The following is a 112,821-nucleotide window of genomic DNA, read 5'->3' as shown; positions in this document are numbered from 1 at the left end:
TGCTGGTATTGGAGCACCCGAGGACTGGAGAATTACTCCACTGGGAGGCACCTCTGCCGGAGGATTTGCTTCTCCTGGAGAGCTCCCTGAAAGCGGCGCTATGACGCAGGGGCTTTAGGAAAAGCGTTACATTACAAAAAGTTATAGCTGCCACACGGGGACGTGACGTCAGCAATCCTTCCCTTTTTGCCCCCCCATGAGGTATATTGCGCCTGCGTTGGAAATGACCAACGCGGAACATCGCAGCTACGGCCGGCTTTAACACAGCGGTCGTCTGCCTGGCCCGCCGCTATCGGGGGCCTGAACCTTTGGAGGGGCTAAAAATGGCCCGTACCGCTGCTCTGCCGGTCCTTAATGGAGAATCCGGCCTTTCTCGTTACCTCGCCGAAATTCGCAAGTTCCCGATGCTGGAGCCCCAGCAGGAATACATGCTCGCCAAGCGTTGGCGGGAGCATGACGATCGCGATGCGGCGCACCAACTCGTCACCAGCCATCTCCGCCTCGTGGCCAAGATCGCCATGGGCTATCGCGGCTACGGCCTGCCGATCTCCGAGGTCGTCTCGGAAGGCAATGTCGGCCTGATGCAGGCGGTGAAGCGTTTCGAACCCGAAAAGGGGTTCCGTCTCGCCACCTACGCGATGTGGTGGATCAAGGCGTCGATTCAAGAGTACATCCTGCGTTCCTGGTCGCTCGTGAAGATGGGCACCACCGCGAACCAGAAGAAGCTGTTCTTCAACCTGCGCAAGGCGAAGAGCAAGATCAACGCACTGGACGAAGGCGATCTTCGCCCCGACCAGGTCGCGGTCATTGCAAAGCGGCTGGGCGTCACCGCCCAGGACGTGATCGACATGAACCGCCGCCTCGGCGGTGACGCGTCGCTCAACGCACCGATCCGCGACGACGGCGAAGCCGGCGAATGGCAGGACTGGCTGGTCGACAATACGCCCAACCAGGAAGCCATGATGGCGGAGCACGAGGAGTATGATCACCGCCGTGACGCCCTGAATGGCGCCATGGGCGTGCTCAACCCGCGCGAACGCCGCATCTTCGAGGCCCGTCGCCTCGCCGATGAGCCGATGACGCTGGAAGACCTTGCCGCCGAGTTCGGCGTGTCGCGCGAGCGTGTCCGCCAGATCGAGGTCCGCGCCTTCGAAAAGGTGCAGGCCGCGGTCAAGGGCACCATCGCAAAGGCCGAACAGGCCGCGCTGGAAGCCGCGCTCTAAGCGAAGGCTTCGGCGCCAGGAATTGGCGGATCGAGAAAAGACAAAAAGCCGGCGGCAACGCCGGCTTTTTTTGTGTGTGTGAGGTGCCGCATGTTCGCGCCGGCGCCGGCCGGGCATCCTGAACCGGTATCGCGTCGACCGGCCCAAAGTATCGGGCGCAAGCACCAAGAGGACGGACACCATCGTGTCGATCATCCTGCAATCCACCGTCGGCGGCTTTTCAGCCCAGTTCATGCGCAAGCTGCCGCTGGTCGAGCAGGCGATGCGCGAGCACGGGCTCGATCCCGCCGAGTTCGTGATCTCCAAGGATTACGCCTCGACCGCGACGATTCCGATCATGGGACCGTTCTTCTTTAACTACAGCGTGTTCTTCGGCGACGAGACGTTCACCGTCACCGAGCCGAACGACATGGCGTTTCTGGATTACTTCTTCAAACGCATGCTGGCGGCAGACGGGCCGCCGGAGGTACCGCGGCGGCCGGGATTGATCCGGCGGTTTTTCGGCTGGATGGCCCAGCCGGTGTAGTCTCTTCGCCTCTCCCCGCAAGCGCGGCGAGGGAGCGCATCTTCTACTCTCCCCAAATTCTCGCCAGGGTCGCGAGCCAGCAGCCCTCGCAATAGCGGGCGTCCTTGTAGTCGATCCAGTTGTGCGCATAAACGTGGGTCAGCGGGATGTCGTAGCGCGCGCGCAGCACCTTCACGAGGATCTTCCATGCCGCGACCTGCGCCTCGGTGGGGCCCGCGGCAACATCGGGATAATTGCCGGCGAACTCGACGCCGATCGAATTGTCACGCACCACCTGGCGGTAGGTCGCCCTGTTGTCGATGTATTTGTTGTCGTTGCGGTTGGCGCCGTCGCCATGGGTCGGCACCAGGTTTTCGGCAACAGCCCAATAGACCGTGCCGTCGGTCTCCACCCACACCGTGACGCCGCGCCGGGTCGGATTCTTCGCCTGCTCCGCCGCACCGCCGCGCGCCGAGCCCGCCGGCCCCTCGGTCTGGTGCACGATGATGTTGCGCCAGGGTGTTGCGTTGCGAACGTCGCCCCACGGCGCGAGCCAGACGATCTTCAGGCCGGGAATGTCAGGCGTGCCGGGGCTGCGCGCGAGCTTTGCGAACTCGGGGTCGGCTGCGGCGACGGGAGCGATCAGGAAGGCGGCGAGAATGGCCGTGAGCAGGCGAGATATCATCATGGGAGTCCAGCGGGGACCCCAGCGTATCAGGCTTCAGGCAAATTTGCGCGCGGCCGCGCCGAATCCGGCCGGCTCGGGCGACAGCGGCGGCGCCGGATCGTAGACCGCAAAATCGTTCTTGCCGTTCTTCTTGGCGGCATAGAGCGCGTGGTCGGCGTGCGCGATCAGCCGGTCCGGAAATTGGCCGATGCCGCGGTCCCACTCGGCGACGCCGATCGAGATCGCGATCGGAATGTCGTTGCCGATGCAGGCGACGGCGTCCTGACGGCAGACCTCGAGCACGCGGTGGGCGATCGCGGCCGCCTCGCGCAAGCCGGAGGACGGCAGCACGACGCAGAACTCGTCGCCGCCGGTACGGGCGAGCATGTCGCCGGGCCGCAAGCGCGTCTGCGCCATCAGGGTGAAGTGCCGCAGGCAGTCGTCGCCCGCGGCGTGGCCATAGGTGTCGTTGATGGTCTTGAAGCCGTCGAGATCGATCACCAGCAGCGAGAACGGCTCGCCGCTGCGTTCCGAACGGGCGCATTCCTCGGACAGGCGCTGCAACAGATGACGTCGGTTGGCGACACCGGTGAGATCGTCGAGCAGCGCAAGGTCGGCGACCTCGCCACGCAGGCGATCCATCGCCATCAGCAGGAAGCCGAAATTGAGCGTCATCGACAGGAACAGGAGGCCCAGCACCATGACGGCATGGGTCTGACCGCCGGCGGCCGCCGAGAAATCGTGGCCGAGCAGGTTGCCCACGGTGCGAGCGAGAAAGATCGCGATGGTGGCGAGGATGACGATGCCGGACAGACGTGCGCCCGGACTGACGCGGCCTTCGGGCGGCGACAGCAACAGACGCAGCGACAGCGCCAGCGGCAGGGCCTGGCCGATGGTGTAGCTGAGCATGCGCAGCTGCATGTGATCGAAGCCGACCATGAAGAAGACGACACCGCCGAGGCTCAAGACGCCCGTCGCGGCCATGACGCGCCATGACACCGGGCGATCGTAGAAGCGCTGGATGCCCATGGCGGCGAGACAGCTCGCCGCGACGACACCGGTGGCTCCGATCAGCAGCGGTACGGGAGAAGCGACGAACAGGCGGACCAGGGCGGCCAACGCCCCCGCCGCAGCGACGAAGGCCGATGCCATCCAGAACCGCGCGGCCGCGAATTTCGGATAGGAGTGCGTCACGTAGGCCCAGATCAGGCCGAGCGCCATGAAGTTGACGGCGAAGACCGTCCAGAGCGTCGGTACGTTCAGCATGGCCGCCGCAGCACGCGCAGCGTCCCGCCCCCTGTCTGTGGCAGCCGTTCGTTCATCACCCATCCCCGTTTTCTTGCGGGAACAATGCGCGGGTTGCACTTAACGGAGTCTCACTGCGACCCTTCAAACCCAGTCCTTGGTTTTGGATTCATGAACGGCGCGCGCGTTGTCGGATCGTTAGGCATGTCGCCGACGTCGCGCCACCGACGCTTCGATGCGGATTCGCGGACCAAAATCACCCGAAAATGCATCTGAGCTGTGGATAACGCGATGACACGGATGTGACAGCACGGGGCAGAGCCCTGCGAATCTGCTGAGCTTGTCATCGAGGATGTTGCGAGGCTGGCCCTCCGCCGAGCATCCCTCGTGTCGCGTTTAACCATGAACCCCTAAGAGGATACTATGGCTAAGAAAGCGAAGAAGGCGAAGAAGGCGAAGGCGAAGAAGACCAAGAAGGCCGCGAAGAAGAAGTAACGCGGCTTGTTCTTTGCCCGGGTGGAGTTTCGCTCCGCCCGGGCTCCGGTCAATGTCGAGAGAGTTTGAAGGTGGCGGGCGCAAGGCCCGCTTTTTTATTGGCTGCGTTGTCGCGCTCCGCTCTCTCTCACTCCCTCCCCTCGCAGGCGGGGAGAGGTGAAGGAAGGAAGCGGGGAAAGGTGAAGAGCGCCTACCTTTCAGCAAACGCCAGCTTGGCACCGAGCATCGCAAAACCGGCGGCAAAGCTGCGGCGCAGCCAGGCCATGACGGCCGGGCGGGAGATGACGCGCTCGCGCACCGAAGCGGCGCAGAGCCCGTAGACGACGAAGACTGCAAACGTCATCGCCATGAAGGCGCCGCTCAATTCCAGCATCCGCGCCAACACATGGGCCTCGTCCACCGCGATGAACTGGGGCAGGAAGGCGAGGAAGAAGATCGAGAGCTTTGGATTGAGGATATTGATCAGGAAGCCTGTCACGATGACCCGGCCGCTCGAACGCTCCTTGATCTCGCCCTCGACCGCCAGCGCCCCGGTCTCGCGCAACGCCTGCCAGGACATGTAGAGCAGATAGAGCACGCCGCCCCATTTCAGCGCGGCAAAGGCCAGCGCGCTGGTATGGAGCACGGCGGCCAGGCCCAGCATCGCCGCAAGCATGTGCGGCACGATCCCGAGCGTGCAGCCGAAGGCGGCTGCGATGCTGGCGCGCGAGCCGCGCGTGAGTGCCGCAGCCAGCGTATAGAGCACGCCGGTGCCGGGCGAGGCGACGACGATCAGCGAGGTGAGCAGGAAGGACCAGGTCATGTCCTGTCCCTACCATCCTCCTCGATGAGGGAGAAGTCACGACCCGTTCAGCGCGGCCGACGCGGATCGGGCCAGAACGAGGTGCCGGCGCGGGCGAGGCCGCCGCCGACGCCCATCGGCACGCCGTCGGCGCGCCAGCACGCCGCGCCCGTCATCTCGCCGTCGAGCCCAAAGCCGATCGCACACATGCCGCCGCCGACATGGGCGGGTGACACCACGGGATGACCGAGCGCCGTGAGCTTCTCGCGCACGCCAGCGGTCATCCCGGTCTCGATCTCGGCCTCCTGGCCCCAAGAGAAGATGCGCGGCGCCTCGACCGCCTCCTGAAGGCTCATGCCGTGGTCGACCAGGTTGATGACGGCCTGGAGCACGCCTGCGGGAATCCGGTGCGCGCCGGGCATGCCGACCGCGAAGGCCGGCCGGCCCTCGCTGAGGCCGATCATCGCCGAGATGCCGCTGGTGATGCGCTTGCCCGGCGCCAGCGACAGCGCGTGACCAGGATGCGGGTCGAACAGGTACATGTAATTGTTCGGGATGATACCGGTGCCAGGGATCATGATGCGCGCGCCGAACAGCGAGTTGATGGTCTGGGTCGAGGTGACGATGTTGCCGTCGCCATCGGCGATCGTGACATGGGTGGTGTTGGCGGACTCGTTGGTGCCCGTCGGCGTGGTCTGGATGCCGACGCCGGCGACATAGGTGCCGACGCGCGCAGGATCGATTTCGGCGCGGCGCCGGGCGGCGTAGTCCTTGGAGACAAGCTGCTCGACCGGCACCTTGACGAAGGCCGGATCGGCCGTCGCCGCGCGGCGATCGGCGGCGGCGATCTTCAGGGCCTCGAGCATCAGATGGATCGTCTCGACCGTACCGAAGCCGGACTTGCCGATCTCGTAGGCTTCCAGGATGTTGAGCATCTGGATGATGTGGACGCCGCCGGACGCGGGCGGCGCGGGGCCGATCAGCTCGACGCCGCGATAGGTGCCGCGGACCGGTTCGCGTTCGATCGTCTTGTAGGCCTCGAGGTCGGCAGCAGTCAGGAAGGAACCGGCCTTAAACAATTCATGTGCGATGACGTCGCCGAGGCTGCCGCCATAGACCGCGCCCGGCCCTTCCTTGGCGATGGCGCCAAGCGTCTCCGCATATTCGCCCTGCACCAGGAGCGAGCCCGCCCTGAGCGGCTTCTCCTTCGGCAGGAATTTCGCCGAGATCGCGGCGTTGCGTGACAGGTCCGGCGCCATCTCGGCAATGCAATTGGCGAGATAGGGCGTCACCGCAAAGCCGCGGCGCGCATGCCGGATGGCGGGCTCCATCACCGAGTCCAGCGGCAGCTTGCCGAAGCGCTCCTGTGCCTCGCACCACGCCTTCAGCGTGCCGGGAACCGCGACCGCGGCGGCACCGACGGCGTTGCGGCGCCCCTCCGTCTCCATGTAGTCCGGCCACCGGTCGGACACTGGCTTGTAACTGTCGGGACGGCAGGCAGCGGGCGCCGTGGAAAGACCATCGATCGTCGTGATGCGGCCGTCCGCAAGCCTGATCACCGCGACGCCACCACCAAAAATGCCGACCATCATCGGCTCGACCACGGTCAGCGTGAACAGCGCCGCGACGGTCGCGTCGATCGCATTGCCGCCGGCGCCCATCATCTCGAGCGCGGCAGCGGAAGCCAGCGGATGATTGGTCACGGCCATGCCGCGGCGGGCGGTCGCCGACGTCTTCTCGCAATCGAACAGCGTGCCCGCCCGTTGCCGCCAGGATATCAGATCGGTCATTCTCAGTAGAGCCTCGTACGGTACGCTTCTTCCATCGTCTTCTCGGCCTCTGCGACCCCGATGGCGGCGGTTTGCTCGGCGATGATCCGGCCCAGCGTCGGGAAGCTGTTGCGTTCGACCTGTGCCGCCGGATTCCAGAGCTTTGAGCGCATCAGCGCCTTGCCGCAGTGGAAATAGGTTTCCTCGACATGGATCTTGAGCCCGATGATGGGGACGGCGTTCTGCACCGCGAGCGGCGTCAAGAGCTCGGCATCTTGCGATATTTCGGCGCGGCCGTTGACACGCAGGGTCTCGTTGATCCCGGGCACCAGGAAAATCAGCCCGATGCCGGGCGAGGCGATGATATTGCCAAAGGTGTCGACACGGTTGTTGCCGCGCCGGTCGGGGACCAGCAGCGTCTTGTCGTCGAGCACGGCAACGAAGCCCGGCGCGTCGCCCCGGGGACTGGCATCGGCGTGACCGTTGCCGTCGCTGGTGGCGAGGACCAGGAACGGGGACAGGGCGATGAAGTCTCGGCAGAACTTGTCGAGATGATCGAGAACCTTCTTCTCGGCGAGCGGGCTGAGCTGCCCGAAATGCGCGCGCAGATCCTCCTGCGACTTGACCGGCGGCTTGCCGCCTGCACCCTGGCTGTCCATTCGCGAACCTCCCTTGTTGTGAGTTTCCCTCTTTGAGCTACTTGGCCTCGATGCCGCACCAGCTCGCGGTGAACAGTGCGAGCGCCTTGGTGACCCGCTTCACCGAGGCGAGATCGACCCGTTCGTTGAAGCCGTGCGCGCCCTCCATCTTGGCGCCGAAGCAGAAGGCGGGAACGCCGAAGTCGAGGCCATAAAAGCGTGCGTCGGTCAGCGCGGTGGACGAGAAGCTGGTCAGCTTGCGGCCGAACACGTGCTCGTAGACCGGAGCCAGAACGGCTTCGCTCTCCTGAATGTCGGTCGCCTCGTAGCCCGGCGACAGGAAGCCTGACCAGACGATCTCCGGTGGGTTGTTGGCGAGGAACGGATGCGAGCGCGCCGCCTTGGCGACGAAATCCACGATCTCGGCCTGGGCGTCGGCGATCTTCCAGCCGGGCAGGACGCCGATGCGGCAATCGACATCGCACCAGGCAGGAACGCTGGAGGCCCAGTCACCGCCTTTGATGATACCGGGATTGAAGTTGAGCGGATGATCGACCGACTTGAACGAGGGATGCGTCTTGGCGCGCTCGTTCCACTCGGCTTCGAGACCTTCGAGCTTCTGGATCAGATGAATGGCAGCCTTGATCGCATTCGAACCGGTGCCGGCGCGCGCGACATGGACGGGTATCCCGCGCACTTTCAGGCGGAACCAGATCACCCCGACCTGGGCGCGCATCAGCTTCTCGTCGGTCGGCTCGGGCAGGATGCAGGCATCGGCGCGATAGCCGCGCTGGAGCGTCGAGAGCGCGCCGAGGCCGGTACTCTCCTCCTCGATCACCGATTGCAGGTGGATGCGGCCCTTGGGCTTGTAGCCCGCTTCCTTGATCGCATCGAGCGCATACAGCGCCGAGATGGTGCCGGACTTCATGTCGCCGGCGCCGCGGCCATAGAGCCAGCCGTCCTCGACCACCGGCTGGAACGGCGGCCGCTCCCACATGTCGAGCGGGCCCACCGGCACCACGTCGCAATGCCCCTGAAGGATCAGCGAGCGGCCCTCTTCCTTCCTGGGCCGAAAAGTGCCGACGACGGAGCGCGCGCGCGAAAAATCGGTCTCGACCGGACCGCAGCTTTGCGAACATGTCCTGGCAAGGGGCTTCCGCAGCGCGCGTGCTCGGAATGGCCGTGAACGCGATCGTGGTTTCGACCTGCCGATCGAAGGCCGCATCGACGGCGGCCTCGATGCGCTCGCGCGCGCCGGCTGGAAGGGGAACGCTGTCGGTCATGAACTCATCCTTGCTGTCGGAATTTTGCCGGCCGCGTTGGCAAAGCCCGGCTGGTCGAAGAAGTCGCGGCCCGGGATCGCATCGAGCAGATCGCGGGTGTAGGCGGCTTGCGGCGCCGTGAAGACGTCGGCGGTCGCGCCCTCTTCCACGATGCGGCCCTTCTGGAGCACGATGACGCGGTCGGCGATCTCGGCGGCGATGCGCAGATCGTGGGTAATGAAGACCATCGCGAGCTTCATCTCCTGACGGAGCTCGGCAAGCAGCGCCAGCACCTGGGCCTGCACGGAGACGTCGAGCGCGGAAACCGCCTCGTCGGCGATCAACACGCGGGGCTTCAGCGCCAGTGCCCGCGCGATGCAGATACGCTGGCGCTGGCCGCCGGAGAATTCGTGGGGGTAACGATCGGCGGCGACGGCGTTGAGGCCGACCCGCACCAGCAGCTTTTTCGCCTGCTCCATCGCCTCGCTGCGCGACGTACCATAGGCCATCGGGCCGCGCGCGATGGCGTCGCCGACCTTCTGGCGGGGATCGAGGCTGGCAAAGGGATCCTGGAACACGATCTGAAGCTGCTTGCGCGCCTGGCGCAGCGCCTCACCGCGCAACAGGCGCAGATCCTGGCCGTTGAAGCGGATGGCACCGCCGTCGGGCTCGGTCAGCCGCATGATCATGCGTCCGAGCGTCGATTTTCCGGAGCCGGACTCGCCGACGACGGCAAGCGTCTCGCCCTCATGTAACGTCAGCGAGATTCCGTCGGCGGCGACGACCTCGCGCGGCGGCTGTAACCAGCCACGCTTGACCCGGAATGTCTTCTGGAGTCCGACGACCTCCAGCAGCGACTCTGGCCGGATGGTCTTGTGACGGATGTCGTCGAGCCGCGCTTTCGGCACCGCGTCGATCAGCTCGCGGGTGTAGGCCTCCTTGGGACGGCGCAGGACTTCCTCAACCGTGCCCTGCTCCACCACCTTGCCGTGGCGCAGCACCACGACGCGGTCGGCAACGTCGGCGACGACGCCGAAATCATGGGTGATCAGTAGCACGCCCATGCCGCGGTCGCGGCGGAGATCGTCGATCAGGCGCAGGATCTGGCGTTGGGTGGTGACGTCGAGCGCGGTGGTCGGTTCGTCCGCAATCAACAGCGCCGGCCGGTTGGCCATCGCCATCGCGATCATGACACGCTGGCGCTGGCCGCCGGAGAGCTCGAACGGGTAGCTCCTTTCGAGCAATTGTGGATTGGGCAAGCCGACCTGGGTCAGGAGCTGCTGCACGCGCGCATGCACCTCGGCTGCCGACGGCGTCGGCTGCTGGTGGGAGAGGATCATCTCCTCAATCTGCTTGCCGACACGCTTGAGCGGGTTCAGTGACGACAGGGGCTCCTGAAAAATCATCGCAGCGCTGCCGCCGCGCAGGCGCCGCAGCGCGCGCCGGTCGAGCTTGGTCGGGTTCTGCCCCGCCACCATTACGGCGCCGGAGGCAACCGCAATGCTTTTCGGCAACAGCGACAGCACCGCATGCGCGATCATCGACTTGCCCGAGCCGGACTCGCCGACGAGGCAAACGGACTTCGTTCGGCTTGACGTCAAAAGAGACGTTCTCGACGGCGAACGGACGATCACCGCCTTCGGGCAGTGCGATCGAGAGATTCTCGACCGACAGCACCGGAGTCCTGGTCTGCATGGCGTCATTCATGACCGGCGCCTCGACACACGCGGGTTGAGGACGTCGGAGAGGCCCTCGCCGAACAGATTGATCGCAAGCACCGTGATGAGAATGGCAAGCCCCGGAAACACACTCATCCACCAGGCATTGCGGATGACGGTGCGCCCCGCCCCGATCATGAACCCCCACGACATCAGATTGGGATCGCCGAGACCCATGAAGGACAGCGCGCTTTCCAGCAGGATGGCGGTCGCGACCGTCAGCGATGTCACCACCAGGATCGGCGAGATCGCGTTGGGCAGGATGTGGCCGAGCACGATGCGCAAGGTGCCCTCGCCCTGGCACAGCGCGGCCTCGACGAATTCGCGATTGCGCAGGCGCAGGAACTCGGCGCGGGTGAGGCGCGCCAGCGGCGGCCAGCTCACTGCCCCGATGGTCAGGATGATCGTGAGCAGCGACGGGTTGAAGGTCGCAACCAGGAGGATCGCGAGCACGAAGGCCGGGATGGTCTGGAACAGTTCGGTCATCCGCATCAGCACCAGATCGACCTTGCCGCCGAAATAGCCTGATATCGCGCCAATCGTGACACCGATCACCATGGCGGCCATGGCCGAGGCGATGCCGATCACGAGCGACACACGGGCGCCATAGGCGACACCGGCCGCGACGTCGCGGCCAAGCGTGTCGCCGCCGAGCAGAAGACCATCCTCGCCGGGCGGCGTGAAGGGTGCGCTGACCATTTCCCAGGGCGAGACCGGGAACACGATGGGCGCGATGATCGCCACGACGACAACGATCAGCAGCACGACGAGGCCAACCATGCCCGAGGGATGACGCAGGAAGGCGCGAACCGCATCCATCACGCCGCTCCCGTGGTCATGCGGGGATCGATCAGCTTGTAGATCAGGTCGGTCAGGAGATTGAGCACGATGACCACGATCGACAGAATGAGAAAGATGCCGAGCAGCACCGGATAATCGCGCTGAAGCAGCGCATCGAAGGTGAGCCGTCCAAGGCCCGGCCAGGCGAACACGGTCTCAATCACCACGGCGCCGCCGACCAGCGCGCCGGCCTGCATGCCGGCCACGGTGACGACCGGCACCAGCGCGTTGCGCAGCATGTGGCCGACCACGATGCTCGGGCCGGACAGGCCCTTGGCACGCGCGGTCTTGATGAAATCCTGCTGGGCCACCTCGATGATGGAAGAGCGCATCAGCCGGGCATAGATCGCAAGATAAATTGCTGCCAGCGACGTCACCGGCATGATCATGTGTTTTGCGATGTCGAGTGCATGCGCGAGCGGCGAGAACTTGACGTTGATGGTTTCGTAGCCGAACGGCGGCAACCAGCCGAGCGTCACCGAGAAGACCAGCACGAGCATCAGCCCGAGCCAGAACACCGGCGTCGCATAGAGCACCAGCGACAGCACGGTGAAAACCGTGTCCAGCACACTGCCGGCAGCTAAGCCCGCGAGCGCGCCAAGGGTCGTGCCGATCAGCAACGCGAGGCAGAAGGCCGTCACCGTCAAAAGAAGCGTTGCCGGAAGGCGCTCGAGGATGAGATCGACCACCGCGCGGCGCTGGCGATAGGAATAGCCGAGGTCGAGCCTGATCACGCGGCCAAGATAGCTCGCGAGCTGCACCGCGTAGGGCTTGTCCAGCCCATATTCTTTCCGCAGATCCTCCAGCAGTTTGGGATCGGACGCGCCGGATTGCCCGGCCATGACCTGGGCGGGATCGCCGGGGGCGGCCCGCACCAGCACGAAGTTGAAAGTGGCGATGACGAGGATGACGGCGATGAGCTGGGCGATCCGGCTCAGCGTCATCAGCCCGATCATCGCCGCGCTGCCGAGACGGATCACGATTTGTAGACCGACCCGAAGGTTTCGTGCGAGCCGATGCCGGTCGACACGACGTTCTTGAACGCCTTGTCGTAGATGATGGGATATTCGAGCTCCAGCGTCCAGGCGACCGGCACGTCCTCGACCAGGATCGCTTGCACCTTGGAATAGAGCTCCTGGCGCTTGGCCTCGTCGAGCGTGACCGCGGCCTCGTCGAACAGCTTGTCCACCTCGGGGTTGGAATAACCTTCCGTGTTCGAGAACAGGATGCCCTTCTTGATGTTCGAGGAGACATAGGTGCGGGAAACGCCGAGCGCGGGATCGCCGAGCTGGTAGAGCAGATTCTGGGTCATCTCGTAGTCCCAGTTGCCGACCTTCTCGGCCCAGCCAGCCATGTCGGTGCCGACAAGGACGAGATCGATGCCAACACGGGCAAAGCTCTGACGGAAGAACTCGCCGGCGCGCTGATAGGATTCGCCGTAAGGCGGCACGACATATTTGATCTCGGCACGCTTGCCGTTGGCGTCGGGCTTCAGGCCCATCTCGTCGAGCAGCGCCTTGGCCTTATCGATCGAATAGTCGTAGCGCTTGACCTTGCCATCATAGAATTTCGTCTTGGACGAGATCGGGCCGGTTGCGACCTTGGCGTTGCCGAAATAGATGCGCTTGGCGAGCGCGTCGCGGTCGATCAGGTGCATCACGGCCTGGCGGAAGCGCTTGTCGTTCATCGGCGCGATGCGGTTGTTCATTTCGAGCCATTGATGCGGCGCGAAATATTCATAGCCCTTGGTGGTGACTTCGAGATTCTTCTGCGCCTTGAAGCGCTGCACGTCGAAGAACTCGACGTCGGTCCATTGCGCGAGCTGCACCGTTCCGTTCTCCAGCGCCAGCGCGCGCGAGGCCGAATCCGGGATGATGCGGTAGATGATCTCGTCGAGATAGGGCTGGTCCTTGAGGTAATAGCCCTCGTGCCTGACGAGATGCACATGCGAGCCGCGCACCCACTCCTTCAGCTTGAACGGGCCGGTGCCGATCGCCTTGTCGTTCAGCGGGTTCTTGCGAAAGTCGGTACCTTCATAGATGTGCTTGGGCAGGATCGGCGCCGAGGTGCAGTCGAAGCAGCCGAGGAACGGCGCAAAGGGCTGCTTGAGCTTGAACACGACGGTGAGCGGATCGGGCGCTTCGGCGGAGGCGACGCGTGCAAAATTCTGCCGCGCGCGCGGATGCGTCTCAGTCAACACCTTCATGCAGCTGAACACGACGTCCTCTGATGTCATCGGCTTGCCGTCGTGGAAGGTGATGTTGGGAAACAGCTTGAACGTATAGGTGAGGCCGTCGGGTGAAATCTCCCAGGACTGCGCCATGCCGGGCATCGGTTTGAGATCATCGCCGTATTTGAGAAGGCTCTCATAGATCTTGCCGCCGAGCGTCAGCGTCGGCTGCTGCTGGTTGAATGCGGTCACAAGCAGCGGCGGCTCGGGCTGGATGATGGTGTTGAGCGTTCCACCGCGGGTCTGGCCGGCTGCGCGCGTGATGCCGAAGGGGATGGCGGCGCCCGCGGCCAGCATGGCCTGGGTGAATTCGCGTCTGTTCATCGAGCTCTCCGTGGTCGCATATCGACGTGAGAAGGACTTTGCCAAGCGACGCATTCGGGTTCAGCGAATGTCGTGGGCGCGCGTATTGTTGCCAAACGCTCTGTCCCGCGCTACCTGATTGGGGACAATAACCATCGCGATCGGGCCATATCTGGCCCGGAAGATGCATAAGAGCCTTGCGAAAAGGACTTAAGCCGGGAGCTCACGACACGTGAAAATCGCAGCGCGGCGAAATGACACTGGTGAATTGCGCGTCGACCACAAGCAGGTGGGCCCTGCAAATGTCGCACGCTATGCCGGACAGCTTCAAAAGGTCGAGCGGCCGGTCGGCGCGATGACCGCAATCTATCCGAACGAAAGCACCAGCACGCGGCACGCGCATCGGCGCGATCAATTCATCCTGCAGATCGCGGGCGTGACGGCGATGATGACCGAGCGCGGCCATTTCGTGATCCCGCCCGGCCATGGCCTGTGGATTCCCGCCGGCGTCGTGCATCAGTCGCGCGCCTGGGGCGAGGTCGAGGCGCAGACGATCTACGTCACGCCGGATCGTGAGCAGAATGCCGCCGATACGTGCCGCCTGATCCGCGCCTCCTCGCTGGTCGAGGCGCTGATGGACGAAGCCGTGCGCATGCCGCAGACCTACGACCAGGATGGACGCGACGGCAAGCTGATCGAATTCCTGCTCACCGAGATCGCGCGTATGCCGGAGGTGACGCTACATGTGCAGATGCCGCCGGACCCGCGTCTTGCCGCCATCTGCAAGGCGGTGCTCGGCGATCCCTCCTCGGACCTCACGCTCGATGATTGGGCCGACAAATGCAGCCTTAGCCGGCGGACACTGACACGGCTGTTCCGCCGCGAGACCGGCCAGAGCTTCTCGGCTTGGCGCCAGCGCGTCCGCCTGCTGGAAGCGCTGGCGCGATTAGGTGCCGGCGAGGCCGTGACTTGCGTCGCGCTCGACGTCGGCTACGACAGCCCGAGCGCGTTCGCCGCGATGTTCAAGCGCGAACTGGGCGCGGCACCGCGGCACTATCTGCGCTGGACCGAGCGGGAGGTGGTGCTGCGTTAATTCAGCTGCGCGAGCTCGGCTTCGCGCAGCACGTCGAGCGGCGCCCACGGCTTGGCCCAGAATTTGGCGCCATCGGGCAGGGCTTGCATCAAGGGGCGGCCGGAGGTGACGACGACATCCAGCTTCGGATTCCGGTCCTTTGCGACATGGGCCAGTTCGACGCCGGTCATGCGGCCCGCGAGCTGCACGTCGGTCAGCATCAGGCATAGCGCGCCGGCATTTTTATCCAGCACACGCTCGGCCGCCTCGGCACTCTCACACTGGATAACCTGATAGCCACTCTCTTCCAGCAGCAGGCTGAGCATCTCCCGCTGCATGGCGTCGTCTTCAACGATGAGCGCTATTGCGGCGAATGGCGTTGATTGTCCCATCGACGGCTCCCAATGTTGCTGGCTTCTGTTCAAGTCCCGTAAGTTAAGGAGCGAATTCCCATACGGTTCGGTTCCATTCTGAAAAAATGTAAATCATAGTTCCCTGAACGGGGCTTGAGGGGGGAATCCATGACAGCGATTCGCGGCGCCGCCGCCATCACGGGAGCAGCGAGCGGCATCGGCCGCGCGCTGGCCATCGAGCTCGCCGGGCGCGGCTGCGATCTCGCGCTCGCCGATCGCGACGAGGCCGGGCTGCAAGCGCTGGCCAGGGAGATCGGACCCGCGCGAAAAGTCAGTGTGCATCGCGTCGATGTCAGCGACGCCGGCGACATCGCGCAATTCGCGGCTGATGCGATCGCGGCGCATCCGTCGCTCGGCATCGTCGTCAACAATGCCGGCGTGGCGCTGCTGGGCACGTTCGAGGAGATCGACCAGGCCGAGATGGAATGGCTGTTCGACATCAATTTCTGGGGCGTGGTGCATGGCACGCGCGCCTTCCTGCCGCATCTGAAGACGAGGCCGGAAGCCCACATCGTCAACGTCTCGTCGATCTTCGGCATCATCGCGCCGCCGGGACAATCGGCCTATGCGGCGGCCAAGTTCGCGGTGCGCGGCTTTTCCGAGAGCGTGCGGCATGAGCTCGCGGTGGCGGGCAGTCCGGTCAAACTGTCGGTGGTGCACCCCGGCGGCATCGCCACCGCGATCGCGCGCAACTCGCGCACCGGGGTCGGCGTCAACGACAATGCGCGCCGCTCGCAAATGATCGAGCGGTTCGAGACTGCGGCCCGGACCACGCCGAAGGACGCCGCACTGCGCATCATCAGGGGTATCGAGAAGAACGAGCCGCGCATCCTGATCGGCAACGACGCCCGCTTCATGGACCTGCTGCAGCGCTTCCGCCCGGGGACCTATTGGGCGCCGTTGCAGAGGAAGCTGGAGAAGATGGCGAAGGGGAAATGACTGTGACGCGATAGCGTTGCCTCGCCCTCCGATCTCGTAGGGTGGGCAAAGCGTAGCGTGCCCACGACTTCCGACAACGGATGGAATTGGTGGGCACGGCGCTTTGCGCCTTTGCCCACCCTACGAGACTGAGTACGAGGTCACTGCCCCGCCAGCCTATCGGCAAAATAGCCGATCGTCTTGCGATAGACCACTGCCCTGTTCCACTCCCGCATCGCCTCGAAATTGGCGGTGCCTTCGCCATAGGGCTGGCCCATCTTGAAACCGTTGCTGTGCAGCAGGTTCGCGGTCGAGGCGAGCACGTCGGGCACGCTGTGGCGAAGGTCGACATGGCCGTCACCGTCGAAATCGACGCCGTATTTGATGTAGGACGACGGCAGGAACTGGGTCTGGCCGATCTCGCCGGCAAAGGCGCCGATGAGGTCGCGCAGCGGCAGGTCGCCGCGCTGGACGATCTTGAGGGCTGCGAGCAGCTCGCCCTGGAACAGATCGGTGCGGCGGCAATCATGCGCGAGCGTCGCCAGCGTCCGGATCACCGGCATCTTGCCGATGTCGCCCTTGCCGAAATCGCTCTCCAGCCCCCAGATCGCAACCAGGATATAGCGCGGCACGCCGAACTGCTGCTCGATCCGCGAGAGCAGCCCGGCATGACGCTGGAGCAGCGCCTTGCCGCCATTGATGCGGCCCGGTCCGACGCGGGTCGAGACGTACTGCTCGAAACTCTTGTTGAAGGTGTAGCGCTGGCGCCGGTCGAAGGCGAGCACCGCGCCATCGGGGGTCACGCCGCTGAGCGCCGCATTGGTCGTGCTCGCCGAAACGCCGGCCGCCTGCGCTTCCGAGGCCATGGTGGCAACGAAGCTATTGAAGTCGCCGCCGCAGCGCGCTGCATGCGCCGAGCCGCCGGCCAGACAGACGACGAAGGCGGTGGCCAGGGCAAGTCTCGACATGTGGGAAAATCCTTTGGAAGGTGCGCGAAGCGGCGCGATCATGCCCGGGAACCGGATTCGCGTCAAAGCGGCAAAACCTCGCCTCGGCAGAACCGATCCCGCCGCGGATGCGACTAAAGAGCAGCGCTCGCCCCGTTCCAACCGATCGAGATGACCATGCCCAGTCATTGCCGGATGCTCGCTGCCCTCGCCGTGCTTTCCCTCCACGCCATCACCCCAGCCGCCGCGCAAACGCGCGATGTCGCCGGCAGCCGCGACTATCCCGGCATCGGCCGCTTCAGCGGCAGCATCGTCACCGGCTATGTGGTGAAGGATTTTGACGCGACGCGGATGCAGGCGGCTGCCTTCAAGGACGGCCAGCCCACCGATGCACGCCGGCTCGAAGGCCGCATCGTCCGCATCGCCTATCGCACCAATCCCGGCCCTTCGATCCTGGAGGTGTCGCGCAATTTCGAAACACAGCTTGCCAAAGCCGGCTTCGAGACGCTGCTGTCCTGCGACACCGATGCCTGCGGCGCCATTCCCTTCACCGAAAGCATCGACACGCTGCCGGTGCCGCAGATGTGGGTCGACGGCTTCAACTACCGCTATTTCTCTGGCCGCAAGAGCGAGGGCGGGCGCGAGACTTTTGCCAGCGTCATCGTCAGCCAGAACAACCAGGACATCACCGCGCAGGTTACCGTCGCGGAGCTTGGCGCGATCGCGAACAAGATGGTCGACTCCGCCGCGATGGCGAAGGGTCTTGGCGAGACCGGTCACATCGCGCTCTACGGCATCTATTTCGACACCGACAAGGCGGTGCTGAAGCCGGAGAGCCGCCCGACGTTGGAGCAGATCGCAAAGCTGCTTGCGAGCCAGCCGCAGCTCAACGTCTTCATCGTCGGCCACACCGACAGCCAGGGCGCGTATGAATACAATCTCGATCTGTCGAAGCGCCGCGCCGAAGCCGTTGCCGTCGAGCTGGTGAAGAATTTTCGCATCGCGCAGCCGCGGCTGCGCACCGCCGGCGTGGGATTGCTGGCTCCGGTCGGCTCGAATGCAACGGATGCCGGCCGCGCGCTGAACCGGCGCGTGGAGCTGGTGGCGCCGTAACTCCGATTCGTCATTCCGGCGCGCACATTGAAATGTGCACCGCGAAGATGGAACCCGAGCACGCACGAGATCACACTGTCCGCACGCAGACGGGAAGACGTGCAGCCCAACGCGTCTTCGTACAAGGCGCGCAACGCTCGCTGCATTGCAAGAGACGCGAATATGAACAAAGTGATTTGGCGATCCAAACAATTTGCTTCGATGCAAATCGAAAATCAGCGATCGTGATCGACGCATATCTGATCCGCACGCTGCGACATCGACGCGCCGGTGATTTGCCTTGCCATCGCGGAGCGAAGGTATTAGCCTTCTATTCTAGGTTGTCGCCCCGCCAGCCCCGGGCGACGCTGAAGACCAAAAATAAACGGCGGGCTTTGCGGCCCGCCGTTTATTGAGGCGAGGGTCCCATCAACGGACCACATCGGATTTTGCGAAGCGCTGGCCTTCTCCATCCTGCCCGAACCTCTCGCCAGCGGATCTCGTCGATCGATCGGGCAGCCCGTTCTGCCGCCGCAAGGGCCGCGGCTGACCACCAAAAACCCGCCAAAGTCATTTGACTATGGCGCCCTGATCGACGACAAGCCCGCCATGGCCAAAAAACCCGGAACCAATCCCAAGGGCGAATTCGCCTTTTTCAACGTCTTCTATGAGGACGGCTCCCAGCGCTCGAACCGGCGCGTGCCGTCGGAACTGCTCGGCGGCCTCGACGGCGACGAGCCGGCGCGCGGCTTCATCATGGAGCAGGACCGCGAGATCGCCGAAAAATCCGGCCGCCCGCCGCTGGCGATCAAGGACCTCGAACGGGTCGGCGCGAAGAAGAAGTAGGGCGACACAGGCGGGCGCTCACCAGCGCCCGCTCCGCTTGTTCCACGCAAACAGCAGATCGGCAAACCTGTCATAGGCGAACCGCGTGAACCGCAGCATCACACGGTTACCCAGCAGCACCGCAAGCCACCCCTCCCCCGGCGTCAGCCGCCACAGCGCAATCGCGACATCCGCGCCGACAATGAGCCGGCCGGCCTCATCGGTCGCATGCAGGCGCCGCCTGATGTCGTCGAGCGAGGCGCCGAACTGCGCCAGCGCATCAGGCTGCTCGTTGATGTCCTTGAATTCGATCTTGCCCGCACGCACCAGCGCCAGCAGCTTGTTGCGCTGCCAGTCGATGCCGGCGTCGCAGACGGGGCACCGGGTGTTGTACCAAACGGTGAGGTGGCGGGCGGACATTTACTGCGAGACGCCTTTTTGCCTCGATGTAGGCATGCTTCGACATCGAGATACAGCTAGCGGTGCCGATCCTTTTCCAAGAGATTCAGCGCCCATTCCACATAGCCACGCATTTCAGGCGAATGGTTGAAGAACGCCAAAAGCTGGACTCCTTGATGTTGCAACACCGGAATCGCGGCTCTCAGGAACTCCGCGTTTGGATCCCCGGCCAATGTTGAAACACCGATCACCAGTCCAAGCATTGTACCGACGTTAGGATTATCACCGACGCTAGATTTGATGATCGCTCGAAAGCTATTTCTAATTAGAAGATAGGCCGAATATGCAGTGCGCGAGACAGTCCAATCGACCTCTAACAAGTTGTCTCGAACGGCTCGGTTGTGCGCACGCGTTCGATCTTCGATCAGGTCGCTGTTATCGGCTAATTCGTCGAGTAGCGGCGCGCCAGGCTCCCTGATTTCCCTGAGCCGAACGTTATCTAGCGCGAATTCGTCTGAGCGCTGAACAAGCTCACGTCCTTCCTTGAACCCCATGATGAAGGCGCCATGCTGTCTAACGACATGCTGCAGAAGCGCATCAAGTTGCGGCTCAAGCGGCTCAGCTATTGTACCGCCCACGTTCTGCTCCCGATATGATTGGGCAAAACTCGCAAGGGCACTTCCGACGGACCAGATTGCCGTCACATTGGCAGTCGCAAGCTCTTCTTCTACGAGACTGGAATACTCCTCAACGACTCTCGCCAACTCCGGATAGCGATTAGCCGCTCGCTGGAAGGAGGCAACAAGCTGTGCAGCATCGCGGCGAAGAAGTCGATGCAGGCCATCCTGTCGCGCCACTTCTTCTTCAAGCGGCAAGCTTGCTACTTCCGTTAGTTTTCCGTCAACTGGTCGAAATTGTGGTCCAGGTCCCGCCGGAGGTTCAGCGGGCGGCATCTCAGTATCAGGCTCAGAAAATTCCAAGATGCCTGCCAGCGAAAGCTCGGAGATCAGATCGACCTTTTTGATGGCCCAATGCGTACGATGTTGCTCTGAGGCGCTGATTCCTAGGTTGTTTTGATGTTTCACAAGCTGATCAGGTTGAATAGCTGGAATATCTTGGTCCAGAGCGAACCAAATCTGCAATCTGTTAGGGAAAACATGAATGTCCCGAAGCCAACCAACCCGAGCCGAAGCGCCTACTGGCGCCTCGTACGCGAACAAGCACGGGATCTCTCTCAACTCTCGAAGGGCCCTGGCGTCGAGCGATCTAAACCTTTCTGCAATAGCCTCGTCAGTGTACTCGAGGAAACGCGATCGGGCGATCTCTTGAGGGGAAGACTCCCACTCGCCAGCTTTCGCTGACATGATGAGACTGTAGTGTGATTGGGTAAACTCTAAGGTGGATTCGTTTGCGGCGTAGACACCACGAGCGAGACGCGCAATCCGCCCCTCTTCCGCCAGCGAATTGAGACGCCCACGGATGGATGAGCGAGGGCTTGGATAGCCTTTTGTCTCGAAATACTCGTAGATTTCATCAATGGAGAACGGACGCGCTTCTTGGTCGAGTAGATTGAGGATCACTCTTTTGATCGTATACTGCTCAGCCAAGCTTAACAGTCTCCGGACCCGAGCGTCTGGCGTTTACAGATTGCCACCAAAACGCAATTAATCGACGAAAGAAAAGGCTCAATTTCGGATAGTGACTATTGCTACTACATTCTTGCTACAAGTGACCGAAACGCCGGTGCCCAAGGGCAAAGAAGATGCGACCAAAAAATAAACGGCGGGGTTTTTGGCCCGCCGTTCTCGTGTTTAGTTCTTGGATCAATTATCCAAAAAGCTCCGCAGCTTCCGGCTACGCGACGGGTGCTTCAGCTTCCGCAGCGCCTTTGCCTCGATCTGGCGAATACGCTCGCGCGTCACCGAGAACTGCTGGCCGACTTCTTCCAGCGTGTGGTCGGTGTTCATGCCGATGCCGAAGCGCATGCGCAGGACGCGCTCTTCGCGCGGGGTGAGCGAGGCGAGCACGCGCGTGGTGGTTTCGCGCAGGTTCGACTGGATCGCGGCGTCGATCGGGAGGATCGCGTTCTTGTCCTCGATGAAATCGCCGAGGTGTGAATCCTCTTCGTCACCGACGGGGGTTTCGAGCGAGAGCGGCTCTTTCGCGATCTTCAGGACCTTGCGGACCTTCTCCAGCGGCATGCCGAGCTTTTCCGCCAACTCCTCGGGAGTCGGCTCGCGGCCGATCTCGTTGAGCATCTGGCGGGACGTGCGCACGATCTTGTTGATCGTCTCGATCATGTGCACGGGGATGCGGATGGTGCGCGCCTGGTCCGCAATGCTGCGGGTGATCGCCTGCCGGATCCACCACGTCGCATAGGTCGAGAACTTGTAGCCGCGACGGTACTCGAACTTGTCGACCGCCTTCATCAGGCCGATATTGCCTTCCTGGATCAGGTCGAGGAACTGCAGGCCGCGGTTGGTGTACTTTTTCGCAATCGAGATCACGAGACGGAGGTTGGCTTCCACCATCTCCTTCTTGGCCTGGCGGGCTTCGCGCTCGCCCTTCTGCACGGAGTGCACGATCTTGCGGAACTCGATGATCTCGAGACCGGTGAGGGCCGCGAGCTGATGCACCTCGTGGCGAAGGTCCTTGATGCGGTCCTTCTCGTGGTGGACGAAATTCTTCCAGCCCTTGGCCGAGAGCTTCGAGACACGATTGAGCCAGCGCGGATCGAGCTCCGAGCCGGTGTAGTTGCGCAGAAAGTCCTCGCGCGCGACGCCGTGGCTGTCGGCGAGGCGCATCAGGCGGCCCTCATGCGAGACGAGGCGCTTGTTGATGTCGTAGAGCTGCTCGACGAGCGAGTCGATACGCGCCTGGTTGAGGCGCAGCGACTTCACCTCGACGATGATCTCGTCCTTGAGCTTGCGGTACTTGCGCTCCTGGTGCGGCGACAGCGAGGGCCCGTGCGAGGTGCTCTCGAGCTGGTTCTGGATGTCCTGCTCCTGAAGCTTGCGCAGCTTCTTGTAGCTCTCGGCGATCTTGTCGAAGATCTCGACGACCTTCGGCTTGAGCTCGGCCTCGATGGCCGCAAGCGACATCTGGTTCTCGAACTCGTCGTCCTCGTCCATGTCGGACTCGGCGGCGGCTTCGGCCGGATCCTTCTCGGCTTCGCCGGCATTGCCGGGCGCGGGTGCTGCGCGGAACGGGGTCGGCGACGGCGGGGCAGCCGGCGGCGCGACATGCGCGGGCGCACCGGCAGCGGCAGGCTGGTCGCCTTCGGCCGGTGCTTCGCCGTTCTCGCCGTTGGGACCGGCGATCATCGCATTGTTCATGCCGGCCTTGGCGTCGGGACCGGCATAGGTCGCTTCGAGATCGATGATGTCGCGAAGGAAGATCTTGCCTTCGTTGAGCTCGTCGCGCCAGATGATGATCGCCTGGAAGCTCAGCGGGCTTTCGCACAGGCCCGCGATCATGGCTTCGCGGCCGGCCTCGATGCGCTTGGCAATCGCGATTTCGCCTTCGCGGGACAAGAGCTCGACCGTGCCCATCTCGCGCAGATACATGCGCACGGGATCGTCGGTGCGTTCGCCCGGCTCGCTCTTCTTGACCTCGGTGACGGCCTTCTGGGTGACCTCGACAAGCTCGTTGTCGGTCTCGTCCTCGCCGCCCTCGTCCTTGTCCTCCTCGTCGCCGCTATCGTCGGCCTCGGTGACGTTGATGCCCATGTCCGAGAGCATGGACATGATGTCCTCGATCTGCTCAGGCGAGGTCTGGTCGGACGGCAAAACTTCGTTGAGCTGATCGAAGGTCACGAAGCCGCGCTTCTTGGCCTGCTTGATCATCTTCTTCACGGCCGCGTCGGACAGATCGAGCAACGGCGAGGGCGCGTCCTGGGAATCCTTCTCCGGAGCATCCGCTGCCTTGTCGTCTTTTTCCTTGTCCTTCGCCTGCAGCGTCTTTGCCTTGGTGGCCATCCATTGCTCCTAAACGCGTTTCAAACAGACGTTCGCCGCGCCTGCCTGAAATCACTTGAACCTGTTGCTCGCCGCTCTCGCTTCGTCAGCTCTCGACACGGAAAGGGCGGCGCGCACATCTCTCGCCACCCCCAACTTTCTCTCGCCGGATTTGCCTAACGCTTCGTGAGCCTCTTTGTCGCAGCGGATGCAGGTGTAGTGCCAACAGTGTTCGCGCGGATTCATTCCTGACGCGTCTGTTCTGCCTGCGGCCGCCCTGGGCCAAAGTGCTACAAGACCGTTAAGCCTCGATTAACCCTGTTTTTGCCGCCAAACCATGGATTTGGCGAGTCTTTTAGCGGTTCCGGCCCCGGCCGTCCGCATGATTCTTTCATCACACGCTCTTCTGGAACCGGCCCGACAGCTCGCCAAAACCCTCGATCAGGGCCTCGGTGCCGTCGACCTCGGCCAACCGAGCCTTCACGTCACGCAGCCACGCCAAATTCGCCTCGCTGGGGTCCTCCCCCAAGGCCAGCTCGGCGTCCTTCAGCTCTCTAAGTAGTGAATGGTACTGACGATGCAAGGCAACGAGCTGGTGCCAGGTGGAGAGAACGTCGTCCCGGGCGGCACCCTCGCGGGCCCCCCATACCGCCGCGGTGGTAATACCATTCTCAACCCTTTGAAGTAACGGAGTAAATCCGCCCTTCTCGAGATCGGAGCGCATCTTCTCGGCCTGCTCCTCGGGGTCCGGTGAGTGGTGATGGTCATTGGCGAAGGCGGCGATGATGGCGGCCCGGAGCTTGTGGACGTCGGAGTGGACGAACTCCAGCGCCGCCGCTTCTTCGAGGTGGTCATGCAGCAGCCACGGGTGGTTGATCAGGATTTGCAGGATCAGGGCCTCCCGGCGGGAGATGGCGCCGCGCTGGCCCTTCATGATCGGGCTGGACGCCAGTTGGGGGCTCGCCGCCTGGTAGGGGCCCGACGGAATCAGGGTGGGACCCGGGGCCCCTCGCCGCCCCTGGCCACCGAATCCCTGCCCCCCGAATCGATTCGCCTGCCCGCCGCCACGGGGCTGGAAGGAGCGGCCGGAATTGCCCTGGAAGCTGCCTTGGAAGCTGCCTTGGAAATTGCCCCTGCCGGAAAAGCCGCCGCGGCCGCCCTCGGGCGCGAAGGTGCGCCGAAGCCGTTCGACGAATTCGTCGCGATAATAGCGCCGCACCACCTCGTCGCGGATACCGTTCGTGAGCTCCTTGATGCGCGCTTCCAGCGCGGCGCGGCGCTCGGGCGTGGCAAAATTGCCGCCTTCGAGCTCGCGCGACCAGATCATGTCGGCGAGGGGCTTTGCCGCCGCGATCACGTCCTCGATCGCGCCGCGCCCGCCGGAGCGCACGAGATCGTCGGGGTCCTGCCCTTCCGGCAGCAGTGCGAAGCGCAGGCTCTTGCCGGGCGCGAGAAACGGCAAGGCAAGGTCCGCAGCACGATACGCCGCCTTCTGGCCGGCGCGGTCGCCATCGAAGCAGAGGATCGGCTCGTCCACCATCTTCCAGAGCAGTTGGAGCTGGTTTTCGGTGAGCGCGGTACCGAGCGGCGCGACGCTGCCTGCAAAGCCCGCGGTGACCATGGCGATGACGTCGACATAGCCTTCCACCACGACCAGCGATGCCCCGTCATGGGTAGCTTTGCGCGCGGTCTGGTGGTTGTAGAGATTGTCGCCCTTGTGAAAGAGCGGCGTCTCCGGCGAATTCAAATATTTGGCCGGAACGTCCTTCTCCAGCGCGCGCCCGCCGAAGGCGATGACGCGGCCGCGCAAATCGGTGATCGGAAACATCACGCGATCGCGGAAGCGGTCATAGGGCACGGGGATGTCGTCGCCGCCGATCAAGAGACCGGTCTCGACCATGTCCTCGACGGAAACGCCGAGCTTGCCGAGATGCTCCTTCAGTGCGAAGCGATCGGGCGAGGCATAGCCGAGGCGGAACTGCAATTGCGTCGCCGGCGAGATGGCGCGGTCGGCGAGATAGCCGCGCGCCTTGGCGCCGAGGCGCGAGGCCAGGGTCTCCGCAAAATACTTTGCGGCGAGGTCCATGACGTCATGCAGCGAGCGGCGCCGTTGCTCCTCGCGCGCGGCATTGGGCGTCACCGCCGGCAGCGCCAGCCCCGCCATGTTGGCGAGCCGCTCGACGGCTTCCGCGAACGGCAGGCCGTCGGTCTCCATCACGAAATTGATGATGTCGCCGTGCTTGCCCGAGGAGAAGTCGTGGTAAAAACCCTTCTGGTCGTTGACGTAGAAGGACGGCGTCTTCTCCTGCTGGAACGGCGACAGCCCCTTCCACTCCCGCCCCGCCTTCTTCAGCTTGACGCGCTTGCCCACGACTTCGGAGACCGAAAGCCGGGCACGCAGTTCGTCGAGGAATTGGGGCGTGAAGCGCATGGGATGTGTGTAGCGCGAACCAGGGTGAGTCGGGGCGAAGGATCAGGGATATAGGTGCGGCCGACCTAAAAGTCAGGTTTGTCAGGATTATACGCGCTGTTCACAGGCCTCTCCGGGTCCCGTCACCCTGAGGTGCCCGCCTCTTCGGCGGGCACCTCAGGGCGACGGCCCGGCCGGTAGCTGCATCGGGGCCGTTCATCCTTCGAGGCTCCCGGCGCGATGCTGCGCATCGCGCCACTCGCACCTCAGGATGACGGAACGGATGGGACCGGAATGACGGGAAAAGCTTGAACCCGGCCCGGTTCCACGCTTCCATACCCCCATGTTCAGGACCTTTCGGGGCGGCCAGAGCGGGGGCTGGCGCGTGACCTCGATTTCACCCGTGACGGGCGAGCCCCTGCCCTTCATGCCTGCGCTGTCGGTCACCGACAGCGAGGCCATCTCGTTGCCGCTGGTGCCCTCGCGCAACGCGTGGCGGCTGGTCGGCGTTGCCAGCAGCTTGCGCTACACCGAGCGCGCGGAGAAGCAACAGCTCGTCGCCGTGCAGGCCGGGCTCGGCCGGCTCGAGGCGACCTCCGCCGCGCTGATCCCGATCCGCAAGTCGCAGGCCTGGTGGGATCTGACCCAGGAAGAGCGCCGAAAAATCTTCGAGGACAGGTCGCACCACATCGCCAGCAGTCTGCGCTTTCTGCCCGCCATCGCCCGGCAACTCTATCACTGCCGCGACCTCGGCGGCCCCTTCGACTTCCTGACCTGGTTCGAATTCGCGCCCGCTGATGCCTCGCGGTTCGAGGAGCTGGTGGGGATGCTCAGGCGAACGGAAGAATGGACCTTTGTCGAGCACGAGGTCGACGTGCGTGTCGTGAAGGAGGTGCTGTCGGCCTAGTGATCGAGGAAGCGGCCTGACTCGATGCGCGGCAGATCGGTGACGGGCCAGTTATAGACGTAGGTCCATGCCTTCTCGGCAACACCGTCCGCGCGCGTCACGTCGATCAACTGGCGCAGATATTCGGTGGGCTCCGGAAAGCCGTCGCCGCAGGCCTCGTACATGTCGAGCTCGCCCAGCAGCTCGTCGGGCACACGGAGGCGAAAGAGCTCGCCGTGGACGATGTCGGAGGCGGTGTCCGACAGCAGCAGTCCCGGATAATGCTTCACGAGAACGAGCCGGCCGCGGCAGGTCGCTTCACCCAGGAATTCCGCATGGCCGGCCAGCAGCCGCGCCATCGGATGGTCGAAGCCACGCATCAGGGTGCCATAGACGAAGAGACGATCGGAGGTCATGGCGGCTCTATAAACTCACAACGCCGTCATTGCGAGGAGCCCGCGACAAAATTGCGAAGCAAGTTTGCGCTGGTGCGACGAACGTGGAGCAACGGCTCACGCCGCCTTCACCACCTCGTCGCTCACCACCACGAACTTCTTCAGCTCCATCCGGCCAAAGCTGGTCGAGAGCGCGACGTCGGCGGCGTCGCGGCCGGTGCCCATCAGGATGCGGCCCCTGCGCGGAATGTTGTGGCGGGCGTCGAAGGTGAACCATTTGCCCGAGAGCCAGACCTGAAACCAGCCGGAAAAATCCATCGGCGCCGGATCCGGCGGAATGCCGATGTCGCCCATATAGCCGGTGCAATAGCGCGCGGGGATGCCCATGCAGCGGCAGAAAGCGAGCGCCAGATGCGCGAAGTCGCGGCAGACGCCGGTCTTCTGCTCGTAGACATCATGCGCCGATTTCATGTGGTGCGCGTGCTCGTAGCCGAAGGTGACATGCTTGTGCACGAACTCGGTGATGGCGGCGACCCGTTTCCAGCCGGGCTCCGTCTTGGCGAACAGCGACCATGCGATGTCGGTGAGCTTGTCGGTCTCGCAATAGCGGCTCGGCATCAGATAGAGCATCAGCTCGTTCGGCAGTTGCTCGATCGGGAGCTGCTGCGCGGTCGGCATGACCTCGTCGGGCTGGCCGGTATCGCGAACCAGCGCGCGGCCCTTCAGCGTCACACCGCCGGCCGGCGCGACGAGGCGGCCGCACACATTGCCAAAGCTGTCATGATAGAAGCGGATGGGCACGTCGGGCTCCGCGACCACCGTCTCCTTGCCGATGATGTCGGCCTGCCGCGAGGGGTGGATGTTGAGCATGATCACCATCGGTGTCGGCTGCGCTGCCGCGTAGGTAATCTCGAAGCCGACCCTGATTTCCATCTATAAGACTTCTGCCTCCATCTCTTCGTCGCTCTGCTGGTCGTCCGAGACCACCCTGATATTCACGTCCATGGCTTCGAAGGCATCGCCGGAGCCGATATAGACGCCGTGCAGCGGTATCGCCTGGCGCGGATCGCGGGCGACCGCGACACGAATGAGATCGCGGGTGCCGACGATGCCGTTGGTCGGATCGAACTCGATCCAGCCCGCGCTTGGCAGATAGACCTGCACCCACGCATGCGTCGATCCACCGCCGACATGGCGCTGCTCGATATCCTCCGGCACGAAGATGTAGCCGGAGACAAATCGGGCAGCGATACCGAGATTGCGCAACGCCTCGATCATAAACAGCGCATAGTCCCGACAAGTTCCACTGCCCGACTGCAAAGTATCGAGCGGATGCTGGGTGCCTGGCTCATGGCGCTTGCGGTATTTGAACTGCTTGCGGATGCCGTGCGTGATGCGGGTCAGGATCTTGAAGGTCGGCGACGGCGCATCGTCATCGAGGAAGCCGCGCGCCCACTCCGCGATCTCGCCGTCGGGATCGGTGTATTGCGGCGTGATGTACTGGACGAGATCGGGGAATTCCTCGTCGTCGTAGACGAAGGGATAGAAGTAGGCGGGATCGTCCGGCGTGAGCGCGAATTCCTCCACCGGGTTGTGCTCGACGGTGACATGCCAGTCGAAGGTCAGCGTCTCCGCACGTTCGTCGAAATTGGCGATCGCGACCGAATTGCCGAACACGTCGTGAATCCAGTGCAGCGACATCGGCGTGGGCGAGATATCAAGCCTGGAGTCGAGCACGCGCAGATCGTGCCCGTCGCGCGGACGCAGCATGATCTTGTGTTCGCCGAACGCCACGGGGCGGTTGTAACGATATTCGGTCTTGTGATGAATCGTGAGCAGCGGCATCGTGAGACATCATGGTGGCTTTGGGCGGATCAATCTATAGCGATTCTGCCCAATTCTAGGGGTGACTGCTCTTTCCGTAGGCAATCTGGATGGCTTTAGACACAGCTAATGCGACCGATCAACTCCTCAGCGAAGGTGACATTCCACCAGTGCATGAGGTGAATGCGGCGGGGACATCGCCCTTTCTGCTCACCTCGGATCATTACGGGCGGATTTTGCCACGCGCGCTCGGCGATCTCGGGGTTGCCGAGACCGAGCTTGTCAGGCACATCGCCTGGGACATTGGCATTGCCGGCGTTGCCGAGCGGCTGGCGAAAATGCTCGACGCACACCTGATCGCGCAGCGCTATTCGCGGCTCGTGATCGACTGCAACCGCCCGCCGGGCGCCGTCAGCTCGATCCCCGTGATTTCCGAAGCGACGGCGATCCCGCGCAACGAGGGCCTTTCGGAGCATGAGCGCGAGGCGCGACGGCGCGAGATCTTCGAGCCATACCATCACCGCATCAACGGCGCGATCAACGAACGTTTGCACGACGAGCGGCCGACCGTGCTGGTGTCGCTGCACAGCTTCACGCCGGTTTATGCCGGCGTCGCGCGGCCCTGGCACATCGGCGCACTCTACAACCGCGACAAGGTGCTGCCGCAGCTGCTGCTGAAGCACTTGCGCGCCGAGAGCGATCTCGTCGTCGGCGACAACGAGCCCTATGCCGTGAACGACCTCACCGACTACACCATCCCCGTGCACGGCGAAGCCCGCGGCCTCGTCAACACCGGTATCGAGATCCGCCAGGATCTGATCGCCGACCAGTCCGGCCAGCAACAATGGGCCGAGCGGCTGGCAAGAATCTTTGCGGAGATCGAGGTGGAGCTGCGGGCACAGAGGCTGGTCGACTAACCGCCGCGCGTTGCAACGAACAGCGCCAGCGCGGCAAAAATCGCCGCGATACCCCACAGCACGTAAGCGATGCGGCCGTCGCCGCGGGCGTCGAGCGTTGCCTCGGCCGGGTTGTCGGGATTGACGCGAACCTCCACGGTGGCGCCGTCCTGATAGCGTGACATCAGCTTGCGCAGCATCTCATCGGAGGCCGACGGCGTTTCCGTTGCGACGCGCGCGCATTCGTTGGTGTAGCTGACGTTCTGATAGCGATAGGTATAGGTCACGCGCTTGCCGAACATCTCGACACCGCGGCGCTCGCCGGGCTCGCTGGCCTGGTGATATTCCTCGATGCCCGACAGCTTGATCGTGCCCGGCACCACCGGCCAGCGCGTCGCCATCGAGGCCTGCCGCTGCACCGCCCACGCCATCAGCGCGATGACGAGACCGAATGCGCCGAAGCCGACGACGAGCCCCGCAAGATCGGGCCGGGCCACATGATGGGCGAGGTATTGGTAACTCTGGTTGAGGCCGAAGGCCGAGCCGAAGACGATGGCGATCACAATGACCGAGCCGATCCGAGGCAGCCCCACAGGCCCTTGGGCAGATCACGCTCCAGCACCGCCTGCTCGGGATGGCGCGGATTGTAGTAGACGGTGACGATGCTGCCGGCCGGGTATTTCGCGAGCTTCTCGGCGACCTGGAAATTGCCGAGATCCTCGCCGATCGAGATGCGATTGCAGCGCAGCTTGCGACCGCCGACCGAATATTCGTAGGTGACGTTGGCGAAGTTGCGGCTCTCCATGCGATAGCCGCCTTCGCGCTCGTCATCGGACACCCTGACCTCGCGCAGTTCCGCGATTGACGTGACGACCTTGCCCGGCGTCTGCGGCCAGCTCCGCGCCTCGCGTGCCTGCCAGGTCTTGACGATCGCGGCGACCAGGATCAGCGCGAGCGGCGCAAGCAGCATCGCGTAGACCAGCGGAGGCAAATTCGGCACGGCAAAGTCCTTCGTCAGCGGCAATGCTTCCTTGGACGCACCGCTGCGGACGCAGGTTCAACCGCGCTATCGGCTCATTTGGCCCGGATCAGCGCCAGCCAGATGCCACCGCCGATCATGAAGCCGCCCGACACGCGCGACACCATGCGGGTGCGGCGCGCCGAGAAAAAGCCGCGGGCCTGGCCGGCAAGCAGCGCGTAGATCCCGTCCGTCAGGCCGGCAAGCACCATGAAGGTGATTCCGAGCACCAGGACCTGCGACAGGTGATCCTTGCTCATGTCCATGAATTGCGGAATGAACGCGCCGAAGAAAACCAGCAATTTCGGGTTCGACAACGCCACGACAAAGCCCTGCAAAAGGAAGCCGCCGCGAGGGGGAGGCGGTGGCGCGTCGGCGTCGACGCCCTCAACCGGAGAGCGGATCAGCTTGATGCCGAGCCAGACCAGATAGGCAGCGCCCGCAAAACGCACCCAGTTGAACCAATAGCCCATGGTCGCCATGAGCGAGGTGAGGCCCACCGCCAGGATGCCAATCACGATCAGCAGCCCCACCTGCACGCCGAGAATATTGGTCAGCGCCGCACGCGTGCCATGGCGCAGGCCGTTGGCGATGACGAGAGTCACGATCGGTCCCGGCAGCAGCGCCAGCGCAATGCAGGCGGCGACGAAGGCGAAATAGGCTTGCATGGACATCATGGGAGGGGCTCGGCTGAAAGCGGTTCGGGGACATTAATGCACGGCGAGGGCGGGAACGGAAGTCACGACCTTGTCTTGACACGCAACCATTTGGTTGCATATCATCGCCGCCATGGATGAGGTCTTCAAAGCGCTCGCCGACGCGTCACGACGGTCGCTGCTGGACAGGCTTCACGCCAGAAACGGCCAGACACTGAACGAGCTCTGCGAAGGCCTCGCGATGACGCGGCAGGCCGTGACAAAGCACCTTGTCATCCTCGAAGAAGCCAACCTAGTCACGACCATCAGGCATGGCCGCGAGAAGCTGCACTATCTCAATCCGGTGCCGATCCACCAGATCGGCGAACGCTGGATCAGGAAGTTCGAGCGCGGCAAGCTCGTCGCACTCGGCGAGTTGAAACGCCAGTTGGAGAAGCGCGATGAGTAAGCCGCAATTCGTCTACGTGACCTACATCGAGACCACGCCGGAAAAACTGTGGGAGGCGCTGACGTCGAGCCAATTCACCCGACAATACTGGTTCGGTGCGGAAGTGCGATCGGACTGGAAGGTCGGCTCGCCCTTCGCGCTGCTGCTGGATGGCGAGGTCACCGATTCCGGCGAGATCCTCGAGTCCGATCCGCCGCATCGCCTGTCCTACAGTTTCAAGCACCACAAGTTCGAGGAGCTGCGCGGCGAGCCGGTCTCACGCGTCATCTTCACGATCGAACCGTTCGGCGCGCTCGTGCGTTTGACCGTACTGCATGACGGTTTCGTCGAGGGCGGCAAGTATCTCGGCGCCGTCTCCAACGGCTGGCCGGCGATCCTGTCCCAGCTCAAGAGCCTGCTCGAGACCGGCAAGCCGCTCGGCATTCCCCGCGCAGCCCTCAACAAGGGATTCGACGCAAAATGAACCTCGATCAGTTCAAGCCACTCACCGTCTACACCATCTACATCGCCGCGACGCCGGAGAAGGTGTGGGAGGCGCTGACCTCGGCCGAATTCAGCCGGAAGTATTTCTTCGGCAACGCCGTGGAGGTCGAGCCGCGCCTCGGCGGCGCGTTCGTCGTGCGCACCCCCGACGGCGCACTGCACATCAGCGGCAAGGTGCTCGCGTACGATCCACCGCGAAAGCTCTCGGTCACGTTCAACGTCAACTGGCCAGACCTGATCGAGAAGCTCGGCCCGACCCTCGTCACCTACGAAATCGAGGAGGTCGGCGACGCGGTCCGGCTCACCATGAGCGAAGGCCATGACCGGCCACTGAGCGACGACATCCTTGCCGGCGGACGACAGGGCTGGCCCGCGATCCTGTCGAGCCTCAAGAGCGTGCTCGAGACCGGCAAGCCGCTGGCCGTGAAGATGGGCCCGCCGCAGCGGATGCTGGACGCGCTGAAGGCGATGGGGATCAAGACGCCATAGCGGTCGGAATTGGGCCCCTCAGTGTTTCTTCTTAGCTGGCGGCGGTTGAATCTCGTCGATCTTGCGGCGGCAATCCCCTTCGGACGCATGCGGGCCCGAGACGAAGGTCCCGCTGACCTTGATCGCGTACCAGCCTGACTCCACGCCGAGCCGGAGCGCTTCGTCTGTCTTGACGTGCCGTGGGGAGAGCGTTTGCATCAGGTGCTTTCGGTTGGCGTTCGATCTCGTATCGAACCGCAGTGGAATCTTTCGGGCATCGCGCCATGAACCTGCCGCGTCCGCCTCACCCGCTGGAATGGGCAATATGCGCGACGATTCGGCTCCGCCAGCGCGAGACATGAGCCGTTTCACGTCGCGCGGATCGTCGTGGCGCCGCATGTGCGCAGAGACGACCGCTCTTTCCGACATTGGCGCACCGTGCGCGCAATCGCTGCAATTAGCTATCGTTTTCTCGCCCGCGCCACGCATTTGAAGCGCCGGATGCCGTCTCCGGCCGAATAGGGCCGTCGCAGCCCCGTATTTGGCTGCTTCCTGGCCGTCGCGGCTTCGCTGTTACGCCACCGGCACCACCAGCCGCCGGTAAAGATGCCACGTCGCATGTCCGAGCACCGGCAGCGTCACGACCAGCCCGAGAAAATACGGCAGCGCCGAAACGATCAGCAGCACCACGATCACGGCGGCCCAGCCGATCATCGGCAGCGGACTTGTCACCACGGCGCGCACGCTCGTCACCATCGCCGTGACGAAATCGACCTCGCGGTCGAGCAGCAGCGGGAACGACACCACGGTCAGCGAGAACAAGATCAGCGACAGCGCCGCGCCGACCGCATTGCCGATCGCAAGGAACAGCAGGCCCTCATTGGTCGTCAGCACCACCGTCATGAATTCCTGGAGACTCGAGAACGAGGCATGCAGGCCGAGCAACAGCGCGATCAGGAGCCGCACCTGGTACATCCAGACCACGAACACGAACAGCGTGACGAAGGCCATCCAGCCGATCTCGCTGCGCGCGCGGATCGCCGACCAGATCGCGCCGAACGAGACGGGCTCGCCGCGCTCGCGCCGGCGGCTGACTTCGTACAGGCCGATCGCCACGAACGGTCCGATCAGCGCGAAGCCGGCGGCCAGGGGATAGACCAGATAGACCATGCCGAAAGCGGTGAGGCAGAGCATGATGGCGATGCCGCCGGCGGCGTAGAGCCCGCCGAAGCAAAGACCGTAGAGGGGCAGCGCCTGGAAATCGCGCAGGCCCTCGACCAGCGCCTCGGCGATGTCGGTCGCCACGACGGGACGCACCACCGGATCGACCTTGCCCGAAATGGACATCAGCTTCCTCCTCATCTGCCGGCGCGATCTTCGTCGCACGCGACCTCGATATTAGCGTCCTCCGTCGCCCTGCGCACCTGCCAGTTGACTGTCGCATGACGGTATCCGGGGAGCCGCGGCACAGCCTCGTCGGCGAGCCCTATCGGCTTATCCGTGACGCGCGCGACGTGAGAATCTTTCCCCATCGGGAGCTTTTCCGCACGATGCCTATGGACTGGACGGAGGCTGGTGCCGCAAATTGTACCTTCGAACCAGCACACGCGATGACCAGAGTGGACCATTCGACCGATGAGCTTGCGTACCCGGTTACTGATACTCGTCATCGCGGCCATGCTGGTGCCGGCGAGCCTCGTCGGCTTGCGTTTCGTGCAAAATCGCAGCAGCGAGATCAACGCGGCCCTGGCCAACCTGACAGCGACGGCCGACGACATTGCCAGCGATCTGGACGAGAAGATCCAGGGCACCGCCCAGTTGCACTATGGCCTCGCCCGTGCGCGTGACCTCGACACCCGCGACAAGGCGGCCTGCTCGGCATTTCTGTCGGAAGTGCGCGAGGAATACCCGCAGTTCACGGGAATACTGACCATCGATCCGAACGGCAGCCTGTTCTGCGATTCGCTGCGGACCGACCGCACTCTCGATCTCCGCGATCGCGCCTATTTCAAGCAGGCGCTGGTCTCGCGCGGCGTGGTGATCGAGCCGGTGTTCGGCCGGCTGACCGGACTATCGGTGCTCCAGATCGCATATCCGGTGCGATCGGAGACGGGGGCGCTGAAGCTGGTCCTGCTCGCGTCGTTCAACCTGCGCAAATTCGCCGAGTTTCACGACAAGCGGCTGCTCGCCGAGAAGGAGATCCTGCTGGTCGACAGCAAGGGCACGGTTCTGGTCGCCCCCTCGGGCGGAGGCTGGGGCGAGCCGGTCGGCTCGTCGATCGCGGGGTCCGAACTCCTGCGCTTTGCTGCGACGCCCGATCAGAAGGCGTTCCAGGAAGTGACCGATCGCGAGGGCCGTACCCATGTCTGGGCCGTCGCCGCACGCTCGCCGTCGACCCGCGATGCCGGGCTCTACATCCTGGTCGGACGGTCCAAGGATGGACTGGTCGCCGCGGCGAACCGCCGGCTGCACGAAGACATGGCGATTCTCGCGGTGGCCTCGCTGCTGCTGCTGGCGGGTGTCTGGATACTTGCGACAGTGAGCGTCGGGCGCCAGGTCGGACGGCTCGCCACGATGGCGAAGAAGCTCGGGCTCGGTGATCTCAGCGCGCGAATTGCTCCGCCCCATCCGCGCGGCGAGCTCGGCGGACTGATGACGCTGCTCAACGACACCGCGGAGTCGCTCCAGCAGCAACGCGCCGCCATCGCGGACCTCAACCAGAAGCTTAGCCAATCCCAGAAGATGGAAGCCATGGGCCAGCTCACCGGCGGCGTGGCGCACGATTTCAACAATCTCCTGACCGTCATTCTCGGCAATGCCGAGCATCTCGCCGACAGTCTGGCGGGCAACAAGGAATTGCACCGGATCGCCGGCGACATCGCGACTGCCGCCGAGCGCGGCGCCGACCTGACGCGGAGCCTGCTCGCCTTCGCGCGCAAGCAACCGCTCCGGCCGCGAGACATCGACATCGCCGGAAAGATTCTCGACATGGAGCCGCTGCTGCGCCGTTCCCTGGGCGAGCACATCGAGTGCTCCGTGGCGCTCGATGCGGATCTGTGGCTGACCAGCGTCGATCCGGGCCAGTTGGCAACGGCCCTGCTCAATCTCGTTCTCAACGCGCGCGACGCCATGCCCGACGGCGGCAAGCTGACGATAGTGGTGAACAACACTTCGCTCGGCGAATCCGACCTGGATGTCAACGGCGAGCCGCGGCCGGGCGACTATGTCATGGTCGCCGTGACCGACACCGGCAGCGGCATGACCGCCGAGGTGGCGGGCCGCGCGTTCGAGCCGTTCTTCACCACCAAGGAGGTCGGCAAGGGGACCGGGCTCGGCCTCAGCATGGTCTACGGGTTCGTGCGCCAATCCGGCGGCCTGGTGCAGATGCAGTCCGAGCCGGGACATGGCAGCAGCATCAGGCTGTTCTTTCCCCGCCTTGCCACGCAGCCGCACGAGGATCCGCCACTGGCGGAGCGAATCACGGCACTCGATGGCAGCGAAACCGTTCTCGTCGTCGAAGACGACGACATGGTGCGGGCCTATGTCGAGAACGAGCTGAAGGCGCTGGGCTACCGCATCATCGCGACGTCGAACGGTCCCGCGGCGCTGGATTTGTTGCGGCAGCCCGGCGACATCCACCTGTTGTTCACCGATGTCGTGATGCCCGGCGGCATGTTCGGGCCGGAGCTGGCCAGGCAGGCCATTCAATTGCGGCCGGAACTCAAGGTGCTCTTCACCTCAGGCTACAGCCAAAACCCCGTCAAGATGCCCGACGGCGTCGGCGACGCCCGCGTTTTGACCAAGCCGTTCCGGCGGAAGGATCTTGCCGCGATGCTGCGGGCCGCCTTGTCGGCGCCGTCGCGCTGACGCTAGGGAGTGAACGCGAGGCGAAGCGCCACGCCGAGATTGGCCGCGAACAGGACGGCATCGATGACGAAGATCCTGAGCATCGGGCCCTTCAACACCGGCCAGTAGGCCGCGCCGACGCGTCCGCCGCGCAGCAGCACGGGAACGTTGTAGACGAACTGGCTGAAATGGCAGGCAGAAAAGAACAGGAAGAGCGCGAGCTGCGCCTCGACCGGCTGGAAGAAGAGCGGACGCGCGGCCAGAAGATAGAACGACAACAGACCGATCGGCAGATTCATCCCGCCCAGGAACGCCACGCTGGCCGCGAGCGTCGGCGCGATCGGATTGCCGCGCTCTTCCCGCGGCAGCAATATCTTCAGCGTGTTGGCTTGCGCGATGCTGAACTGGATGAAGGCGCCGACGAACCACAGCGTATTGAGAAGCAGGACGAAATCCGAAAGATGCATCGCTATTTTCCGTAAAAGGCTTCGCTGCGCACCACGCGACCGGCAGCGTCGAAATCCATGAATTCGCTGGCGCGCGTGTCGCCCAATTGCCACCACACCGTCAGGCGCGTGATCGCCTCGTCCCAGCTCCAGCTCAGGATCTTCAAGTCGGCGCTTTCGATGTGGCCATAGGCTTTCCGCCAGTAGGCACGGATGTTCTCGGCACCGGCGACGGTGGGCGAGCCGGTCAATTCGAGCGCGAGAGGACTGCGCATCTGCGCATCCTCGGCGAAATGCGCGACGACCGCATCGATATCAACCTTGCGCCACCTCGCGCACCACGCCGCGACAAAGCGCTCGGCGGCTGCACGATGCATCTTCCCCGCACTCATGGCTTCCGTCCGCACATGAGGCGGCCCTCCCTGGCTCATTGCCGGGAAAATGGCAAAGCCCGCATCTCATGTCAATCATATTGACTTGAGAATTCGTCAGTTGTTGTCGGCGATTGCCTTCATGACGGCCGTCCAGGCTGCCGCGCCCTCCCCTCCGACGCGATCGAATGCCTCGCGCATGACCTTGCGCTCGCGGTCCGATGCCTTTTGCTCGATACGTCGTCCGGATTCCGTCAGGCGCAACAGCTTTGAGCGATGCTGCTCGGGCGCCCGCTTCGCAGTCAGGAGCTTGCGCTCCAGCAGCAGGTTGAGCGGCCGGTTCAGGGCCTGCTTGGAAACACCGAGGGTCTCGATCAGCGCGCCGATCGCGATGTCGGGTCGGCGCGCCACGACGTAAAGAATGCGATGGTGCGGACGCGACAGGCCCTGCTGCGCAAGATACGCGTCGGCGTCCAGCGTCATCCCGCGCCAGCCGTAATACATCAGCTCCAGCGCCCCATCGAGGTCGTGCAGCTTGTCGAGCGAGGCGCGGTGAAGCCCCGCGGCTTGGGAGGTCTTTGGCATTGTCGGACGCTAACCCTTAGCCCGCAGCTCGCGCCGCAGCACCTTGCCGGTCGCCGTCATCGGCAGAGTTTCTGCGAACTCCACGAAGCGCGGATATTCATGCGCGGCGAGTTGCACCTTCACGAACTCCTGGATCTCGCGCGCGAGCGCATCGCCAGGCGCAAATCCCGGACGCAGCACGATCCAGGCCTTGATCGACTCGGTACGGATCGGATCGGGAATGCCGACCACAGCGGCCATCGCCACCGACGGATGCTTCATCAGCGTGTGCTCGATCTCGGACGGACCGACGCGATAGCCCGCGGTGGTTATGACGTCGTCCTCGCGGCTGACATACCAGAAATAGCCGTCCTCATCCTGCACGCCGAGATCGCCGGTGAGCAGGAACGCGCCGGCATATTTCTTCGCTGTCGCCACCGGATTGCGCCAATATTCCAGCATCGTGCATGGGCACGGCTGGCGCACGCCGATGATGCCGCGCTGCCCGCGGGGCAATTCTTCGCCCTTGTCGTTGACGATGCGGACGTCGAAGCCCGGCGTCGCCTTGCCCATCGAGCCCGGGCGGATCGGAAACAGGTTCGAGTTGCTGCCGATCACGAGATTGCACTCGGTCTGGCCGAAGACCTCATGCGCGTCGATGCCGAAAGTCTCGCGCACCCAGCCCAGCAACTCGCCGCCGAGGGACTCGCCGCCGGTAAAGATGCTGCGCAGCTTGACGCCCGGATGCTTCACGCCGGCCTGCCGCATCAGCTTCAGTGCGGTCGGCGGCAGGAAGACGTTGCGCACGCCGAGATCGGCCATCATCTGCATCGCCGCCTGCGGCTCGAATTTTCGCGCGCGGTGACCGACCAGCGGAATGCCGTGGCACCAGAACGCAAAGAGGCCGTTGACGAGGCCGCCGATCCAGGCCCAGTCCGCCGGAGTCCACATGAGATCGCCGGGCCTTGGTAAGAAGTTGTGGCACATCTCGACATTGGGCAGATGTCCGAGCACGACGCGATGCGCATGCAGCGCGCCCTTCGGATTGCCGGTCGTGCCTGATGTGTAGATGATCAACGCGGGATCGTCGCAAGAGGTATCGACCCGCGCGAAGTCGGGTGACGCGGCCTTGACTGCATCCCAGAACGATTTCGTGCCCGCGGGCGCTCGCTCGCCGACAATGTAGACGTTCTTCAGGTCAGGCAGCCGATCGCGGATTTTGGCAAGCTTCTCCCAGCCGGTCTCGTCGGTGACGATCGCCTTGGCCTGCGAATTCGACAGGCGGAACTCGAGTGCATCCTCGCCGAACAGCGCGAACAGCGGGATCGAGATCAGGCCTGAGCGGAACGCGGCCATATGCGCGATCGGCAATTCCAGCGACTGCGACAGGAACACCGCGACGCGGTCGCCGCGCGCGAGGTCGTCAGCCTTCAGCACATTGGCGAAGCGGCGCGACATCTCCGCGACCTCGTCGAAGGACGTGCGCGTGGTGGCGCCGTTCTCGTCGACATAGATCAGCGCGAGGCGGCCGGTGCCGTCGGCATGGCGGTCGCAGCACGCCTCCGCCATGTTGAAGCGATCAGGCACGTCCCAGCGGAAATTGCGGTAGAGCTCGTCGTAGGTTGCGGCTTCGGTGAGCATGGTCGTTTCCCGGCAGCATCGTCATGCCCGGGCTTGTCCCGGCCATCCACGTTCTTCTTGGCGATCAGTTTAAGGCCGTGGATGCCCGGGACAAGCCCGGGCATGACGATGAAGCAGGTCACCGCACCGTCGCGAAGAACTTCCTGACATCGCGCACGAACAGCTCCGGCTGCTCGAATGCGGCGAAATGCCCGCCCTTCTCCATCTCGCTCCAGTGGGTAATGTCCGGGAAATTGGGCTCCATCCAGCGCCGCACCGGCGTGATGATCTCCTTGGGGAACACGGCAACACCGGTCGGCACGCCGACCTTCGGCGTGGTTCGGCGCTTGCCAAAGCTCTCCCAATAAAGCCGCGCCGACGAGGTCGCCGTCTCCGTCGCCCAATAGAGCATGACGTTGTCGAGCAGCTCGTCCTTCTCGAAGATGTTTTCGGGATGCCCGTCGCAATCGGTCCAGGCCCAGAACTTTTCCAAAATCCAGGCCGCCTGCCCGCTCGGCGAATCCGTCAGCCCGTAGCCGAGGGTTTGCGGCCGCGTCGATTGCTGCTTCGAATAGCCGGAGTCGAGATCGACATAATGCTTGAGGCCGGCGAGCGCGCGCTTCTCTTCCACCGTCGGCTCGCCCTCGACCTTCGGCGCCGCGTTGAAGGCGAGCGTGATGTGGATGCCGGCGCAATGCGCGGGGTCCTGCATGCCCAGCGAGGTCGTCACCGCCGAACCCCAATCGCCGCCTTGCGCGCCATAGCGTGTGTAGCCGAGGCGATCCATCAGCTTGGCCCAGGTCGCCGCGATGCGGTCGACGCCCCAGCCGGTGGTCGTTGGCTTGGCGGAAAAGCCGAAGCCCGGCAGCGAGGGACAGATCACATGAAACGCATCCGCGGGATTGCCGCCTTGCGCGGCGGGATCGACCAGCGGCGCGATCACCTTCTGGAATTCGACGATAGAGCCCGGCCAGCCATGAGTGATGATCAGCGGCAGCGCGGACGGCTCCTTCGAGCGCGCGTGGATGAAGTGGATGTCGAGCCCGTCGATCTCGGTGGTGAACTGCGCGAAACGGTTGAGCTTTGCCTCGCGGGCGCGCCAGTCGTAGCCATCAGCCCAGTAGGTGCAGATCTCCTGGATCCAATTTAGCGGCGCACCCTGGCTCCAGTCATCGACCAGCTCGGCCTCCGGCCAGCGTGTGCGGGCGAGGCGCGATTTGAGGTCGGAGAGGATGTCGTCGCTGATGGCGATGCGGAACGGTTTGATGGCGGTCATCGGTTGCCTCCCCTGTTTCTTCTTGTCATTCCGGGGCGTGCGGAGCACGAGCCCGGAATCCATTGAGCAACGGATTCAGCAGCGCGATGGATTCCGGGCTCGACGCTGCGCGTCGCCCCGGAATGACGGATCAGCCCGACAGCGCCGCCTTCACGAGGCCCGAGGCCTTACCAAAGTCCATCTGCCCGGCGTACTTCGCGCGCAACACCGCGATCACCTTGCCCATGTCCTTCATGCCGGCTGCGCCGGTTTCAGCGATCGCATCCGCGATCGCCTTCTTGACCTCGTCCTCCGACATCTGCTTCGGCAGATACGCCGAGATCACCGCGATCTCCTCGCGCTCCTGCGCAGCCAGTTCGGCGCGGCCACCCTTGTCGTAGAGCTCGACCGACTCCTGTCGCTGCTTGATCATCTTCTGGAAGACGCCGAGCAGATCGGCATCGCTTAGCGGCGGTTTGCCCTGCCCACGCGCCTCGATGTCGGCATTCTTGATGGTCGAATTCACCATGCGCAGCGTGGACAGCTTGCGCTCGTCCTTGGCCTTCATGGCCTCCTTGACCGCATTGTTGATGTCGTCGCGCAGCATAATCGTGATCCCTTTGAATATCCGACGCCTGATCTAGGCCGTTCGCGCCCCTGAGACAACCGGGGTTCCCAGCCATTCGACCAGCGCCCGCACTGTCGCCTCGGGCTGCTCCGGCTGCGGCAGGTGCCCGCAATTGGCCAGCACCACCAGCTTCGCGCCGGCAATGCCCTCCGCCATCTCTTTCGAGAACGCGTTCGGAATCGTGTTGTCCTGATCGCCCGTCAGCACCAGCGTCGGGCACTTAATCGTGGCCAGCGTCGGCCGCGAATCCACCCGAGCGATGATCGCGGTCTGCTGCCGCAAATAGCCTTCGACGCCGACGTCCTCGCCTTGCTCATCCACGAGCTTGCGTATGCCGGCGTCATCGCGGCGCGAGGGATGCACGAGCTCGGGAAACATCTCCTCGCGCGCCGCGCGCAGTTCGCCGCGCTTCGCCCGTTCCATCAGGCCGCGGCGGCGCGCGGTCGCCTCCGGCGTGTCGGGCCGGGCCTGGGTGTTGATCAGCGCGAGCTTGGCCACCCGCTCGGGCGCCTGGCGCATGATCTCGAACGCGATGTAGCCGCCCATGGAATGGCCGGCGAGCGCGAAGCGCGGCGGGGCCTCGTTCAGCACCCGGGCGGCGATCGCCGCCATGCTGTCGTCGCGGATATGGTTGGCAACCATGACCGGGCCGAACCGCCACAGCGCCGGGATCAACGGGGCATAGATCCGGGCTGAAGAGGCCAGCCCCGGAACCAGCAGAAGCGGGGTGGTCTGGTCCATTATTGCCTCGCAGGCCCCAAGAATTGCCGGAAATTGTGCGGCCAAGCTTAAGTGCCCGCGACGGGCTGTCAAATATGCAAAAACGCATGTGAATCGGCGCATCTCCGCTTTGACGGCGGCGTCTGCGGGGACTATGAAACGCGCTCATGACACAACATGACAACGATCCCGCCTGGCCGGACCATAAACCGACCGCGCTCCTCGTGCTCGCCGATGGCACGGTGCTCGAAGGCTTTGGCCTCGGCGCCGAAGGCCACGCCGTGGGTGAGGTCTGCTTCAACACCGCGATGACCGGCTATGAGGAGATCCTCACCGATCCCTCCTATGCCGGGCAGCTCATCACCTTCACCTTCCCGCATATCGGCAATGTCGGTACCAACGAGGAAGACATCGAGACGGTGAACATGGCCGCGACGCCAGGCGCGCGCGGCGTGATCCTGCGCACCGCGATCACCGATCCCTCGAACTACCGCGCCACCAAGCATCTCGACCAGTGGCTGAAGGCCCGCGGCATCATCGGCCTCTCCGGCATCGACACCCGTGCGCTGACCGCGCTGATCCGCAGCAAGGGCATGCCCAACGCCGTGATCGCGCATTCGAAGACGGGCGAGTTCGACCTGCATGCCCTCAAGGAAGAAGCGCGCGAATGGCCGGGCCTCGAGGGCATGGACCTCGTGCCGATGGTCACCTCCGGCCAGCGCTTCACCTGGGACGAGACGCCCTGGCTCTGGGACAAGGGCTTTGGCCGCCAGGACAAGACCGAGTTCAACGTCGTCGCCATCGACTACGGCATCAAGCGCAACATCCTGCGTCTGCTCGCCGGCGTCGGCTGCAAGGTGACGGTGGTGCCGGCGACGACCTCGTCCGAAGACATCCTGGCGATGAAGCCCGACGGCGTGTTCCTGTCGAACGGTCCGGGCGATCCGGCCGCGACCGGCAAATATGCCGTGCCTGTCATCAAGGACGTCATCAAGTCGGGCACGCCGACCTTCGGCATTTGTCTAGGCCACCAGATGCTCGGCCTCGCCGTCGGCGCCAAGACCAAGAAGATGCATCAGGGCCATCACGGCGCCAATCATCCCGTGAAGGACGAGACCACCGGCAAGGTCGAGATCACCTCGATGAACCACGGCTTTGCCGTGGACGAGACCACGCTGCCGAAGGGCACGACCCAGACCCACATTTCCTTGTTTGATGGGTCCAACTGCGGCATCCAGCTCGACGGCAAGCCGGTGTTCTCGGTGCAGTATCATCCCGAGGCCTCGCCTGGCCCGCGCGACTCGCACTATCTGTTCCAGCGCTTTGCCGATTTGATGCGACAGAAGAAGAGCGCATAAGCGTTCACGATGTCGAAGCCCGGGCCAGGTCCCGGGCTTTTTCGTTGAGGAACGTCATTTCACGCCCCTAGTTGATCCCTGCTACGCTCACGCAGGAGTCTTATGATGTCCGTCGTCCGCGACCATGCCGAGCCGCTCGCGATCGTCTTCGAAGATGACGGGCTCGTGCCGAACAACATCCTCCCCTTTCTCGTCTACCAGGGCGCGGTGACGCTCGATGCCAAGCATCCCGAAGAGACCATCGAAAACCTGTTCGAGGCGAACGGCTGGGGCGGCACGTGGCGCAACGGCGTCTACGACTATCTGCACTACCACGCGACGGTGCACGAGGTGCTCGGCGTCGCCCGTGGAAACGCGCGGGTTCGCTTCGGCGGCGACCACGGCCGCGAACTGGAGATCAAGCCGGGCGACGTCGCGATCCTGCCGGCGGGCACCGGACATCAGTGCATCAACGCGAGCGACGATTTCTGCGTGATCGGCGCCTATCCACCGGGCAGCAAAATGGAGATCACGCGGGCGACGGCGGAGAACCACGCCCGCGCGCTGAAGACGATTCCTGATGTCGCGCTGCCGCCGGCCGATCCGGTGACGGGCAAGGATGGGGCGTTGATGCGTTTGTGGCGGTAGCTACGAGGCCGTAGGGTGGGTTAGCGAAGCGTAACCCACCTCTTCCGTTTCCATGGAGATAGACGTGGTGGATTACGCCTTCGGCCAATCCACCCTACTACGCTGCCTACGCCTCGTTGCCGCCTTCCTGGCGGGTGGCTTCGAACAGGAACCAGGTGCGGCGCTCGGTCTCGTCGATGAAGTTTTCCAGGAGACTGGCGCTGGCGACATCGCCGGCGTCATCGCAGACCTCGTGCGCTTTGCGCATGGCCGCGGCGACGTGCTTGTTGTCCTGCATCAGCTCGCGCAGCATCTCGCGCGGCGGGACGTAATCCTCGTCATTGTCCTTGATGGTCTGGAGCTTTGCGACCTGGCCGATCGACTTCAGCGTGGCGCCACCGATCTTGCGGACGCGCTCGGCGAGCTGGTCGGTGGTGGCAAAAATCTGGTCGGACTGCTCGTCCAGCAGCAGGTGGTAGTCGCGAAAGTGCCGGCCGCTGACGTGCCAGTGGAAATTCTTGGTCTTGAGGTACAGCGCGAAGGCGTCGGCCAGAAGCACGTTCAGCGCCTCCGAGACCTTTTTGACCGCCGGGGCTGCCAGATCGGTGGGGGTGTCGAGGTCAGGAGAAACCTTGCTGGGGGCTTTGCTCACGGGAAACCTTCCTGTTAGGACGCGGACATTGACGGCGCGCCGTCGCACCCCTAACGCAGGCGGGCAGCGCCGGTTCCTTCGCCGGAACCGCTTGGCCGGGGCCCTCAGATACCATGGACGATTGGATCGATTACTACGACTCCACGCATACGATCTATGTCAGCAAGCTGCATCGCGATTTGCACTTCCAGATCATCGCGCGGGACATCGTCGGCTACATCACCTCGCCCGAGGCGACCGTGCTGGACTATGCCTGCGGCGAGGCGCTGTCGGCGAGCCAGGTGGCAGCGGCCTGCGGCAAGCTGATCCTGGCCGAGCCCGCGCCCGGCGTGCGCGGCCGGCTGATCGCGCGCTTTGCCCCGAACACGAAGATCCGCGTCCGCTCGCTCGACGACGTCCGCAAGATGCAGGAGCAGTCCATCGACCTCGTGGTGATGAACTCGGTCGCGCAATATATGACGCCGGAGGAGCTCGACGCCGCGCTCCGCAACGTCAGGCGATTGCTGACGCCGTCCGGCAAGCTGGTGATCGGAGATATCTTGCAGCCCGATGTCGGCATGTTCAGGGACGTCATGGCCCTGCTCAGCTTCGGCCTCCGCCACGGCTTCCTGAAAGACGCGTTGGTCGGGTTGATCAGCACCGCGCTGTCGGACTACCGCCAGCTGCGCTCGCGCATCGGGCTGCAACGCTACAGCGAGGACGAGATCACCGCCAAGCTGAAGGCCGCCGGTTTCGCGGTCCAGCGCGCCCACACCAATATCGGCCACAATCGCTGGCGCATGACCTTCGTCGCGCGGCCGCCGCTGGTGCGTTAAGCATAACGATTGGCTGAGGTGGCTTGTCGCACCCCGATCGGACATGATCGCCGCGGCCCGGTGGCGGAAGCGTCTACGCGAGAGCAGTGCATTGCTCTTCATCCTGGTTCAAATCCAGGCCGGGTCTCCACGCTTCGCCCCTGCGGGGCTACGCGTGGCGCAGCCACGCAAGCCCCGAAGGGGCGAAGCGTGTCCGGCGTAGCTGGAGCGAAGCGAAAGCGAAGACGGACTGTCCGCCCAAACCTCAATCCACCTTCACCGCATCACACTCCGTCAACAGCTGAAGCCTGTCGGCGTCCTTCGCCGCGGAGCTGATCACGGCGTCGAGCAGACCCGGAAAGCGTGCGTCCAGATCCTCGCGGCGCAGCCGCATGAAGCGGTTGGTGCCAGCCACGCGCGTCTGCATGACACCGCATTCGCGCAGTTTTGCGAAGTGATAGGCGAGGTTGGACTTGCCGCTGAGCGCGTAGAAGTCGCCGCAGCGCAGTTCGCTGCTGACACGTTCCTGCTGGGCGAGCTGGTACACGATCGCCAACCGGATCGGATCGCTCAGGCAATCCAGAACCATCGGCAGCTCGATCTGCTCGCGGGTGGGGTGGAGAGGCGTGCGGCTCATGACCCGGGAATCATAACGCAGCGATCGCAATGTTCAATAGTTCTTGAACCAATTGACACTGAAACTTTGGCGTTCGATAGTTCAATAAACGTTGAACATAGGGATATTGTCCAATGAGCGTGTTCTGGCTGGCCTTGGCGGCCTTCGTGATCGGCACGGAAGGCTTTGTGATTGCAGGACTTTTGCCGACCATCGCCACCGACCTGTCGATTTCGGTGTCGGCCGCCGGCCAATTGGTGACCGCCTACGCCCTGACCTACGCGGTGGGCTCTCCGATCCTGGCGGTCGCCATGAACAACATCGACCGCCGCACCGTGCTGGCCCTGGCGCTGACGACCTTCATCGCCGGCAACCTCGCGGCCATGGTGGCCTCCAGCTACGTCCTGCTGCTGGCCTCGCGCATGCTGATGGCGCTGGGCTCCGGGCTGTGCATGCCCACGGCGCTCGCGGTATCCGTCGCCGTCGCCTCCCCTGAACGGCGCGGCCGGGCGGTGGCGCTGGTCACCTCGGGCCTCACGGTGGCAACCGTCATTGGCGTTCCTTTCGGCAATCTCGTCGGCAGCCTGTTCGGCTGGCGCGCGACCTTCGCGATGGTCGCCCTGATCGGCGCCGTCGCGCTCGCCGGCCTGTTGCTGGGCCTGCCCCGCGGCCTGCCGCGCAACACCGCCTCCCTCAGCGAACGGCTGGCGGTGGCGCGGCACAGCAACGTGCTGATCGCGCTTCTGATCACGGTTTTATGGGCGCTCGGCGGCTTCACCGTATTCACCTATTTCGCGGTCCCGCTGCGCAACCTCGGCTTCGATCCCTCGCAGATCAGCCTTGCGCTGCTGGTGTTCGGCGCCGCCGCCGCGATCGGAAACATGCTCGGCGGCGTCCTCGCCGACCGGCTCGGGACGATGACCACCGCAGCGCTGGGGCTCGCCGGCATGGCCAGCGCGCTGATCCTGCACTCGCTGGTCCTCAAACTGATGCCGGGACAGGCGCATTACGCAGTGCTGGGCGCGATCTTCCTCTGGGGCATCTCGGGCTGGGCGTTCTATCCGGCCCAGATCGCCAGCATCATGCGGATCGAGCCGCAGGCCTCGATGATCGCGCTCTCGCTCAATGCGTCCTCGATGTATCTCGGCTTCGCCATCGGCGGTGCGCTGGGCGGCGCGGTGCTGGCGACCCTGTCGCCGACCGACCTCGGCTGGATCGGCGGAGCAAGCGTTGCGGCCTCGCTTCTGGTCCACCTCGCCCGCGGCTGGCAGGCGCGGCCGAAACCCGTCAAAATTGCCGGTTGATGGGCGTTTTTCGGGGTTTCGCCGCCCCGAAAACTGGTCTAAGACGCACCCGCACGCGAGGGAGACCCCGCGCTTCGGCCACAGGGGACGCGCGGCAAGCGCGCCCTTTTTTTGTGCCCAAATTCCACTTCGGCGAGAGTTGATGCCCAAACGTACAGACATCACCACCATCCTGATCATCGGCGCCGGTCCCATCGTGATCGGCCAGGCCTGCGAGTTCGACTATTCGGGCACGCAGGCGGTGAAGACGCTGAAGGAAGAGGGCTATCGCATCGTCCTCGTCAATTCCAATCCGGCCACCATCATGACCGATCCGGAATTGGCCGATGCGACCTATATCGAGCCGATCACACCCGAGATCGTCGCAAAGATCATCGAGAAGGAGCGTCACGTCGTTCCCGGCGGCTTCGCACTGCTGCCGACCATGGGAGGACAGACCGCGCTGAACTGCGCCCTGTCGCTGCGCCGCCAGGGCACGCTCGAAAAGTTCGACGTCGAGATGATTGGCGCCACCGCGGATGCGATCGACAAGGCGGAAGACCGCCAGCTGTTCCGCGAGGCCATGACCAAGATCGGGCTCGAGACGCCGAAATCGCGGCTCGCCAACGCATCCGACCTGAAGAAATCCTTCCGCGACAAATACCAGGCCGAGCGCGCCAAGGCATCCGGCGCAGCGCTCGAAGAGCTCGAGCGGCAGTGGACGCTTGGCGAATCCGACCGCCGCAAGCGCTACCAGGAATATGCGCTGGGCCAGGCGCTGATGGCGCTTTCCGAGATCGGCCTGCCCGCGATCATCCGCCCCTCCTTCACCATGGGCGGCACCGGCGGCGGCATCGCCTACAACAAGGAAGAGTTCCTCGACATCATCGAGCGCGGCCTCGACGCGTCTCCCACCAACGAAGTGCTGATCGAAGAATCCGTGCTCGGCTGGAAGGAGTACGAGATGGAGGTGGTGCGCGACAAGAAGGACAATTGCATCATCGTCTGCTCGATCGAGAACCTCGATCCGATGGGCGTGCACACCGGCGACTCCATCACGGTGGCGCCGGCGCTGACGCTGACCGACAAGGAATACCAGATCATGCGCGACGCCTCGCTGGCGGTGCTGCGCGAGATCGGCGTCGAGACCGGCGGCTCCAACGTGCAGTTCGGCGTCAATCCCGAGGACGGCCGGATGGTCGTGATCGAGATGAACCCGCGCGTGTCGCGTTCGTCCGCTTTGGCCTCGAAGGCCACGGGCTTTCCGATCGCCAAGGTCGCGGCCAAGCTCGCGGTCGGCTACACGCTCGACGAGATCGCCAACGACATCACCGGCGGCGCCACGCCGGCCTCGTTCGAGCCGACCATCGACTACGTCGTCACCAAGATTCCGCGCTTCGCCTTCGAAAAATTCCCGGGCGCCTCCACCACGCTGACGACGTCGATGAAGTCGGTCGGCGAAGTGATGGCGATCGGCCGCACCTTCCAGGAAAGCCTCCAGAAGGCGTTGCGTGGCCTCGAGACCGGTCTCACCGGGCTCGACGAGATCGAGATCGAGGGGCTCGGCCAGCACGACGACAAGAACGCGATCCGCGCCGCGCTCGGCACGCCAACGCCGAACCGCATCCTTCAGGTTGCGCAGGCGATGCGACTCGGCTGGTCGAACGAAGAGATCTTCAATTCCTGCAAGATCGATCCGTGGTTCCTCAGCGAGATGCGCGGCATCGTCGACATGGAAGAGAAGGTCCGCAAGAACGGCCTGCCGGGCAATGCCTTCGGCATGCGCTCGCTCAAGACCATGGGCTTCTCGGACGCGCGGCTTGCGGTGCTCGCGGAAACGACGGAGGCCGAGGTCACGGCCAAGCGCCACGCGCTGGGCGTCCGCCCGGTCTACAAGCGCATCGATACCTGCGCGGCGGAGTTCGCCTCGCCGACCGCCTACATGTATTCGACCTATGAAGCGCCGTTCGCCGGCGCGCTCGCCGACGAAAGCACGCCGTCGGACAAGAAGAAGGTCATCATCCTCGGCGGCGGCCCGAACCGCATCGGCCAGGGCATCGAGTTCGACTATTGCTGCTGTCATGCCTGCTTCGCGCTGCATGACGCCGGCTACGAATCCATCATGGTCAACTGCAACCCGGAGACGGTGTCGACCGACTACGACACCGCTGACCGGCTCTATTTCGAGCCGCTCACCGCCGAGGACGTGCTGGAGATCATCGCCAAGGAGCGCACCAACGGCACGCTGCACGGCGTGATCGTTCAGTTCGGCGGCCAGACCCCGCTCAAGCTCGCGCGCGCGCTGGAAGCCGCCGAAGTGCCGATCCTCGGCACCTCGCCCGACGCGATCGACCTGGCCGAAGACCGCGACCGCTTCAAGCGCGTGCTCGACAAGCTCAGGCTGAAACAGCCGAAGAACGGCATCGCCTATTCGGTCGAGCAGGCCCGCCTGGTCGCAACTGATCTCGGCCTGCCGCTGGTGGTGCGTCCCTCCTACGTGCTCGGCGGCCGCGCGATGCAGATCATCCGCGAGGAAAACCAGCTCAGCGACTATCTGCTCGGCACGCTGCCCGAGTTGGTGCCCGCCGACGTCAAGGCGCGCTATCCGAACGACAAGACCGGGCAGATCAACACCGTGCTCGGCAAGAACCCGCTGCTGTTCGACCGCTATCTCTCCGACGCAACCGAAATCGACGTCGACTGCCTCTGCGACGGCAAGGACACCTTCATCGTCGGCATCATGGAGCACATCGAGGAAGCCGGCATCCATTCCGGCGACAGTGCCTGCTCGCTGCCGCCGCACTCGCTCGACGCCAAGATGATCGGCGAGCTGGAGCGGCAGACCCGTGAGCTCGCTCTCGGCCTCGACGTCGTCGGCCTGATGAACGTGCAATACGCCATCAAGGACGGCGATATCTACGTGCTCGAAGTCAACCCGCGCGCCTCGCGCACGGTGCCTTTCGTCGCCAAGGTGGTCGGCACGCCGGTCGCCAAGATCGCCGCGCGCATCATGGCCGGCGAGAAGCTTGCCGACTTCAAGCTGAAGAAGGCCGAACTCAAGCATGTCGGCGTCAAGGAATCGGTGTTTCCGTTCGCGCGCTTCCCGGGCGTCGACACCGTGCTCGGCCCCGAAATGCGCTCGACCGGCGAGGTCATGGGTATCGACCGCTCCTTTGCGGTGGCCTTTGCCAAGAGCCAGCTCGGCGGCGGCACGCGGGTCCCGCGCAAGGGCACGGTGTTCGTCTCGGTGCGCGAGAGTGACAAGATCCGCATCGCGGATGCCGTACGCCAACTGCATTCGCTCGGCTTCAAGGTGCTGGCGACCTCGGGCACGGCGCGCTTCCTGACCGACCAGGGCATTCCGGCCGAGAAGGTCAACAAGGTGCTGGAGGGGCGGCCGCACATCGTCGACGCCATCACCAATGGCGACGTCCAGCTGGTCCTCAATACCACTGAAGGCCCGCAGGCGCTCGCCGACAGCCGTTCGCTGCGGCGCGCGGCCCTCTTGCATAAAGTGCCGTATTACACCACTCTTTCCGGGGCTGTGGCGGCCGCGCAGGGCATCCGCGCCTATCTGGGCGGGGACCTTGAGGTTCGGACCCTGCAGAGCTACTTTTCGGAAACCTGATCGCGGGCGGAAGGCCAAGCCTTTCGCTAAGTGATTGGTGATCAAGCCACAATGGCCGGAGGAACTGTCCGGCCATATGGTTGTTCTGTTCCGGCGCCAAGCCCATATCTGTCAACGTCCGGCGGCCCATGTATCGAGCCCCGGAAAGACCGACGAATCAAGGTTGGGCGCCCGTTTGCGTTCTGGGGCGCACGATCGAAGGACGAGAGAGAAGATGGAAAAGGTTCCGATGACTGCGGGCGGCTTTGCCGCGCTCGGGGAAGAATTGAAGAAGCGCCAGTCCGAGGACCGTCCGCGCATCATCGAGCACATTGCGGAGGCGCGCTCGCACGGAGACCTGTCGGAAAACGCGGAATATCACGCCGCGAAGGAAGAGCAGTCGCACAATGAAGGCCGCATCGCCGAGCTCGAGGACAAGCTCGCGCGCGCCGACATCATCGACATCTCGAAGCTGTCCGGCGACACCATCAAGTTCGGCGCCACCGTGACGCTGGTCGACGAGGACACCGAGAAGAAGACGGTGTGGCAGATCGTCGGCGAGGTCGAGGCCGACGCCAAGAAAGGCCGCATCTCCATCACCTCGCCGCTGGCGCGCGCACTGATCGGCAAGAAGAAGGGCTCGACCGTCGAGGTCAACGCCCCGGGCGGAGCCAAGGCGTATGAGATCACCAAGGTGGAGTGGCGGTAAGGCTTTGCCGCTGCGGCTGATGAGGTTTTGAAAAGGCCGCGCAATTGCGCGGCCTTTTTGTTTCGGCGTGTTGCTTGCGCTTGTGGCGAAGCACGCTCTCACTCCTCGTCATTGCGAGCTGCGCTCGCAATGACGTAATGTAGAGTAGCAGCGTCCGCCTCTCGCGTGTCCGGGACGCAGCAACGCTGCAGCGCAGAGCCGGGGCACAAAAGCGGCAGCCTACCTCCGCCCCTTTACCTCCAGCGGCACGGCCGCCTCGTATTTGGAATTATGCAGCACCAGCGACGTCCGCACGTTGCGCACATGGGGCGCGGCGGTCAGGTGCGTGACGAAATCCTGGAAGGTCGCCATGTCTGGCGCGACGCATTTCAGGATGAAATCGACCTCGCCCGACAGCATCCAGCATTCCCGCACCAGCGGCTCGGCGCGGACGAACTCCTCGAAGGCACGCAAATCGGCCTCGGCCTGGCTGGACAGGTGCACGGCGGCGAACACCGTGACGTCGAAACCGAGCTTTCGCGCGTCCAGGAGGCCGCGGTAGCCGTGGATGTAGCCCTCCTCCTCCAGCGCCCGGACCCGGCGCAGGCAGGGCGGCGGCGAGATTCCGACGCGCTTGGCCAGCTCGACATTGGTGATTCGACCGTCGGCCTGAATTTCGGTGAGAATTTTCAGGTCGATCTCGTCTAGGTTCCGCGACACGTGAATGGAACTCCTGGCCTTTGCGGCGGTATTGGGTGGGTCTGTCGCAATCCTCATAGCCCAGTCCGCACGGTTAGCGCAATTTTATTGCGCGTGCAGCGCAATCGACTTTTGTTCCCTGTTGGAAAAATCCGCCGACAGGGAATGCAATTCTTGCATAGCTCACCAGAAGGCTTAGATTAGCTCTGATATTTCAGCGCCTCCGCTAGGCCTCCCGGCACTGTCCGCGCCCGCGCTGCAATCCCCCGGTGAAAGGCGTCCGCTAAAATGTCCGCCCATGTCCATGCAAAGGTCGTCATTATTGGCTCCGGCCCTGCCGGCTACACCGCCGCGATCTACGCCGCGCGCGCGATGCTCGAGCCGATCCTGATCCAGGGCATCCAGCCGGGCGGCCAGCTCACCATCACCACCGACGTCGAGAACTATCCGGGCTTCGCCGACGTGATCCAGGGCCCCTGGCTGATGGAGCAGATGGAGAAGCAGGCGGTCCATGTCGGCACCAAAATCGTCTCCGACCTGGTGATCAAGCTCGACACCTCGCAGCGGCCGTTCCGCCTGACCTGTGACAGCGGTGACGTCTATCTCGCCGACACCGTCATCCTCGCCACGGGCGCGCAGGCGCGCTGGCTCGGGCTGCCCTCCGAGGCGAAATTCCAGGGCGGCGGCGTATCGGCCTGCGCCACCTGCGACGGCTTCTTCTACCGCAACAAGGACGTCGTGGTGGTCGGCGGCGGCAATACCGCGGTCGAGGAAGCGCTGTACCTCACCAACCATGCCTCGCAGGTCACCATCGTGCATCGTCGCGATCACTTCCGCGCCGAGCGCATCCTGCAAGAGCGCCTGTTCAAGCACCCCAAGATCAAGGTGGTCTGGGACTCCGCTATCGACGAGATCTGCGGCACCGAGAACCCGAACAAGGTCACCCATGTGCGCCTCAAGAACGTCAAGACCGGCGCGCTCACGGATCTGAAGACCGACGGCGTCTTCGTCGCCATCGGCCATGCGCCGGCGACCGAGCTCGTGAAGGACCAGATCAAGCTCAAACCCTCCGGCTATGTCGAGGTCGCCCCGAACTCGACCGCCACTTCGGTGCCCGGCCTGTTCGCCGCCGGCGACGTCGCCGACGAAACTTACCGCCAGGCCGTCACGGCCGCCGGCCTCGGCTGTATGGCCGCTCTCGAAGCCGAACGTTTCCTGGCCCTGCGCGCCAGCGAGCGCGCCGCAGCGGAATAACGATCATGCCTCGAACACGCGACGGATTTACGGATATGGACTGGGACAAGCTGAAGGTGTTTCACGCGGCGGCGGAAGCGGGCAGCTTCACGCATGCGGGCGAGCAACTCGGCCTGTCGCAATCGGCGGTGTCACGCCAGGTCTCGGCGCTGGAGCAGGAGCTTTCGGTCTCGCTGTTCCACCGCCACGCCCGCGGCCTGATCCTCACCGAGCAGGGCGACCTCCTGTTCCGCACCGCGCATGACGTGTTCATGCAGCTCCAGGCGGCCCGCGCCAAACTGACCGACAGCCGCGAGCGGCCGAGCGGCGACCTCAAGATCACCACCACGCCCGGCGTCGGCATCAACTGGCTGATCCCGCGGCTCGGCGAATTCACCGCGCTCTATCCGGAGATTCGCATCTCGCTGATCGTCACCGACGAAGAGCTCGACCTGTCGATGCGCGAGGCGGACGTTGCGATCCGCACCCGCAAGCCGACACAGCCGGATCTCATCCAGCGCAAGCTGTTCGCGATGGGCTTCCATGCCTATTGCTCGCCTGACTACATCAAGCGCTTCGGCACGCCGCGCACGCTGGAGGAGCTCGACTCCCACCGCATCATCACGCTGTCCGACGGCAACTTCGCTCCGCATCTGCAGAACCGCAACTGGCTGGTCGAAGCCGGCCGCAACGGCTCCGGTCCGCGCGAGGCCTATTTCAGGGTGAACAACATTCTCGGCCTGGTGCGCGCCTGCCAGCAGGGCCTCGGCATCGCCGCGCTGCCCGACTATCTGATCGAAGAGCAGAGCCGTCTGGTCCAGCTGTTCGGCGAATCGGATTCGATCCAGCTCGATACCTATTTCGTCTATCCCGAGGAGTTGAAGACGGTCGCGCGCGTGCAGGTGTTCCGCGACTTCGTGGTGAGCAAGGCGCAGCGCTGGCCGTCCTGATTTCCGCATGTCTGACATGCGGCCTCGGCTGTTGCTGCATGGCGTTCGGCAAGCTCATAATGTTTGCACGCTGAGCCTTCGCGTTGCGCATTTGTCCCCCTCCTCCAGTGGCGCGGGAGTTCAGTAATCCCTCTTGGAAGGTGATTGTGTCGGCCTCACGTGGCCAATACCTCAAGCCGGGCCCTCTGGGTCCGGCTTTTTTTCTGCCGAATTCGGCGTTCACCTTCCGCGTGTATTGACAGTTTCTGGCATACCCCGCATCATTTACAAATGATCACGAAGTCGTGCGCAATCGTCTCGAAAAAAGGCCCCCATCCCGGGGCCTCGGATTTTTGCGCGCGCTAAATCGACTTCGTCATCGCGAGCCAAATCCCGAAAACCCCGCCACCTGGACGGGGTTTTTTTCATGTGCCCTCCGTCTCAGGTTCGTCTTGAGAAGGAGATAGGAACATGACCAGTCTGGAAGATCATTTGCACGGGCTCTGGCTGCCCTTGGTGACGCCGTTTCAGGGCGGCCGCCTCGACGAGAATTCGCTGCGGCGGCTGACGCGGCATTACTGCACACAGGCGATCGACGGTTTTGTCCTCGGGGCGACCTCCGGGGAAGGTATGACGCTGCGCGATGCTGAACTCGAACGTCTGGTTGCGGTGGTACGCGACGAGATGGCGGCAGGACGCCGCAGCATTCCGATCTGCCTCGGATTGTCGGGCGCGGATACCTCGCGGCTGAAGGACCGACTCGACGAGACCGCGGACTGGCCGATCGAAGGCTATCTGATCGCGAGCCCCTATTACGTGCGTCCTTCGCAGCGCGGGCTGCTGGCGCATTTCGAGGCGCTGGCCGATCACGCCGCCTGGCCGCTGGCGCTCTACAACATTCCCTATCGCACCTCGGTCAACATCACCAACCAGACCATGCTGCGGCTCGCCGAGCATCCCAACATCGTCGGCCTCAAGGATTGCGGCGCCAGCCGCGAGCAATCGATCGCGCTGCTGCGCGACCGCCCGAAGAATTTTCGCGTGCTGACCGGCGAGGATGCGAACTATCTGGAAGCCCTCACCGACGGCGCCGACGGCGGCATCGTGCTGTCAGCCCATGTCGAGACCGCGACGTTCGCGGCCATCCACGCCGAGCACAGCCGCGGCAACCATGATGCGGCGCAGGCACGCTGGCACGAGGTCGCGGAGCTGACGAAGCTGTTGTTCACCGAGCCGAGCCCGGCACCCGCAAAATACTGGCTGTGGCGCAGCGGCCTGATTGACAGCCCCGAAGTGCGCCTGCCGATGGTGGAAGTGAGCAGCGAGCTCGCAGCCACCATCGATCGCGAGATCGAGCGACGGATGAAAGTCGCGGCGTAAGCGCCTTGCTCACCCTCCCCTCCAGGGAGGGTGAGCGGCAGCCGTGGTTAACCGCGCCCCAACGGCCTTCGCAGCCGCCGCATGGCGTATCCACGTCTCGTTTACGCATCCGCTCCTATCGTTTTCCCAAAGGTCTTCACAAGGGGGAATAACCAATGGGGCATCGCACCCGGCCTACGGCCGCGAGCCAGTTCGCGCCCGCCGATCTCCTGCAGGGAATTCTCGTCGTCTCGTCGTTCGGGTTCTGGGCGGTGATGCTCGGCCTGATGCCGGTGCTGCTGTTTCGGGTCTGGCTCGCCTGAGGCAGCCGGCGCGCGGATGGTTAAACCGGGGTCACAAATGCGTTCAAAATGCGAGCGGCGCTGCGAGCCGGAATCTTAAAACATCTCGCGTAGCGTGATGCCCATAAGCGAAGAAATCGCGGGGGCGTTTGTGAATAGTCAGAATGAAATGGCGTCGCATTACGACGCCGGACGGCAGGGCTTTACCGCCGAGCAGAGCTTCACCACCGAGGACATTCTCTGGGCCGTCGGCATCTGGTCGGTGATCCTGACGCTGTCGCCGGTCATCGTGTTCTACATGCTGATGGTGGCGTAAGGCGCGCATCATCGTTTTCTCGAGCACGATCTTTTCGGAAAACCGCTTCACACTTTGCGCTAACGCGGCCCTTCGGGTCCGGATCGTGCTCGCCCGGAAACGCAAAACGCGCGGACATCCGCGCGTTTTTCGTCCGGGGAATGATTTATGAAAAATTATGCCGCCTGCTTGTGCATTGCGCCGGAAGCCGACGCCGTGCCGCGAATAGCCTTGACCGAACGCTCGATCGCCGCCCACAGCCTTCCGATTTCCTGAGCCGCACGGCTCTCGGCCTGGTACTCGCGCGCGCCTTCGCCGTGGCTCAGCGCCATCAACAAATCCGAACGATTGGTGATCTGACCGCCCCAGACCGGAGCGCGGAATTTCGCCAGTGCCTCGCGGGCGATGGTGACGATCGGGCTTTCGGACTCGTCGCGGCGCGCCGGCGCACCGTTGAGCACGACCGCGTAGGGCTTGCGCGCCGCGCGGCACATCTGGATGGTTTCCTGCACCGCGTTGACGTCGAACACGCCGGGACGCGCCGGGATCACCACCATGGTGGCGTTCTTGATCGCGTCGTCGACGACGGCCGACAGGTTCGGCGGCGTGTCGATCAACACCCATTCATAACCGTCGCGCTTGGCCGCGGAGACGATGCCGCTGACCGAGTTGACCGCTGCCTTGATCGGCGGCTCGTTGGTGCCGCGCAGCTTGTGCCACAGCGTCAGCGAGCCCTGCGGATCCGCGTCCACGAGCATCACCTGCTTGCTCGCCTTGATCTGCGCGGCGAGATGTGCGGCCAGGGTACTCTTGCCCGAGCCGCCTTTACGCGATGCAAAAACAATAACGTTCATACCCTTGGCCTCCAGATTGACCCCAGGCCGCGAAAATGAATCACCGCGCTGATTCGTGAAAGAAAAATTTGTCGGCAGTTGCGTTGCAGCCACGAAATAACAAGACGTGTTGGCTTTTGAGTCACACTGCTCCCCGCGACGAGAGACAAATTGCAACGAAACGCCTTTGACACGGGCATTCGTGCGTTTTTTGAGCAGCCGCGCGGGAAAATCCGGAATGCAACCTCGCCGCGCAAAACGTCGCGCATCTCTCTTCCATCACACGCGTTCGTAATTGTCGCAGCTGTCCGCGCAAGCTGCGCGAACAAAAGGAGTCCGGTGGCTGTCGCGTGGCTGATGCCGCGTCTGACTGAAGAGACCACCGTCGCGGCATACGCGCTGCGTATCAAAGTCCACACAACGGGCAGCGAAACGCAAATGCCCGGGGCGAGCCCGGGCATGACGAGGTTTCAGGGAAGAAACGCGGTGAGGCGCTCAGCCTTCGGTCTTTTTCTTCTTGCTCGCCTTCGGCGCCGGCTTGGTGCTCTTCTTCGCCGCGGTCGATGCACCCTTGGGCGCGATGTTGACCGGCTTGCCCGCGCGGGCCTCGCCGGGCTCGGGCCCCGGGCGGAAGAACACCTTGCACTGCGGCGAGAGCTGCGCCTTCTTCTGGATCATGCAGGCGGTGATGGCATCGACATTCGGCACGAACTCGCCGCACAGCCGCATCGCATCGGGCGTGCAGGCCTGCTGCTCCTCCGGGGTGTAGGCAAGGCCGGCGCGGGGCTGGATCAGCACGGCCAGGGCAACCCCGGCCATGACGACCAGAACGGACTTCCGAGAGTGCAACGCCGGCATCGATCCCCCCAAATTTCGAGTCGGGCGGAGTGTGGGTGAACGGCGGTTCGTTGGCAACGAGGCCGGAGGCGAAAGGTCGGACCTGTGCGGTCTCGGCAACAGGCGGCCCGCGGCAACAAAAACTGCGAAAACAACCCCATGCACAGTAGCCGGGGTCTTGATATGCCTTACGAAATCCAGCCAATGCGGATTTTACGAAATTGATTTGACCCGTCGGGCAAAACAGTGGCATGATGGCATCATCGAGAATTGCGTGGGCGGTCGGCTGAGATCCCCGTGAGGTTGAGGGGCGCATGGCCACCATATTGATCGTCGCGCCGGTGTTTGCCCTGATCGCGGCCGGCTATGCGGCGGTGCTGTTCCGCTTCGTCTCCGAGACCGCGCACAAGGGCATCTCCGAATTCGCCTTCAGCATCGCGATCCCGGCGCTGCTGTTCCGCACCATCGTCGTGTCGGAATTCCCCGACGTCAGCCCGTGGCGGATGTGGGGCAGCTATTACGGCGCACTCGCGATCACCTGGATCGCGGCGCTCACCCTGTCGGCATGCTTGCGCGAACGGCGCGAGGACCGCGAGGACGGCGTCGTGTTCGCGATCGGCTCGGTCTACGGCAACATCGTGATGCTCGGCATTCCGCTGGTGCTCTCGGCGCTGGGCAACGAGGCCGCCGGCCCGATGGCGCTGATCCTGTCGGTGAACACGCCGCTGCTCTGGCTCTGCGGCATCCTGCAGATGGAGCTGGTCAGCCGCAAAGGCAGCGGCTCGCCCCTGGTGGTGATCCGCCCCGTGCTCGCCGATCTCGCGCGCAATCCGCTGATGCTGGGGATCGGTTTTGGCGTGCTCTGGCGCTTTACGGGCCTCGGCCTCAACCCCGTGGCCGACAGAACGATCGAGCTGCTCGCGCAGGCGGGCTCGCCCGCCGCACTGATCGCGCTCGGCATCAACCTGTTCCGGTTCGAGGTCAGGGGCGAGAAGCTGAGCATCCTCGTGATGTGCGCGCTCAAGCTGATGGCGATGCCGGCAGCCGCGTTCGTGCTGACGAGGCTGCTCGGCCTGCCGCCGGTCGCGGCCGGCGTGATCGTGCTGTTCGCGGCGATGCCGACCGGCGCCAACGCGTACATCTTCGCGGTCCAGTACAAGCGGCTGGTGAACCCGGTGTCGGGCGCGGTGGCGCTGGGGACGCTGCTGGCGGCGCTGACGTTGCCGGTGGTGGTGGTGATCGTGGCGGGGGTGAGATAGGGCTCACGCGACCCGCCCGATCCGGACACTACTGAAATTTGTAGCTGAACCTCACGCGCGCAACGTCGGTCGTGAGCTGGTTGCGGATGGTGCAATTGGCTGCGGGCCTGCCCGTGCAGATTTGGCTGCCGTCGGGACGAATGATGGTCGCGTCGCCATCCTGATACATCGTATGCAGGAATTCGCCGCCGACAATCCAGTTCGAATCCAGCGCATATTCGACGCCCAACCCGACCACCCCGCCCCAGCGAACGCCGCTGCTGTTGGCCGTGACTCCCGTGGGGTTTCCAAACGTCGGGCTGCCAACGAAATTGTCGATTTCCGTCCCGGTCTGCCTGACATCGGCCCAGGCTGCACCACCCGTCACATAAGCCAGGACGTTGTCGACGGCGAGGCCCGCACGCGCCCGGATCGTGCCGCTGCTATTCGCCTTGAGACCCACCTTCAAGGCTCTGCTGTCATCACCGCCAAGTACGGAATCCTTGAAGCCGCCGTTGCCGCTGACGTCGGCTTCGATGCCGATCAGACCGCGACCGAACTGATAGTTGTAACCGACCTGCGCGCCGCCGGTGAAGAAGCCCCGCGTGGGGGTCGTGGAGGAGCAATAGAAGCAGGGATCGTCGAAATGGGATGACGCCATGCCGCCGCCGAGATTGCCGCCGACGTAGAAGCCGGTCCAGCTGTACACGACAGCCGCAGGCGCAGCCTTGAACCGGACCGCGCCGATATCGGCCGCCGAGCTCGCACCCGTGGCAGCCAGCAACAGAGCGATCGCCGCCGCGAAAGTGTTTCTCATCATCAATCTCCAGGTGAACGTGGTTGGCTGTGGTCGCGAGCGCCTGGATCTTCAACCCCGGATCCGAAGCGGCGACAGGAAGCCGAAAAATCGCGCCGCGCGCGTCGTGCGAATGCAGGAGGTTGTCGCGATTTGAAAGTGGCGTTGCAGAATTGACACGGGGTCTCTCGCCCGGCAGCACGCAGCGCCCGAAGCTCGAGCTTTCCGGACTGCTCCGGTCATTCGTTCGGGGGAGACGCTCGCGATTGTCGTGGATTGCAGCCGGCGTGATCGTGCTGTTCGCGATGATGCCGACCGGCGCGTATGCCACGTCATCGCGGTTCGGTATCAGCGCGCTTGTCTGAATCACGCTTCGCGCATGGAAGTGAAGGGTCGCATCCGCCTTTGCCGGATCATCGGATACGTTTTGACGGAGCGGCGCCGACGAGATGTGTGCTGCATCCCGCCGGCGCGCCGTGCCGTCAGAGCGCTGGACGCAGATCCCGGACGGTACTCACGCCTTCGAGCAGCGAGGCGACGTGGAGAATCGTCGACTCCGCCTGCCACTTGCCGACGATCTGGATGTTGATCGGCAGGCCTTCCTTGCTGGTGCCGAATCGCATCGCCACGCCGGGTAGTCCGGCGACGTTGAGCGGCACGGTCGCGCCTTGCAGGTAGGTGGCATCCACGGTCTGGCCGTCGATCGTGAACGCCTTGACGCCGTGCTTGTGCGCCGGGATCGGCAGCACATGCGTCACGAGAGCGTCGTAGCGCGAGAAGTAATCGGCATAGCCGTCGCGGATACGCTCGGCCGCCTGCTCGGCCTCGATGTAGTCTTTCATGGACGTATCGGGCAGCGAGAGCATGGTCTTCGCCATCTTGTAGAGATCGTCCCGGCTTCGGCCGGCGGTTGCTTCGGCGAAGGCCGGCTTCATCTCCATGACGTGGAGCTTGTTGAAGACGTCGAGGGCGAAATCGCGCTCCAGCGCGGGAATGCCGACCTCATCGACGGAGACGCCGACGCTCTTGAGTGACTCGGCCGCCGCCCGCACGGTTGCCGCGACTTCCGGATCGACCGGCCCCAGGCCGGGCCCGACCATCCAGCCCACACGAAGGGGAAGCAAGGACTGGCGGCCGATCCCCGCATCGAACGGAACGGTGCTGGTGGCAAAGGCGTCCTGGCCATCCGGCCCGACGAGTTGCGAGAAGGCGAGCGCGATGTCGCGAACCGAGCGGGCCATTGGCCCGACATGCCAGAAGCGGCGCGGAGCGCGCGGCCAGATGCCGGTCATCGGCACCCGTCCGTGTGTTGCCTTCATCGATGTGATGCCGGTCTGCGCAGCCGGGCCCCGCACCGAGATGGCAAGGTCCGTGCCGAGACCGATTGGCGACATGCCCGCCGCGATGGCCGCCGATTCACCGCCGCTCGAACCGCCCGGCGTGCGGGTCAAATCCCAGGGATTGCTGGTCGCCCCGGAGAGCAGATTGTCGCTCTCGATCCAGTAGGAAAATTCTGGAAGGTTCGTCTTCGCCAGCAGGATGCCGCCGGCCTGCTTCATGCGCGCGACGCTGGTCGCATCAATTTGGGGCGTGCGCCCCTTGAAGATCGGCGAGCCACGCTGAGTCGGGACGCCGGCGGTATCGATCGAATCCTTGACGGTGAAGGGAACGCCGTGAAGCGGGCCGAGTGCCTCACCCGAGAGGACATCGGCCTCGGCCGTCCTGGCTGCCTTGAGGGCATCGTCGGCCACGGTGACGATCGCGTTGATCTTCGGGTCCACCGCCGAGATGCGATCGAGGTGGGCCTGCACGATCTCGACCGGGGAGACCTGCCTGGTGCGGACCAGTTCGGCCAGCCTGGTTGCGTCGGAAAAGATAAGGTCGTTGCCCATGATGATCCTACCTAACACTTGGTAGGGTTGATTTAGAGCTTCCATCCCGATGCGTCAAGCCCTATCTAACGTATGGTAGGCTGAGGAGCAGATGGGCAAATGAGCACGAACGATGCGATTCTGGCGGCGGCCACACGCAGCGCGCAGGCGCATGGCTATGGCGGCATGAACTACCGGGATCTTGCCAAGGAAGTCGGCATCAAGGCTGCGAGCATCTACCACCACTTTCCCAGCAAGGCCGAGCTCGGCGCCGCCGTCGCGAAACGCTATTGGGAAAATACGGCGGCCGATCTGGAAGCCATGTTTGCGGAGACAGGCGATCCCATCAAAGCCCTGCGCAGATATCCCGAGATTTTTCGTCGCTCCCTCGAGCGGGGCAATCGGCTGTGCCTCGGCAGCTTCATGTCGGCGGAATATGACGACCTTCCGGAGCCTGTGAAGAAGGAGGTCCAGACCTTTGCCAACGTCAACGTGGCCTGGCTCAGGAAACTGCTCAACGCGGCCGGCGTCGTCGGTCCCGAGCAAAGCGAAGAGCGGGCGCGCGCCATCTTCGCGGCCGTCGCCGGCGCTCAGCTCATGGCAAGAAGTCGGGCCGACATCGCGCTCTTCGATGCGTTGATCAAGAGCTACAGGTCCGCCGGACTGCTGCCTGCGTGAGAAACTTTCGCTGGTCGCCCGCGCGTATCCTTGGCGCCAAGAGAGGCCAAGAGAGCAAGAGAGGCCAAGAGAGGCCGGCGTGACGCTGCCACGGTCGTGACGATGCTGCGTCCCGCTTCTTCCGGTCGCCCTCGCGCGATCAACGCAATCCGAGGAATGACAGAATTGCGCCCACCACGACGATGAGACCGACGATATAGATAATTCCGTTCATGTTATCCTCCTCAGCGTTGTCTGGCCCTGCTGCGACTACAAACACCCTGAGGGACGAAAAGGTCCTCCACATCGATTGCAGATCGATTGCCGATTTTTCCCGAAAGCAGGAACGAATGACCGCCCTGCTGCTTCTGAATCCGGGACTTGTCTGGAGGAAGAGGGATCGATGCGTGCCTGGCACCAGATTGCGAGTGCGACGACGACAATTGCATTTTCGATTTGCCTGTTCATCGCCTCGCAGATGTACGTGGCGTCCCGCCTGTCCGCCGCAGAACTCTCGACCTCGCACATCATGACGCTGCGAAACGTCGCGTATCGCATGCCGCGCGGTCATTGAGCCGAACCGGGCATGCCGCTTGCCATATCGTTGATCGTGGACGGCTATGTGCGCCTGGGGGATCGCGGGGCGCTGGAGACGCTGCGCGCCCATCGTGTCGAGCTGCTGGACTCGGCGAGAGTGATCGCCGACATGGACACCAGCCGGATGACGGCCTCCCTCACGGAAGAAATCGGGATCATCGAAGCCGGGTTGTCCCGACTGAGCGCTCAGCAGGAGCAGCAGGAACCCGCACCCGCGCCGCTCAAGCCGCCCAGTCCATAATCGCGTCAATGAACGTCCGGGCCTGGCGGATCGCATCCAGTCTCGTCGCACACACACCGACCGACACGGTTCGGCCCTTTCCGACGGTCCACTGCCAGCCGGACAAATAGCTCATTTCAACGATTGAGAATCTGACGCCGCGATGTTCCACGGAGGACCTCCGCTGACATGTTGCTGTGCAAGAAGACTACGCGAAATGATGAATGCGGTCTAGCGGCCGACGCGCCAGGCCATCTCCCAGAAGTCTGCCTCCAGGCGGGTGGCTTCCTTGAAGATCGCAATCAGCTCCGCCTCGCGGGCCGGCGTGGCGTAGAGATCGGCAAGATGCTCCATGTGCGCTTGCGCCTTGGCCGCGACCTCCTGGTACGGCGCGCCGGCATATTCGGCGATCCAGACGCGATAGGCGTTCGCTGTGGCGTCCGCGAGGGGGAGCGCGGCGAGCCGCGTTGCGATCTCCGCGTACCCGATCACGCAGGGAGCCAGCGCCACCTTGAGCGCCAAGAGATCGCCGCGCATTCCCGCATCCAGCACGTAGCGCGTATAGGCCAGCATCTCGGCCGCCGGAGGGGCCTGTTCGAGGTCAGCCGGTGACAGACCCCAATCGGCACAGAGTTTGACATGCAAGTCCATCTCGACATCAAGGATGGCCGAAAGGCCGCTAGCGGCTTCACGCATGTCGGCGAGTCTCGGCGACTTGTAGACCGCGAGCGCGTAGGCGCGAGCAAACTCGATGAGGAACAGGTAATCTTGAACGAGGTAATGACGAAACGCCGCTTCGGGGAGCGAGCCGTCCGCCAATCCGTTCGTGAAGGGATGTTCGGTGTAGGCCCGCCACTCAGCGGATGCTGCTGTCTTGAGACGGTTGAAGAAGGTCACGATGTTTTTGGCCGGGGTTGGTCAGTCATCCGCGCTCTACGGTAGAGAGCGCGCATGATCCTAACTCATTGACTTATCACATGGTCGAATGCAGTGCGTAGCTGACGTTAGCTACTAAATCGGCTTACGAATGAGTCCGCGCGCTGATTTTGCAGGCTTCTCAAAGGGGTGCCGGTATAGCGAACGTACAAGAAGTGCTTCCGCGCTCTCATGCATAGAGCGTGCAAGCAAGCGGGTCGTCATAAACCATTGAATTTGCTGTCATTCATTCTTGTCGCCAATCTTCGTTGCGTGTCAGCCGAACAATGCGGTCAATCTGGACGCATCGCTCGACTCCCACATCCGATTGAGGAAACATCATGCGGCATCCACAACGACTCGACATAAGGTTTCTTGGCACTCAAATCCGAGCCGAAGGCGTTCTTGGAATTCTTGGGGCGATCGTTATCATCGCAGTTGTTATATCAGTCTATTTTAGAACTTGAGCAACCAGATGACGAATACACTTTGTGAACTGATCGAGTCTTACCGCACCGATCGGCAATCTTCATTTCTCAAATTGAGCCACGGCGTGCGCGTTAAGCACGAACGTCTACTGTCGCAGATCACGCGTGAACACGGGGCTTGTTCTCTAAAGAAGATTCGTTCTCGTGATCTGTTAGCGTGGCATGAAGGCTGGCTTGGTAATGGCAAGATCGCCAAAGCTCATTCACTTATCAGTCGGCTACGTGTGATATTTCGCTTCGGCGCAGTTATTCTTGAAGACAAAGAATGCCGCCGACTGTCTGATGCGCTGAGTGAAATACAATTCGAAAGATCTACTCCACGCAGGACCGCATTGACACCTGAGCAGGCGGAACTGGTCCGAAGCAGCGCGCGCGAACATTTCGGCTGGTATTCTATTGCACTAGCGCAAGCCTTCCAATTTGAACTGCGACTGAACCAAAAGGCCGTCATAGGAGAATGGATACCTGCTGGCGATGCCAGCACGGGAGGCGTACGGCGCACAGTCGAAGAGCTTGAACAAAGCTGGCAGGGAGGTCTGCTTTGGTCCGATATAGATGAAGAAATCATCCTGCGTTCTGTCGATAGGCGCGGACGGGAGTACAGATTTGATTTGAAGGGCGCCCCGATGATCATGAAAGAGCTGGCCGCCTATGCCTATACCTCTGTGGACAGACTGACTCGGGCTAACCTTCCTGATCAGGGGCCGCTTGTTATATGCGACACAAATGGGTTGCCGTGGTCCCCGGTCGAATTCCGAAGAAAATGGCGTTTGGTTGCGACGCAAGCTGGAATTCCGAAGAACGTTATGAACATGGATAGCGGGAAAATCGCCCCGAGATTACGCTGACACTGCACAATTCATGTTGCCGGACGGCAGCGGGGGTACGCCCGCCAGATCGAAAACGGAGTTTCGTGCACTGTCACCGTAACTCCGGGTCGCTATTGTCTCGTTAAAGAGGTCGGGATGACGCGCTGGGAAGCTCTAGTTCGATTTGACGACGAAATCAGTGAAGCGGCGGCCAAGCTGCTTCCGTTTGGCCTCGTTTGGATCGACAGAATGGGTGAGGCATTTTTTGCGCTGAATGAAGATCGCAAATACCTCTCAAACATCGTTGCGGGCTTAGTCGAAGAAGCAACGCTCGTGGCGCGATACGAAGCACTACAGGCGCTAGAGGCCGAGCGAGCCGAGGCCACACAATGGGCCAAGGCCATTTCCCGATTTCCTGACGGTGAAGAGGTCAGCAAAGATGCGCTTGCTATTCTTATTGAGCTGCGTGCGCGCGGCTTCTTAATCTCCAATGACCGAGATGGCACTGTCCGTGTTGCTATGGACGGTCGTGGGACTTCGTATGTCCGCTCGAACGCCGATGTTGTCCGACTTGGTCAGATATTCATCCGAGAACCGCGATAGCGTCTCGGAACGCGCGCGAGCCACTGCGCCTCGGCATATCCGGCGGAGCGATCGCGACGCTATTTGATAGCTCCGTCCTTTCCCCTTCTGAAAACTAAGATAGAAAGCGCAACCTGTAGGGACGAGACTTTCTAGTCCGTGCTCCGGCGAACTGTCGCCTGAGGGTGTGGATATACTTGACGGCGAATGGCGATCGGAAGCCTGATCCGCGCCACGAGGCAGCTAGGCGACTCAGAAAACGACTTGAGTTATTGATTTCGCTGGTACAGTTGGATGGGCTCGAACCACCGACCTCCTGTTCCACAGACAGGCGCTCACCAACTGAGCTACAACTGCATTCTTGCGAGCCGCGCCCCCGAAAGCGGTTTGGCGGCCCGGTCCCCGAGGGGGCTGGACGGGGCTGACATCAAACCTAGCGGCGCGACGACTTTGCCGCCCCCCGCACGTCCGATGTCTTGACGAGCACTGCATCCGGCTCCTCGATCGTGCCATTCAAATATTTCGCGCGCGCCATCTGCTCGATCTTCGATCGGCTCCTGAGGAAAGCCTGCACCCTTCCCTCCTTGTCGAGGCCGTCGGCCCCGAAGTGATCGTCGAGCGCCTCCCGGCTGATCGCGCAGGCGACCTGCCGGCCAAGTGCTCGCCCTGCGAATGCAACGACGTCCCGGCTAACGTCGTAGCGCGGAGGGGCGCTATCGAACTCCAGATCGATGCCCGGAAGCAGAGACCGCACGGCACCGACCGTCCTCAGCGTCAGGTCACGGGTGACGCTCCCGATCTCTGACAGTGCTTCTTCCAGCAGTTGGCGCCATGTCGGGCCACGCTCGCGTGCTTCGTCCCAGGCTTCCTTCAAGTCGTGCGGTCTCAGCTCGGACAATGCCCGCAACAATGCCTCGGCCTGCTGAATGTCCTTGTCGCGTTTGGCCGCCCCCTCTCTCCGGCGCCTCGAAACGATGAGCTTGTGGATCGCAAACCTTGCCGGCGCCGGAACGTGAACGGATACGCCTGAAGCGTGCAGTATCACGGCCGGCTCGGGATCGTGGATCAGATAATCCAGGAAGCGAAGCGGCTGCGCGTCGGTTTGCAGAGCGGGCAGAGCCTGAGGCTCGCCCGTTTCCCGACCGGTGTTCGGCGTGAGGAAATCGACCCGCACGCCGCCTTTCGCCGCGTAGCTCGTCACACGCCGTCCATCAACGACGTGCGGTACTGCCCGGAAGGTCGCGTCGACCTCCTTCAAGACGTCGAGAACCGGAGGCGTGCTGTCTCCAACCGCGACGGAAGCATTCCTGAATTGGGCAATATCGATGTCGCCCGTTTGCAGAAGGGCGCCCGGAAGCCGCATGCTGAGCATCGCGGGGTAAGTCTGAAATGCGACGGTGCCGACCAGCACACCGCGGAGTCGAAATACGCCTGCGTTGGCCAGGGCGGCCAGAACGTTGCCGATGTCCGGAATGGGTCGCGGCAAACCAAAGGACCTGACGAGCGTCGATACGAGCGCGCGTCTTTCCTTGATGTCGTCACGAAGCTCCTTGTGACGCGCGATCCGGTCGAGCAGTTCCGGAGTTTCCGGGCCGACATATCTCTGGCTCCGATCGCCTGCGCCCGTTTGAAAGTACCAGTACTTTCGCTGCTTCACCGTCTTGGCGATGAACGAACCGTCTTCCGCGAACGCACCGTCAAACGCCGCATGGGTGCTTCGGTCCAGCAGTTCGGCGTAGGTGGTTTGCAGGACCAGCTTCGGAGGTGCCATGGCTTCCACCGTTAGTTATACTCATTTCGCAGATTGAGTATAACGGCCCTTCGCCTGCTTCCAAGCGGTTATACGCGGTTCGCGAAATGATGATAACGCGGCCGCCTGAGGTGGGGCGGGCACAAATCCGATCGGAGATGTCTGCTTAAGTCTTTGCGATCATTGGTACAGTTGGGTGGGCTCGAACCACCGACCTCCTGTTCCACAGACAGGCGCTCTAACCAACTGAGCTACAACTGCATCCTTGCGAGCCGCCGCGGGGCGCCTGGACAGGCCGGTACCGAGGGGGCTGGACGGGGCGGAAACTAGGTGCAACGGGCGTTTTTGGCAAGGCCGCAAAACCCGATAATCGCCCCTCTAACCAACGTTATTTCCAGAACAAAACCCGGGCACTGGGCCCGGGTTTCTTAATCATGTCAGACCCAATCCGCTCAGGCGGCTGGGTAGAACTTCGCAGCAGAGGCCTTGATCGGCTCGGCGGCGGCGGTGGCCGCGCGCTGGGCGATCTCGGCGAGCTCCTTGGCCTGGGCCTGGAAGGTCTCGAGCTGTGTCTTGGAATGGCCGGTCCACAGCGCGAACGCGTCCTGCGGCGACTTCACGCTGAACAGCTGCTGGGTGAATTCGAGCTGGGCGGTGGTGTTCGCCTTCATGAATTCCATCACCTTGGCGGCGTACTCGCTCGCGCCCTTGTGGGCGGTGGTGAACACGGCTTCGACCGTGCCGTTATGGGTCTCGGCCGCGTCCTTGAACTTGGCGTAGCTTTCGCGGGCCTGCGAAACGCCCTTTTCGGCGAACGCACGCATCTGCTCCGGAACCTCGAACGGAATGACGGAGGCAGAGAATGGATCAGTCGCACCTGTCATGGTTGTCCCTCACGATATCTGAAAAATGGAGTGAGCCTTCTGGCGCGCCCGCCGGCCCCGATCTGGGCCTTCAAATTCAGCGGTGCGATGGCCGGATACGCGAAACGAAATGGCTCGCCCAACGCCCGGTAGTATTACTGCCTAACATGTCAACATTGTGCGGCGCAACGCGATCCAGGGGGTGCGGCGCAAAATTTAATCTCGGAGGGTGAGGTTCCCCGGCGGGGGAACCGGGGGTTGAGGCGATTGATGTGCTGGGACAGCCCCAATGAGGAAGAGCCCTCACCCGGCGCTCGCGCCGACCTCTCCCGCAGGCGGGAGAGGTGACCGGGCCCGGAGCGCAACCGGTTCAAGCCAGGCGTACTGCCTCGCTGCCTGCGAATCCTGCGGATGCCGTCGGGCTGCGGCTTGCGGGGTTGGACCCATTAAGGTTATCGCGGCATTAGGCCCTCGCCCCTAGGCTGGGGCCGTGGACCTGCCCGCGCCCGCGCGCGATACTAACCCTTTCTTAAGGCTGTCATTCCCGGCAGCCGCCCACGAGACGCGTGACAGCGAGACTTGAAGCCGGTCGGATGAACAGTTCGGATTTCCAGTTGCGAGGCGTGGGCGATCCCCGGCTGGCCGTGCACGCGACCTCGCAGCTGGCCACCTGGCTCTGGTCGATCGACGGCACGCGCGTGCTCTGGGCCAATCCGGTCGGCGCAAGACTGTTCGGCGCGGCGCATGCCGCAGCGCTCGCGGACCGGATCTTCGGCCCCGCCGACAGCCATCGCCGCCAGGTCGCCCGGCTCGCCCGCCAGCTGCCAGGCGGCGGCGCCGTCAGGCTCGAACGGCTGCGCGGCTTCGGCGCCCGGTTCGGCACGCTGATGACCTGCGCCTGCGCGCGGCTCGACTTTGCCGACGGCGGACAGGCAGTGCTGGTCACCGCGATGGACACCCATGCGCGCACCATGCCGCTGATGGAGCGGCTGCATCGCCTGGTCGACGGCGCCAAGGTGCCGATGGCGGCGTTCGCGCCCGACGGCATGTTCGCCGGCGCCAGCGAACCGGCCCGCGCCCTGCTCGGCTTCCGCGACCTCGGCGAGGCCGGCCTCGAACAGGCCCGCAGCGATGCACTGCGCGACGGCCGCGCCGAGACGCCTGTCGGCATCGGGCAGATGGTGCTGCAACGGGTCGGCTCCGGCGTGGATGTCGGCCTGATCGCGCTGATCGAGCCGGCGGTGCAGCAAGCGGCTGCGGCGGAGACCATGCCCGAGGCCGCAGAGCACACACCACAGCAAGTGGCGGTACAGCCTGCGCCTGAGAGCATCGCCGCCGCGCCTCCGGCCGCGGTGCCGGACCCGATGCGGGGCGCATCGCACGAGGCTCCGTCCGGCATCGCGATGTTCGATGCCTTTGCCGAGCCTGTCGAAACGCCCGCGCCGCCGATGGAGACGATCGCGCAGGAAGCACCCGTGAGCGAGCCGGCGGCGGAGATCGTCACGATCCAGGACGCCGTCGAGGACGCGGCCGAGGCGCCGGCCCGGGACACGGCCCCCGCAGCGGTCGAAGCCGCGCAAGAATCTCCGGTTGAAAACCTGGCCGAAGCCATCGTGCCGCCGCAGGCCGCGCCGATCACCTCAGACATGGCCGAGCCGCCGTCAGCAGAGCCGCCCGCACCGCGCCAGCATCCGCTGCGTTTCCTCTGGCAGATGGATGCGGAGGGCCGCTTCGTGCTCGCATCCAGCGAGCTCATCCGCCTGATGGGCGCGCACACCGCCTCAGGCTTCGGCCGCCCCTGGCGCGAGATCGCCGACGAATTTTCGCTCGATCCCGACGGGCGCGTGGCGCAGGCGCTGGCGAGCCACGACACCTGGGCCGGGATCACCGTGAACTGGCCGGCCGATGGCGGCGAGCATCTGCCGGTCGAGCTGGCGGGCCTGCCGGTCTACGACCAGATGCGCAACTTTGCGGGCTTCAAGGGATTTGGCGTCTGCCGCGATCTCGACGGCCTCAACCGGCTCGATGCGCTCCGCCGCTATGAGCTGTTCGTCGCGCCGCCCGCGCCGCAGGGCCTGTCCGCCGACGTCGTCGAACCGGAGCCCGAACCGAAGCCGGAGCCTGAAGCCGGGCCCGTGGCAGAGGCACCGCCTCCGCCGATCGAGCCGCCTGCATCCGAGCCCGAGCCGACACCCGAACCTGACCTGCCAAAACCCGCCGCCGAAGCGAATTCACACCCAACCGAGCCGGAAACGCCAGTGGAAACGCCTCCCAACGTCGTGCCGTTCCGCCCAGCCGGCGATGCAAGATCACCCGGCGATCAGAGATCGCCGACGCTGACGCCGGTCGAGAACAGCGCGTTCAACGAGCTTGCGCGGCAATTGTCCGAGCGGCTCGAACGCGAGCGCGAGACGATCGCAGCTGTTACGGACGAGCCGCCGGCCGCGGAGATCACGCCCGAGCCGCCGCCGTCCGAGCCAGAGCCCGCGCACGCGCCGGCGCAATGGCTGACCGAGCCCGCGCCGCCCGCGCAGGGCCACAGCCTGCGCGACCGCGCGCTGCTCGATCTCGTGCCATCGGGGATGCTGATCTACCGGCTCGACCGCCTGCTCTACGCCAACCCCGCCTTCCTCGCGCGCATGGGCTATGCCAGCCTTTCCGCGCTGGAGGATGCCGGCGGGCTCGATGCGCTCTATGTCGAAGCGGGCGTGTCGTCCGCCAGCAGCACGTCGCAGGCCGGAACGCCCGTGACGATCAGCGCGACGACCGCCAATGGCGACGCCCCGCTGCCGACGACCGAAGCCCATCTGCACACCATCGACTGGGACGGCGACAGCGCGCATGCGCTGATCTGCGCGCTGCCCAATCCTGCACCCGTCGTGGCCGCCCCCACGGTCGTCGCGCCGCCCGTCGTCGCCGAGCCGGTCGTCGCCGAATCCTTCCCCTTCGCGCCCGAGCTCGAGTCCCAGGCCGGCGATGCGGACGCGGAGGATCTCGCCGCGATCCTCGACACCACGGCCGAGGGCATCGTGATGTTCGATGCCGAAGGCAACATCCACGCCTGCAACCGCAGCGCCGAGGCGCTGTTCGGCTATGACGGCGAGGCCCTGATGCAGCAGAATCTGGTGACGCTGTTCGCGCCCGAGAGCCAGCATGTCGTCATCGACTATCTCGAGAACCTCAAGAGCCAGGACATTGCCAGCCTGCTCGACCACGGCCGCGAGGTGCTGGGACGCGAGAAGAAGGGTGGCGTGATTCCGCTCGCGATGATCATGGGCCGCACCCGGCCCGACGGCCCGAACTTCTTCGCCGTGTTCCGCGATCTCTCCCACGCGAAGAAGGACGAGAGCGAGCTGACCCAGGCGCGCCGCCTCGTCGACGGCGCCGCCAATGCCAAGGCCGACATGCTGGCGCGGATCAGCCACGAGATCCGCACGCCGCTCAACGCCATCATCGGCTTTGCCGAGGTGATGATCTCGGAACGTTTCGGCACGCTCGGCAACGAGCGCTATGGCGAATACATGAAGGACATCCGCGCCTCCGGCGAGCGCGTCATCGCCATCATCGACGATCTCTTGGAGCTGTCGCGGATCGAGACCGGCAAGCTCGACCTCACCTTCGCCAATCTCAACCTCAACGATTTGGTCGAGGCCTGCGTCGTGGTGATGCAGCCGCAGGCCAACCGCGAGCGCATCATCATCCGCACCTCGCTGGCGCATGCGCTGCCGCAGGTGACGGTGGACGCCCGCGCGATGCGGCAGATCACCATGAACCTGATCTCGAACTCGATCCGGCTCGCCAGCGCCGGCGGCCAGGTCATCGTCTCGACCGCGCTGTCCGATCGCGGCGAGGTCGCCTTGCGCATCCGCGACACCGGCCATGGCCTCAGCGAGCGCGAGGTCGCCGCCGCGATGGAGCCGTTCCGCACCCCGCCGCCCGGGGACGCCTCGGACAATTCGGCGCTCAGCCTGTCGCTGACCAAGGCGCTGGTCGAGGCCAACCGCGCCCGGTTCAACATCAAGAGCGGGGCGAATTCCGGCACGCTGATCGAAGTGGTGTTCGCGCCGGTGGTGGCGCGGGCGTAGCGCTGAGCGAGGTCGCGTCGGGACGCATTGGCGGCCATCGAGCTACGCTTGCATCCTGGCGCCGCATGCCGCGTGGCGGGCCTCGGTCCCGGAAAGCGCGCGGCCACATTGCAGCTTATTCCCAATTGGAACCGAAGGCGTCCTTGCGGCTTGAGCTGGGCGTACCTTCTTATTCCTGCTCGCCAATTTCATTGCCGCAGCACTCGCACCTCGCGTGATCTCGAATGTCCGAACGTCTGAAATCCGCGGCATCGAAGAAGACTCCGCTCAAGCGGAACGACGCGGTCCCGACTGCCGCCGAACGAAAGCCGCTGCCCACAGGCGCGGCTGCGCGCATGAACGCGCGGGTCGTGCTCGCCCTCGTCCTCGTCGCACTGGCGTTGTGGACGGCAGCGGGCTTTCTGCCGGCGTTGATCTGGGCAGCAATTCTCGCAACCTCGTTGTGGCCGCTCTACATCAAGTTTGCCACGCGCGTGAGCTCCAGCCCTTCCAGTCTGTCCGCGTTCGTCTTCACCCTCATGGTGGCGCTGATCCTGTTTACTCCCATGTCGCTTGCGATCTACCAGATCGCGCAGCAAGGCGATCTGCTCGTCGGCTGGTTGAAGAAGGCCGGGGAGAGCGGAATCGAAGTGCCTGACTGGCTTGCCCGCCTGCCGGTGGCTGCGGAGAGCGTGCAGCAATGGTGGCGCAGCAACCTTTCCGATCCCAAGGCCGCGACGGAATGGCTGAAATCCGTCAATGCGGACAACGCATCGGACCTGTTCCGCACGTTCGGCGGACAGCTGCTTCACCGTCTTTTCCTGCTGCTGTTCTCGCTGCTGGCCCTGTTCGTCCTGCTGCGCAACGGCCGGTCGATCGCGGATCGCATCCTGGAGACTTGCGATCGCCTTTTTGGAGAAGCGGGAGAGGGTCTCGCCGAGAAGATGGTCGACGCGACCCGCGGCACCGTGAACGGCACGGTGCTGGTCGCGGCGGGCGAAGGATTGCTGATCGGCGTCGGCTATCTCGTCGCGGGCGTGCCGAATGCCATTGTCTTCACAATTCTCACGACCGCCTTCGCGATGCTTCCGTTTGGCGCCTGGCTGGCTTTCACGGTTGCGGCGCTGGTGCTGATCTCGGGCGGCGGCAGCGGCATCGCAGCCGCCGGGGTCTTCTGCTGGGGCGCGATCGTCATGTTCGCCGGCGATCACTTCGTATGGCCGACCCTGGTCGGCGACTCGGCGCGGCTGCCGTTTCTCTTCGCGTTCGTCGGAATCTTTGGAGGCCTTGCTGCCTTTGGTTTGCTCGGTCTGTTTTTGGGGCCCGTGATCATGGCCGCCCTGCTGGTGGTCTGGCGCGAATGGATCTTCCGGCCGGTCCCCGAGACGGCAGCGTGAGTCAGCGCGCCGGCATTGGCGTGCCGATCGGGGCGCGGCCGCAAGCGGACGCGCCCGACCTCACGCCGCGCGCACAGTGTCCAGAAACCTGCTGACCTCGACCTTCAACCGGTTGCTGTCGTTCGACAGCGACTGCGCCGCCGACAGCACCTGCGACGACGCAGAACCCGTCTCGGTCGCGCCCTGGCGCACGCTGGCGATGTTGGCGCTGACCTGCGTGGTGCCGGCGGCCGCGTTCTGGACGTTGCGCGAGATCTCGGATGTAGCCGCGCCCTGCTCCTCCACCGCGGCGGCGATGGTCGAAGAAATCTCGGACAGGCGCTCGATGGTGCCGCCGATGGTCCTGATCGCACCGACGGAGTCCTCCGTCGCGCTCTGGATGCTGGAAATCTGCTGACCGATGTCGCCGGTCGCCTTCGCGGTCTGCTCGGCCAGCGCCTTCACTTCGGAGGCGACCACCGCAAAGCCGCGCCCGGCTTCGCCCGCGCGTGCGGCCTCGATGGTGGCGTTCAGCGCCAGCAGATTGGTCTGGCCCGCGATCGCGTTGATGAGCTCGACCACATCGCCGATGCGGGCGGCCGCCTTCGACAATTCGCCGACGCGGTCGTTGGTCTGCCCGGCCTGGCTGACGGCCTCGCCGGCCATGCGCGCGGAGGCCTGCACCTGGCGGCTGATCTCGTTGACGGACGCGGTCAGCTCTTCGGCCGCTGAGGCCACCGACTGCACGTTGGTCGCGGCCTCCTCGGAAGCCGCCTCGACCAGCGTGGCAAGCTCGGTCGAGCGGCCGGCGGTGGTCGTCAGCGACGTCGCGGACGCCTCGAGCTCGGTCGCAGCCGACGACACGGTTTCGACGATCTCGCCGATCGCGCCCTCGAAATCGTCGGCCATCCTGATCATGTCGGCGCGGCGGCGTTCGGCGGCGAGCTTGTCCTGCCGGATCTTCTCCTCCGCCTCTTCCTGTGCCTTGCGCTCGGCGTTGATCTTGAACGTCTCAACGGCCTGCGCGATCTCGCCGATCTCGTCGGGACGGCCGAGGCCCGGGAGCACGATGGCGAAATTGCCGTTGGCAAGCTCGATCATCGCCGCCCGCATCAAGGACAGCGGTTTTGACACGGAGCGGCCGATGAAGATGCCGAGGCCGAGCACGCCGGATGCGATCAGCGCGATCGCAACGCTGATCCAGAACTGGATGCTGGCGCGCTCGACATCGTTCAGCCGGTCGGCCTCGACACGGATGGCCTCGACCGCTTTCGAGACCTGCTCGATCACGGGCTCGACCGACGAGAACGCTTCCGACATGGCCTTCAATTCGGCCGCAAGCTTCAGCGCAGTCTCCATCCAGGCCGAAAAGTCGCGCTGGTAATCGGCGAGCTTCTGCTTCAGCTCGGCCTTCGCATTGTCGGGGATGGTCGCGGCGTCGAGGACGCCTGCAAATTCTGCCGCGCGCTTCTTCATGTCATCGCCGTATCTGGCGTCGCGGCGCAGCATGAAATCCTTCTCATGCCGGCGCATCATCAGCATGATGACCTTGAGCTGCGCATTCTGGAGTTGGTCGACCTGGCTCTCGATGCCATGGACCGAGGCACGCAGGCGGCCTTCGAGACCGGACTTTTCGTCGAGGCCCAGCTTCTGCCGTTCATCGACCACCGCGGCGAAACGTGCCTGATAGGTCTTCAGCGAGGCGTTCATCGCGTCGATATTCAGGGCCAGCTCCGGCTTGCCGAGCGCGGCGACCTTGCCGCGCAGCGTCTCGATGTCGAGCCCGGCCTGCCTGCCGATCTCGGCCTGGCGCTGCGCCTTGCTCGCGTCACTGCGCAGCAAAAAATCCTTCTCGGCGCGGCGCGCTTCGAGCAGCTCGACCGCGATCCTGTTGTTCAGCTCGAACACGGTTCGCGCGTCTTCGGCCGCATCGCGATAGACGCCCATCGCACGCTCGCCATAGAGATGGATGCCGCCGATCAGGACGACGCCGATGACGCCAATAACGCCGATCGCAGTGATCTTGTGAGTGAGCCTGAGGGAGAAGAGCCGCATCATGGTGCCGGATTTGGTTGGTGACCGATACGGTATATGAAGCCCTAACCCGTCAAACCTTCCGTTAACTTGCGGGCACGTATTAGTACGTGCATTTCCGACAATACTCGCCATTGTGCACTGTGGCGTGCACTAGACGCCTCAGGAACACGGCGCATGTGGCTCGGCCGCCGGCTATCGCTTCCGCCGCGCCGCCGCCAGCGTCTGCGACGGCAGTTCGCCGATCACCTGCCGGTACTCGGAGGCAAAACGGCCGGCATTGCGGAAGCCGCATTTGAAGGCCACGGACAACACGCAGGTGTGCTGATCCGGCCGCCGCAGCAATTCTGCGGCCTTTCGCAAGCGGACCAGCCTGGCAAACAGCCCCGGCGAGCCCCGCCCCGATTCCGCGAACTCCCGGAACACCGTCCGGACGCTGACATCCGCGATGGCAGCGATCGCCTCCAGATCGAGCGGCTGATCCCAATGGGCTTCGATATAGGCTTCGACGATGTCGACCACCGACCGGTTGGCGCGGGGCGGTGCGTCGTGCAGACGCTGACTGAAATTGTGCCGATGAGCCAGAAGCAGCCGGACCATCAGGCTCCGCTCGAGTTCGGCGATCGCCGTCGGCGAATAATTCCGCCCGAACCTGTCCAGCTCTTCGGCGAACCTGAGCACATCCTGCCGAACGAAGCTCATCGCGGCCGGGTCCGGATCGACCTCGACAAGGTTCAGCCTGGTGTCGGAATGATCTCCGATGATGCTTTTCAGCAAGCGCTCCAGGGCGCCGGTATCAATCCTGACCACCAGCTGGCGATACCCTGCCGGAAAATCGAGATCCAGTCGCGCGTCGCCCGCAATCATCGGGCTCCATCCGGCGATCGGCCGGCTCGCGGACTTCGCCCGGAAGCTGGCGATCCCTTCGACGGCGAAGAACTGCCGGATGACGTCGGATTCCGGAAACGACAACGATGCCGCGCCGGCGTATGAGCAGTAGGCCAACCCGATCGAGGTGAGGCCCGCGAGGTTGGCATCGACGCCGAAATCGGTATCGCGGCTGTCAAATCGATCGGCGCCATAAATTCTAAAAAGATGATCGCGCGCGACCTCGATGTCGCACGCGCGAAACAACGGATATCGATCAAGGTACGAGACGTCGCGCAAATCAGCCCTCCGTTCCGGAGTCTAGCCCGGAGCACCGGTCAAGCCACCATTCAGAGGTTGCACGGACCGCGCGGTCCGCGCCAACGCGCCGAATAGCCGCATCTGTCCGCCGGAAGACGCGCGAGCCTCGTGCGATCTACCCAATATGGGGAGGCGGGTGCTGCGCCTTTTGCTGAAATCTGCTCCGCGCAACTACGGATCCGACCGCAGCGGCAGCACGTCTCGATCGCGGATTGCTGAATTCCGATAGCGATCTTAGCCTGCCTTTCAATCATCGGCGGCCTGCACCCCACCCGCGCACCGGCATGCGGTGCAACTCTCGTCGTCAGGTTAACGGCAGCGACGGAAAGCGGCTGTTGTGTCTTTGATCGGACAAACAAACTGATAATTTGATTCAGATACCTCTGCCGGCAGTTCGGCGGCGCTGACGGGGATTGCAGCGGCGAGCGTCGAAGAAACACGGCAATCGACAGAACGAAGAGGTAAACGACATGTTTGGCCGCAGGGCAAACGGCGACGCGAAAGCCATGATCGAGGCGGTCGGCCGTTCGCAAGCCATGATCGAATTCGCCATGGATGGAACGATCGTCACCGCCAACGAGAATTTCCTCAAAACTCTCGGCTATTCGATCGACGAGATTCGCGGCAAGCACCACTCCATGTTCGTGCCGGCCGACGCGCGCGACGGCGCAGAGTACAAGGCATTCTGGGCGGCGCTCAATCGCGGTGAGTTTCAGGCCGCCGAGTTCAAGCGCATCGCCAAGGGCGGTCACGAGATCTGGATCGAAGCGTCCTACAATCCGGTGATCGGCAGCGACGGCATCCCGGTCAAGGTGGTGAAGATCGCAACCGAGATTACCGCGAAGAAGCTCCGCGGCATGGCCGATGCGTCGAAACTCGCCGCGATCAACCGTGCGCAGGCCATGATCGAGTTCAAGCTGGACGGCACGATCGTCGATGCGAACGAGAACTTCTGCAAGGCGCTCGGCTATTCGCTCGTCGAGATCCAGGGCAAGCATCACAGCATATTCATGCCGCATGGCGATCGCGAGGGTGCGGCGTACGGCGAATTCTGGGCGGCGCTGAACCGCGGCGAATACCAGGCCGGCGAGTTCAAGCGCATCGGCAAGGGCGGCCGCGAGGTCTGGATCCTCGCCTCCTACAATCCCGTGATGGACGACACCGGCAAGCCGATCGGCGTGGTGAAGTTCGCAACCGACGTCACCGAGCAGAAGCTCGTGAATGCCGACCTGGCGGGCCAGATCGATGCCATCGGCAAATCGCAGGCGGTGATCGAGTTCAACATGGACGGCACGATCATCGCCGCCAACGAGAACTTCCTCAATGCGCTCGGCTATTCCCTGGCCGAGATCAAGGGCAAGCACCACAGCATGTTCGTCGAACCGTCGGAGCGCGACGGCGTCGCCTATCGCGAATTCTGGGCGGCGCTCAACCGCGGCCAGTACCAGGCCGCCGAGTACAAGCGCATCGGCAAGGGCGGCAGGGAAGTCTATATCCAGGCCTCCTACAATCCCATCCACGACCTCAACGGCAAGCCGTTCAAGGTCGTGAAGTATGCCACCGACGTGACCCGCCAGGTGCTGGTCCGCATGGGGAACGAGCGGGTTCGCGGCATGATGGAGTCGGTCGCCGCCGGTTCGGAGGAGCTCAACGCCTCGGTGCGGGAGATCTCCGAGGCCATGACCAAGTCGCGCGAGACCGCGATGAGCGCTGTGGATCAGGTCGCGACCGCCGATGCGCAGGCGCAACGCCTGACCGAGGCGGCGCAGGCCATGAGCGGCATCGTCGAGTTGATCAACAACATCACCGGCCAGATCAACCTGCTCGCGCTGAACGCAACGATCGAATCCGCCCGTGCCGGCGAAGCCGGCCGCGGCTTTGCCGTGGTCGCATCCGAAGTGAAGAGCCTCGCCAACCAGGCCAAGCAGGCGACCGACAAGATCGGCGCCGAGATCAGCAGCCTCAACGGCATCTCCGGCGATGTGGTCACTGCGCTGAATTCGATCAAGCAGGCGATCAACAATGTCAGCGAATACGTGACATCGACGGCCGCCGCCATCGAGGAACAGAGCACGGTCACGAACGAGATGTCGAACAGCATGCAGCGCGCCGCGGCGGAAGCGACAGCCATTGCGAACCGGGCCTGAACGCCTGAACGAAAAAGGCACGGCGCTTGCGGCGCCGTGCCTTTCCCATTTCCGTGGTCCGGATCGGCCTGGCCCGGATCAGCTGTAGATCTCGAACAGGCCGGCGCCGCCCTGGCCGCCGCCGATGCACATGGTCACGACGCCCCACTTGGCCTTGCGGCGCGCACCTTCCTGGAGGAGGTGGCCGGTGAGACGGGCGCCGGTCATGCCGAAGGGATGGCCGATCGCGATCGAGCCGCCGTTGACGTTGTACTTGGCGGGATCGATGCCGAGCTTGTCGCGCGAGTAGAGGCACTGGCTGGCGAAGGCCTCGTTGAGCTCCCACAGATCGATGTCGTTGATCTTCAGGCCGGTGCGCTTGAGCAGCTTCGGGATCGCGAACACCGGGCCGATGCCCATCTCGTCGGGCTCGCAGCCGGCGGTCGCCCAGGCCACGAAGCGGCCGAGCGGCTTGAGGCCGCGCTTCTCGGCATCCTTGGCTTCCATCAGCACCACAGCGGCGGCGCCGTCGGAGAGCTGGCTGGCATTGCCGGCGGTGACGAACTTGCCGGGGCCCTTCACCGGCTCGAGCTTTGCCAATCCTTCCAGCGTGGTTTCAGGACGATTGCATTCGTCGCGGTCGACGACGTAATCGACGATCGACTCGGCCTTGGTCGCCTTGTCGACCACCTTCATCTTCGTCTTCATCGGGACGATCTCGTCCTTGTACTTGCCCGCCTGCTGCGACGCCGCCATGCGGCGCTGCGATTCCAGCGAGAACTCGTCCTGGTATTCGCGGCTGAGCTTGTAGCGCTCGGCGACGATGTCGGCGGTGTCGATCATCGCCATGAAGATGTCGGGGGCGACCTTGAGCAGTTCAGGGTCGATCGATTCCTTCGGCGTGCCGCCGCCCGGCATCGAGATGCTCTCGACGCCGCCGGCGACGATGCAGTCGGCGCCGTCCGAGCGGATCGAGTTGGCGGCCATCGCGATGGTCTGGAGCCCCGAGGAGCAGAAGCGGTTCACCGAGACGCCGGCAGTGGTCTTCGGCAGGCCGGCGAGCAGCGCGGCCTGGCGGCCGATGTTCGGCGCGCCATGGGCGCAATTGCCGAGATAGCAATCCTCGACATAGTCCTTCTCGACGCCGGAGCGCTCGACCGCGTGCTTGATCGCGTGCGCGGCCAGCGACATCGGCGGGGTGATGTTGAACCCGCCGCGGCCGGACTTGGCCAGGCCCGTGCGCGCATAGGAAACGATGACGGCTTCACGCATTGTTTTCTCCCTTTTCGAACGATTGGTACGGAGGCGTCCTGGTCGCCATTGGTACACAAAGTTTGGCAGCCGCGGGAGAAAATAAAGCGCCGCGCTGCATCAACAAAATCGCCGCCCTCGCGAAGAGGGCGGCGTTGTTCCGCATGTCGGAATATATGATGAGCGTCATTCCGCGGTGCGCGAGCGGCGCTCTTCTCCGCTCAGAACGTCAGGGCCTTGACCTGCTTGACCTGCGGCAGGGCCTGCACCTTGGCGAGCACGTCGGCCGGCACCGCGCCGTCGACCTCGATCAGCGCGATGGCATCGGAGCCCGGCGCGACGCGGCCGAGATGGAAGGTCGCGATATTGATCTTGGCGTCGCCGAGCAGGCTTGCGAACTTGCCGATGAAGCCCGGCTTGTCCTCGTTGGTCACGTAGATCATCGACTTGCCGAACTCGGCATCGACGCGGATGCCCTTGATGTCGACGAGGCGCGGCTTGCCGTCGGCATAGACGGTGCCCGAGACCGACCGCTCCTGCCGCTCGGTGGTGACCGTGACGGTGATCAGGCTCTCATAGTCACTCTGGGCGGCGCGGACGATCTCGTCCACCACCATGCCGCGCTCCTTGGCGACGACGGGCGCAGACACCACGTTGACCTCGCCCAGCATCGGCCGCAGCAGGCCCGACAGCACGGCCGAGGTGATCGCCTTGATCTTCATCTCGGCGACGTGGCCCTCATAGGTGATCTCGACCTTGAGGATGCCGCTCTCGGTGAGCTGGCCGGCGAACGAGCCGAGCTTCTCGGCGAGTGCGATGAACGGCTTCAGCTTCGGCGCTTCTTCCGCTGTGATCGAGGGGAAGTTGACAGCGTTCGAGATCGCGCCGGTGAGCAGATAATCCGACATCTGTTCGGCGACCTGGAGCGCGACGTTCTCCTGCGCTTCCGTGGTGGAGGCGCCGAGATGCGGCGTGCAGATCACGTTGGGATGGCCGAACAGCACGTTCGAATTGGCGGGCTCCTCGACGAAGACGTCGAAGGCGGCGCCGGCGATGTGCTTGGAGTTGAGCGCGTCGACCACGGCCTGCTCGTCGACGAGACCGCCGCGGGCGCAGTTGATCAGGCGCACGCCCTTCTTCATCTTGGCGATCGCGGATGCGTCGATGATGTTCCTGGTTTTCTCGGTCAGCGGCGTATGCAGCGTGATGAAGTCGGCGCGCTTGAGCAGGTCCTCGAGCTCGACCTTCTCGACGCCGATGTCCTTGGCGCGCTCCGGCGACAGGAACGGATCGAACGCCACCACCTTCATGCGCAGGCCGAGCGCGCGGTCGGCGACGATCGAGCCGATGTTGCCGCAGCCGACGACGCCGAGCACCTTGCCGGTGATCTCGACGCCCATGAAACGGTTCTTCTCCCACTTGCCGGCCTGGGTCGAGGCGTCGGCCTGCGGGATCTCGCGCGCCAGCGCCAGCATCAGGGTGATGGCGTGCTCGGCGGTCGTGATCGAATTGCCGAACGGCGTGTTCATCACGATGATGCCCTTGGCCGTGGCGGCGGGGATCTCGACATTGTCGACGCCGATGCCGGCGCGGCCGATCACCTTGAGGTTGGTCGCCTTCTCCAGGATTTTTGCGGTCGCCTTGGTCGCCGAGCGGATCGCAAGGCCGTCGTAATTGCCGATGATCTCGGCGAGCTTGTCCTTGTCCTTGCCGAGGTTGGGCTGGAAGTCGACCTCGACGCCGCGGTCCTTGAATATCTGCACGGCGGCGGGCGAGAGCGCGTCGGAAATGAGAACTTTGGGTTTGGTCATCTGAACGTTTCCTGCTCCCTCCCTGAAAAGGGAGGGTCGGCGCTTCAGCGCCGGGATGGGATGAAACTATCGATGTGAATTTCGAGTGCGCCGTGTGGAGAGATCACCCCACCCCGCCGCACCTGACGGTGCGTCGACCCTCCCCGTTCAGGGGAGGGTCGGAACATCACGCGGCCTTGGCGAGCGTGGCCTTGGTCTCGGCGAAGGCCCAGTCGATCCACTGCGTCAGCAGCTCGACATCCCTGGCCTCGACGGTGGCGCCGCACCAGATGCGCAGGCCCGCCGGCGCATCGCGGTAGTATGCGAAGTCGTAGCCGGCGCCTTCTTTCTCGATCAGCGCAACCAGCTTCTTGGAGAAGTCGGCCTGTGCGTCGTCCGAAAGCGAGGTGATCGCGGGATCGGTGAACTTCAGGCAGACCGAGGTGTTGGAGCGGATCGCGACGTCCTTGGCCAGGAAGTCGATCCAGGGCGTCTTCGCCTTCCAGTCGGCCAGCACCTTGGTGTTGGCGTCGGCGCGCGCGATCAGCGCCTTGAGGCCGCCGATCGACTTGGCCCAGTTCAGCGCATCGAGATAATCCTCGACGCAGAGCATCGACGGCGTGTTGATGGTCTCGCCGACGAAGATGCCCTCGTTGATCTTGCCGCCCTTGGTCATGCGGAAGATCTTCGGCAGCGGCCAGGCCGGCTTGTAGGTCTCGAGCCGCTCCACCGCGCGGGGGCTGAGGATCAGCATGCCATGCGCGGCTTCGCCGCCGAGCGCCTTCTGCCAGGAGAAGGTGACGACATCGAGTTTTGCAAAATCGAGCGGCTGCGCGAACGCTGCCGAGGTCGCGTCACAGATCGTTAGCCCTTCGCGGTCGGCCGCGATCCAGTCGGCGTTGGGCACGCGCACGCCTGACGTGGTGCCGTTCCAGGTGAAGATGACGTCGCTCTTGGGATCGACCTTGGAGAGGTCGGGGATCTCACCATAGGCCGCGTTGAGCTTGGTGACGTCCTTGAGCTTCAATTCCTTGACGATGTCGCTGACCCAGCCCTCGCCGAAGGATTCCCAGGCGAGCGTGGTGACGGGCCGTGCACCGAGCAATGACCACAGCGCCATCTCGACCGCGCCGGTATCCGACGCCGGCACGATGCCGATGCGATAATCGGCGGGCACTTCAAGCACTTCGCGCGTCAGATCGATCGCGAGCTTCAGCTTGGTCTTGCCGACCTTCGCGCGATGCGAGCGGCCGAGCGCAGCGTCCTTGAGATTTTGGGCGTTCCAGCCGGGGCGCTTGGCGCAGGGGCCGGAGGAGAAATGCGGCACGTTGGGCCGCGAAGCGGGCTTCGCTACAGTCATGATCTACCCTTCCAGATAGTAAGCCTCCCGTTGGGGGGAGGTGTCCCGCCGCGGCTGATACGGGAAACGGGAAGAGTCGTCAAGGAAGTTCCGGCGCCTCACGGTGGAGTGAAGGTGCGTCCGGCGCGATTTCCGGGGATTGAACGCTCGGAAGCGCATTCAGCAAGTCCGTGGCATCGCTGATCAATTGCGCGGCACGGCGGCGGCTGCCGACTTTCAAAATGCACTTGTCATTGGCCTGCACAACGTAGTCGTTGCCGACCTTGATCATGGAATAGCTTGTCATCGAAATCCCCGAACCGACCGAGCCCGGTTTCAGACGCTGGCGTAGCACCGTTCGTTCCCGCTTCAACGTGAACGACGGAGGGGTAGTTTACCCACTCTTAATATGAACGAACGCGCGATCCGATTTCGCTGATCGCGCAACGCGCGCGAGACGCTGCCTCAAAAGCGGACAGTCATGCCGACATGACTCGCTGTGAATCCAAGCCGCTTGTAGAAGCGCTGGGCATCGACGCGCGTCTGATGCGTCAACAGTTCGACCAAATTGCAGCCGCGCGCTTTCGCTTCCGTCACCGCCCATTGCACCAACTGCTCGCCGATGCCGCGGCTGCGACAATCGGAAGCAACGCGCACGTCCTCGAGCAGGCCGCGACTGCCGCCTTGCGAGCTGATGCCCGACAGCACCGCGAGTTGCAGGCAACCGACCACCCTGCCCTCGCTCTCGGCGACGACGAGCGTGAGATTCGGATCGCGCTCGACCCGCGCGAATGCCTCGTAATAGGACGCCGGCAGCGGATCCTCCACCCGCTCGCGCGCGCCCCCGAGATGATCGTCGGCGAGCATTGCGATCATTGCAGGGACGTCCTCGCGGCGCGCGGGGCGGATCGACACGGACTTGTCGTTCATACGGAAACTCCAGGAATCGGCGCCAGGCTCAGCGCGCCGGCGGCAGACCGAGAAAGGTCTCGGCCTCGCCGATCCAGCGCCGAATGGCCGCGTAGCGGCCGAGATCGAAGCCGCCTTCATGCGCAAGGCGCGTATAGGCGAGCAGCGAGACGTCGGCGAGCGAGACCGCATCGCCCGCGAAGAAGCGGCTGGCCGCCAGATGCTGCTCCATGCGGTCGAGCGCCGCATAGCCGCGCTTGACCTTCTCAGGATCGAGCTCGGATGCGTCCTTGCCGAGATACACCATCTGGAAGCGGCACACCGCGACATAGGGCTCGTGGCTGTATTGTTCCCAGAACAGCCATTCGTCCATCTTGGCCGCGATGAAGGCATCGCGCGGAACGAGCGCGCTGTCGCGGGCGAGATAGCGGATGATGGCGTTGGACTGCGCCAGCGTGCGGCCGTCGTCGAAGGCCACGGTCGGCACCTGGCCGGCGCCGTTCATCGCCAGAAATTGCGGCGTGCGTGTCTCGCCCTTGCTTGTGTCGATCTCGATCCACCGGTAAGGCAGCGCGAGCGTGTCGCAGACCCACTTCACCTTGAGACAATTGCCGGAATTGCTGTCGCCGTAGATCTGCATCGCCGCCGCCCCCTATTGGAGCGACAGAGCATCAGGGCTGGCCGGCGCTGTCAATCGGCGCCATGCACGCAGGTCAGAACTTGTAGCCGACCCCGGCGCGGACGGTGTTCACGTTCGATTCGATGTCCGCCGTCACCCGCTGGTATTCGTATTCGGCGCGGAGAAACAGGCCGCCGACCACCATGACGTCGATGCCGAGACCGGCGGAATATCCATAGACCAGCTTGCTCTTGGTCGCGAACGTCGTCGGCGTCTGCAAAGACCCCGCCGAGGCGTAAGCGTAGCGATCGACGGTCTGGCTGCCGACGACGCCGCCGATGAAGGCGTAGGGCAGGAAGCACCCCCAGGCATAGGCGGCGCGCGCGCGCAGCGATCCGAAGTCCGACAGGCCGACGACCGCGGCCGACCCGGTGGTGGCAATGACCTGATTGGCGTTGTTGTATGTCAGCCCGGCCGAGCTCGACATCGACTTGAAGCCGCTGTGAATATAGTTCGCCTCGATACCGAGCACGACATCGTCCCACTGCCCGTTGTATCCGGCAAACGCGCCGTAACCGGCGGCGCTGCTCTGCGCGGCTGCGAGCGGCTGCCAGTTGTAGCTCGGGCCAGGCGTGACGAAGGTCGACTGCAAATCGCTGTTGATGGAAGAGGAGATCTTCGACGTCACCGTGCCGTAGTCGCCCTGGCCGCCGACATAGTAGCCTTGCCAGTTCGGCCGCGCACTGGTCAGGCCGTCGGTGAAGCTGCCGCGCAGGAACGGCAGATCGGGCATGTCGGCCGCGTGCGCGGCAGACACCGTCCCCAACATCACCGCCGCCAGCAAAAGCCTACGCATCGCAACGCTCCATCGAACTCGAACTTTCAATGCTGATCATGGCTCGTTAACCTTAACCAATGGTTGCGTCGGGGCCTGTCGTCGCCGCCAGCAATGAAAAATACGCAAAGCAAAACGGCGCGGGATGATCCCGCGCCGTTAAGAAGTCTTAAGCGATCGGGCGAACGATCAGCCCTTGGTGACGAGCGGCGGCGGCATGTAGGCCGGCGGGCTGTTGAGATCCCAGCGCACGCCGAGCTTGATGTCGTGCGAGGTGATTTCCTTGACCTTGATCGAGGTCGGGCCCGAAGCGCTGTTGTCGAACAGGCGGTAGTTGCCGGGCGCCCCGTCGCCGAGATTCATGTAGCTGTAGGCGAGTTCGACGGTGAACCCGGGATTGACCTTGTAGGCGAGACCGGCGTGGGCGGCCCAGGCGAAGTTCCACTTTCCGTTGTCGGCGAAGTAGGCGACGCTGTTGGACAGCACGCCGCCGCTGTAGGACACGCCGTCGTCGCGGAAGCCGCTGATCTTGTTGTAGGAGCCACCGACACCGGCGCCGACGAACGGGGTGATGCACCACCAGGTGCCGAGGTCGACGTAGGCGTTGGCCATCACGACCCACTCGGACTTGCTGCCGGTGTAGTTGTTGACGCCGACGAAGCCGGGTCCAACGACGTTGTCGCTGCCGTGCAGATTGGACTTGCCACGGTACTGACCGATCACGTCCGCGCGGAACCAGTTGTTGAAGCGATAGCCGACGCCGAGATCGAACAGCGCCGCAGAGTCGAAGCCGAGGCCTTCCGTCGTCTTCGAATACCCGGCCGGCAGCGCGCCATCGATGCGCTTGGCGCTCTGGTTGGTCATGCCGACGTCGCCGCGGAGATACCAGCCGCCGAAGTCGGCGGGCGGTGCCGGCGGCGCGTACATCGGAGGGGGCGCCGCGATCGGCATATCGGCGGCGAACGCCATCGACGAGATCAGGGTTGCCGCACCCGCGGCAAGGAGAGACTTAACGCTACGCATTGGCTTCGTCCTTTTGGCCGGTGAGGCAAATACACAGGCCCCACGTTCTGGAAACTCACGGCCGGACGATCGCACCAAATGTTTAAGCGCCACTTAACCCTAATTTTTAAGGTTGATTTTTTCTGACCCCACACGCGCGTGCGCCGCAAGCGTTGCAAAAATGCGGCAGGTGCGCGCCGCAATTGCTAACGATTGATGAAGCCGCAATGCAGCGACGGACGATTTGTTAACGAACGTGCCGCGGCAGCTTCGGCAGGAACACCGCCAGCAGGCCGATCGCCGGCAGGTAGGCGCAGACCTGATAGACGAACTCGATCGAGGTGTGATCGGCGAGCTTGCCGAGCACGGCCGCACCGAGGCCGCCGATGCCGAAGGCAACGCCGAAGAATACGCCGGAGATCATGCCGAAGCGGTGCGGCACAAGCTCCTGCGCGAACACGATGATCGACGACGTCGTCGAGGAGATGATCAGGCCGATGATGACCGACAGCACCGCGCTCGCATAGAGCCCGGCATAGGGCAGCGCCAGCGTGAACGGCAGCGCGCCGAGGATCGAGATCCAGATCACGATCTTGCGTCCGAAGCGATCCCCGAGCGGTCCGCCGAGAAATGCGCCAACCGCGTTCGCCGCGAGGAAGATGAAGAGATACATCTGCGCGGCCTGCGTCGACACGCCGAAACGGTCGATCAGATAGAAGATGTAGTAGCTCGACAGGCTCGAGACGTAGAGCTGCTTCGAGAACAGCAGCGCGACGAGCACGAGGAGCGCGACGGCAACGCGGCGCGAGCTCGGCGCGTCTGGATGGGCCTGAACCGCTACCGTCTTCTTCGCCTTGATCTGCGGTTCATACCAGCGGCCGATGCGCCAGAGAATGACGATGGCCAAGAACGCGATCGACGAGAACCAGGCGATGCTGCCCTGCCCGAACGGCACCACAATCAGCGCGGCGAGCACCGGCCCCATCGAGGTGCCAAAGCTGCCGCCGAGCTGGAACACCGATTGCGCAAAGCCGTAGCGGCCGCCGGAAGCGAGCCGCGCGATGCGCGCGGACTCCGGATGGAACACCGCCGAGCCAAGACCGACCAGCGCGGCCGCGACGAGAATGACGAGATATTGGTGCGCAGCGCTGAGCAGCAACAGCCCGAAGAAGGTCGAGGCCATCCCGATCGACAGCGAGTAAGGCTGCGCCTTCTTGTCGGTGTAATGGCCGACCACCGGCTGGAGCAGCGAGGCCGTGAACTGGAACGCCAGCGTGATCATGCCGATCTGCGCGAAGTCGAGCGCGTAGGTGTCCTTCAGGATCGGATACACCGAGGCGATCAGCGACTGCATGGTGTCGTTGAGGAAGTGCGAGAAGCTGATGCCGGCGAGCACGACATAGGCCGGCCCCGCGGCCCTGGCGGCAGCGGCAGGCGCGACGTCGCTGACGACGACGGGCTCGGTCAGCGTTTCCTCAGAGACGACGACAGGCTTGTTCAAGGCAGCATCCCGGCGCGGCAGATTGCCGCGATCCGCTAATTACGATGCAGACGGCGGTGGAACCACCGCCAATCGCAAATGGCTGGGATGCGTGGGCTTATTTCGCTGCGCCGCCGTAGCCCGGATGGAGCGAAGCGCAATCCGGGGCCTCATAGCCCGTTGCACGAATCCCGGATTTCGCTGCGCTCCATCCGGGCTACGATCGTGCCTTACGCCGCCGCCTGTCCGAGCGCGGAGACGATGGTGTCGACCACGTCCTCGACGAGGATGCGGTCCTCGCCCTCGCCCATGACGCGGATCACGGGCTCGGTGCCCGACGAGCGGATCAGCAGGCGGCCGTGACCGTTGAGGCGCTTCTCGCCGTCGGAGATGGCCGACTTGACGTCGGAATCGTCGAGCGGCTTGCCGCCCTTGTGGCGGACATTCTTGAGGATCTGCGGCAGCGGGTCGAAGCGGTGGCAGACTTCCGACACCGGCCGGCGCGACTTCTGCACCACCGCCAGCACCTGCAAGGCCGCGACAAAACCGTCACCGGTGGTGGCGTAGTCGGACAGGATGATGTGGCCGGACTGCTCGCCGCCGAGATTGTAGCCGCCGCCCAGCATCTGCTCGAGCACGTAACGGTCGCCGACAGGCGTGCGCACGAGGTCAAGCCCCTGCCCCTTGAGGAAGCGCTCCAGCCCGAGATTGGACATGACGGTGGCGACGATGCCGGGACGCGACAGGCGTCCGTCTTCCTTCCAGCTCTGCGCGATCACCGCGAGCAGCTGGTCGCCGTCGACGACGTGGCCGCGCTCGTCGACCAGGATGACACGGTCGGCGTCGCCGTCGAGCGCAATGCCGATGTCGGCGCGCATCTCGCGCACCTTCCGCGACAGCGCTTCCGGCGAGGTCGAGCCGCAATCCTTGTTGATGTTGAAGCCGTCGGGCTCGACGCCGATCGGCACGACGTCGGCGCCCAGCTCCCACAGCGCTTCCGGCACCACCTTGTAGGCGGCGCCATTGGCGCAATCGATCACGACGCGCAGGCCGTCGAGCGAGAGGTCGCGCGGCAGCGTGCGCTTGGCGAATTCGATGTAGCGGTCATGCACGCCGTCGATGCGGCGGGCGCGGCCGAGGCTCGCGCTCTGTGCCAGCCGCTTCTCGATCGGCTCGTCGAGCAGCTGCTCGATCTGCTTCTCGACGTCGTCGGAGAGCTTGAAGCCCTGCGGGCCGAACAGCTTGATGCCGTTGTCCTCGAACAGATTGTGCGAAGCCGAGATCATCACGCCGAGATCGGCGCGCATCGACTTGGTCAGCATCGCGACCGCCGGCGTCGGCATCGGGCCGACCAGCAGCACGTCCATGCCGACCGAGGTGAAGCCGGCGACCATGGCGTATTCGATCATGTAGCCGGACAGGCGGGTGTCCTTGCCGATCACGACCCGGTGGCGGTGGTCACCGCGCTGAAACGCAAGGCCCGCGGCCTGGCCGACCTTGAGCGCGAGCTCCGGCGTGATCAGTCCGTTGGCGCGGCCCCGAATCCCGTCCGTCCCGAAATATTTGCGGCTCATATCGTCCCCCAACGCAACAACCAGGAATCCCCGCGACAACCTCCGGATGCCCGAGCGGGCCCCGCATCCCTGATTTGCTGAGGTCTTATAAAGCCTGCGCGGCTAACTTGGCTTCAAAAAATATGATGAATCATTACGGAACCGGAGCCGGCCTAGCTCCGGTAACTTATTGTTAACATTATATTTCCGGCTGAGACGCCGGGAGCGGCGCGGAACCCGGCCTCAGGTTGAGCGCTTCACATGGCCGTCGGCGCGGCTCGGCGCCGGCTGGGTGACGTTGACCGGATCGGAGCCCGGAAAGGTCTCTTCCAGGCCCTCTTCGAGGGCGTCCTCGAGGTCCTTCTTCTCCTTGATCTCTTCCGGTGTCGGCTGTCCCTGCGGTTTGCTCATGGCGCCCTCTTCTCAAACGATTTGGCTGTGCATCCAACCATGCTAGATGACCCCTCGATCTTCCGATGCAAGACTCTTGTCCGACAAGCTTCTTGCAAGACTTCCGAGACAAGACGGGCCGGGGAACGTTCATGAAGCACATCACCTGTATCGACGATCTTCGCACATTGCATCAGCGCCGCGTGCCGAAGGCGTTCTTCGACTATTGCGACCGCGGCTCCTATGCCGAGGAGACGCTGCGCGCCAATCGCGACGACATGCAGAACATCAAGTTCCGCCAGCGCATCCTGGTCGACGTTTCCAAGCGCGACACCTCGACCACGATTTTGGGCGAGCCCTCGACCATGCCGCTGATGCTGGCGCCCGTCGGCCTGCTCGGCATGCAGCACGGCGACGGCGAGATCCACGCCTGCCGCGCCGCGCAGGCCGCCGGCATCCCGTTCACGCAATCGACGATGTCGATCTGCTCGATCGAGGACATCGCCGCCAATGTCGAGAAGCCGTTCTGGTTCCAGCTCTACGTCATGAAGGACCGCGGCTTCATCAAGGCGCTGATCGAGCGCGCCATCGCGGCGAAATGCTCGGCGCTGGTGCTGACCGTCGACCTGCAGGTGATCGGCCAGCGTCACCAGGACATCAAGAACGGCATGACGGTGCCGCCGGAATGGTCGCTGTCGAAGCTGATCGATTTCGCCACCAAGCCGGCCTGGGTGTCGGGCGTGCTGCAGGGCAAGCGCCGCACCTTCGGCAATCTCGCAGGTCATCTCAAGGTCAGCGACGACATCACCTCGCTCTCGACCTGGATCAATTCGCAGTTCGACACCTCGCTGAACTGGAGCGACATCGACTGGATCCGCTCGATCTGGCCGGGCAAGCTGGTCCTGAAGGGCATTCTCGACGTCGAGGACGCCGAACTCGCCGCGAAGACCGGCGCGCAGGCGATCGTGGTCTCCAACCATGGCGGCCGTCAGCTCGACGGCGCGCCGTCCTCGATCGAGGTGCTGCCGGAGATCGTCGACGCGGTCGGTGACAAGATGGAGATGATGTTCGACGGCGGCATCCGCTCCGGCCAGGACGTGATGCGCGCGCTCGCGCTCGGCGCAAAGTCCTGCATGATCGGCCGCGCCTATGCCTATGGGCTAGGTGCTGGCGGCCAGGCCGGTGTCGCCAAGGCGATCGAGATCATCCAGAAGGAGCTGCTCACGACCATGGGCCTGTGCGGCGTCAACAGGATCGACGAGATCGACGATCAGATCATTGCGGTGTGAGGTGCCCTAACCTCTCCCCGCTCTTAACTGCCGTAGGGTGGGCAAAGCGACGCGTGCCCACCAATTTCGCGAAACGCGAGAGAAGACGTGGGCACGGCGCTTCGCGCCTTTGCCCACCCTACAATACTGGGCATGACGGACGTTCGTTGCGCCAAATTCCACCGTCGTCCCGGGGCGCGTGCAGCGCGAGCCCGGGACCCATAACCACAGGCAGGCGTGGTTACGGGGACTCGGAGTGACCTGCTGCGCGCAACAATTTCTCCCTGTGGTTATGGGTCCCGGATCTGCGCTTCGCTTGTCCGGGACGACAGCGGGAATGTAGCGACAGCTCCAACCTCACATCGGCGGCGTGATGCCGTCGCGGCCGACGTTGACCCGGTTCGCCTCCAGCGAGCCGTCTTCCTTCTTCGCCGCGCCGAAAATGATCAGCTTGGCGCCGGGCTTGATCTCGGACTTGTCGCTGGCGATGAAGGTGACGATCGGGGTGTCCGGCGGCACCACGACTTTCTTCTCGCCGTCCTTGTACTTCACCGTGATGTTCTGGCCGTCGGTGCCCTTCACCGTCTGCGCCACGGTGGCGTTGGTCATGGTCGAGTTGGCGCGGGCATCCCAGGGGCGAAAACCTTCGGCGGCGCCGCGCTGGTTCTCCGGGAAGATGTGCACGGCAATCGCCTTCTGGGTGCCGTCGGGCTCGGGCATGCCGGTGACGCCGATATAGGAGCCATCCTTGATCTCCGACAGCGAGGTCTTGACCACGGCGAACACCGCGACATTGTCGGTCATGTTGACCTTTACGTCGGTGCCCTCGCGGGTCTTGATGGCGAGCGTGTTGCCGTCCACGCTCTCGATGGTGCCGCGGATGCGGACCGTCGGCGCCTGCTGGGCAGAGGCGATCGAAGCAAGGGCAACGGCGAACAGCGCCGCAAGCAAAGGCGATTTCGACATGATGTTTCTCCGGGGGAGTTGGCTGCGCAGGAACAAACACCGAGCCTGACCGCGTATTCCGGCAGTCCGTAGCCCGGATGGAGGGAAGCGCAATGAGGGAAGGTCGTACCGCGTCCCCCGGATTTCGCTGCGCTCCATCCGGGCTACGAAATGTGGTCACATCGGCGGGGTCAGGCCGTCGCGTCCGACGCTGATGCGATTGGTCTCGAACGAGCCGTCCGGCAATTGCTTCATGAAGGCGATGACCTTGGCGCCGGCCTTGAGGTCGGATTTGTCACCGGGGACGAAGGTCACCACCGGCGTGTCGTCGGGGACGAACACCTTCTTCTCGCCGTCCTTGTACTTGACCAGCAGCGTATGGCCGTCATTGCCGACCACGCTCTCCGACACCGTGGCGTTGGTCATGCTCGAGTTCGGCTTGAGGTCATAGGGGCGCGAGCCCTCGCCGGTGCCGCGCATGTTTTCGGGAAACACATGGACCTCGACGGCGCTGTCGCCGCCGTCAGGACCCGGCACGGTGGTGGCGCCGACGAAGGAGCCGACCTTGATGTCGGCGAGTGAAATTTTGGTAATGCCGGCGACCCGCACGTCGGACGCGATGTGCAGCTTGACGTCCTCGCCGCTGCGCGACTTGACCTGCATCGTGTCGCCGTTGACGCTCTCGATCGTACCGCGCACCCGCGTCGGCACCGGCGCCTTTTGCGCGACGGCACAGAGGGTGGAAGCGGCCACCATCGCGACGGCGACGAGCGGGCGTGTGAAAGTGGCGCGTTGAATGGTCATGACGGTCTCCGGTTGTCCCACGGAGATAGAACGCCGAAGGCCGCGCACTATTCTCTCAAGTCTTTGTGAGATCGGCCTCGACCAGCGCGCGCAGCTCGGCAGTGACCTCGGGCCTTTGTCCGAACCACAGCTCGAAGCCGCGCACCGCCTGGTACAGCAGCATGCCGAGCCCGTCGGCGGTCTTCAGGCCGCGCGCCGTTGCTGCCGCCAGCAGCGGCGTCACCAGGGGCACGTAGACGAGATCGGCGATGACCGCACCGTCCGGCAGGCGCGCCACGTCAACATCGAGTGAAGGCTGGCCGTGCATGCCGAGCGAGGTTGTGTTCACGAGAAGTTTTGCGCGCGGCAGCACGTCATTTATGGCGTCCCACGTCACGGGATGCACGTTCGGCCCGAACTGCCTTGCAAGGATCTCGGCCCGCGCGATGGTGCGGTTGACGAGATGGATGCGCTTGATGCCGCGTTCGAGCAGGCCGAACAGGACAGCGCGGGACGAGCCACCGGCGCCGAGCACCAGCGCCTCTTCGGCGTCGTCCCAGCCGGGCGCGCTGGCATCGAGATTGCCGACAAAACCTTCGACGTCGGTGTTGGTCGCGTGCAGCTCGCCGTCCGCGAACCACAGCGTGTTGGCGGCGCCCACGGCCCTGGCGCGCGCATCGGGCGTCGACAGCTCCAGCACGCCTTCCTTGTGCGGAATGGTGACGTTGGCGCCGACGAAGCCGCGCAGCGACAGCCGCAACACGAAATCCCTGAGATCATCGGGCGGCACCGCTTCGATGACATAGCCGCCCTCGATCCCGAGCGTGCGCAGCCAGTAATGATGGATCAGCGGCGAGCGCGAATGCGCTGCCGGCCATCCGATCAGACAGGCTGCGGGCATCTTGGGCGCGGTCATCTTCCCCCCGGGGCGTGTAACGTTGCAGGCGATCCATTTCGCGTCCCGCCGGCTCTGTCAAGCGCGCGGGCGCGGCAGCGCCACCGCGACGATCGCGGCCATTGCCAGCGCCGCGCCCGCGGCGAACCAGATCGCGGCGAGGTTGATCCAGGCATAGGCGAGCGCGCCGGCCGCCGAGCCCGCAACCAGCGCCGCCCACAGCAGGAGGTTCGGCGCCCAGCCCCAACGCGGCCCGCCGGTGAGGCTGACGGCGAGGAGCTGCCCGACCTTGACCAGCGCGCCCGTGACATAGGTGAGGCCAAGCCCGGCGCCGCCGTCGATCTGGAACACGGCATTCTCCAACCCCATCGCGAGCACGATGCCGGCGATCGCGAGGTTCGGCAGGCCATAGGCATGGCAGAGCGCGGCAGCGGCGAGCAGCACGGCTTCGATCAGGAGCAGCCATGGCTGCCGCCCGGCGCCGCCGCCGAGCACGACGAGGCTGCCGACTGCAGCACCGGCGACGAACAGCGCGATGAGACCGAGGGCGCCGGCGGCCTGCCACCATTGGGCCTCCGCAAGGCTGACGCCGAGGCGCGTGGAATTGCCGCTCATGAAGGAGACGAACAAGCCGCCGAGATGCAGGAAGCCGATGCCGTCGACATAGCCCGCGACCATGCTGAGCGCGCAGGCCAGCGCAACATTGCGACCCGAATTGAGCATTCCGATCCACCACCGCCGTGACGCGGCAGTGTCGGTCAAATCAGCCGGCTTGAGAAGTGCGTGCGCTCAGGTCGCGGCCATGTCGTCGGCCGCGGGCTTTGCCGCTCCGCCCTTGATGTCGGCGACTGCGCGCTCGATCGTCTCGCGGTAGCGGGCGCGCGGCGGGGTGACGCCATGGGTCAGCAGCGCACGGCGGACTGCGGGCGAGGCGCCGGTGATGAACAGGCGGATGCCCTGGCGGTGCGCCTTGGCGGCGACGCGGCCGAGCACGTTCGCCGCGGTCGAATCCAAAAACGGCACCGCGGCGAAATCGACCACAAAACCCTTGCGCTTGTCGGCGATGCCGTCGAGCACGCTCCCGATCGCCGAGGCCGCGCCGAAGAAGAACGCGCCCGTGATGCGATAGACCAGCACGTCGCGATCGACCGCGAGCGCGGGATCGTAAGGCACCCGCTCGCCATTGCCGTCGTCGGGACGGTCGGCGGCCACCAGCGGCGTGCGCTCCTCGATGCCCGTCATCTCCGACATGCGATGGATGAACAGCACCGCGCCGAGCGCGAAGCCGACCAGGATGCCCTCGGTCAGATCGCGGAAGATCGTGAGCAGGAAGGTTGCGAGCAGCACGATTGCGTCGCCCCAGGACGAGCGCAAGAGCGTCGCGAATTCGTGTTTCTCGGCCATGGTCCAGGCCACGACGACGAGCACGGCGGCGAGCGCGGCGAGCGGAATGTAGCTCGCGAGCGGCGCCGCGATCAGCATGAACAGCAGCAGGAAAACCGAATGCAGCATGCCAGCGAGCGGGCCGCGCGCGCCGGCGCGGATGTTGGTCGCGGTGCGCGCGATCAGGCCGGTGACGCAGATGCCGCCGAACAGTGCCGAGCCGACATTGGCCGCGCCTTGCGCCACCAGCTCGCAATTGGAGCGGTGCCGGCGCCCGGTCATGCCGTCGGCCACCACCGCGGACAGCAGCGATTCGATCGCGGCGAGCAGGGCGAACGAGATCGCATCCGGCAGCACCGCCTGCGCCTTCGCAAGCGAGAACGAGGGCAGCGCCGGCGAGGGCAATTCGCGGGGAATGCCGCCGAAGCGCGAGCCGATGGTTTCCACCGGTAGCGCGAACACCGCACACACGACGGCCGCGAGCACGACCGCGATCAGGATGCCGGGCCAGGACGGCCGCCAGCGCCGCACAGCGGCGATGATGGCGATGCTGACGACCGCAACCGCAAGTGCAGACAGGTTGACGGTGTGCAGGCCTCCGGCCAGCGCCGCGAGTTTCGGGACGAATTCGCTGGGCTCCTTGCCCGCCAGCGTGATGCCGCCGAGATCGCGCAACTGGCTGGCGAAGATGATCACGGCGATGCCGGCGGTGAAGCCGACCGTCACCGGATAAGGAATGAACTTGATGTAAGTCCCGACGCGCAGGAAGCCGGCGGCGATCAGGAAAAGACCCGCCATCAGGGTGGCGAGGATGACGCCGTCGACGCCGTGGCGATCGGCCGTCGCCGCAACCAGCACGATGAAGGCGCCGGCGGGACCGCCGATCTGGAACCGGCTGCCGCCGAGCAGCGACGCGATGAAGCCGCCAACGACCGCGGTGTAGAGCCCGCGGTCCGGCGTCACGCCCGAGGCGATCGCGATCGCCATCGACAGCGGCAGCGCGACGATCGCGACCGTGAGGCCCGCGAACACGTCGGCGCGGACATCGGCAAGGCCATAACCCTCGCGCCAGACGGTGACGAGCTTCGGCAGATAGAGTTCGGTAAAGGTCGGCTGACGAAGCTGGTGCAGCTTGCCTGCGTGTTCGCCCGTGATGCTCATTTCAGCAAACTGCTCCGCTGCCCACAACGCTCCGATGCATCGTGCGGCCGCGTGCTTCGGCGCGACGGTGCGTTAGTTGAACCTGCTCCCGAGCATGATCATCGCGGGATCACGCTCCCACCCGACGTGGCGGCCCCGGCTCCTTCAGCCGAACGCCGCGTCCGCCGCTGTCGCTGCGCGCCTGTTCGCCGATCAGCTCGACGCCGGCCCGCTCGAACGCCTCGACCACCTTCATCAAGGTTTCGACCACGCCACGAACATTGCCGGTGGAGGCCTCCATCCGCTGGATGGTCGGCAGCGACACGCCGGCAAGCTCGGCCAGGGTTCTCTGGTCGATGCCGAGCAGCGCGCGGGCTGCCCGCATCTGGAACGACGTAATCACCTCGGCCTCACGTATCAGGGATTATAAGTGATGTCTGGAACATAGACAATGATGTAAAATACATCACTCCAAGCCGAGCGCAAGCTCCCTCCTCCGTCATTGCGAGCGTAGCGAAGCAATCCAGGCTGCCTCTGCGGAGGGACTCTGGATTGCTTCGCTACGCTCGCAATGACGGGTGGAGAGGGCATCGCACCCCCTCTCCCGTAAGTACGGAAGAGGGGGTGCAAGAGTGCGCGTGCCTTGCCGCGTTAGCCGCTCACGCCGCGTGCTGATGCGCGGCGATGATCTGGTCGGCGGCGCGGCCGGTGACTTCGGCCATGTGGTCGAACGTGCGGGTGAAGCTGCCGGCACCGGCCGTGGCCGAACGCAGCTCGACGATGAGCTCGCCGATCTCGGCTTCCGGCATCATCGCACGGACGCAGTCCCAGCCGCTCCAGCCGTCGCGGGTGTCGAAGCCGAGGATCTGGCCGCGCCGCGCCGACAGGATCGCGTTGATCTTGGCGGTGGCGTCGGTCGGACAGACGATCTCGACCACGTGGATCGGCTCCAGCAGCACCGACTGACAATGCGGCAGGCCTTCGTTGAGTCCGACCCGCGCCGCCGTGCGGAAGGCGAGGTCGGAGGAATCGACGCTGTGATAGGAGCCGTCGGTCAGCGTCACCTGCACATCGGTGACGGGGAAGCCGAGCGGGCCGCGCGCCAATCCGTCGACGACGCCCTCTTCCACCGCGCCGATATAGTTGCGCGGCACGGCGCCGCCGACCACCTTCTCGGCGAACTTGAACCCCTCGCCGCGCGGCAGCGGCTTGATGTCGAGCACGACGTCGCCGAACTGGCCGTGGCCGCCGGACTGCTTCTTGTGGCGGCCGCGCTGGACGATCGGCTTGCGGATGGTCTCCTGATAGCCGATCGCGGGCGGATGCGAGGCGATCTTGACGCCGAAGCGGTCGCGCAGCCGCTCGCTGGCGACGCGCAGGTGCATCTCGCCCTGTCCCCACAACACGGTGTCGTGGGTCTGGGCGTTCATCACGATGATGAGCGAGGGATCTTCCTCATGCAGCCGCGTCAGCGCCTGGCCGAGCTTGACGTCGTCCTTGCGGTCGGTGGCCGCGACCGAGATCGCGAGCACCGGCGGGGTGGGTTCTGCGGCGGCGAGCGCCGCCGGCGGGGTCTTGCCGCTCGAGACCGTGTCGCCGGTCTTGACGGGATCGAGCTTGGCGAGCGCCACCGTGTCGCCGGCCTCCGCCGCCGCACGCTTGGTGTCGTAGGCGCCATTGACGGCAAGAATGCCGGAGATGCGGCCCGCGCCACCGGAGGAGGATTGCAGGGTCGCGCCGTCCTCGAGATGGCCGGCGAGCAGCCGCGTCAGCGACAGCTTTCCGCCATGCTGCGAATGCAGCGTCTTGAACACGAAGCCGAGTGCGTCCTTAGCGGAGGGTACGCCGAGACGCTTGGCGGTCTCCGCAATACCGGGCGCCTCGTGGCGCAACGCCTTCATCAGACGCAGCACGCCGTTTTCGCGCGCGGCGGCGCCCAGCAGCACCGGGCAGATCAGCCCCTCGCGCAGTTCACGCGCAAGATCGTCGAACACGGCATCGCGCGGCGGCGGGATGTCCTCGAGCAGCTGCTCCATCAGCGCGTCGTCGTGATCGGCGAGCTTCTCCAGCATCGAGAAACGCGCCTCCTTCTCGCGATCGAGATTGCCGCCTTCGAGCGCGACCACCTCGGAGGCCTTGTGCTCGCGATAGATGAAGGCGCGCTCCAGCGCGAGATCGACAAAGCCCTCGATCATCTCGTCCTTCCAGATCGGGATCTGGCGCAGCACCAGCGGCACGCGCGAGGCGGGCTGGAGCGTTGCGAGCGTCTCGCGGATGCGCTTGTTGGCGCGGTCGATCTTGTTGAGGAACAGGAAGCGCGGGATCTTCAGCTCCTCCAGCTCGCGCAGGATGATCTGAAGCTGCGGCAGCTTCTTTTCGTCGGCCTCGCAGACCACGATGGCGGCATCGACCGCAGGCAGCGCGGCGCGCATGTCGTGGGCGAACTCGACGGAACCGGGACAATCCAGAAATGTGTAGCTGTCGCCCATGAAACTCGTGGTGGCGGCGGTGAGGCCGACGGTCATCTTGTGATGACGGGCTTCGGGCGTGGCGTCGCCGACGGAGGTTCCGGCATCGACGCTGCCGGCACGCGGGATCGCGCCCGTTCGTGCCAGGATCGCTTCGAGAAGTGTGGTTTTACCGCTTTGGAAAGGGCCCACCAGCGCAATGCACCGTGGACCTCGGGGACTTCTGACGTCTTGTCCCATTCGCCGCCTCCTTGGTGTGGAGCTCGGCCCATGATTGGGTCGGCAAGAGCAGATGCTCTGCCCGTCCCCGAGATTTGGCAAGCGTCAAACGTCGCTGCGGTGCGTCGTCGGTTGGATCAAGTGTTAACGGCCGGTGTTTCACCTCTCCCCGACCGGGAGAGGTGACCCGACACCTCGCGCGCTGTTAACGGCCCGGACGAAGTTCCAGGCTCTCGAGGCCCGCGGCGACGTTGAGGCCGACCTGCCCCTGCACACTGAGCGGCTGGAGCGCGATCGAATTGTTGGAGCCGCCGACCAGCGCGTTGCCGCCGACACCGACACCGATCGAGGCGCTGCCCTGCGCGCCCGCATAATTGCCGGAGAGGTCGCCGGGGCCGAGCCGGTCGACCGGCGCGAACACGCCCCAGGCCAGCGTGGTCTCCTGGGTGATGCCGATGTCGAGGCCCACTTTCCGGATCGTCGCGACGTAGCGGTCTTCAGGCAGTCCGTCGGCGCGCAGCACGCAGCCGAGATTGGTCACGGAGCCCACGATGAAGCCGACGCTGGCGCCGCCGCGGCATTCGAGTACGCCGACCCGCACCATCCGCGGCTGCTGCGCGCCGCTGCTTGCGACGGAGACAACGAGGCTGGCCGCGGCGAGCCCGGCGAGGATGAACGAACGGCGCATGAAATGTCTCCGGCGATGAATGGGATGCGAGCAGAGAGGGCGCCCTGCAAGCAGGGCGCGACGTTCTATGCCACAAGAGTGATGACGGTGCCAGATCCTCCGTCATTGCGAGCGCAGCGAAGCAATCCAGAGTCTTTGCGCGAAGGGATTCTGGATTGCTTCGCTACGCTCGCAATGACGGGGATAGAGCAGGCGCCTCTTGCCCTGGACAAATCTTCACCTGCCAGAACAAAAAAGGCCCGCACGAAGCGGGCCCTTTCAATTCGCGCTGCCGCGACAGACTTACCGCAGATTGCCGCAGAAGCGCTGGATGCGCTTGCAGGCGTCTTCGAGGTCCGAGGTCTTGGTCGCGTAGGAGATGCGGAATGCCGGGCCAAGGCCGAAGGCCGAACCCTGCACCACGGCGACGCCTTCGGTCTCGAGCAGCTCGGTGACGAAGGTCTCGTCACTGTCGATCACCTTGCCCGACGGCGCGGTCTTGCCGATCGTGCCAGCGCAGGACGGATAGACGTAGAACGCGCCTTCCGGACGCGGGCACTCGATGCCCTTGGCCTGGTTGAGCATGGAGACGACGAGATCGCGGCGCTCCTTGAACACCTTGTTGTTGGCGGGGATGAAGTCCTGCGGACCGTTCAGCGCTTCCACCGCGGCCCACTGCGCAATCGACGACGGGTTCGAGGTCGACTGCGACTGGATCGTCGACATCGCCTTGATGAGCTGGGCAGGGCCACCGGCATAGCCGATGCGCCAGCCGGTCATGCAATAGGCCTTCGACACGCCGTTCACGGTGAGCGTGCGGTCGTAGAGTTTCGGCTCGACCTGCGCGACGGTGGTGAACTGGAAGTCGTCGTAAACGAGATGCTCGTACATGTCGTCGGTCATCACCCAGACATGCGGATGCCTGACCAGCACGTCGGTGAGCGCCTTGAGCTCGGTCTTGGTATAGGCCGCGCCGGTCGGGTTCGACGGCGAGCACAGGATCACCCATTTGGTCTTCGGCGTGATCGCCTTCTCGAGCGCTTCAGCCTGGAGCTTGAAGCCGGTTGCGGCGGGGCAGACCACCGGCACCGGCTCGCCGCCGGCGAGCGCCACCATCTCGGGGTAACTGACCCAGTACGGCGCGGGGATGATCACCTCGTCGCCCGGATTGATGGTCGCCATCAGCGCGTTGTAGAGCACCTGCTTGCCGCCGGTGCCGACGATGATCTGGTTCGGCTTGTAGCTGACGCCGTTCTCGCGCTGAAACTTGCCGATGATGGCTTCCTTCAGTTCGGGAATGCCGTCGACCGCGGTGTACTTGGTCTTGCCGGCCTCGATGGCGTGGATCGCGGCGAGCTTGATGTTGGCGGGCGTGTCGAAATCGGGCTCGCCCGCGCCGAGGCCAATGACGTTGCGGCCCGCCGCTTTCAGCGCGCGTGCTTTATCCGTGACCGCGATGGTCGCGGACGGCTTCACACGGTCGAGCGCAGCAGCAAGAAAGGCCATCGTCGTCTCCTGACAAGCGTCGTGAACCCTTTGGTCGTCACGACTCCGATTGTGGGAATGCCGCACCCTAAAACGTGTGCCGCTGCGCCGCAAGAAACTTCGGCCCGATCTCGAAAAAGTTTACGGATTCTGGGCGTTTTGAGGCGCGATTTTCCGTAATATTCCGCAACTTTGCCGTCAGAATCGCTCATATCCGGCAAGGCTTGTCCTCGGAGCAATTTTGCGCGTTGCGTATCGCCGTGAAGGCAGACGTCATGATGCCCCGTTCACCGGCCAGCGGATGCGACGCCGTCCTTCGGATCGCTGTGCCCGGCCATCACGAAACGCGAGCGCGTGCGCCTCACCAATGCACGACGCAATGCCTCCGTGCGTTGACGCAAGCGTGAACTGAGTTACATGGCCGCACGGAAATGATCTTCCGCGCCGTTGCAGTGCGGTAGGGTTTTCGAGTTTTTCTACCGGCCGGCCCTTGCGGCGGATTCGCATCGGCATCATTGTTTAGCCGCAGCGCGTGGGCAGGACGCGTTGCGCCTTCCTGTCCCTCGGAATCATCCCAAGAATGTACAAGCTCTATTCGATGCAACGCTCGGGCAACAGCTACAAGGTCCGCCTTGCGCTGGCGCTGTTGAACCTGCCCTATGAAGCGATCGAGGTGGACATTCTGCGCGGCGAAAGCAAAACGCCGGACTTTCTGGCCAAGAACCCGTCCGGACAGGTGCCGCTGCTCGAGGTCGGCGACAACCGTTATCTCGCCGAGTCCAACGCCATCCTGTGGTACGTCGCCGTCGGCACGCCGCTCGCGCCGGAAAACCGCATCGACCGCGCCGACGCGCTGCAATGGATGTTCTTCGAGCAGCACGCGCTCGAGCCGAATATCGGCGCGGCCTATTTCTGGCTGTCGCTGGTCAAGGGTGGCCGCGACCTGCAAACCCACGCGCTGGAGGACTGGATGGAGCGCGGCTATGGCGCGCTCCAGGTGATGGAGAATCACCTCAAGACCAATTCCTATTTCGCCGCCCGGCAGCTCACGGTCGCCGACATCGCGCTCTATGGCTACACCCACCTCGCCGACCGCTGCGATTTCGACCTGGCGCCCTTCCCGGCGATCCGGGACTGGCTGAAGCGGGTGGAGGCCGCACCCGGCTTCGTGGCGATGGACTGGCGTCCCGCCGAGGTCGACGACCCCGCCAGCATCGCGGCGGGGGCCTGAAAACGGCCAGCGCGTTAAGAAATAACGGGCATATCGTTAACCTTTGCCGTAATCCTGCCATTTTCGCTGAAGAGCCGCCGCAATATTGCCGATTGAAACTGTGAAATTGCAGGACGTCGCGGGTGATTCGCCCGCACGTTGAAGGATTTAGACCATGATTCGGGCGTCCGGCACGGCAGGCTTTCAGAGCCGTCCCGATACCGTCGCATCTTCCCGGTTGACCCACGCGGTGGCGGCCTCGCTCGCCGTCGCGGCGCTGTCGCTGTGTCTGATCGTCACCCTGACGGTGCTGTCGACCAAGGCGACCATGGCGATGGGCCTGCCGGTCTGATCCCCGTTTCATCCTCGACGAGCCTTCACGGCGCCAGGAGACTTTCGATCTGGCCCGCGCCGACCGGTATCGCGACAGGATTTCGATGAAATCACCTGTGGTCGTCGTTGCAATCACCCTGACCGCGGCCATCCTGGTCGCGGCATCGCTGTTGATCTTCACCGGCATGCGCAAGAGCTCGGGCACCTCGACGCTGAATGCGCCCGCGTTCCAGCAACGCGTCAGGCACGTGCACCTGGTGTAGATTCTTGTTTTGACGCGCTTTCCCTACGCGAACCGGCACCCTACTTCGTTCGAAAACGCTCTAAATCCTCCGAAAGCTTTGCGCGCCGGCGCAAGCCGCCTTTAAGCGCGCCGCACGATTTCGCACTGCGCCATCGCAACAATCAGTCAGTGTTGCGGCCTTAACTCGTTCGGGGAGGAACGAGACAGGCCCATGCGGTTCGGATGGCGTGCGATCTCCGGTCCCGTGCTGACGGTGGCGATGACGCTGCTGGCGATCCTGCTCGATCGCTCCGTCCACATTCCCTCGCCCGCACCGCTGCTCGTCTGCATCGTGGCGCTTTCAGGCGCGCTGTCGGGTTTCGCCTCCGCCGTGACCAGTGCGGCGCTCGCGGTCGCCGGCGCGGCGCTGTTCTTCGCCGGCCATCGCACCCTCCATGCCAGCGCGGATCTGGTCGGCCTGCTCGCGGTGACGGCCTTCGGCACCGCGGGCATCACCGGCCTGATGCGCGAGCGGCTGCTCGCCGCCTTCGCCACCGAGCGCCAGAGCCACGCCATTGCCGCACGGCTGTCGGCCGCGCTCGACCAGGTCGATATCGGCATCGTATTGCTCGATGCCGAAACGCGCGCCGAGTTCATCAACCGCGCCTTCCGCGATTACTTTGCGCTGCCGGACGAGATCGCCGACGGCAAGCCGCCCTTCATCGCGCTGATGTATCACGGCCGCGACACGGGCGCGTTCGAGCTGCCGGAGGACGAGCTCGGCACTTTCATCGCGCTGCGCATGGAGATGGTGCGGATCGGCGACGCCACGCCGATCAACATCAATTTGCGCAACGGCGAGGTGCTGCGTTTCGTCTGCGCCGCGCTGCCCGACGGCGGGCGCATGCTGAGCTACACGCCCGTGACCGATCTCGTGCGCCACACCGACGCGCCGGCGCGCGCCGACTACTATCGCTCGCTGCGCGATCCCGCGAACCGCAGGCTGATCCGGTATCTGCGCGTCGCGGAGTGATGCAACGCCGCGATTGATCGCCATGCCCTTCATCACGTATGAAGGTCACTTCATCGCTCGCGGAATTCCAGGATGTCACTCACCATTCGCCCCGTCACGCGGCAGGATTACGATCAATGGCTGCCGCTATGGGACGGCTACAACGCCTTCTACGGCCGCTCCGGCCCGACCGCGCTCGCGCCGGAAATCACGGCCGTGACATGGCGGCGTTTCTTCGACGCCTATGAGCCGGTGCACGGCCTGGTCGCGGAGAGCGACGGCAAGCTTCTCGGCATGACAAACTATCTGTTCCATCGCAGCACCACCGCGATCGAGCCGTCCTGCTATTTGCAGGATCTGTTCACGCTGGAGGGCGCGCGGGGCAAGGGCGTCGCCTCGGCGCTGATCCATGGCGTGTACGAGCGGGCGAAACTGGCGGGATCGCCGCGGGTCTACTGGCAGACGCACGAGACCAACGTCACGGCGCAGCGCCTGTACGACAAGGTCGCGGAACGCTCCGGATTCATCGTCTATCGCAAGCTGTTCTGATCCGCCGACGCAGCCTGTGGATAAGTCCGCCTGTCACCCGCGCGTTACATAGCGGGACTAGGCTCCACCTGCGTCTGATCAGGCCCCCCGTCACCGATCAAGCGCCCCAAAGCGGTCCCCGTCAGTCGCCGCGTCTGACTGGGGCCGCATTTTTTTGACGTCAGTTCCCGACGGCATGGCAGCACCGCAAGGCGGCGCCTTGCCGCTGGCGGGCACCGCGGCCACAATGGGCTGCTTTCTCCTGACAGGACCTCCCATGGAAATTCGTAATCTCGGCGCCTCCGGCCTTCGCGTGTCTGCGGTCGGGCTCGGCTGCAACAATTTCGGCCAGCGCATCGATCTCGAGGCCTCGCGCAAAGTGATCCATCGCGCGCTCGACCTCGGCATCACGCTGTTCGACACCGCCGACATCTATTCGGCCATGGGCGGCTCGGAAACCGTGCTCGGCGCGGTGCTGGGCGATCGCCGCAAGGACATCGTGCTGGCGACGAAATATTCCAAGCCGATGGCGGAGGACGGAACCAAGCAGGGCGCCTCGCGGCGCTACATCATGGCGGCGGTGGAAGCGAGCCTGAAGCGGCTGAAGACCGATTACATCGATCTCTACCAGCAGCACGATTACGACCCGCTGACGCCGATCGAGGAGAGCCTGCGCGCGCTGGACGATCTCGTTCGCCAGGGCAAGGTCCGCTACATCGGCAATTCGAACTTTCCGGCCTGGCGCATCGCGGAAGCCGAGTACGTCGCGCGCGCGATGAATGTCACGCGCTTCGTTTCATGCCAGGACGAATATTCGCTGGTGGTGCGCGACATCGAGAAGGACCTGCTGCCGGCGGCGCAGGAATACAAGCTCGGCCTGTTGCCGTTCTTCCCGCTCGCCAGCGGCCTTCTGACCGGCAAGTACAAGAAGGGCGAAGCCGCACCCGGCGACACCCGCTTCGGCCAGACTCCGCGGCTGCGCGATCGCTATGTCACGCCGCGCAACGAGGCCATCGTCGAGAAACTCCAGGCCTTTGCGACGGCGCGTGGGCACTCGATGCTCGAGCTCGCCTTCTCCTGGCTCGCCGCGCGCCCGCAGGTCTCGAGCGTGATCGCCGGCGCCACCCGCGCCGAGCAGATCGAGCAGAACGTGAAGGCGATCGCGTGGAAGCTCAGCGCCGAGGAGATGGCGGAGATCGACAAGATCACGCAGGGCTGATCTTTATAGCGCGGCGCTACTTCGCGCCGCGCGCCACAGTCTGCATCACCTCGAAGCCCTCGAACTGGGGATGGCCGAGATAAAGCGGCTTGTTGTCGCCGGCCCGCGCATGCGCCGCACGAAATGCCTCCGACTTGGTCCAGGCCTCGAACGCGGCGTGGTTCGCCCACACCGTGTGCGAGGCGTACAGCGTATGGTCCTCCGCTTCCGGCCCGCGCAGCAGATGGAATTCGACGAAGCCCGGCACCCCATCAAGAAAGGTATCGCGCGAGAGCCAGACCTGCTCGAAGGCGGCCTCGGAGCCCTTGGTGACGCGGAAGCGGTTCATGGCGATGTACATAGGTGGTCTCCTGATGTCCGGCCCATCATGTCGTCATTCCGGGACGCGCCGCAAGGCGCGGGCCCGGAATCCATAACCTCCATCGGGCGTATGGATTCCGGCTCGCGCTATACGCGCCCCGGAATGACGGCGTTTGTGGATCAGGCAATCAATCCCTTCATCGGCCGTGCGCTTGCGCTGTCCGGAAACACCGTCTCAGCCAGCACGCGATCGGACAGGCCGAACTGGCCTTGCAGCACGCCCTTGATCACCGAGCGCAAGTCCGTCGTCGGCTTGAGGTCGCGGCCCTCATGGAGGTTGGCGAGCTTGAGGCCGGGCCAGTCGGAGATGACGCGGCCACCCTTCACCGCGCCGCCGGCGAGCAGCGCGATGGTGCCGGTGCCGTGATCGGTGCCGTCGGTGCCGTTGATGCGCGCGGTGCGGCCGAATTCGGTGGCGACGACGACGACGGTGTCGCGCCAGCGATCGCCAAGGCCGCTTTCAAATTCGGCGAGCGCGCCGTCGAGCCCGCCGAGCAGGAAGGCGAGGCGCCCGACCGGGCCGCCTTCATTGGCATGCGTGTCCCAGCCGTCGAAGGCGAGCGCGGCGATGCGCGGCCCGTCATCGGCCGCCATCAGCTTTGCGGCGCCACGCGCGACCTGGCGCATCTGCGCGACCTGATTGCCGCCCTTCGGCTTCATGTCGTCACCGCTCGCGACCTTGTCGAGCTGGAGACCCTGCGACAAGGCCGAGGCCAGCGCGGGATCGCGGTGACGATAGAGATCGACCAGCCTCATCGCGGTGTCGTCGTCGGCCTGCGGCAGCGCGACCGGCGCCCAGCCGACGGTCGGCGCATTGCCGCGCAGCACCAGCGGCGTGGTCGGGCCGACCGCAAGTCCGCTCGACACGCGCTCGCCGCGCGGCAGCGCGTCGAGCGCGCGGTTGAGCCAGCCGGACTGCACGCGGCCGGGACCGGCATAGCCGCTTTCGAGCACGTCCTGGCCGTCGAAATGGGAGCGATCGCGATAGGGCGTCGCCACCGCGTGGATCACCGCCGCATGCATGTCGCGGTACATCCGCGCAAATTCCGGCATCGCCGGATGCAGCGCGAAGAAGCTGTCGAGCATGATCGCGGGATGGGCGCCGTCCGCCGTGAGCGCGATCGAGCCGTGCAGGCCGGCATAATCGGGGTCGCCGACCGGCGCGACGGTTGAGAGCCCGTCGAGCGCGCCGCGCAGGATCACCACGATCAAGCGCGGATCGCGCCCGTCGGCCGCGCGGGCGAATTTCGGCAGATAGGCCCAGGCCGCGAAGGAGGCGCCGCCGAGCAGCAGGCCGCGGCGCGAGGTGAGGAGGCGGTTCTCGACGCAGTCGATCATCTTCATCTCCTCTGCATTTCCGGCGACATCAGCAGCAGCGCCAGCGCCTGCTGGCGCGATTCCGCGCGCTCGATGGTTTTGCGCGTTTCGATCGACGCTGCGTCGGCGGCAGCGAATTCGAGCAAGTCGAGCGGATCGATGTTGGGCCCAAGCCGCGCGCCCATCTGCGCGGCGATGTCGAGCCGCAGCTTCATGCCCTCAGGCGCGGCCCATGCAGCGCTGGTATCCGGAAATCCGTTGGGACCGGCTGGCGACCACAGCGGCTGACCGAGCAAATTGAGATTGTTCAGATAGCCGCCCGGATCCTCCGGCACGCGCGCGAGCAGCCGACCGCTCGCGACCACGAAGTCGTAAGGCGAGCGCATCTTGGTCAGCGGCGCTTTCCACGCCTCGTCGGAATCGACCAGCGCGGTCGCCAGTGCCTTGAGATCGCCGTCGGTCTTGACGAACACATCCCGCAACCGCGCCACGAGCACCGGCGGCGGATCGTCGGCGACGAAATGGCGGACCAGCTTGGTCGCGATGAAATTCGCGGTCGCGGGATGGCGCGCGATGTCGGCGAGCGCCGCCTCGCCCTGCGCGAGGCCGGCCGACTCATAGGTCTTGCCGAGCAGCATTTGGGGGCCGGGCTGGTGCGCGTTGGCGTTGAACGCGAAGGAGCCGGGCGCCCCTAACCCGCCTTGCCGTCCGGCGAAGGTCCAGCCGGTGATGATGCGCGCGAGCGAGGTGACGTCCTCCTGGGTATAGCCGCCGCCGACGCCGAGCGTGTGCAGCTCCATGATCTCACGCGCGAGATTTTCGTTCAGCCCGCGCTTGCGGTTCTGCCCCGCACGCGAGTCAGGCCCGAGCGATTGCTGGTTGTCGAGGAAGTACAGCATCGCCGGATGCTGCTCGACGGCCTTCAGCATGTCGGCGAAGCGGCCGAGCACATGCGGTCGGATCGCCTCGCGCTCGAACGCGCCGGCCCAGATCCGCGCCAGCTCGCCCTTGGTTGCGGAGATGCAGAAATGGTTGGACCAGAACACGACCAGACGTTCGGTGAAGCCGCACTCGACCAGCGTCGCGCGCTGCAAGCGCGCCAGCGCCTCGGCGCGAAAGGTTTTCTGGATCACGTTGAGCGGCTGCGGCGCCGGTTTTGCGGGCGGCGGTGCAGCAGCGTTGGGCTGCATGGTCTCGGGTTTCGCTGCACTGTTGGCCGGCTTGGCATCGGTCATCTGGCCAGCGATCTCGGTCGCGACCGTGTTCAGCGAGAGATTGCGGCGCGGCCCGGGTTTCTGGTCGGCCGGCGCCTGCGGTGCTTCAGGCGGCGTGCCGGCCTTCGCAGTTTCCTTGGCGGCGGCCTCGCGCGCCTGCTTGACCTCGTCTTGATAGGCGAACACGGCCTGGCCGAGCTGCGGCGTCGATTGCAGCCCCGGCGCCTCCAGCAGCACGCCGTTGGGGCGGGCAAGTTCCGCCTTCACGAAGCCTCTGGGATCGGAGGCCGCATTGATCAGATCGCCGGAGGCCCCGCCGCGCGCCCCGAAGCCGAACCGGTTGAGCGCGACGAGCGCGGCTTGCGAATCGCGGGCCATCGATTTGTCCTTCGCGGATTGCCAGCCGCTTTCCTGATCCGTGCGCGGCGCATAATATACCGTGGTGAGAGATGAACCCGACATGAAAATGACCGCACAGCTTTTGCGCAAATCATGACAAATCAGCAAGAATCCCCAACGCCGGAACCGCGCCGCCTTGCCTGTTCCCGCTGCGGCACCGAGTTCGGCTGCGATCTGTCAGGTGCTTGCTGGTGCGCGGAGGAAACGGCAAAGCTGCCGATGCCGGTGAAGGGCGAGGATTGCCTGTGCCGGGAGTGTTTGAGGAAGGCAGCGGCGGAAGCGCGTAGCCCGGATGGCGCGCAAGCGTAATCCGGGAATCGTTCCGTTGGCAGCGGCCCCGGATTTCGCTTCGCTCCATCCGGGCTACGAAGAAAGCTACACCGCGTGTCCCGGCGATTTCCGCGCCATGCCGTCGAACGCATCGAGCAGCTTTTCGCGCCACGCGTAGATCGGATCATCGCTCTCCAGCAGCTTGAACGGGCTCACCACCCGCGCCCATTGAAAGCCTCCGAACACGATGTAGTCGGCGTAGTTCGGCGCGTCGCCGCCGATATAGGGCTGCTTCTTCAGTGTCTGCCGCATCACCTCCAGCGACTTGCGGAATGCGATCACGCCGGTGTCGCGGCTCGCCATGATGTCTTCGAGGCTCTTGCCACCAAACCGCGCCTCGCGCGACTTTCGGAAATAGGCGGCATCGACTTCGGCGAGGTTCTTCGGGATGTCGGCAATGATCAGGGGAAAAATGCCGCCGACGATGGCGATGTCGCCCCAGGCGTTGATCATGCGCGCCATGGCGCGGCGGCCCTCGCCGCCGAACAGCGACGGGCTGTCAGGAAAATTGTCTTCGAGATGGTTCGCGATCGTCCAGGAATCGACCACGGGCTCGTCGTGATGCAGCAGCACCGGGACCTTCTCCGAGCCGTGCGGCGCGATTGCGCTCTTCTCGGTGAAGCGCCAGGGCAGCGATTCCGCCGACAGGCCCTTGTGCGCCAGCGCCATCCGCGTGCGCCAGCAAAACGGGCTGAACGGGCGAGCGGCGTCGGTGCCGACGAGTTCGTAGAGTTTGAGCGACATGGACAGGCTACTCCCGCCAGACCCTCATCCTGAGGAGCGCGGAACGCGCGTCTCGAAGGATGAAGGCCCGATCTCGGCCTCGCCCTTCAAGACGCGCGCAAGATGCGCGCTCCTCAGGGTGAGGGTCTCCCATTCTGGATTGCTTCGCTTGCGCTCGCAATGACGGTGTGGAGACGGACGTGCGTATCACCGCCCGTTGGTTCGTAAAAACCTTGCGCCGCCCTCCGTCACCGCGATCACCAGCCCGAGGCCGGGCAGCGTCTCGCGGGCGACGTAGCCGCGCTCGGCGGCGTCTTCCCAGATGGTGAGGCGCGGGCACGAGGTCTTCCAGGTCGCGATCACCTCGGCATAAGCGCGCGGCTCGCGCGCGACCCATTCGACGAAGTCCAGCACCAGCGGATCGGCAATCTCGCTCATGGCAATCCTCCCTTGTCGAAGGCGGCCGCGACGTCCGTACGAACCAGCAGCCAGCCGCCATAGAGGATGTAGTAGCAGGCGATGGTGGTGATCAGCTTGTTGGACCAGGCCACGAATTGCTGGTCGGTCATGGCTTCGAGGATGCGCCGCGCCAGCGTGGTGCCGAGCATCGAGGCTGCGATCGCGACGCCGGCGAGCACGGGATCGAGGCTCGCGGCCTGGTCGATGATGCCGCCAAAATAGATCAGCTTGGTGAAATGGCTGACGAGCTGGCACATCGCCTTGGTCGCGACCTTCTCGCGCCGGCCGAAATCGCCGCCGAGGAAGAAGGTATCGAGCAGCGGGCCCGACACGCCGGTCATCAGCATCAGGCCCATGCAGATCGTGCCGTAGACCGTGCCCTGCCAGAGACGGTCGGGATCGGGCTTGATATTCGCAGGCAACAGCCGCGCCATGAACGGGGTGACGCCGAGCAGCAGCAGCGCCATCGGCTTGTCAGGCACGTAGCGGGTGAGCGACCAGGCCGCGAGCGCGACGGCAGCGCCGACCATGTAGTTCGCGACCGGCCGCCAGCGGATATGCGCCCGCCACAGGAACGCGCGCCAGCCGTTCGAGGCCATCTGCGTGATCGCATGCAGCACCATCGCCGTCGGCAGCGGCATCAGGGCCAGCAGCACCCCGATCAGGATCAGCCCGCCCGCCATGCCGAACAGCCCCGACAGGAACGCGGTGCCGACCATCAGCAATCCAAGGGCAGCGATCATGATGGATGTCACGGGGTTCTCCTGAAGGCGAGTAAGGGACGCAAGCTGTTCGTCTCCCTCGCCCCGCTTGCGGGGAGAGGGTGGGGTGAGGGGGACTCTCCGCAAGGGGAGGTGGCAGTTGGACTCGCGGAGAGTCCCCCTCACCCGGAATCCAAGCGTTGCTTGGATTCCGGCCTCTCCCCGCAAGCGGGGAGAGGCGAAGGGCAGCCTCTCCGCCTCGGCAAATCAGCATGAATTACGCCGATATTTCTGCCTCGCTTGCCCTGGCTTCGCAAACTGAGTTATCTTGGCCTTGCATCAGCTTTCCTGAGGGTGGATCATTTGCGGCGGCTGCTGTTTCTCAACGGCATCAAGGCATTCGAGGCGGCGGCGCGGACCGGCAGCTTTGCCGCGGCCGGGCTCGAGCTGAACGTGTCGGCGGCCGCCGTCAGCC

Annotated in this window: 109 protein-coding genes, 3 tRNA genes and 2 pseudogenes (1 of these 114 only partly in view); 43 read left to right on the top strand and 71 right to left on the bottom strand. The window is 64.3% G+C overall.

From position 1 onward, the window contains the following. The 3 genes from PMI42_RS16245 to PMI42_RS16235 form a co-directional block, all read left to right on the top strand. Positions 1–104, top strand: the 3' end of a protein-coding gene (locus PMI42_RS16245; RefSeq protein ID WP_035965825.1) for an RluA family pseudouridine synthase. Its footprint begins 904 nt before the window's first position; the window shows 104 of its 1,008 coding nt (coding positions 905–1,008); its start codon lies beyond the left edge, outside the window; it ends in the stop codon at positions 102–104. 219 nt (positions 105–323) lie between these two features. Next, positions 324–1,223 (top strand): RNA polymerase sigma factor RpoH, encoded by a 900-nt coding sequence (gene rpoH, locus PMI42_RS16240; RefSeq protein WP_008135930.1) that lies wholly within the window; start codon positions 324–326, stop codon positions 1,221–1,223. A gap of 184 nt (positions 1,224–1,407) precedes the next feature. After that, a complete protein-coding gene (locus PMI42_RS16235; protein WP_008135928.1) occupies positions 1,408–1,749 on the top strand; it encodes a hypothetical protein in 342 nt (113 codons plus the stop codon). A 43-nt stretch (positions 1,750–1,792) separates the two neighbouring features. On the opposite strand, the gene PMI42_RS16230 is transcribed toward PMI42_RS16235, so the two are convergent. From PMI42_RS16230 to PMI42_RS16185, 10 genes and pseudogenes are all read right to left on the bottom strand, one after another. Beyond that, positions 1,793–2,416: a peptidoglycan recognition protein family protein gene (locus tag PMI42_RS16230; protein ID WP_008135927.1), complete on the bottom strand. Its 624-nt coding sequence runs from the start codon at positions 2,414–2,416 to the stop codon at positions 1,793–1,795. Between the two features lie 33 nt (positions 2,417–2,449). After that, on the bottom strand, positions 2,450–3,661 hold the full coding sequence (locus PMI42_RS16225) for a GGDEF domain-containing protein (protein ID WP_008135925.1): 1,212 nt from the start codon (positions 3,659–3,661) through the stop codon (positions 2,450–2,452). 664 nt (positions 3,662–4,325) lie between these two features. Continuing rightward, positions 4,326–4,937, bottom strand: a complete 612-nt coding sequence (locus PMI42_RS16220; protein ID WP_008135924.1) for a LysE family translocator — start codon at positions 4,935–4,937, stop codon at positions 4,326–4,328. A gap of 47 nt (positions 4,938–4,984) precedes the next feature. Continuing rightward, entirely contained in the window at positions 4,985–6,706 is a 1,722-nt protein-coding gene (ggt, locus tag PMI42_RS16215; RefSeq protein ID WP_008135923.1) for a gamma-glutamyltransferase, read from the bottom strand. Positions 6,707–6,708: 2 nt separating this feature from the next. Beyond that, positions 6,709–7,344, bottom strand: a complete 636-nt coding sequence (locus PMI42_RS16210) for a pyridoxamine 5'-phosphate oxidase family protein (RefSeq protein WP_008135922.1) — start codon at positions 7,342–7,344, stop codon at positions 6,709–6,711. A gap of 37 nt (positions 7,345–7,381) precedes the next feature. Beyond that, positions 7,382–8,606: pseudogene (locus PMI42_RS16205) on the bottom strand (ArgE/DapE family deacylase). After that, positions 8,603–10,292: pseudogene (locus PMI42_RS16200) on the bottom strand (dipeptide ABC transporter ATP-binding protein). Before PMI42_RS16200 ends, PMI42_RS16205 begins: the two co-directional pseudogenes overlap by 4 nt. Further along, entirely contained in the window at positions 10,289–11,122 is an 834-nt protein-coding gene (locus PMI42_RS16195) for an ABC transporter permease (protein ID WP_008135919.1), read from the bottom strand. Before PMI42_RS16195 ends, PMI42_RS16200 begins: the two are co-directional and overlap by 4 nt. Further along, positions 11,122–12,123, bottom strand: a complete 1,002-nt coding sequence (locus PMI42_RS16190) for an ABC transporter permease (RefSeq protein WP_008135917.1) — start codon at positions 12,121–12,123, stop codon at positions 11,122–11,124. Before PMI42_RS16190 ends, PMI42_RS16195 begins: the two co-directional genes overlap by 1 nt. Then, the gene (locus tag PMI42_RS16185; protein WP_008135915.1) at positions 12,120–13,697 is read right to left on the bottom strand and encodes an ABC transporter substrate-binding protein; all 1,578 of its coding nucleotides are present in this window, start codon (positions 13,695–13,697) and stop codon (positions 12,120–12,122) included. The genes PMI42_RS16190 and PMI42_RS16185 overlap by 4 nt, the downstream gene beginning before the upstream one ends. Before the next feature lie 211 nt (positions 13,698–13,908). On the opposite strand from PMI42_RS16185, the gene PMI42_RS16180 reads away from it, so the two are divergent. Further along, a complete protein-coding gene (locus PMI42_RS16180) occupies positions 13,909–14,769 on the top strand; it encodes an AraC family transcriptional regulator (RefSeq protein ID WP_008135913.1) in 861 nt (286 codons plus the stop codon). Here PMI42_RS16180 and PMI42_RS16175 read toward each other — a convergent pair. Further along, positions 14,766–15,140 (bottom strand): response regulator, encoded by a 375-nt coding sequence (locus PMI42_RS16175; protein ID WP_008135911.1) that lies wholly within the window; start codon positions 15,138–15,140, stop codon positions 14,766–14,768. The two genes, PMI42_RS16180 and PMI42_RS16175, sit on opposite strands and share 4 nt — an antisense overlap. A gap of 129 nt (positions 15,141–15,269) precedes the next feature. On the opposite strand from PMI42_RS16175, the gene PMI42_RS16170 reads away from it, so the two are divergent. Then, the gene (locus PMI42_RS16170) at positions 15,270–16,100 is read left to right on the top strand and encodes an SDR family NAD(P)-dependent oxidoreductase (RefSeq protein WP_008135909.1); all 831 of its coding nucleotides are present in this window, start codon (positions 15,270–15,272) and stop codon (positions 16,098–16,100) included. A gap of 140 nt (positions 16,101–16,240) precedes the next feature. On the opposite strand, the gene PMI42_RS16165 is transcribed toward PMI42_RS16170, so the two are convergent. Then, a complete protein-coding gene (locus PMI42_RS16165) occupies positions 16,241–17,047 on the bottom strand; it encodes a lytic murein transglycosylase (protein WP_008135907.1) in 807 nt (268 codons plus the stop codon). 156 nt (positions 17,048–17,203) lie between these two features. Between PMI42_RS16165 and PMI42_RS16160 the strand changes: the two genes are divergently transcribed. Next, positions 17,204–18,139 (top strand): OmpA family protein, encoded by a 936-nt coding sequence (locus tag PMI42_RS16160; RefSeq protein ID WP_008135906.1) that lies wholly within the window; start codon positions 17,204–17,206, stop codon positions 18,137–18,139. 588 nt (positions 18,140–18,727) lie between these two features. Then, complete coding sequence (locus tag PMI42_RS16155) at positions 18,728–18,964, top strand: hypothetical protein (RefSeq protein WP_008135904.1); 237 nt, start codon at positions 18,728–18,730, stop codon at positions 18,962–18,964. An 18-nt stretch (positions 18,965–18,982) separates the two neighbouring features. Here PMI42_RS16155 and PMI42_RS16150 read toward each other — a convergent pair whose 3' ends face one another. The 4 genes from PMI42_RS16150 to dnaG form a co-directional block, all read right to left on the bottom strand. Continuing rightward, complete coding sequence (locus PMI42_RS16150; RefSeq protein ID WP_008135902.1) at positions 18,983–19,363, bottom strand: thiol-disulfide oxidoreductase DCC family protein; 381 nt, start codon at positions 19,361–19,363, stop codon at positions 18,983–18,985. Between the two features lie 56 nt (positions 19,364–19,419). Continuing rightward, entirely contained in the window at positions 19,420–20,949 is a 1,530-nt protein-coding gene (locus PMI42_RS39210; protein WP_008135900.1) for a hypothetical protein, read from the bottom strand. Between the two features lie 216 nt (positions 20,950–21,165). After that, complete coding sequence (rpoD, locus tag PMI42_RS16140) at positions 21,166–23,319, bottom strand: RNA polymerase sigma factor RpoD (protein WP_008135898.1); 2,154 nt, start codon at positions 23,317–23,319, stop codon at positions 21,166–21,168. A 373-nt stretch (positions 23,320–23,692) separates the two neighbouring features. Further along, the gene (gene dnaG, locus PMI42_RS16135; RefSeq protein WP_008135896.1) at positions 23,693–25,729 is read right to left on the bottom strand and encodes a DNA primase; all 2,037 of its coding nucleotides are present in this window, start codon (positions 25,727–25,729) and stop codon (positions 23,693–23,695) included. 322 nt (positions 25,730–26,051) lie between these two features. Here dnaG and PMI42_RS16130 point away from each other — a divergent pair, with 322 nt between their 5' ends. Continuing rightward, a complete protein-coding gene (locus tag PMI42_RS16130; protein WP_008135895.1) occupies positions 26,052–26,615 on the top strand; it encodes a chlorite dismutase family protein in 564 nt (187 codons plus the stop codon). Here PMI42_RS16130 and PMI42_RS16125 read toward each other — a convergent pair. The 3 genes from PMI42_RS16125 to PMI42_RS16115 form a co-directional block, all read right to left on the bottom strand. Beyond that, entirely contained in the window at positions 26,612–27,010 is a 399-nt protein-coding gene (locus PMI42_RS16125; RefSeq protein ID WP_008135894.1) for a gamma-glutamylcyclotransferase family protein, read from the bottom strand. The two genes, PMI42_RS16130 and PMI42_RS16125, sit on opposite strands and share 4 nt — an antisense overlap. Before the next feature lie 96 nt (positions 27,011–27,106). Continuing rightward, complete coding sequence (locus tag PMI42_RS16120; protein ID WP_008135891.1) at positions 27,107–27,922, bottom strand: transglutaminase-like domain-containing protein; 816 nt, start codon at positions 27,920–27,922, stop codon at positions 27,107–27,109. After that, complete coding sequence (locus tag PMI42_RS16115) at positions 27,923–28,834, bottom strand: transglutaminase family protein (protein WP_008135889.1); 912 nt, start codon at positions 28,832–28,834, stop codon at positions 27,923–27,925. Between the two features lie 89 nt (positions 28,835–28,923). Between PMI42_RS16115 and PMI42_RS16110 the strand changes: the two genes are divergently transcribed. Further along, the gene (locus tag PMI42_RS16110) at positions 28,924–29,730 is read left to right on the top strand and encodes an N-formylglutamate amidohydrolase (protein WP_008135888.1); all 807 of its coding nucleotides are present in this window, start codon (positions 28,924–28,926) and stop codon (positions 29,728–29,730) included. Here the strand turns inward: PMI42_RS16110 and PMI42_RS40490 are convergent. The 3 genes from PMI42_RS40490 to PMI42_RS16100 all read right to left on the bottom strand — a co-directional run bounded on the left by PMI42_RS40490 (position 29,727) and on the right by PMI42_RS16100 (position 31,401). After that, positions 29,727–30,272: a DUF3592 domain-containing protein gene (locus PMI42_RS40490; protein ID WP_008135887.1), complete on the bottom strand. Its 546-nt coding sequence runs from the start codon at positions 30,270–30,272 to the stop codon at positions 29,727–29,729. The genes PMI42_RS16110 and PMI42_RS40490 overlap by 4 nt on opposite strands. Next, on the bottom strand, positions 30,269–30,709 hold the full coding sequence (locus PMI42_RS40485) for a DUF3592 domain-containing protein (RefSeq protein ID WP_240535248.1): 441 nt from the start codon (positions 30,707–30,709) through the stop codon (positions 30,269–30,271). Before PMI42_RS40485 ends, PMI42_RS40490 begins: the two co-directional genes overlap by 4 nt. A gap of 74 nt (positions 30,710–30,783) precedes the next feature. Further along, entirely contained in the window at positions 30,784–31,401 is a 618-nt protein-coding gene (locus tag PMI42_RS16100; protein ID WP_035965846.1) for a LysE family translocator, read from the bottom strand. Positions 31,402–31,516: 115 nt separating this feature from the next. On the opposite strand from PMI42_RS16100, the gene PMI42_RS16095 reads away from it, so the two are divergent. Genes PMI42_RS16095 through PMI42_RS16085 form a run of 3 tightly spaced genes read left to right on the top strand, consistent with a single transcriptional unit; the run spans position 31,517 to position 32,803 of the window. Next, positions 31,517–31,831: an ArsR/SmtB family transcription factor gene (locus tag PMI42_RS16095; RefSeq protein WP_008135884.1), complete on the top strand. Its 315-nt coding sequence runs from the start codon at positions 31,517–31,519 to the stop codon at positions 31,829–31,831. Then, on the top strand, positions 31,824–32,294 hold the full coding sequence (locus tag PMI42_RS16090) for an SRPBCC family protein (protein ID WP_008135883.1): 471 nt from the start codon (positions 31,824–31,826) through the stop codon (positions 32,292–32,294). Before PMI42_RS16095 ends, PMI42_RS16090 begins: the two co-directional genes overlap by 8 nt. Continuing rightward, positions 32,291–32,803 (top strand): SRPBCC family protein, encoded by a 513-nt coding sequence (locus PMI42_RS16085; RefSeq protein ID WP_008135882.1) that lies wholly within the window; start codon positions 32,291–32,293, stop codon positions 32,801–32,803. Before PMI42_RS16090 ends, PMI42_RS16085 begins: the two co-directional genes overlap by 4 nt. Before the next feature lie 18 nt (positions 32,804–32,821). Here PMI42_RS16085 and PMI42_RS16080 read toward each other — a convergent pair whose 3' ends face one another. Continuing rightward, the gene (locus PMI42_RS16080) at positions 32,822–33,001 is read right to left on the bottom strand and encodes a hypothetical protein (RefSeq protein WP_008135881.1); all 180 of its coding nucleotides are present in this window, start codon (positions 32,999–33,001) and stop codon (positions 32,822–32,824) included. A 354-nt stretch (positions 33,002–33,355) separates the two neighbouring features. Next, complete coding sequence (locus PMI42_RS16075) at positions 33,356–34,129, bottom strand: DUF2189 domain-containing protein (protein ID WP_008135880.1); 774 nt, start codon at positions 34,127–34,129, stop codon at positions 33,356–33,358. A 288-nt stretch (positions 34,130–34,417) separates the two neighbouring features. Here PMI42_RS16075 and PMI42_RS16070 point away from each other — a divergent pair, with 288 nt between their 5' ends. Then, positions 34,418–36,649 (top strand): ATP-binding protein, encoded by a 2,232-nt coding sequence (locus PMI42_RS16070; RefSeq protein ID WP_008135877.1) that lies wholly within the window; start codon positions 34,418–34,420, stop codon positions 36,647–36,649. Between the two features lie 2 nt (positions 36,650–36,651). Here PMI42_RS16070 and PMI42_RS16065 read toward each other — a convergent pair whose 3' ends face one another. The 7 genes from PMI42_RS16065 to PMI42_RS16035 form a co-directional block, all read right to left on the bottom strand. Beyond that, the gene (locus tag PMI42_RS16065) at positions 36,652–37,095 is read right to left on the bottom strand and encodes a hypothetical protein (RefSeq protein WP_008135876.1); all 444 of its coding nucleotides are present in this window, start codon (positions 37,093–37,095) and stop codon (positions 36,652–36,654) included. A 2-nt stretch (positions 37,096–37,097) separates the two neighbouring features. After that, complete coding sequence (locus tag PMI42_RS16060) at positions 37,098–37,466, bottom strand: nuclear transport factor 2 family protein (RefSeq protein WP_035965844.1); 369 nt, start codon at positions 37,464–37,466, stop codon at positions 37,098–37,100. 96 nt (positions 37,467–37,562) lie between these two features. Then, positions 37,563–38,030, bottom strand: coding sequence for a MarR family winged helix-turn-helix transcriptional regulator (locus PMI42_RS16055; RefSeq protein WP_008135872.1), 468 nt, complete (start codon positions 38,028–38,030; stop codon positions 37,563–37,565). Between the two features lie 9 nt (positions 38,031–38,039). Then, complete coding sequence (locus PMI42_RS16050) at positions 38,040–39,650, bottom strand: acyl-CoA synthetase (protein ID WP_008135870.1); 1,611 nt, start codon at positions 39,648–39,650, stop codon at positions 38,040–38,042. Positions 39,651–39,768: 118 nt separating this feature from the next. Continuing rightward, positions 39,769–40,905 (bottom strand): epoxide hydrolase family protein, encoded by a 1,137-nt coding sequence (locus tag PMI42_RS16045; protein WP_008135868.1) that lies wholly within the window; start codon positions 40,903–40,905, stop codon positions 39,769–39,771. A 130-nt stretch (positions 40,906–41,035) separates the two neighbouring features. Further along, on the bottom strand, positions 41,036–41,491 hold the full coding sequence (locus PMI42_RS16040; RefSeq protein WP_008135867.1) for a GatB/YqeY domain-containing protein: 456 nt from the start codon (positions 41,489–41,491) through the stop codon (positions 41,036–41,038). A gap of 33 nt (positions 41,492–41,524) precedes the next feature. After that, positions 41,525–42,253 (bottom strand): alpha/beta fold hydrolase, encoded by a 729-nt coding sequence (locus tag PMI42_RS16035; protein WP_008135866.1) that lies wholly within the window; start codon positions 42,251–42,253, stop codon positions 41,525–41,527. Positions 42,254–42,399: 146 nt separating this feature from the next. On the opposite strand from PMI42_RS16035, the gene carA reads away from it, so the two are divergent. Further along, entirely contained in the window at positions 42,400–43,590 is a 1,191-nt protein-coding gene (gene carA / locus PMI42_RS16030; protein WP_008135865.1) for a glutamine-hydrolyzing carbamoyl-phosphate synthase small subunit, read from the top strand. Between the two features lie 105 nt (positions 43,591–43,695). Beyond that, the gene (locus PMI42_RS16025; protein WP_008135864.1) at positions 43,696–44,217 is read left to right on the top strand and encodes a cupin domain-containing protein; all 522 of its coding nucleotides are present in this window, start codon (positions 43,696–43,698) and stop codon (positions 44,215–44,217) included. A gap of 106 nt (positions 44,218–44,323) precedes the next feature. On the opposite strand, the gene PMI42_RS16020 is transcribed toward PMI42_RS16025, so the two are convergent. Next, a complete protein-coding gene (locus PMI42_RS16020) occupies positions 44,324–44,848 on the bottom strand; it encodes a Dps family protein (RefSeq protein ID WP_008135863.1) in 525 nt (174 codons plus the stop codon). A gap of 113 nt (positions 44,849–44,961) precedes the next feature. Between PMI42_RS16020 and PMI42_RS16015 the strand changes: the two genes are divergently transcribed. Together PMI42_RS16015 and PMI42_RS39205 are read left to right on the top strand one after the other, a co-directional pair. Further along, complete coding sequence (locus PMI42_RS16015) at positions 44,962–45,663, top strand: class I SAM-dependent methyltransferase (protein ID WP_008135862.1); 702 nt, start codon at positions 44,962–44,964, stop codon at positions 45,661–45,663. Between the two features lie 54 nt (positions 45,664–45,717). After that, positions 45,718–45,793: transfer RNA gene (locus PMI42_RS39205), tRNA-Ala, on the top strand. Positions 45,794–45,907: 114 nt separating this feature from the next. Here the strand turns inward: PMI42_RS39205 and PMI42_RS16010 are convergent. Continuing rightward, entirely contained in the window at positions 45,908–46,279 is a 372-nt protein-coding gene (locus PMI42_RS16010) for an ArsR/SmtB family transcription factor (protein WP_008135861.1), read from the bottom strand. Positions 46,280–46,392: 113 nt separating this feature from the next. Here PMI42_RS16010 and PMI42_RS16005 point away from each other — a divergent pair, with 113 nt between their 5' ends. The 3 genes from PMI42_RS16005 (at position 46,393) to greA (ending at position 51,857) form a co-directional block, all read left to right on the top strand. Then, positions 46,393–47,562, top strand: a complete 1,170-nt coding sequence (locus PMI42_RS16005) for an MFS transporter (RefSeq protein WP_008135860.1) — start codon at positions 46,393–46,395, stop codon at positions 47,560–47,562. Positions 47,563–47,704: 142 nt separating this feature from the next. Beyond that, positions 47,705–51,169, top strand: coding sequence for a carbamoyl-phosphate synthase large subunit (gene carB / locus PMI42_RS16000; protein WP_008135858.1), 3,465 nt, complete (start codon positions 47,705–47,707; stop codon positions 51,167–51,169). A gap of 214 nt (positions 51,170–51,383) precedes the next feature. Beyond that, a complete protein-coding gene (gene greA, locus PMI42_RS15995; protein ID WP_007596674.1) occupies positions 51,384–51,857 on the top strand; it encodes a transcription elongation factor GreA in 474 nt (157 codons plus the stop codon). 219 nt (positions 51,858–52,076) lie between these two features. Here the strand turns inward: greA and PMI42_RS15990 are convergent, their stop codons facing one another. Continuing rightward, on the bottom strand, positions 52,077–52,556 hold the full coding sequence (locus PMI42_RS15990; RefSeq protein ID WP_008135853.1) for an Lrp/AsnC family transcriptional regulator: 480 nt from the start codon (positions 52,554–52,556) through the stop codon (positions 52,077–52,079). Positions 52,557–52,823: 267 nt separating this feature from the next. Between PMI42_RS15990 and trxB the strand changes: the two genes are divergently transcribed. From trxB to PMI42_RS15970, 5 genes are all read left to right on the top strand, one after another. Continuing rightward, positions 52,824–53,789, top strand: coding sequence for a thioredoxin-disulfide reductase (gene trxB / locus PMI42_RS15985; protein ID WP_008135852.1), 966 nt, complete (start codon positions 52,824–52,826; stop codon positions 53,787–53,789). Positions 53,790–53,794: 5 nt separating this feature from the next. Continuing rightward, the gene (locus PMI42_RS15980; protein ID WP_027534296.1) at positions 53,795–54,718 is read left to right on the top strand and encodes a LysR family transcriptional regulator; all 924 of its coding nucleotides are present in this window, start codon (positions 53,795–53,797) and stop codon (positions 54,716–54,718) included. Positions 54,719–55,168: 450 nt separating this feature from the next. Continuing rightward, positions 55,169–56,077, top strand: coding sequence for a 4-hydroxy-tetrahydrodipicolinate synthase family protein (locus tag PMI42_RS15975; RefSeq protein WP_008135851.1), 909 nt, complete (start codon positions 55,169–55,171; stop codon positions 56,075–56,077). 155 nt (positions 56,078–56,232) lie between these two features. After that, entirely contained in the window at positions 56,233–56,379 is a 147-nt protein-coding gene (locus tag PMI42_RS40065) for a hypothetical protein (protein ID WP_008135850.1), read from the top strand. A gap of 97 nt (positions 56,380–56,476) precedes the next feature. Continuing rightward, positions 56,477–56,674: a hypothetical protein gene (locus tag PMI42_RS15970; protein ID WP_008135849.1), complete on the top strand. Its 198-nt coding sequence runs from the start codon at positions 56,477–56,479 to the stop codon at positions 56,672–56,674. A 155-nt stretch (positions 56,675–56,829) separates the two neighbouring features. On the opposite strand, the gene PMI42_RS15965 is transcribed toward PMI42_RS15970, so the two are convergent. Together PMI42_RS15965 and PMI42_RS15960 are read right to left on the bottom strand one after the other, a co-directional pair. Then, complete coding sequence (locus tag PMI42_RS15965; protein ID WP_008135848.1) at positions 56,830–57,507, bottom strand: AAA family ATPase; 678 nt, start codon at positions 57,505–57,507, stop codon at positions 56,830–56,832. A gap of 474 nt (positions 57,508–57,981) precedes the next feature. Continuing rightward, entirely contained in the window at positions 57,982–58,344 is a 363-nt protein-coding gene (locus PMI42_RS15960) for a hypothetical protein (protein ID WP_008135847.1), read from the bottom strand. A gap of 293 nt (positions 58,345–58,637) precedes the next feature. Between PMI42_RS15960 and PMI42_RS15955 the strand changes: the two genes are divergently transcribed. Continuing rightward, positions 58,638–59,582: an AEC family transporter gene (locus PMI42_RS15955; RefSeq protein ID WP_008135846.1), complete on the top strand. Its 945-nt coding sequence runs from the start codon at positions 58,638–58,640 to the stop codon at positions 59,580–59,582. Positions 59,583–59,610: 28 nt separating this feature from the next. On the opposite strand, the gene PMI42_RS15950 is transcribed toward PMI42_RS15955, so the two are convergent. Together PMI42_RS15950 and PMI42_RS15945 are read right to left on the bottom strand one after the other, a co-directional pair. Then, on the bottom strand, positions 59,611–60,381 hold the full coding sequence (locus tag PMI42_RS15950) for an outer membrane protein (RefSeq protein WP_035965811.1): 771 nt from the start codon (positions 60,379–60,381) through the stop codon (positions 59,611–59,613). A 458-nt stretch (positions 60,382–60,839) separates the two neighbouring features. Continuing rightward, on the bottom strand, positions 60,840–62,249 hold the full coding sequence (locus PMI42_RS15945; RefSeq protein ID WP_008135844.1) for an amidase: 1,410 nt from the start codon (positions 62,247–62,249) through the stop codon (positions 60,840–60,842). 99 nt (positions 62,250–62,348) lie between these two features. Here PMI42_RS15945 and PMI42_RS15940 point away from each other — a divergent pair, with 99 nt between their 5' ends. The 3 genes from PMI42_RS15940 to PMI42_RS15935 all read left to right on the top strand — a co-directional run bounded on the left by PMI42_RS15940 (position 62,349) and on the right by PMI42_RS15935 (position 63,723). After that, positions 62,349–62,906: a TetR/AcrR family transcriptional regulator gene (locus PMI42_RS15940; RefSeq protein WP_008135842.1), complete on the top strand. Its 558-nt coding sequence runs from the start codon at positions 62,349–62,351 to the stop codon at positions 62,904–62,906. Between the two features lie 382 nt (positions 62,907–63,288). Next, a complete protein-coding gene (locus PMI42_RS39195; RefSeq protein WP_008135841.1) occupies positions 63,289–63,459 on the top strand; it encodes a hypothetical protein in 171 nt (56 codons plus the stop codon). 12 nt (positions 63,460–63,471) lie between these two features. Beyond that, on the top strand, positions 63,472–63,723 hold the full coding sequence (locus tag PMI42_RS15935) for a hypothetical protein (protein ID WP_008135839.1): 252 nt from the start codon (positions 63,472–63,474) through the stop codon (positions 63,721–63,723). Positions 63,724–63,933: 210 nt separating this feature from the next. Here PMI42_RS15935 and tenA read toward each other — a convergent pair whose 3' ends face one another. Further along, positions 63,934–64,599 (bottom strand): thiaminase II, encoded by a 666-nt coding sequence (tenA, locus tag PMI42_RS15930; RefSeq protein ID WP_008135836.1) that lies wholly within the window; start codon positions 64,597–64,599, stop codon positions 63,934–63,936. Between the two features lie 493 nt (positions 64,600–65,092). Here tenA and PMI42_RS37990 point away from each other — a divergent pair, with 493 nt between their 5' ends. After that, on the top strand, positions 65,093–65,953 hold the full coding sequence (locus tag PMI42_RS37990; protein WP_008135835.1) for a site-specific integrase: 861 nt from the start codon (positions 65,093–65,095) through the stop codon (positions 65,951–65,953). A gap of 117 nt (positions 65,954–66,070) precedes the next feature. Then, on the top strand, positions 66,071–66,517 hold the full coding sequence (locus tag PMI42_RS15925) for a hypothetical protein (RefSeq protein WP_035965808.1): 447 nt from the start codon (positions 66,071–66,073) through the stop codon (positions 66,515–66,517). Positions 66,518–66,778: 261 nt separating this feature from the next. Here the strand turns inward: PMI42_RS15925 and PMI42_RS15920 are convergent. The 4 genes from PMI42_RS15920 to PMI42_RS15905 all read right to left on the bottom strand — a co-directional run bounded on the left by PMI42_RS15920 (position 66,779) and on the right by PMI42_RS15905 (position 69,130). Continuing rightward, a tRNA-His gene (locus PMI42_RS15920) sits at positions 66,779–66,853 on the bottom strand. Between the two features lie 76 nt (positions 66,854–66,929). Further along, positions 66,930–68,267 carry a GSU2403 family nucleotidyltransferase fold protein gene (locus tag PMI42_RS15915; RefSeq protein ID WP_008135834.1) on the bottom strand — a complete coding sequence of 446 codons (1,338 nt, stop codon included), beginning with the start codon at positions 68,265–68,267 and terminating at the stop codon, positions 66,930–66,932. A gap of 163 nt (positions 68,268–68,430) precedes the next feature. Further along, positions 68,431–68,507 (bottom strand) — tRNA-His (locus PMI42_RS15910). Positions 68,508–68,698: 191 nt separating this feature from the next. Next, positions 68,699–69,130 carry a phasin gene (locus PMI42_RS15905; RefSeq protein ID WP_008135832.1) on the bottom strand — a complete coding sequence of 144 codons (432 nt, stop codon included), beginning with the start codon at positions 69,128–69,130 and terminating at the stop codon, positions 68,699–68,701. Positions 69,131–69,702: 572 nt separating this feature from the next. Here PMI42_RS15905 and PMI42_RS15900 point away from each other — a divergent pair. After that, positions 69,703–73,194 carry a PAS domain-containing sensor histidine kinase gene (locus PMI42_RS15900; RefSeq protein ID WP_008135830.1) on the top strand — a complete coding sequence of 1,164 codons (3,492 nt, stop codon included), beginning with the start codon at positions 69,703–69,705 and terminating at the stop codon, positions 73,192–73,194. A 224-nt stretch (positions 73,195–73,418) separates the two neighbouring features. Next, positions 73,419–74,570 (top strand): AI-2E family transporter, encoded by a 1,152-nt coding sequence (locus PMI42_RS15895; RefSeq protein ID WP_008135828.1) that lies wholly within the window; start codon positions 73,419–73,421, stop codon positions 74,568–74,570. A 60-nt stretch (positions 74,571–74,630) separates the two neighbouring features. Here PMI42_RS15895 and PMI42_RS15890 read toward each other — a convergent pair whose 3' ends face one another. Further along, positions 74,631–76,607: a methyl-accepting chemotaxis protein gene (locus PMI42_RS15890; protein WP_008135826.1), complete on the bottom strand. Its 1,977-nt coding sequence runs from the start codon at positions 76,605–76,607 to the stop codon at positions 74,631–74,633. 171 nt (positions 76,608–76,778) lie between these two features. Next, a complete protein-coding gene (locus PMI42_RS15885) occupies positions 76,779–77,750 on the bottom strand; it encodes a helix-turn-helix transcriptional regulator (RefSeq protein WP_008135825.1) in 972 nt (323 codons plus the stop codon). A 491-nt stretch (positions 77,751–78,241) separates the two neighbouring features. On the opposite strand from PMI42_RS15885, the gene PMI42_RS15880 reads away from it, so the two are divergent. Beyond that, positions 78,242–79,918 carry a methyl-accepting chemotaxis protein gene (locus PMI42_RS15880; RefSeq protein WP_008135824.1) on the top strand — a complete coding sequence of 559 codons (1,677 nt, stop codon included), beginning with the start codon at positions 78,242–78,244 and terminating at the stop codon, positions 79,916–79,918. Positions 79,919–79,996: 78 nt separating this feature from the next. On the opposite strand, the gene PMI42_RS15875 is transcribed toward PMI42_RS15880, so the two are convergent. The 11 genes from PMI42_RS15875 to PMI42_RS40060 all read right to left on the bottom strand — a co-directional run bounded on the left by PMI42_RS15875 (position 79,997) and on the right by PMI42_RS40060 (position 91,086). After that, a complete protein-coding gene (locus tag PMI42_RS15875; RefSeq protein WP_008135823.1) occupies positions 79,997–81,169 on the bottom strand; it encodes a thiolase family protein in 1,173 nt (390 codons plus the stop codon). A 200-nt stretch (positions 81,170–81,369) separates the two neighbouring features. Next, positions 81,370–82,959 (bottom strand): phosphoglycerate dehydrogenase, encoded by a 1,590-nt coding sequence (gene serA, locus PMI42_RS15870; protein WP_008135822.1) that lies wholly within the window; start codon positions 82,957–82,959, stop codon positions 81,370–81,372. 166 nt (positions 82,960–83,125) lie between these two features. Beyond that, positions 83,126–84,298, bottom strand: a complete 1,173-nt coding sequence (locus PMI42_RS15865; RefSeq protein WP_008135820.1) for a phosphoserine transaminase — start codon at positions 84,296–84,298, stop codon at positions 83,126–83,128. A gap of 79 nt (positions 84,299–84,377) precedes the next feature. Further along, the gene (locus tag PMI42_RS15860; RefSeq protein WP_008135817.1) at positions 84,378–84,584 is read right to left on the bottom strand and encodes a hypothetical protein; all 207 of its coding nucleotides are present in this window, start codon (positions 84,582–84,584) and stop codon (positions 84,378–84,380) included. A 158-nt stretch (positions 84,585–84,742) separates the two neighbouring features. Further along, positions 84,743–85,207, bottom strand: coding sequence for a GNAT family N-acetyltransferase (locus PMI42_RS15855; RefSeq protein WP_008135816.1), 465 nt, complete (start codon positions 85,205–85,207; stop codon positions 84,743–84,745). 28 nt (positions 85,208–85,235) lie between these two features. Continuing rightward, positions 85,236–85,826 carry a glutathione S-transferase family protein gene (locus PMI42_RS15850; RefSeq protein ID WP_008135814.1) on the bottom strand — a complete coding sequence of 197 codons (591 nt, stop codon included), beginning with the start codon at positions 85,824–85,826 and terminating at the stop codon, positions 85,236–85,238. A gap of 73 nt (positions 85,827–85,899) precedes the next feature. Beyond that, complete coding sequence (locus PMI42_RS15845; RefSeq protein ID WP_008135813.1) at positions 85,900–86,661, bottom strand: outer membrane protein; 762 nt, start codon at positions 86,659–86,661, stop codon at positions 85,900–85,902. A gap of 168 nt (positions 86,662–86,829) precedes the next feature. Beyond that, positions 86,830–87,663, bottom strand: a complete 834-nt coding sequence (locus PMI42_RS15840) for an outer membrane protein (RefSeq protein WP_008135812.1) — start codon at positions 87,661–87,663, stop codon at positions 86,830–86,832. A 226-nt stretch (positions 87,664–87,889) separates the two neighbouring features. Beyond that, on the bottom strand, positions 87,890–89,143 hold the full coding sequence (locus PMI42_RS15835; protein WP_008135809.1) for an MFS transporter: 1,254 nt from the start codon (positions 89,141–89,143) through the stop codon (positions 87,890–87,892). A 209-nt stretch (positions 89,144–89,352) separates the two neighbouring features. Beyond that, positions 89,353–90,696, bottom strand: coding sequence for a phosphoglucosamine mutase (glmM, locus tag PMI42_RS15830; RefSeq protein WP_008135806.1), 1,344 nt, complete (start codon positions 90,694–90,696; stop codon positions 89,353–89,355). Positions 90,697–90,918: 222 nt separating this feature from the next. Beyond that, on the bottom strand, positions 90,919–91,086 hold the full coding sequence (locus PMI42_RS40060; RefSeq protein WP_008135804.1) for a hypothetical protein: 168 nt from the start codon (positions 91,084–91,086) through the stop codon (positions 90,919–90,921). A 131-nt stretch (positions 91,087–91,217) separates the two neighbouring features. Here PMI42_RS40060 and PMI42_RS15825 point away from each other — a divergent pair, with 131 nt between their 5' ends. Further along, on the top strand, positions 91,218–92,354 hold the full coding sequence (locus tag PMI42_RS15825) for an alpha-hydroxy acid oxidase (protein ID WP_008135802.1): 1,137 nt from the start codon (positions 91,218–91,220) through the stop codon (positions 92,352–92,354). Between the two features lie 336 nt (positions 92,355–92,690). Here PMI42_RS15825 and PMI42_RS15820 read toward each other — a convergent pair whose 3' ends face one another. The 9 genes from PMI42_RS15820 to PMI42_RS15780 form a co-directional block, all read right to left on the bottom strand. Beyond that, positions 92,691–93,299 (bottom strand): single stranded DNA-binding domain-containing protein, encoded by a 609-nt coding sequence (locus tag PMI42_RS15820; RefSeq protein WP_008135801.1) that lies wholly within the window; start codon positions 93,297–93,299, stop codon positions 92,691–92,693. Positions 93,300–93,455: 156 nt separating this feature from the next. Beyond that, positions 93,456–94,082: a hypothetical protein gene (locus PMI42_RS15815; protein ID WP_008135800.1), complete on the bottom strand. Its 627-nt coding sequence runs from the start codon at positions 94,080–94,082 to the stop codon at positions 93,456–93,458. A gap of 55 nt (positions 94,083–94,137) precedes the next feature. Next, complete coding sequence (locus tag PMI42_RS15810; RefSeq protein WP_008135798.1) at positions 94,138–94,977, bottom strand: shikimate dehydrogenase; 840 nt, start codon at positions 94,975–94,977, stop codon at positions 94,138–94,140. A 57-nt stretch (positions 94,978–95,034) separates the two neighbouring features. After that, positions 95,035–95,679, bottom strand: a complete 645-nt coding sequence (locus tag PMI42_RS15805) for a YoaK family protein (RefSeq protein ID WP_008135797.1) — start codon at positions 95,677–95,679, stop codon at positions 95,035–95,037. 66 nt (positions 95,680–95,745) lie between these two features. Then, positions 95,746–97,500 (bottom strand): SulP family inorganic anion transporter, encoded by a 1,755-nt coding sequence (locus PMI42_RS15800; protein WP_008135795.1) that lies wholly within the window; start codon positions 97,498–97,500, stop codon positions 95,746–95,748. A gap of 109 nt (positions 97,501–97,609) precedes the next feature. Continuing rightward, positions 97,610–97,882, bottom strand: a complete 273-nt coding sequence (locus PMI42_RS15795) for a helix-turn-helix domain-containing protein (protein WP_008135793.1) — start codon at positions 97,880–97,882, stop codon at positions 97,610–97,612. A gap of 256 nt (positions 97,883–98,138) precedes the next feature. Continuing rightward, positions 98,139–100,187: an elongation factor G gene (locus PMI42_RS15790; protein WP_008135791.1), complete on the bottom strand. Its 2,049-nt coding sequence runs from the start codon at positions 100,185–100,187 to the stop codon at positions 98,139–98,141. A gap of 184 nt (positions 100,188–100,371) precedes the next feature. Then, the gene (locus tag PMI42_RS15785; protein ID WP_008135789.1) at positions 100,372–100,854 is read right to left on the bottom strand and encodes a DUF992 domain-containing protein; all 483 of its coding nucleotides are present in this window, start codon (positions 100,852–100,854) and stop codon (positions 100,372–100,374) included. Between the two features lie 282 nt (positions 100,855–101,136). After that, positions 101,137–102,339 carry a pyridoxal phosphate-dependent aminotransferase gene (locus PMI42_RS15780; RefSeq protein WP_008135787.1) on the bottom strand — a complete coding sequence of 401 codons (1,203 nt, stop codon included), beginning with the start codon at positions 102,337–102,339 and terminating at the stop codon, positions 101,137–101,139. A 559-nt stretch (positions 102,340–102,898) separates the two neighbouring features. Between PMI42_RS15780 and PMI42_RS15775 the strand changes: the two genes are divergently transcribed. The 6 genes from PMI42_RS15775 (at position 102,899) to PMI42_RS15760 (ending at position 106,843) form a co-directional block, all read left to right on the top strand. Continuing rightward, positions 102,899–103,549, top strand: a complete 651-nt coding sequence (locus PMI42_RS15775) for a glutathione S-transferase family protein (RefSeq protein WP_008135785.1) — start codon at positions 102,899–102,901, stop codon at positions 103,547–103,549. 154 nt (positions 103,550–103,703) lie between these two features. Then, positions 103,704–103,880 carry a hypothetical protein gene (locus PMI42_RS40055; RefSeq protein WP_008135782.1) on the top strand — a complete coding sequence of 59 codons (177 nt, stop codon included), beginning with the start codon at positions 103,704–103,706 and terminating at the stop codon, positions 103,878–103,880. An 85-nt stretch (positions 103,881–103,965) separates the two neighbouring features. After that, positions 103,966–104,124: a hypothetical protein gene (locus tag PMI42_RS40050; protein WP_008135780.1), complete on the top strand. Its 159-nt coding sequence runs from the start codon at positions 103,966–103,968 to the stop codon at positions 104,122–104,124. A 192-nt stretch (positions 104,125–104,316) separates the two neighbouring features. After that, entirely contained in the window at positions 104,317–105,117 is an 801-nt protein-coding gene (locus PMI42_RS15770) for a PAS-domain containing protein (RefSeq protein WP_008135778.1), read from the top strand. Positions 105,118–105,189: 72 nt separating this feature from the next. Next, a complete protein-coding gene (locus PMI42_RS15765) occupies positions 105,190–105,645 on the top strand; it encodes a GNAT family N-acetyltransferase (protein ID WP_008135776.1) in 456 nt (151 codons plus the stop codon). A 256-nt stretch (positions 105,646–105,901) separates the two neighbouring features. Beyond that, on the top strand, positions 105,902–106,843 hold the full coding sequence (locus PMI42_RS15760) for an aldo/keto reductase (RefSeq protein ID WP_008135775.1): 942 nt from the start codon (positions 105,902–105,904) through the stop codon (positions 106,841–106,843). A 16-nt stretch (positions 106,844–106,859) separates the two neighbouring features. Here the strand turns inward: PMI42_RS15760 and hmuQ are convergent, their stop codons facing one another. The 3 genes from hmuQ to PMI42_RS15745 form a co-directional block, all read right to left on the bottom strand. Next, the gene (gene hmuQ / locus PMI42_RS15755) at positions 106,860–107,183 is read right to left on the bottom strand and encodes a heme-degrading protein HmuQ (protein WP_008135774.1); all 324 of its coding nucleotides are present in this window, start codon (positions 107,181–107,183) and stop codon (positions 106,860–106,862) included. A gap of 140 nt (positions 107,184–107,323) precedes the next feature. Then, entirely contained in the window at positions 107,324–108,541 is a 1,218-nt protein-coding gene (locus PMI42_RS15750) for a DUF1501 domain-containing protein (protein WP_008135773.1), read from the bottom strand. 2 nt (positions 108,542–108,543) lie between these two features. After that, positions 108,544–110,112, bottom strand: coding sequence for a DUF1800 domain-containing protein (locus PMI42_RS15745; RefSeq protein ID WP_008135772.1), 1,569 nt, complete (start codon positions 110,110–110,112; stop codon positions 108,544–108,546). A gap of 114 nt (positions 110,113–110,226) precedes the next feature. Here PMI42_RS15745 and PMI42_RS40480 point away from each other — a divergent pair, with 114 nt between their 5' ends. After that, on the top strand, positions 110,227–110,442 hold the full coding sequence (locus PMI42_RS40480; RefSeq protein ID WP_081502921.1) for a cysteine-rich CWC family protein: 216 nt from the start codon (positions 110,227–110,229) through the stop codon (positions 110,440–110,442). Positions 110,443–110,508: 66 nt separating this feature from the next. Here PMI42_RS40480 and PMI42_RS15740 read toward each other — a convergent pair whose 3' ends face one another. The 3 genes from PMI42_RS15740 to PMI42_RS15730 all read right to left on the bottom strand — a co-directional run bounded on the left by PMI42_RS15740 (position 110,509) and on the right by PMI42_RS15730 (position 112,400). After that, positions 110,509–111,207, bottom strand: coding sequence for a glutathione S-transferase family protein (locus PMI42_RS15740; RefSeq protein WP_008135771.1), 699 nt, complete (start codon positions 111,205–111,207; stop codon positions 110,509–110,511). Between the two features lie 186 nt (positions 111,208–111,393). Next, positions 111,394–111,624: a hypothetical protein gene (locus PMI42_RS15735; protein ID WP_008135769.1), complete on the bottom strand. Its 231-nt coding sequence runs from the start codon at positions 111,622–111,624 to the stop codon at positions 111,394–111,396. Continuing rightward, a complete protein-coding gene (locus PMI42_RS15730) occupies positions 111,621–112,400 on the bottom strand; it encodes a sulfite exporter TauE/SafE family protein (protein WP_008135767.1) in 780 nt (259 codons plus the stop codon). Before PMI42_RS15730 ends, PMI42_RS15735 begins: the two co-directional genes overlap by 4 nt. Positions 112,401–112,709: 309 nt before the next feature. Here PMI42_RS15730 and PMI42_RS40475 point away from each other — a divergent pair. Further along, positions 112,710–112,821, top strand: a 112-nt coding sequence (locus PMI42_RS40475; RefSeq protein ID WP_008135765.1) for a LysR family transcriptional regulator, incomplete at its 3' end; no start/stop codon positions are given.

The organism is Bradyrhizobium sp. YR681 (assembly GCF_000282615.1).
Classification (GTDB): Bacteria; Pseudomonadota; Alphaproteobacteria; order Rhizobiales; family Xanthobacteraceae; genus Bradyrhizobium.
This window is presented reverse-complemented; position numbering and strand designations above follow the sequence as displayed.

Coding starts and splice junctions, on each gene's coding strand:
- PMI42_RS16170 (WP_008135909.1), top strand. CDS start 15,270: ATGACAGCGATTCGCGGCGCCGCCGCCATCACGGGAGCAGCGAGCGGC.
- PMI42_RS16220 (WP_008135924.1), bottom strand. CDS start 4,937: ATGACCTGGTCCTTCCTGCTCACCTCGCTGATCGTCGTCGCCTCGCCC.
- PMI42_RS16195 (WP_008135919.1), bottom strand. CDS start 11,122: ATGGATGCGGTTCGCGCCTTCCTGCGTCATCCCTCGGGCATGGTTGGC.
- PMI42_RS16150 (WP_008135902.1), bottom strand. CDS start 19,363: ATGTCCGCCCGCCACCTCACCGTTTGGTACAACACCCGGTGCCCCGTC.
- PMI42_RS15775 (WP_008135785.1), top strand. CDS start 102,899: ATGTACAAGCTCTATTCGATGCAACGCTCGGGCAACAGCTACAAGGTC.
- PMI42_RS16110 (WP_008135888.1), top strand. CDS start 28,924: ATGGCTTTAGACACAGCTAATGCGACCGATCAACTCCTCAGCGAAGGT.
- PMI42_RS15965 (WP_008135848.1), bottom strand. CDS start 57,507: ATGAACGTTATTGTTTTTGCATCGCGTAAAGGCGGCTCGGGCAAGAGT.
- PMI42_RS16090 (WP_008135883.1), top strand. CDS start 31,824: ATGAGTAAGCCGCAATTCGTCTACGTGACCTACATCGAGACCACGCCG.
- PMI42_RS15960 (WP_008135847.1), bottom strand. CDS start 58,344: ATGCCGGCGTTGCACTCTCGGAAGTCCGTTCTGGTCGTCATGGCCGGG.
- PMI42_RS15765 (WP_008135776.1), top strand. CDS start 105,190: ATGTCACTCACCATTCGCCCCGTCACGCGGCAGGATTACGATCAATGG.
- PMI42_RS16065 (WP_008135876.1), bottom strand. CDS start 37,095: ATGCATCTTTCGGATTTCGTCCTGCTTCTCAATACGCTGTGGTTCGTC.
- PMI42_RS15815 (WP_008135800.1), bottom strand. CDS start 94,082: ATGACCATTCAACGCGCCACTTTCACACGCCCGCTCGTCGCCGTCGCG.
- carA (WP_008135865.1), top strand. CDS start 42,400: ATGACACAACATGACAACGATCCCGCCTGGCCGGACCATAAACCGACC.
- PMI42_RS16130 (WP_008135895.1), top strand. CDS start 26,052: ATGTTCAGGACCTTTCGGGGCGGCCAGAGCGGGGGCTGGCGCGTGACC.
- PMI42_RS15785 (WP_008135789.1), bottom strand. CDS start 100,854: ATGCGCCGTTCGTTCATCCTCGCCGGGCTCGCCGCGGCCAGCCTCGTT.
- PMI42_RS16075 (WP_008135880.1), bottom strand. CDS start 34,129: ATGTCCATTTCGGGCAAGGTCGATCCGGTGGTGCGTCCCGTCGTGGCG.
- hmuQ (WP_008135774.1), bottom strand. CDS start 107,183: ATGTACATCGCCATGAACCGCTTCCGCGTCACCAAGGGCTCCGAGGCC.
- PMI42_RS15840 (WP_008135812.1), bottom strand. CDS start 87,663: ATGCGTAGCGTTAAGTCTCTCCTTGCCGCGGGTGCGGCAACCCTGATC.
- PMI42_RS16040 (WP_008135867.1), bottom strand. CDS start 41,491: ATGCTGCGCGACGACATCAACAATGCGGTCAAGGAGGCCATGAAGGCC.
- PMI42_RS16055 (WP_008135872.1), bottom strand. CDS start 38,030: ATGCCAAAGACCTCCCAAGCCGCGGGGCTTCACCGCGCCTCGCTCGAC.
- PMI42_RS16085 (WP_008135882.1), top strand. CDS start 32,291: ATGAACCTCGATCAGTTCAAGCCACTCACCGTCTACACCATCTACATC.
- PMI42_RS15865 (WP_008135820.1), bottom strand. CDS start 84,298: ATGACTGTAGCGAAGCCCGCTTCGCGGCCCAACGTGCCGCATTTCTCC.
- PMI42_RS16060 (WP_035965844.1), bottom strand. CDS start 37,466: ATGAGTGCGGGGAAGATGCATCGTGCAGCCGCCGAGCGCTTTGTCGCG.
- PMI42_RS16125 (WP_008135894.1), bottom strand. CDS start 27,010: ATGACCTCCGATCGTCTCTTCGTCTATGGCACCCTGATGCGTGGCTTC.
- greA (WP_007596674.1), top strand. CDS start 51,384: ATGGAAAAGGTTCCGATGACTGCGGGCGGCTTTGCCGCGCTCGGGGAA.
- carB (WP_008135858.1), top strand. CDS start 47,705: ATGCCCAAACGTACAGACATCACCACCATCCTGATCATCGGCGCCGGT.
- PMI42_RS15935 (WP_008135839.1), top strand. CDS start 63,472: ATGCCGCTTGCCATATCGTTGATCGTGGACGGCTATGTGCGCCTGGGG.
- dnaG (WP_008135896.1), bottom strand. CDS start 25,729: ATGCGCTTCACGCCCCAATTCCTCGACGAACTGCGTGCCCGGCTTTCG.
- rpoD (WP_008135898.1), bottom strand. CDS start 23,319: ATGGCCACCAAGGCAAAGACGCTGCAGGCGAAGGACAAGGAAAAAGAC.
- PMI42_RS16115 (WP_008135889.1), bottom strand. CDS start 28,834: ATGCCGCTGCTCACGATTCATCACAAGACCGAATATCGTTACAACCGC.
- PMI42_RS16210 (WP_008135922.1), bottom strand. CDS start 7,344: ATGGACAGCCAGGGTGCAGGCGGCAAGCCGCCGGTCAAGTCGCAGGAG.
- PMI42_RS40060 (WP_008135804.1), bottom strand. CDS start 91,086: ATGAGCAAACCGCAGGGACAGCCGACACCGGAAGAGATCAAGGAGAAG.
- PMI42_RS40055 (WP_008135782.1), top strand. CDS start 103,704: ATGATTCGGGCGTCCGGCACGGCAGGCTTTCAGAGCCGTCCCGATACC.
- PMI42_RS40065 (WP_008135850.1), top strand. CDS start 56,233: ATGGGGCATCGCACCCGGCCTACGGCCGCGAGCCAGTTCGCGCCCGCC.
- PMI42_RS37990 (WP_008135835.1), top strand. CDS start 65,093: ATGACGAATACACTTTGTGAACTGATCGAGTCTTACCGCACCGATCGG.
- PMI42_RS15800 (WP_008135795.1), bottom strand. CDS start 97,500: ATGAGCATCACGGGCGAACACGCAGGCAAGCTGCACCAGCTTCGTCAG.
- PMI42_RS16165 (WP_008135907.1), bottom strand. CDS start 17,047: ATGTCGAGACTTGCCCTGGCCACCGCCTTCGTCGTCTGTCTGGCCGGC.
- glmM (WP_008135806.1), bottom strand. CDS start 90,696: ATGAGCCGCAAATATTTCGGGACGGACGGGATTCGGGGCCGCGCCAAC.
- trxB (WP_008135852.1), top strand. CDS start 52,824: ATGTCCGCCCATGTCCATGCAAAGGTCGTCATTATTGGCTCCGGCCCT.
- PMI42_RS16035 (WP_008135866.1), bottom strand. CDS start 42,253: ATGGACCAGACCACCCCGCTTCTGCTGGTTCCGGGGCTGGCCTCTTCA.
- PMI42_RS15820 (WP_008135801.1), bottom strand. CDS start 93,299: ATGTCGAAATCGCCTTTGCTTGCGGCGCTGTTCGCCGTTGCCCTTGCT.
- rpoH (WP_008135930.1), top strand. CDS start 324: ATGGCCCGTACCGCTGCTCTGCCGGTCCTTAATGGAGAATCCGGCCTT.
- PMI42_RS16175 (WP_008135911.1), bottom strand. CDS start 15,140: ATGGGACAATCAACGCCATTCGCCGCAATAGCGCTCATCGTTGAAGAC.
- PMI42_RS15735 (WP_008135769.1), bottom strand. CDS start 111,624: ATGAGCGAGATTGCCGATCCGCTGGTGCTGGACTTCGTCGAATGGGTC.
- PMI42_RS15895 (WP_008135828.1), top strand. CDS start 73,419: ATGTCCGAACGTCTGAAATCCGCGGCATCGAAGAAGACTCCGCTCAAG.
- PMI42_RS16005 (WP_008135860.1), top strand. CDS start 46,393: ATGAGCGTGTTCTGGCTGGCCTTGGCGGCCTTCGTGATCGGCACGGAA.
- PMI42_RS15810 (WP_008135798.1), bottom strand. CDS start 94,977: ATGACCGCGCCCAAGATGCCCGCAGCCTGTCTGATCGGATGGCCGGCA.
- serA (WP_008135822.1), bottom strand. CDS start 82,959: ATGACCAAACCCAAAGTTCTCATTTCCGACGCGCTCTCGCCCGCCGCC.
- PMI42_RS40480 (WP_081502921.1), top strand. CDS start 110,227: ATGACAAATCAGCAAGAATCCCCAACGCCGGAACCGCGCCGCCTTGCC.
- PMI42_RS15980 (WP_027534296.1), top strand. CDS start 53,795: ATGCCTCGAACACGCGACGGATTTACGGATATGGACTGGGACAAGCTG.
- PMI42_RS15770 (WP_008135778.1), top strand. CDS start 104,317: ATGCGGTTCGGATGGCGTGCGATCTCCGGTCCCGTGCTGACGGTGGCG.
- PMI42_RS16080 (WP_008135881.1), bottom strand. CDS start 33,001: ATGCAAACGCTCTCCCCACGGCACGTCAAGACAGACGAAGCGCTCCGG.
- PMI42_RS15860 (WP_008135817.1), bottom strand. CDS start 84,584: ATGACAAGCTATTCCATGATCAAGGTCGGCAACGACTACGTTGTGCAG.
- PMI42_RS15745 (WP_008135772.1), bottom strand. CDS start 110,112: ATGGCCCGCGATTCGCAAGCCGCGCTCGTCGCGCTCAACCGGTTCGGC.
- PMI42_RS16185 (WP_008135915.1), bottom strand. CDS start 13,697: ATGAACAGACGCGAATTCACCCAGGCCATGCTGGCCGCGGGCGCCGCC.
- PMI42_RS15905 (WP_008135832.1), bottom strand. CDS start 69,130: ATGACAGGTGCGACTGATCCATTCTCTGCCTCCGTCATTCCGTTCGAG.
- PMI42_RS16050 (WP_008135870.1), bottom strand. CDS start 39,650: ATGCTCACCGAAGCCGCAACCTACGACGAGCTCTACCGCAATTTCCGC.
- PMI42_RS15850 (WP_008135814.1), bottom strand. CDS start 85,826: ATGCAGATCTACGGCGACAGCAATTCCGGCAATTGTCTCAAGGTGAAG.
- PMI42_RS15880 (WP_008135824.1), top strand. CDS start 78,242: ATGTTTGGCCGCAGGGCAAACGGCGACGCGAAAGCCATGATCGAGGCG.
- PMI42_RS16045 (WP_008135868.1), bottom strand. CDS start 40,905: ATGACCGCCATCAAACCGTTCCGCATCGCCATCAGCGACGACATCCTC.
- PMI42_RS16160 (WP_008135906.1), top strand. CDS start 17,204: ATGCCCAGTCATTGCCGGATGCTCGCTGCCCTCGCCGTGCTTTCCCTC.
- PMI42_RS15955 (WP_008135846.1), top strand. CDS start 58,638: ATGGCCACCATATTGATCGTCGCGCCGGTGTTTGCCCTGATCGCGGCC.
- PMI42_RS16155 (WP_008135904.1), top strand. CDS start 18,728: ATGGCCAAAAAACCCGGAACCAATCCCAAGGGCGAATTCGCCTTTTTC.
- PMI42_RS15790 (WP_008135791.1), bottom strand. CDS start 100,187: ATGGGACAAGACGTCAGAAGTCCCCGAGGTCCACGGTGCATTGCGCTG.
- PMI42_RS16225 (WP_008135925.1), bottom strand. CDS start 3,661: ATGCTGAACGTACCGACGCTCTGGACGGTCTTCGCCGTCAACTTCATG.
- PMI42_RS15970 (WP_008135849.1), top strand. CDS start 56,477: ATGCCCATAAGCGAAGAAATCGCGGGGGCGTTTGTGAATAGTCAGAAT.
- PMI42_RS15925 (WP_035965808.1), top strand. CDS start 66,071: ATGACGCGCTGGGAAGCTCTAGTTCGATTTGACGACGAAATCAGTGAA.
- PMI42_RS39195 (WP_008135841.1), top strand. CDS start 63,289: ATGCGTGCCTGGCACCAGATTGCGAGTGCGACGACGACAATTGCATTT.
- PMI42_RS15915 (WP_008135834.1), bottom strand. CDS start 68,267: ATGGCACCTCCGAAGCTGGTCCTGCAAACCACCTACGCCGAACTGCTG.
- PMI42_RS16095 (WP_008135884.1), top strand. CDS start 31,517: ATGGATGAGGTCTTCAAAGCGCTCGCCGACGCGTCACGACGGTCGCTG.
- PMI42_RS16230 (WP_008135927.1), bottom strand. CDS start 2,416: ATGATGATATCTCGCCTGCTCACGGCCATTCTCGCCGCCTTCCTGATC.
- PMI42_RS16025 (WP_008135864.1), top strand. CDS start 43,696: ATGTCCGTCGTCCGCGACCATGCCGAGCCGCTCGCGATCGTCTTCGAA.
- PMI42_RS15975 (WP_008135851.1), top strand. CDS start 55,169: ATGACCAGTCTGGAAGATCATTTGCACGGGCTCTGGCTGCCCTTGGTG.
- PMI42_RS15890 (WP_008135826.1), bottom strand. CDS start 76,607: ATGATGCGGCTCTTCTCCCTCAGGCTCACTCACAAGATCACTGCGATC.
- PMI42_RS40050 (WP_008135780.1), top strand. CDS start 103,966: ATGAAATCACCTGTGGTCGTCGTTGCAATCACCCTGACCGCGGCCATC.
- PMI42_RS15760 (WP_008135775.1), top strand. CDS start 105,902: ATGGAAATTCGTAATCTCGGCGCCTCCGGCCTTCGCGTGTCTGCGGTC.
- PMI42_RS15855 (WP_008135816.1), bottom strand. CDS start 85,207: ATGAACGACAAGTCCGTGTCGATCCGCCCCGCGCGCCGCGAGGACGTC.
- PMI42_RS16100 (WP_035965846.1), bottom strand. CDS start 31,401: ATGTCCATGCAAGCCTATTTCGCCTTCGTCGCCGCCTGCATTGCGCTG.
- PMI42_RS15900 (WP_008135830.1), top strand. CDS start 69,703: ATGAACAGTTCGGATTTCCAGTTGCGAGGCGTGGGCGATCCCCGGCTG.
- PMI42_RS16070 (WP_008135877.1), top strand. CDS start 34,418: ATGAGCTTGCGTACCCGGTTACTGATACTCGTCATCGCGGCCATGCTG.
- PMI42_RS15845 (WP_008135813.1), bottom strand. CDS start 86,661: ATGCGTAGGCTTTTGCTGGCGGCGGTGATGTTGGGGACGGTGTCTGCC.
- ggt (WP_008135923.1), bottom strand. CDS start 6,706: ATGACCGATCTGATATCCTGGCGGCAACGGGCGGGCACGCTGTTCGAT.
- PMI42_RS15805 (WP_008135797.1), bottom strand. CDS start 95,679: ATGCTCAATTCGGGTCGCAATGTTGCGCTGGCCTGCGCGCTCAGCATG.
- PMI42_RS16120 (WP_008135891.1), bottom strand. CDS start 27,922: ATGGAAATCAGGGTCGGCTTCGAGATTACCTACGCGGCAGCGCAGCCG.
- PMI42_RS15750 (WP_008135773.1), bottom strand. CDS start 108,541: ATGATCGACTGCGTCGAGAACCGCCTCCTCACCTCGCGCCGCGGCCTG.
- PMI42_RS15825 (WP_008135802.1), top strand. CDS start 91,218: ATGAAGCACATCACCTGTATCGACGATCTTCGCACATTGCATCAGCGC.
- PMI42_RS15940 (WP_008135842.1), top strand. CDS start 62,349: ATGAGCACGAACGATGCGATTCTGGCGGCGGCCACACGCAGCGCGCAG.
- PMI42_RS15950 (WP_035965811.1), bottom strand. CDS start 60,381: ATGATGAGAAACACTTTCGCGGCGGCGATCGCTCTGTTGCTGGCTGCC.
- PMI42_RS15875 (WP_008135823.1), bottom strand. CDS start 81,169: ATGCGTGAAGCCGTCATCGTTTCCTATGCGCGCACGGGCCTGGCCAAG.
- PMI42_RS15780 (WP_008135787.1), bottom strand. CDS start 102,339: ATGGCCTTTCTTGCTGCTGCGCTCGACCGTGTGAAGCCGTCCGCGACC.
- PMI42_RS16015 (WP_008135862.1), top strand. CDS start 44,962: ATGGACGATTGGATCGATTACTACGACTCCACGCATACGATCTATGTC.
- PMI42_RS15740 (WP_008135771.1), bottom strand. CDS start 111,207: ATGTCGCTCAAACTCTACGAACTCGTCGGCACCGACGCCGCTCGCCCG.
- PMI42_RS15945 (WP_008135844.1), bottom strand. CDS start 62,249: ATGGGCAACGACCTTATCTTTTCCGACGCAACCAGGCTGGCCGAACTG.
- PMI42_RS16010 (WP_008135861.1), bottom strand. CDS start 46,279: ATGAGCCGCACGCCTCTCCACCCCACCCGCGAGCAGATCGAGCTGCCG.